The sequence below is a fragment of the Streptomyces sp. NPDC048254 genome, assembly GCF_043201895.1.
Taxonomy (GTDB): Bacteria; Actinomycetota; Actinomycetes; order Streptomycetales; family Streptomycetaceae; genus Streptomyces.
In genome coordinates, this window is record NZ_JBICZJ010000026.1 from 54,777 (window position 1) to 144,790 (window position 90,014).

At 70.8% G+C, this 90,014-nt stretch carries 81 protein-coding genes, 1 pseudogene and 1 riboswitch (1 of these 83 only partly in view); of the genes and pseudogenes, 36 read left to right on the top strand and 46 right to left on the bottom strand.

Translation table 11 applies throughout. The features are described from left to right. The 5 genes in view from amaP to ACGFZQ_RS46030 are tightly spaced (at most 19 nt apart) and all read right to left on the bottom strand, a layout consistent with a single transcriptional unit that may run on beyond the window. Positions 1 to 532 carry the 5' portion of an alkaline shock response membrane anchor protein AmaP gene (gene amaP / locus ACGFZQ_RS46010; RefSeq protein WP_393845512.1) on the bottom strand. 47 nt of this gene lie to the left of the window's left edge, so only the first 532 of its 579 coding nucleotides appear in the window; the start codon lies at positions 530 to 532; its stop codon lies beyond the left edge, outside the window. Positions 533 to 535: 3 nt separating this feature from the next. Next, on the bottom strand, positions 536 to 1,141 hold the full coding sequence (locus ACGFZQ_RS46015; RefSeq protein WP_393845513.1) for a DUF6286 domain-containing protein: 606 nt from the start codon (positions 1,139 to 1,141) through the stop codon (positions 536 to 538). After that, positions 1,141 to 1,500, bottom strand: a complete 360-nt coding sequence (locus ACGFZQ_RS46020) for an Asp23/Gls24 family envelope stress response protein (RefSeq protein ID WP_393845514.1) — start codon at positions 1,498 to 1,500, stop codon at positions 1,141 to 1,143. The genes ACGFZQ_RS46015 and ACGFZQ_RS46020 overlap by 1 nt, the downstream gene beginning before the upstream one ends. Beyond that, complete coding sequence (locus tag ACGFZQ_RS46025) at positions 1,497 to 1,691, bottom strand: hypothetical protein (RefSeq protein ID WP_351733179.1); 195 nt, start codon at positions 1,689 to 1,691, stop codon at positions 1,497 to 1,499. Before ACGFZQ_RS46025 ends, ACGFZQ_RS46020 begins: the two co-directional genes overlap by 4 nt. A gap of 19 nt (positions 1,692 to 1,710) precedes the next feature. Beyond that, positions 1,711 to 2,175 carry an Asp23/Gls24 family envelope stress response protein gene (locus ACGFZQ_RS46030; protein WP_393845580.1) on the bottom strand — a complete coding sequence of 155 codons (465 nt, stop codon included), beginning with the start codon at positions 2,173 to 2,175 and terminating at the stop codon, positions 1,711 to 1,713. Between the two features lie 96 nt (positions 2,176 to 2,271). On the opposite strand from ACGFZQ_RS46030, the gene ACGFZQ_RS46035 reads away from it, so the two are divergent. Further along, positions 2,272 to 2,970, top strand: a complete 699-nt coding sequence (locus ACGFZQ_RS46035) for a nucleopolyhedrovirus P10 family protein (RefSeq protein ID WP_393845515.1) — start codon at positions 2,272 to 2,274, stop codon at positions 2,968 to 2,970. Positions 2,971 to 3,054: 84 nt separating this feature from the next. Here ACGFZQ_RS46035 and ACGFZQ_RS46040 read toward each other — a convergent pair whose 3' ends face one another. The 4 genes from ACGFZQ_RS46040 to ACGFZQ_RS46055 form a co-directional block, all read right to left on the bottom strand. Beyond that, positions 3,055 to 3,858: an enoyl-CoA hydratase/isomerase family protein gene (locus ACGFZQ_RS46040; protein WP_393845516.1), complete on the bottom strand. Its 804-nt coding sequence runs from the start codon at positions 3,856 to 3,858 to the stop codon at positions 3,055 to 3,057. A 128-nt stretch (positions 3,859 to 3,986) separates the two neighbouring features. Further along, a complete protein-coding gene (locus ACGFZQ_RS46045; RefSeq protein WP_046727957.1) occupies positions 3,987 to 4,205 on the bottom strand; it encodes a helix-turn-helix domain-containing protein in 219 nt (72 codons plus the stop codon). 392 nt (positions 4,206 to 4,597) lie between these two features. Next, complete coding sequence (locus ACGFZQ_RS46050) at positions 4,598 to 6,196, bottom strand: ABC-F family ATP-binding cassette domain-containing protein (protein WP_393845517.1); 1,599 nt, start codon at positions 6,194 to 6,196, stop codon at positions 4,598 to 4,600. Between the two features lie 92 nt (positions 6,197 to 6,288). After that, the gene (locus tag ACGFZQ_RS46055; RefSeq protein ID WP_393845518.1) at positions 6,289 to 6,894 is read right to left on the bottom strand and encodes a hypothetical protein; all 606 of its coding nucleotides are present in this window, start codon (positions 6,892 to 6,894) and stop codon (positions 6,289 to 6,291) included. Between the two features lie 543 nt (positions 6,895 to 7,437). Between ACGFZQ_RS46055 and ACGFZQ_RS46060 the strand changes: the two are divergent. Continuing rightward, positions 7,438 to 8,327 (top strand): annotated as a pseudogene (locus ACGFZQ_RS46060) (neutral zinc metallopeptidase). 151 nt (positions 8,328 to 8,478) lie between these two features. Continuing rightward, complete coding sequence (locus ACGFZQ_RS46065) at positions 8,479 to 8,892, top strand: VOC family protein (protein WP_393845519.1); 414 nt, start codon at positions 8,479 to 8,481, stop codon at positions 8,890 to 8,892. A 22-nt stretch (positions 8,893 to 8,914) separates the two neighbouring features. Here the strand turns inward: ACGFZQ_RS46065 and ACGFZQ_RS46070 are convergent, their stop codons facing one another. From ACGFZQ_RS46070 to ACGFZQ_RS46080, 3 genes are all read right to left on the bottom strand, one after another. Then, a complete protein-coding gene (locus tag ACGFZQ_RS46070; protein ID WP_393845520.1) occupies positions 8,915 to 10,321 on the bottom strand; it encodes a hypothetical protein in 1,407 nt (468 codons plus the stop codon). Positions 10,322 to 10,653: 332 nt separating this feature from the next. Further along, positions 10,654 to 11,781: an alpha/beta hydrolase gene (locus ACGFZQ_RS46075; RefSeq protein ID WP_393845521.1), complete on the bottom strand. Its 1,128-nt coding sequence runs from the start codon at positions 11,779 to 11,781 to the stop codon at positions 10,654 to 10,656. A gap of 222 nt (positions 11,782 to 12,003) precedes the next feature. Next, positions 12,004 to 12,738 (bottom strand): class II aldolase/adducin family protein, encoded by a 735-nt coding sequence (locus tag ACGFZQ_RS46080; RefSeq protein ID WP_393845522.1) that lies wholly within the window; start codon positions 12,736 to 12,738, stop codon positions 12,004 to 12,006. A gap of 196 nt (positions 12,739 to 12,934) precedes the next feature. Between ACGFZQ_RS46080 and ACGFZQ_RS46085 the strand changes: the two genes are divergently transcribed. The 10 genes from ACGFZQ_RS46085 to cobI all read left to right on the top strand — a co-directional run bounded on the left by ACGFZQ_RS46085 (position 12,935) and on the right by cobI (position 26,733). After that, positions 12,935 to 13,708: a lysozyme gene (locus ACGFZQ_RS46085; protein WP_393845523.1), complete on the top strand. Its 774-nt coding sequence runs from the start codon at positions 12,935 to 12,937 to the stop codon at positions 13,706 to 13,708. Positions 13,709 to 13,882: 174 nt separating this feature from the next. Next, positions 13,883 to 15,145, top strand: coding sequence for an inorganic phosphate transporter (locus tag ACGFZQ_RS46090; RefSeq protein ID WP_393845524.1), 1,263 nt, complete (start codon positions 13,883 to 13,885; stop codon positions 15,143 to 15,145). A 19-nt stretch (positions 15,146 to 15,164) separates the two neighbouring features. Continuing rightward, entirely contained in the window at positions 15,165 to 15,392 is a 228-nt protein-coding gene (locus ACGFZQ_RS46095; RefSeq protein WP_365799159.1) for a hypothetical protein, read from the top strand. Between the two features lie 140 nt (positions 15,393 to 15,532). Further along, positions 15,533 to 15,675: riboswitch (cobalamin riboswitch) on the top strand. Positions 15,676 to 15,774: 99 nt separating this feature from the next. Next, a complete protein-coding gene (locus ACGFZQ_RS46100; RefSeq protein ID WP_393845525.1) occupies positions 15,775 to 16,746 on the top strand; it encodes a cobalamin biosynthesis protein in 972 nt (323 codons plus the stop codon). Further along, positions 16,743 to 18,278 carry a cobyric acid synthase gene (locus ACGFZQ_RS46105; protein ID WP_393845526.1) on the top strand — a complete coding sequence of 512 codons (1,536 nt, stop codon included), beginning with the start codon at positions 16,743 to 16,745 and terminating at the stop codon, positions 18,276 to 18,278. The genes ACGFZQ_RS46100 and ACGFZQ_RS46105 overlap by 4 nt, the downstream gene beginning before the upstream one ends. Further along, positions 18,275 to 21,934 carry a cobaltochelatase subunit CobN gene (cobN, locus tag ACGFZQ_RS46110; RefSeq protein ID WP_393845527.1) on the top strand — a complete coding sequence of 1,220 codons (3,660 nt, stop codon included), beginning with the start codon at positions 18,275 to 18,277 and terminating at the stop codon, positions 21,932 to 21,934. Before ACGFZQ_RS46105 ends, cobN begins: the two co-directional genes overlap by 4 nt. Further along, positions 21,931 to 23,937: a putative cobaltochelatase gene (locus ACGFZQ_RS46115; RefSeq protein WP_393845528.1), complete on the top strand. Its 2,007-nt coding sequence runs from the start codon at positions 21,931 to 21,933 to the stop codon at positions 23,935 to 23,937. Before cobN ends, ACGFZQ_RS46115 begins: the two co-directional genes overlap by 4 nt. Further along, positions 23,937 to 24,545 (top strand): cob(I)yrinic acid a,c-diamide adenosyltransferase, encoded by a 609-nt coding sequence (gene cobO / locus ACGFZQ_RS46120; RefSeq protein WP_351733138.1) that lies wholly within the window; start codon positions 23,937 to 23,939, stop codon positions 24,543 to 24,545. The genes ACGFZQ_RS46115 and cobO overlap by 1 nt, the downstream gene beginning before the upstream one ends. Beyond that, positions 24,545 to 26,002 carry a cobyrinate a,c-diamide synthase gene (locus ACGFZQ_RS46125; protein ID WP_393845529.1) on the top strand — a complete coding sequence of 486 codons (1,458 nt, stop codon included), beginning with the start codon at positions 24,545 to 24,547 and terminating at the stop codon, positions 26,000 to 26,002. Before cobO ends, ACGFZQ_RS46125 begins: the two co-directional genes overlap by 1 nt. Next, complete coding sequence (cobI, locus tag ACGFZQ_RS46130) at positions 25,987 to 26,733, top strand: precorrin-2 C(20)-methyltransferase (protein WP_351733133.1); 747 nt, start codon at positions 25,987 to 25,989, stop codon at positions 26,731 to 26,733. The genes ACGFZQ_RS46125 and cobI overlap by 16 nt, the downstream gene beginning before the upstream one ends. A gap of 5 nt (positions 26,734 to 26,738) precedes the next feature. On the opposite strand, the gene ACGFZQ_RS46135 is transcribed toward cobI, so the two are convergent. Further along, on the bottom strand, positions 26,739 to 27,467 hold the full coding sequence (locus ACGFZQ_RS46135) for a ZIP family metal transporter (RefSeq protein ID WP_393845530.1): 729 nt from the start codon (positions 27,465 to 27,467) through the stop codon (positions 26,739 to 26,741). An 84-nt stretch (positions 27,468 to 27,551) separates the two neighbouring features. Between ACGFZQ_RS46135 and cobM the strand changes: the two genes are divergently transcribed. Genes cobM through cobC form a run of 6 tightly spaced genes read left to right on the top strand, consistent with a single transcriptional unit; the run spans position 27,552 to position 33,902 of the window. Beyond that, positions 27,552 to 28,382, top strand: coding sequence for a precorrin-4 C(11)-methyltransferase (gene cobM, locus ACGFZQ_RS46140; protein WP_393845531.1), 831 nt, complete (start codon positions 27,552 to 27,554; stop codon positions 28,380 to 28,382). Continuing rightward, positions 28,379 to 29,623 carry a precorrin-6y C5,15-methyltransferase (decarboxylating) subunit CbiE gene (gene cbiE / locus ACGFZQ_RS46145; RefSeq protein ID WP_393845532.1) on the top strand — a complete coding sequence of 415 codons (1,245 nt, stop codon included), beginning with the start codon at positions 28,379 to 28,381 and terminating at the stop codon, positions 29,621 to 29,623. Before cobM ends, cbiE begins: the two co-directional genes overlap by 4 nt. Continuing rightward, positions 29,620 to 31,323: a precorrin-3B C(17)-methyltransferase gene (gene cobJ / locus ACGFZQ_RS46150; RefSeq protein WP_393845533.1), complete on the top strand. Its 1,704-nt coding sequence runs from the start codon at positions 29,620 to 29,622 to the stop codon at positions 31,321 to 31,323. The genes cbiE and cobJ overlap by 4 nt, the downstream gene beginning before the upstream one ends. After that, a complete protein-coding gene (locus tag ACGFZQ_RS46155) occupies positions 31,320 to 31,904 on the top strand; it encodes a precorrin-8X methylmutase (RefSeq protein ID WP_393845534.1) in 585 nt (194 codons plus the stop codon). Before cobJ ends, ACGFZQ_RS46155 begins: the two co-directional genes overlap by 4 nt. Next, positions 31,901 to 32,827 carry a sirohydrochlorin chelatase gene (locus ACGFZQ_RS46160; RefSeq protein WP_393845535.1) on the top strand — a complete coding sequence of 309 codons (927 nt, stop codon included), beginning with the start codon at positions 31,901 to 31,903 and terminating at the stop codon, positions 32,825 to 32,827. The genes ACGFZQ_RS46155 and ACGFZQ_RS46160 overlap by 4 nt, the downstream gene beginning before the upstream one ends. Beyond that, on the top strand, positions 32,817 to 33,902 hold the full coding sequence (gene cobC, locus ACGFZQ_RS46165; protein WP_393845536.1) for an Rv2231c family pyridoxal phosphate-dependent protein CobC: 1,086 nt from the start codon (positions 32,817 to 32,819) through the stop codon (positions 33,900 to 33,902). Before ACGFZQ_RS46160 ends, cobC begins: the two co-directional genes overlap by 11 nt. A gap of 103 nt (positions 33,903 to 34,005) precedes the next feature. On the opposite strand, the gene ACGFZQ_RS46170 is transcribed toward cobC, so the two are convergent. The 5 genes from ACGFZQ_RS46170 to ACGFZQ_RS46190 all read right to left on the bottom strand — a co-directional run bounded on the left by ACGFZQ_RS46170 (position 34,006) and on the right by ACGFZQ_RS46190 (position 38,680). Then, complete coding sequence (locus tag ACGFZQ_RS46170; protein WP_393845537.1) at positions 34,006 to 34,893, bottom strand: SCO1860 family LAETG-anchored protein; 888 nt, start codon at positions 34,891 to 34,893, stop codon at positions 34,006 to 34,008. A gap of 142 nt (positions 34,894 to 35,035) precedes the next feature. Beyond that, positions 35,036 to 36,127, bottom strand: a complete 1,092-nt coding sequence (locus tag ACGFZQ_RS46175; protein WP_393845538.1) for an amidohydrolase family protein — start codon at positions 36,125 to 36,127, stop codon at positions 35,036 to 35,038. A gap of 92 nt (positions 36,128 to 36,219) precedes the next feature. Then, positions 36,220 to 36,999: an amino acid ABC transporter ATP-binding protein gene (locus ACGFZQ_RS46180; RefSeq protein WP_393845539.1), complete on the bottom strand. Its 780-nt coding sequence runs from the start codon at positions 36,997 to 36,999 to the stop codon at positions 36,220 to 36,222. Beyond that, positions 36,996 to 37,829 (bottom strand): amino acid ABC transporter permease, encoded by an 834-nt coding sequence (locus ACGFZQ_RS46185; protein ID WP_351733102.1) that lies wholly within the window; start codon positions 37,827 to 37,829, stop codon positions 36,996 to 36,998. Before ACGFZQ_RS46185 ends, ACGFZQ_RS46180 begins: the two co-directional genes overlap by 4 nt. Beyond that, positions 37,826 to 38,680, bottom strand: coding sequence for an ABC transporter substrate-binding protein (locus ACGFZQ_RS46190; RefSeq protein ID WP_393845540.1), 855 nt, complete (start codon positions 38,678 to 38,680; stop codon positions 37,826 to 37,828). The genes ACGFZQ_RS46185 and ACGFZQ_RS46190 overlap by 4 nt, the downstream gene beginning before the upstream one ends. Before the next feature lie 228 nt (positions 38,681 to 38,908). Here ACGFZQ_RS46190 and ACGFZQ_RS46195 point away from each other — a divergent pair, with 228 nt between their 5' ends. The 5 genes from ACGFZQ_RS46195 (at position 38,909) to thpD (ending at position 43,466) form a co-directional block, all read left to right on the top strand. Next, the gene (locus ACGFZQ_RS46195) at positions 38,909 to 40,009 is read left to right on the top strand and encodes a pyridoxal-phosphate-dependent aminotransferase family protein (protein WP_393845581.1); all 1,101 of its coding nucleotides are present in this window, start codon (positions 38,909 to 38,911) and stop codon (positions 40,007 to 40,009) included. Between the two features lie 338 nt (positions 40,010 to 40,347). Next, positions 40,348 to 40,863, top strand: coding sequence for a diaminobutyrate acetyltransferase (gene ectA, locus ACGFZQ_RS46200; protein ID WP_393845541.1), 516 nt, complete (start codon positions 40,348 to 40,350; stop codon positions 40,861 to 40,863). Positions 40,864 to 40,873: 10 nt separating this feature from the next. After that, positions 40,874 to 42,145 (top strand): diaminobutyrate--2-oxoglutarate transaminase, encoded by a 1,272-nt coding sequence (gene ectB, locus ACGFZQ_RS46205; RefSeq protein ID WP_351733097.1) that lies wholly within the window; start codon positions 40,874 to 40,876, stop codon positions 42,143 to 42,145. Positions 42,146 to 42,176: 31 nt separating this feature from the next. Beyond that, the gene (locus ACGFZQ_RS46210) at positions 42,177 to 42,575 is read left to right on the top strand and encodes an ectoine synthase (RefSeq protein WP_351496114.1); all 399 of its coding nucleotides are present in this window, start codon (positions 42,177 to 42,179) and stop codon (positions 42,573 to 42,575) included. Positions 42,576 to 42,578: 3 nt separating this feature from the next. Continuing rightward, positions 42,579 to 43,466, top strand: coding sequence for an ectoine hydroxylase (gene thpD / locus ACGFZQ_RS46215; RefSeq protein WP_393845542.1), 888 nt, complete (start codon positions 42,579 to 42,581; stop codon positions 43,464 to 43,466). Between the two features lie 147 nt (positions 43,467 to 43,613). Here thpD and ACGFZQ_RS46220 read toward each other — a convergent pair whose 3' ends face one another. Both ACGFZQ_RS46220 and ACGFZQ_RS46225 read right to left on the bottom strand, forming a co-directional pair. Beyond that, positions 43,614 to 44,675: an aminotransferase class V-fold PLP-dependent enzyme gene (locus ACGFZQ_RS46220; RefSeq protein WP_393845543.1), complete on the bottom strand. Its 1,062-nt coding sequence runs from the start codon at positions 44,673 to 44,675 to the stop codon at positions 43,614 to 43,616. Positions 44,676 to 44,772: 97 nt separating this feature from the next. Next, the gene (locus ACGFZQ_RS46225) at positions 44,773 to 45,477 is read right to left on the bottom strand and encodes a DsbA family oxidoreductase (protein ID WP_393845544.1); all 705 of its coding nucleotides are present in this window, start codon (positions 45,475 to 45,477) and stop codon (positions 44,773 to 44,775) included. Between the two features lie 117 nt (positions 45,478 to 45,594). Here ACGFZQ_RS46225 and ACGFZQ_RS46230 point away from each other — a divergent pair, with 117 nt between their 5' ends. The 6 genes from ACGFZQ_RS46230 to ACGFZQ_RS46255 all read left to right on the top strand — a co-directional run bounded on the left by ACGFZQ_RS46230 (position 45,595) and on the right by ACGFZQ_RS46255 (position 52,244). Next, entirely contained in the window at positions 45,595 to 47,286 is a 1,692-nt protein-coding gene (locus ACGFZQ_RS46230; RefSeq protein WP_393845545.1) for a recombinase family protein, read from the top strand. A 2,175-nt stretch (positions 47,287 to 49,461) separates the two neighbouring features. Further along, positions 49,462 to 49,746 carry a hypothetical protein gene (locus ACGFZQ_RS46235; RefSeq protein WP_393845546.1) on the top strand — a complete coding sequence of 95 codons (285 nt, stop codon included), beginning with the start codon at positions 49,462 to 49,464 and terminating at the stop codon, positions 49,744 to 49,746. Next, positions 49,746 to 50,228 carry a hypothetical protein gene (locus ACGFZQ_RS46240; protein ID WP_393845547.1) on the top strand — a complete coding sequence of 161 codons (483 nt, stop codon included), beginning with the start codon at positions 49,746 to 49,748 and terminating at the stop codon, positions 50,226 to 50,228. The genes ACGFZQ_RS46235 and ACGFZQ_RS46240 overlap by 1 nt, the downstream gene beginning before the upstream one ends. 407 nt (positions 50,229 to 50,635) lie before the next feature. Next, positions 50,636 to 50,923, top strand: coding sequence for a hypothetical protein (locus ACGFZQ_RS46245; RefSeq protein ID WP_393845548.1), 288 nt, complete (start codon positions 50,636 to 50,638; stop codon positions 50,921 to 50,923). A gap of 567 nt (positions 50,924 to 51,490) precedes the next feature. Then, on the top strand, positions 51,491 to 51,970 hold the full coding sequence (locus tag ACGFZQ_RS46250) for a phage terminase small subunit P27 family (protein WP_393845549.1): 480 nt from the start codon (positions 51,491 to 51,493) through the stop codon (positions 51,968 to 51,970). Between the two features lie 16 nt (positions 51,971 to 51,986). Beyond that, positions 51,987 to 52,244 (top strand): hypothetical protein, encoded by a 258-nt coding sequence (locus ACGFZQ_RS46255; RefSeq protein ID WP_393845550.1) that lies wholly within the window; start codon positions 51,987 to 51,989, stop codon positions 52,242 to 52,244. A gap of 1,234 nt (positions 52,245 to 53,478) precedes the next feature. On the opposite strand, the gene ACGFZQ_RS46260 is transcribed toward ACGFZQ_RS46255, so the two are convergent. The 4 genes from ACGFZQ_RS46260 to ACGFZQ_RS46275 all read right to left on the bottom strand — a co-directional run bounded on the left by ACGFZQ_RS46260 (position 53,479) and on the right by ACGFZQ_RS46275 (position 58,630). Continuing rightward, positions 53,479 to 54,690, bottom strand: a complete 1,212-nt coding sequence (locus ACGFZQ_RS46260) for a helix-turn-helix transcriptional regulator (protein WP_393845551.1) — start codon at positions 54,688 to 54,690, stop codon at positions 53,479 to 53,481. A gap of 1,082 nt (positions 54,691 to 55,772) precedes the next feature. Further along, positions 55,773 to 56,276 carry a GNAT family N-acetyltransferase gene (locus ACGFZQ_RS46265; RefSeq protein ID WP_393845552.1) on the bottom strand — a complete coding sequence of 168 codons (504 nt, stop codon included), beginning with the start codon at positions 56,274 to 56,276 and terminating at the stop codon, positions 55,773 to 55,775. 66 nt (positions 56,277 to 56,342) lie between these two features. Continuing rightward, a complete protein-coding gene (locus ACGFZQ_RS46270; RefSeq protein ID WP_393845553.1) occupies positions 56,343 to 56,951 on the bottom strand; it encodes a DUF1349 domain-containing protein in 609 nt (202 codons plus the stop codon). A 149-nt stretch (positions 56,952 to 57,100) separates the two neighbouring features. Continuing rightward, on the bottom strand, positions 57,101 to 58,630 hold the full coding sequence (locus ACGFZQ_RS46275) for an aldehyde dehydrogenase (NADP(+)) (protein WP_393845554.1): 1,530 nt from the start codon (positions 58,628 to 58,630) through the stop codon (positions 57,101 to 57,103). Positions 58,631 to 58,775: 145 nt separating this feature from the next. Here ACGFZQ_RS46275 and ACGFZQ_RS46280 point away from each other — a divergent pair, with 145 nt between their 5' ends. After that, positions 58,776 to 59,549 (top strand): IclR family transcriptional regulator, encoded by a 774-nt coding sequence (locus ACGFZQ_RS46280; RefSeq protein WP_393845555.1) that lies wholly within the window; start codon positions 58,776 to 58,778, stop codon positions 59,547 to 59,549. A gap of 258 nt (positions 59,550 to 59,807) precedes the next feature. Beyond that, entirely contained in the window at positions 59,808 to 61,268 is a 1,461-nt protein-coding gene (locus tag ACGFZQ_RS46285) for a peptidoglycan D,D-transpeptidase FtsI family protein (RefSeq protein ID WP_393845556.1), read from the top strand. Positions 61,269 to 61,370: 102 nt separating this feature from the next. Here the strand turns inward: ACGFZQ_RS46285 and ACGFZQ_RS46290 are convergent, their stop codons facing one another. Beyond that, positions 61,371 to 62,822 carry an NCS2 family permease gene (locus ACGFZQ_RS46290; protein ID WP_393845557.1) on the bottom strand — a complete coding sequence of 484 codons (1,452 nt, stop codon included), beginning with the start codon at positions 62,820 to 62,822 and terminating at the stop codon, positions 61,371 to 61,373. 293 nt (positions 62,823 to 63,115) lie between these two features. Between ACGFZQ_RS46290 and ACGFZQ_RS46295 the strand changes: the two genes are divergently transcribed. Together ACGFZQ_RS46295 and ACGFZQ_RS46300 are read left to right on the top strand one after the other, a co-directional pair. Next, positions 63,116 to 63,685 carry a SigE family RNA polymerase sigma factor gene (locus ACGFZQ_RS46295; RefSeq protein WP_393845558.1) on the top strand — a complete coding sequence of 190 codons (570 nt, stop codon included), beginning with the start codon at positions 63,116 to 63,118 and terminating at the stop codon, positions 63,683 to 63,685. After that, the gene (locus ACGFZQ_RS46300) at positions 63,682 to 64,533 is read left to right on the top strand and encodes a hypothetical protein (protein WP_393845559.1); all 852 of its coding nucleotides are present in this window, start codon (positions 63,682 to 63,684) and stop codon (positions 64,531 to 64,533) included. Before ACGFZQ_RS46295 ends, ACGFZQ_RS46300 begins: the two co-directional genes overlap by 4 nt. A gap of 112 nt (positions 64,534 to 64,645) precedes the next feature. On the opposite strand, the gene ACGFZQ_RS46305 is transcribed toward ACGFZQ_RS46300, so the two are convergent. The 19 genes from ACGFZQ_RS46305 to ACGFZQ_RS46395 all read right to left on the bottom strand — a co-directional run bounded on the left by ACGFZQ_RS46305 (position 64,646) and on the right by ACGFZQ_RS46395 (position 85,310). Next, on the bottom strand, positions 64,646 to 65,800 hold the full coding sequence (locus ACGFZQ_RS46305) for a right-handed parallel beta-helix repeat-containing protein (RefSeq protein ID WP_393845560.1): 1,155 nt from the start codon (positions 65,798 to 65,800) through the stop codon (positions 64,646 to 64,648). A 148-nt stretch (positions 65,801 to 65,948) separates the two neighbouring features. After that, entirely contained in the window at positions 65,949 to 66,746 is a 798-nt protein-coding gene (locus ACGFZQ_RS46310) for an HAD family acid phosphatase (protein ID WP_393845561.1), read from the bottom strand. 118 nt (positions 66,747 to 66,864) lie between these two features. After that, positions 66,865 to 67,977 (bottom strand): chondroitinase-B domain-containing protein, encoded by a 1,113-nt coding sequence (locus tag ACGFZQ_RS46315; protein WP_393845562.1) that lies wholly within the window; start codon positions 67,975 to 67,977, stop codon positions 66,865 to 66,867. 22 nt (positions 67,978 to 67,999) lie between these two features. Beyond that, positions 68,000 to 69,022, bottom strand: coding sequence for a pectinesterase family protein (locus ACGFZQ_RS46320; protein WP_393845582.1), 1,023 nt, complete (start codon positions 69,020 to 69,022; stop codon positions 68,000 to 68,002). A 4-nt stretch (positions 69,023 to 69,026) separates the two neighbouring features. Then, the gene (locus tag ACGFZQ_RS46325; protein WP_393845563.1) at positions 69,027 to 70,154 is read right to left on the bottom strand and encodes a pectinesterase family protein; all 1,128 of its coding nucleotides are present in this window, start codon (positions 70,152 to 70,154) and stop codon (positions 69,027 to 69,029) included. 127 nt (positions 70,155 to 70,281) lie between these two features. Next, on the bottom strand, positions 70,282 to 71,568 hold the full coding sequence (locus ACGFZQ_RS46330; protein ID WP_393845564.1) for a polysaccharide lyase family 1 protein: 1,287 nt from the start codon (positions 71,566 to 71,568) through the stop codon (positions 70,282 to 70,284). A 47-nt stretch (positions 71,569 to 71,615) separates the two neighbouring features. Further along, entirely contained in the window at positions 71,616 to 72,386 is a 771-nt protein-coding gene (locus tag ACGFZQ_RS46335) for a rhamnogalacturonan acetylesterase (protein ID WP_393845565.1), read from the bottom strand. Positions 72,387 to 72,494: 108 nt separating this feature from the next. Then, positions 72,495 to 73,835: an ABC transporter substrate-binding protein gene (locus ACGFZQ_RS46340; RefSeq protein WP_393845566.1), complete on the bottom strand. Its 1,341-nt coding sequence runs from the start codon at positions 73,833 to 73,835 to the stop codon at positions 72,495 to 72,497. Between the two features lie 56 nt (positions 73,836 to 73,891). Next, a complete protein-coding gene (locus ACGFZQ_RS46345; protein WP_393845567.1) occupies positions 73,892 to 75,397 on the bottom strand; it encodes a family 43 glycosylhydrolase in 1,506 nt (501 codons plus the stop codon). Beyond that, positions 75,394 to 76,233 (bottom strand): PmoA family protein, encoded by an 840-nt coding sequence (locus ACGFZQ_RS46350; RefSeq protein ID WP_393845568.1) that lies wholly within the window; start codon positions 76,231 to 76,233, stop codon positions 75,394 to 75,396. Before ACGFZQ_RS46350 ends, ACGFZQ_RS46345 begins: the two co-directional genes overlap by 4 nt. Beyond that, positions 76,230 to 77,378, bottom strand: coding sequence for a Gfo/Idh/MocA family protein (locus tag ACGFZQ_RS46355; protein WP_393845569.1), 1,149 nt, complete (start codon positions 77,376 to 77,378; stop codon positions 76,230 to 76,232). The genes ACGFZQ_RS46350 and ACGFZQ_RS46355 overlap by 4 nt, the downstream gene beginning before the upstream one ends. Positions 77,379 to 77,448: 70 nt before the next feature. Continuing rightward, on the bottom strand, positions 77,449 to 78,333 hold the full coding sequence (locus tag ACGFZQ_RS46360) for a carbohydrate ABC transporter permease (RefSeq protein ID WP_393845570.1): 885 nt from the start codon (positions 78,331 to 78,333) through the stop codon (positions 77,449 to 77,451). Next, positions 78,330 to 79,265 carry a carbohydrate ABC transporter permease gene (locus tag ACGFZQ_RS46365; protein WP_393845571.1) on the bottom strand — a complete coding sequence of 312 codons (936 nt, stop codon included), beginning with the start codon at positions 79,263 to 79,265 and terminating at the stop codon, positions 78,330 to 78,332. The genes ACGFZQ_RS46360 and ACGFZQ_RS46365 overlap by 4 nt, the downstream gene beginning before the upstream one ends. A 116-nt stretch (positions 79,266 to 79,381) precedes the next feature. Continuing rightward, positions 79,382 to 81,115, bottom strand: coding sequence for an L-arabinonate dehydratase (araD, locus tag ACGFZQ_RS46370; protein WP_393845572.1), 1,734 nt, complete (start codon positions 81,113 to 81,115; stop codon positions 79,382 to 79,384). Beyond that, positions 81,112 to 82,023 carry a dihydrodipicolinate synthase family protein gene (locus ACGFZQ_RS46375; RefSeq protein WP_393845573.1) on the bottom strand — a complete coding sequence of 304 codons (912 nt, stop codon included), beginning with the start codon at positions 82,021 to 82,023 and terminating at the stop codon, positions 81,112 to 81,114. The genes araD and ACGFZQ_RS46375 overlap by 4 nt, the downstream gene beginning before the upstream one ends. Next, entirely contained in the window at positions 82,020 to 82,676 is a 657-nt protein-coding gene (locus ACGFZQ_RS46380) for a GntR family transcriptional regulator (RefSeq protein ID WP_393845574.1), read from the bottom strand. Before ACGFZQ_RS46380 ends, ACGFZQ_RS46375 begins: the two co-directional genes overlap by 4 nt. A 161-nt stretch (positions 82,677 to 82,837) precedes the next feature. Beyond that, the gene (locus ACGFZQ_RS46385; protein WP_393845583.1) at positions 82,838 to 83,797 is read right to left on the bottom strand and encodes a threonine/serine dehydratase; all 960 of its coding nucleotides are present in this window, start codon (positions 83,795 to 83,797) and stop codon (positions 82,838 to 82,840) included. A 104-nt stretch (positions 83,798 to 83,901) separates the two neighbouring features. Further along, a complete protein-coding gene (locus ACGFZQ_RS46390) occupies positions 83,902 to 84,654 on the bottom strand; it encodes an MBL fold metallo-hydrolase (RefSeq protein WP_393845575.1) in 753 nt (250 codons plus the stop codon). 74 nt (positions 84,655 to 84,728) lie between these two features. Then, positions 84,729 to 85,310, bottom strand: a complete 582-nt coding sequence (locus tag ACGFZQ_RS46395) for a TIGR03086 family metal-binding protein (protein ID WP_393845576.1) — start codon at positions 85,308 to 85,310, stop codon at positions 84,729 to 84,731. Between the two features lie 165 nt (positions 85,311 to 85,475). Between ACGFZQ_RS46395 and ACGFZQ_RS46400 the strand changes: the two genes are divergently transcribed. Next, positions 85,476 to 86,702, top strand: a complete 1,227-nt coding sequence (locus ACGFZQ_RS46400; protein ID WP_393845577.1) for an MFS transporter — start codon at positions 85,476 to 85,478, stop codon at positions 86,700 to 86,702. On the opposite strand, the gene ACGFZQ_RS46405 is transcribed toward ACGFZQ_RS46400, so the two are convergent. Next, a complete protein-coding gene (locus ACGFZQ_RS46405) occupies positions 86,645 to 87,802 on the bottom strand; it encodes a hypothetical protein (RefSeq protein ID WP_393845584.1) in 1,158 nt (385 codons plus the stop codon). The two genes, ACGFZQ_RS46400 and ACGFZQ_RS46405, sit on opposite strands and share 58 nt — an antisense overlap. Before the next feature lie 29 nt (positions 87,803 to 87,831). Beyond that, complete coding sequence (locus tag ACGFZQ_RS46410) at positions 87,832 to 88,773, bottom strand: 5-dehydro-4-deoxyglucarate dehydratase (RefSeq protein ID WP_393845578.1); 942 nt, start codon at positions 88,771 to 88,773, stop codon at positions 87,832 to 87,834. A gap of 223 nt (positions 88,774 to 88,996) precedes the next feature. Between ACGFZQ_RS46410 and ACGFZQ_RS46415 the strand changes: the two genes are divergently transcribed. Continuing rightward, positions 88,997 to 89,806 carry an NAD-dependent epimerase/dehydratase family protein gene (locus ACGFZQ_RS46415; protein ID WP_393845579.1) on the top strand — a complete coding sequence of 270 codons (810 nt, stop codon included), beginning with the start codon at positions 88,997 to 88,999 and terminating at the stop codon, positions 89,804 to 89,806. The last annotated feature ends 208 nt before the right edge of the window (positions 89,807 to 90,014 follow it).

The following is a 90,014-nucleotide window of genomic DNA, read 5'->3' on the forward strand; positions in this document are numbered from 1 at the left end:
CCGCCGGGAGTCTCTTCAGGGCCGCCGAGTCCCGGGCGTGGGCCAGTGCCTGCGTGGTGAGGTCGTCCAGGGCCTCGCGCGGTGGCACGTCCGGGTCCAGCTGGAGCCACACCCGTACCTCCGGTGCCGTCCGCCTGCCCCTCAGGACCGCCTGGGCGTGGGCGACGCCCTGCTGGTGGGCCGCGTCGGTCGCCAGGACCGTCTCCAGGGCACTGCCGCGCAGCAGCGCGCCCTCGCCGTCCCCGGTGTCCACCAGGACCTCGGTCAGACGGCGTCGGCGCAGTTGTGCGGTCAGCCACCACAGGGACAGCAGGAGCAGGACCGCCAGGGCGGCCAGGACCGTCGGCCACCACCAGGCCGCCGCACGCCAGTGGGTGCGTTCGGCGGTGGTGAGGAGGACGTCGTGCCGGCCGTCGTGGATCCACCAGGTGGGGGCCGGGGCGCCGAGGCCGACGGCCAGGACCGCACCGCCGAGGGCGAGGAGCGCCAGGCCCGCCAGACCGGTCAGTACGCGGTTGATCGCCGTGAGCATCGCTCATCCCTTCCGGCCGGGGCGGACGACGTGCAGGGTCAGCCTGGGCGGGTGGGCCAGCCCCAGGCCGTGGATCGCGTCGGCGAGTGCCGCGTCCAGGTCGGCCCGCACCTCGTCGAGTTCGCGGAAGTGGGAGACGGCGAGGACATGGACACGGGAGCGGTGCAGTCGTACCCGCACCCGGCGTACGCCCGAGATCTCCATGGCCCGGTCGCGCAGCGCCATCGCGGCCGCGTCGCGGCGCAGCCCGGCGCGCACGTCGGGGTGGCCGCGGCGCATCGGCAGGACGTCCCGCAGGCCGGGCGTGACGGCCAGGGTCAGCAGCCACACACCGAGGGCGGCGGCGATGCCCGCGCCGAGCAGGACCCAGGTGTCGTCGAGGGGCTGCCGGGCGAGTTGCCGGGCCAGCTCACGGCGCCAGTGCATCGCGGGGTGGTGGGCCCGTACGGCCGCGACGTCGTACAGGAAGGCGGCCGCCGTCACCAGGAGCAGGACGGCGACCAGGGCCGCGGGTGTGCGGCGTGGCGACCAGAAGCGGGCCTCGTGGCCGGCCGGTGGCGGCGCGGCCTCGGGTGGCCTCTCGATGACCTGCGTCTGCTCGGTGCTCATCACGTCCTCCCCTGCGTCTGGGCCGGGTGCAGCCGTTCGACGTACACGGCGACCTCCCGCACCTCCATGTCCACCAACGCGCCTACCCGCTCGACCACATGCCGACGCACGGCCGCGCAGCGGGCTCCGATGTCGGACGGATAGTCGAGTTCGAGGTGGACCCGGACGCGGGCGGTGCCGTGGTGGACCGCCACCGTGGCGTGCGGGGCCACGGCGTCCTTCGGGAGGGGGCCGAGGACCTCGCGGGCCGCCTGCGCCGCGATCTTCGCCACCACCCGGTCGGCGATCCGGACGGCACCGCGCTCGCCGGGCGCCACAGCCGTCGGACGCCCGCACGTCCCACTGCTCGCGGTGGTCATCGCCGCCGGTCACGCCGGTCGTCGCGGCCGCGGAAGAAGTCGCCGAGTTCGAGGTCTCCCTCCGCGAACCTGCCGACGACGAACCCGACGGCGCCCAGCGCCGCCACCAGCAGGAAGGCACCGAACCCGCCGAAGTATCCGGCGAAGCCCAGCGCCATGCCGGCGATCATGCCGACCACGGCCAAGTTCATGGTGCGTTCCCCTCAGCCGTCACTGAAGCCGGGACTCCGGCTCCTCTTCCTCTTCTTCGGGCAGCTTCACATCGCTCACCGCGATGTTGACCTCGACCACTTCGAGCCCGGTCATGCGCTCCACGGCGGCGATCACGTTCTCCCGGACCGCGCGGGCCACGTCCGCGATCGAGACGCCGTAGTCCACGACGATCTCCAGGTCGAGCGCGGTCTGCACCTCGCCGACCTCGGCCTTCACACCCCGGGTGACCGACTTGGAGCCGCCCGGCACCCGGTCGCGCACCACACCGAAGGTGCGGGCGAGTCCGCTGCCCATCGCGTGCACGCCGACCACGTCCCGGGCCGCCAGTCCGGCGATCTTCTCCACCACACCGTCGGCGATCGTGGTCCGGCCCCGGGCCGACGGGTCACCGCCGCCGCGTCTGACGGTCTTCCGGGTCACTACCGTCGGGTCCTTCGGGTCCTTCTCCGGCTCCGCAGCCATCTCCGTCATCGCCGTGCGTCCCTTCCGGTCGTCGTCCTGCGACCAAGGTAAGTGCGGATGCCCTGTCATGCCCCGGAGATGCGGCAGGCTGGAGCAATGACGGCGGACCGATGGACAGACGCGGTACGGCACCCCTTGGGCTTCGGCAGACTGCTCCCGTTGGGCGGACCGCACGACGGGGCGTGGCTCACGGAGGCGGCGGCCGACGCGGTGCTGCGCCGGGCGGCGGCCGAGGTGCCGGGGGTGCGGCTGGGGGCGGTGCGGATCGCGCCATCGGATCCGGAGGACGTGACGGAACCCGTCGTGCCGCCGCCGCCCGGTGCCGTGCCGCCGGGGCCGCTGCGCCTGTCGGCGGACTTCGCGGCGACCGCCGCCGAGCCGCTGCCGGCCACGGCGGCCCGACTGCGCCGGGCCCTGGCGGCCGCGGCGACGGCACGGCTCGGGCTGGCGGTGGCGGAGGTGGACCTGCGGGTGACCGACCTGCTGACGGCGGACCGGGCGGAGCCGGAGGCCGTACGTCCGCCTCGGCCGCCGTCGGCCCGGGAGGGGTCCGATCCGGACGGGGCACGGGTGACGGCGGTGGCGCTGGCGGTGCCGGGGGTGGTGCGGGTGACAGGGGCGCTGAGCCGGGAGGTGCACTTCGAGTCCGCGCTGCCGCGCCGGCATGTGCGGGTGGAGGTGGCGCTGGCCGACGGGCCCAGGGCCGCGGACGTGGCGAGGCGGGTCCGTACAGCGGTCGGCGTGGCGCTGGAGGATCACCCCACGGTGGCTGTGCTGGTGACGGACGTCGGCTGAAGCGCCCCGAAAGGGGCGCGGGGCTGTATCGCCATGCGGCTGTCGCCGCGTGGGCGCGACCGGCCCCCACTCGCCCGCGCTGAACTACTCGCCCACGCCCGCCAGGTCCCGCAGTCGCCGGGCCTGAGCCTGCCGCTCGGCAGCCCGCTGCTCCTCGTAGGTACGGCCGCCGGCGCCCCGCAGCAACGCCTTGGTCTCCACCACCGCGTCCCGGGGCGCGGCCAGCAGCGCCGCGGCCAGGTCCCGCACGGCGGCGTCGAGTTCGGCACCGGGCACCGCGAGGTTGGCGAGCCCCGACGTCACCGCCTCATCGGCCTGTACGAACCGTCCGGTCGCGCAGATCTCCAGCGCGCGGGCGTAGCCGACGAGGGAGATCAGCGGATGCGTGCCCGTGAGGTCGGGCACCAGGCCCAGGCTGGTCTCGCGCATGGCGAACTGCACGTCGTCCGCGACGACGCGCAGGTCGCAGGCGAGGGCCAGCTGGAAGCCGGCCCCGATGGCGTGGCCCTGCACGGCGGCGATCGACACGATGTCGCTCTGCCGCCACCAGGTGAACGCCTCCTGGTATTCGGCGATGGCCGCGTCGAGCCCGGCGTCGTCACGGCGCGCGAGTTCGATGAAGGTCGGCTCGCCCGGGATCCCCTCCGGCGAGAACATCTGCCGGTCGAGGCCCGCGGAGAAGGACTGGCCCTCACCGCGCAGCACGACAACCCGGACCGACCCCGGCAGCGACCGCCCGGCCTCCGCCAACGCCCGCCAGAGCGCGGGGCTCTGAGCGTTGCGCTTGGCCGGGTTGGTCAGCGTCACCGTGGCGAGCGCGTCGTCCACGGTGAGCCGTACGCCGTCCTTGTCGAGAACAGGAACGATTTCCTGGTCGGGCGAAGCCATGGGGCGCCTCCGATGTGTGCGGTCATCACGCATTGCCGTACGGCATGCTAAGTGACTGCACAGTAACCACCCGGCCGATCAGTCGGCCGACCGGGTGGCCACCATCGAAGCCGGTGGACCGCCCGGGGTCAGGACGCGGCTTTCTTGCCCCGCGTCGCCCCGCCACGCCCACGTAGCGTGACACCCGACTCACTGAGCATCCGGTGGACGAAGCCATACGAGCGGCCGGTTTCCTCGGCCAGTGCCCGAATGCTCGCACCGGAGTCGTACTTCTTCTTCAGGTCTGCCGCGAGCTTGTCGCGCGCGGCGCCGGTTACCCGGCTGCCCTTCTTCAGAGTCTCGGCCACCCGTGCCTCCTCATGGGAAGTGCGCTCTGGTCCCCTCATGATCACCCCTCCGGGGCGCGATGGCCACCCATTCGGCAAGGTCCGTGAGACATCGTTGTGACGACAGGAGCGCATCCCCACAAGCGGAATCTGTGATTCCTACGAGTGCTGTCCATGAGGCCGAACGGGTTCTTCCGCGAAGTGCCAGGTCAGACATGGAAAGCGGCCGACCCCTTGTCGACAAAGGGATCGGCCGCGAAATCGGTGCAGGACACACCTCGATACGAGGAGATCTCACACAGATGATGGATCACCGGTAAGCCGAATGATCCATAGCCAGTGGATCAGGCATTCGATCAAGCGAGGACGACGAGACCGGCACGTGAGGACAGGGGGGCCGGTTCTCCCGGTTCTCAGGCGAGCGCGACCAGATCCGCGTAGTCGGCTCCCCACAGGTCCTCGACGCCGTCGGGCAGCAGGATGATCCGCTCGGGCTGGAGCGCCTCGACGGCGCCCTCGTCGTGAGTGACGAGGACGACCGCGCCCTTGTAGGTGCGCAGGGCGCCGAGGATCTCCTCGCGGCTCGCGGGGTCGAGGTTGTTGGTCGGCTCGTCCAGGAGCAGGACGTTCGCCGAGGAGACGACCAGGGTGGCGAGGGCCAGACGGGTCTTCTCGCCGCCGGAGAGGACACCGGCCGGCTTGTCGACGTCGTCGCCGGAGAACAGGAACGAGCCGAGCGTCTTGCGGACCTCGACGAGGTCCAGGTCGGGGGCCGCCGAGCGCATGTTCTCCAGGACCGTGCGCTCCGGGTCCAGGGTCTCGTGCTCCTGGGCGTAGTAGCCGAGCTTGAGACCGTGCCCCTCGACGACCTCGCCGGTGTCGGGCTGCTCGACGCCGCCGAGCAGCCGCAGCAGGGTGGTCTTGCCGGCGCCGTTGAGACCCAGGATGACGACCCGGGAACCCTTGTCGATGGCCAGGTCGACGTCGGTGAAGATCTCCAGCGAGCCGTACGACTTCGACAGGCCCTCTGCGGTCAGCGGGGTCTTGCCGCAGGGCGAGGGTTCCGGGAAGCGCAGCTTGGCGACCTTGTCGGAGACGCGGACGGCGTCCAGGCCGGACAGCAGCTTGTCGGCGCGGCGGGCCATGTTCTGCGCGGCGACCGTCTTGGTGGCCTTGGCGCGCATCTTGTCGGCCTGCGAGTGCAGTGCGGCGGCCTTCTTCTCGGCGTTGGCACGCTCCCGCTTGCGGCGCTTCTCGTCGGCCTCGCGCTGCTGCTGGTAGAGCTTCCAGCCCATGTTGTAGACGTCGATCTGGGAGCGGTTCGCGTCCAGGTAGAAGACCTTGTTGACGACCGTCTCGACCAGGTCGACGTCGTGGGAGATCACGATGAAGCCGCCGCGGTAGGTCTTCAGGTAGTCGCGCAGCCAGACGATCGAGTCGGCGTCCAGGTGGTTGGTCGGCTCGTCGAGCAGGAGCGTGTCCGCGTCCGAGAACAGGATCCGGGCCAGCTCGATACGGCGGCGCTGACCGCCGGAGAGCGTGTGCAGGGGCTGGCCGAGCACCCGGTCGGGCAGGTTGAGCGCGGCGGCGATGGTGGCGGCCTCGGCCTCGGCGGAGTACCCGCCCTTGGTGAGGAACTCGGTCTCCTGGCGCTCGTACTGCCGCAGCGCCTTCTCGCGGGTGGCGCCCTGGCCGTTGGCGATGCGCTGCTCGTTCTCGCGCATCTTGCGGATCAGTACGTCGAGGCCGCGCGCGGAGAGGACGCGGTCACGGGCGAGGACGTCGAGGTCGCCGGTCCGGGGGTCCTGCGGGAGGTAGCCGACCTCACCGGAGCGGGTGACGGTGCCCGCGGCGGGGACGCCGTCGCCGGCCAGGACCTTGGTGAGGGTGGTCTTGCCGGCGCCGTTGCGGCCGACCAGACCGATGCGGTCGCCCTTGGCGACGCGAAAGGTGGCGTTCTCGATGAGGATGCGCGCACCGGCGCGCAGCTCGATACCGGAGGCGGAGATCACGGACAGACTCCAGGGCGTACGGGATTTGACGGGTGGGCGGCTGAGGACGTTCCCGCCGTCTATTGCGCGAGGAGAATGGCCATGGGCCAAGTCTAACGGGGCGGCGCAAGCGCTTTTTCGGTGCGCGGGCGTTCGGGGCGGTTGCCGGGGAGGCCGTTGCCGAGGGGCGCGCGGTGCGGGGCGATCCGGCCGAGGTCGTCCACGGCGATGAGCTGCGCGGTCCAGGCGCCGTCCGTGCAGGGCTGGGCGACGAGCAGGGCGGGGCCGTGACGTACGGCACGTTCGGGGCGGAAGGCGCAGCCCGAGCGGGCGGGCAGCACCCAGCGCAGGTCGCCGTCGGCGGTGCGGTACGCGGCGATGCGGGCCGGGGTGACGACCGCGAGGATGCCGCGGCCGAGGGGGCGCAGGACGCCGGTGCCGCCCTGTCGCCGGAGCCAGCCGGTGGCCGCGGGCAGGGCGCGGTGCCAGCGCACGGAGCGGCCGTCGGTGTCGGTGACGAGCCCGTCGTCCCAGACGGCGATCGCATGCCCGCGCGCGGGCAGCACGCTCAGCGGACGCCGCCCCACGCGCGCGTACCGCCACCGCAGGGTCGGCCCGTCATACGCCTCGACCACCGCCCCACGCGCACGTGCGCTGTGCGCCGCCGGACCGGGGGTGAGGTGGTCGCCGTAGGGGGCTGGGCGGATCTGCTGAACCACGCAGAGAAGGGCGCCGGCCAGGAGCAGGCCGAGGGTGAGGGGGCGGAGGTGCCGAGCGAGAGCGACGGGGAGGGGGCGGCGGACGGGGGGTTCTGGTGAGGCGAGGGCTGGGGGGAGGGATGCCGGGTGAAGGTCGGCGGGAGCCGACGACGGGGCGAACATGCGGGGACCGTCGGGGGCGGGGGCCAGGGGCCGGAGGCTGTCGGGAGGGGAGGGCTGGGCTCTGATGGTGCCGACTGCAGGGGTCTGGCTTCGGGCGCCGTAGGCGGGGGGCGGAGGGGCGTCCGTGGTGGGCGGTGGAGTCGTCCCGTGTGGCAGAACGGGCACCGCTACCCCCTTCGGCGCCCGGGCGGGCGTCCTTGTCCCACTTGTCCCATGGATCAGGCGCAGAGCGTAGTCACGGCCGCGAGGCGCGGGTGGGCGTGACGCGGGGGTGGGGCGGGACGTCGCCCGATCGGGCGTTCGTCGGGCCATCGGCGCGAAGTGACGGCCGGGATGGCGCAAGGTGGATGCAGGGGACGGTGCGAGCAGAGGCGGTGCCCCATGCAGTTCGACGACGATGCGAACCTGGACACCTCCGAAGTCCAGGACGTGCGCGGCAGCCGCGTCCCGGGCGGGAAGGCGACCATCGGCGGCGGCCTGGCCGGCCTGATCGCACTGCTCCTCGCCCTGTTTTTCGGCATCGGCCCCGACCAGCTGGGCCTCTCCTCCGGCGACAGCTCGCCCGCGCCCACCTCCTCCTCGCTGGCGCAGGTGCAGCAGAGCTGCCGTACCGGACAGGACGCGAACACCAAGGACGACTGCCGGATGGTGGCGGTGGTCAACAGCGTGCAGGACTTCTGGAAGCAGGAGTTCCAGCAGCGCCGGGGCACCTACACGAACGCCCCGACCGTCTTCTTCACCGGGCGGGTCGGCACCGCGTGCGGGACGGCGACCTCGGCGGTCGGGCCGTTCTACTGCCCGGGCGACCGGAAGGTCTATCTGGACCTCGGCTTCTTCGACGAGCTGCGGTCCCAGTTCGGCGCGACCGGCGGCCCGTCGCCCAGGCGTACGTCGCGGCGCACGAGTACGGGCACCATGTGCAGGACCTGACGGGCACGTTGAGCAGGTCGCAGGACAACCTGACCGGTGTGAACAGCAACGCGGTACGGGTGGAGCTCCAGGCCGACTGCTATGCCGGGGTGTGGGCGCGGCACGCGACGACCACGAAGGACGAGTCGACCGGCCGGCCCCTCATCACCAGCCTGACGGACGCCGACATCCGGGACGGTCTCGACGCGGCGGCGGCCGTGGGCGACGACCGGATCCAGGAGCGGTACCAGGGGCGGGTGACGCCGGAGACCTGGACGCACGGGTCGGCGCGGCAGCGCCAGCAGTGGTTCTACCAGGGGTACCGGACCGGGGACATGGCGCAGTGCAACACCTTCCGATGAGCCGATGAGATGACCCGATGAGCCGATGAGCCGCCGGGTCGCGGCCTGCACCGGCGGCGCGGGCCGGGGGCGTTGTCAGTGCCGGGTGCCAGACTGTGCAACAGGCCGGACGACGGCTTTCGGGGGACCGTACACAAGGGGAGTGATCGGCATGGCAGGCACGACCGGCGGACGGCCGAGCATCTATCCGTCGCTGCTGTACGCGGACGCGAAGGCGGCGATCAAGCAACTGACGGAGGCCTTCGGCTTCACCGAGCTGTCGGTGTACGAGGGCGAGGACGGCATGGTGCTCCATGCCGAGCTGGTGCAGGGCAACGGCGCGATCATGCTGGGGTCCAAGGGCCGCGGCGGCCGTTTCGACGCGGCGATGGAGGGCGCGGGCCCGACCGGGGCGTACATCGTCGTGGACGACGTCGACGCACACCACCAGCGGGCCGTGGACCACGGCGCCGAGATCCTGATGCCTCCCACGGACCAGGACTACGGCTCGCGGGACTACATGGCCCGGGACGTCGAGGGCAACATCTGGAGCTTCGGCACCTACGCCCCGGAGATAGCGGCCTGACCCTCCCGACCCGCCTGCGCCGTCATCCGCCGGTGTGCACCTGGAAGGCGGCCCGGCGGACGGCTTTGGCCAGCGCCGGGTCGGGGTGGGCCGCGGCGAGGGCGACCAGGACCTGCACGGTGCGCGGGTGACCGACGGCGCGCACCTCGTCGAGCAGCGCGGGGACGGTGGGCTGCAGCGCCGACTCCAGATGGCGGACCAGCAGCGGCGCCTCGCCGTGGTCGGCGACCGCGGCGGCCGTGTCCACCCAGAGCCAGGTGGCCTCTTCGCGGGTGAGCACCTCGTGGGCGTCCTCCGGGTCGACCCCGTCGTGCTCGGCCAGCCACAGCAGGGCATACGGCCGCAGGGTCGGCTCGTCGACGACCGCGCGGACGTCCGGTTCGGCGGGGGCGCCGACCACGCGCAGCGCCTCGAAGGCGAGGCCGCGCAGCAGAGCGTCCTCACCGCGGGCGGCGGCGACGAGTTCGCCGACGGCGCTGCCGACGGGGCGGGCGGCGAGCCAGGCGCGGTACTCGGCGCGGGCCGCGTTGGGGCGGAGCTGGGCGCAGCCGCGCAGCATCTCCTCGGCGGCGACCTCGATGTTCCCGGCGGGGCTCTGCGCGGCCACGCAGATCTGCTCCAGCTTGACCCAGACCGCCCAGCTGCCCAGCGGGGTGAGGGTGGCCTGGCCGACGCCGTAGGTCAGCGCGCCGACGGAGGCGAGCGCGTGCAGGGCCCAGTCGAGGAGGGGAGCGAGCTCGGCGTCCTCCGCCGGGGCGGGGTCGTCGGCCGGTGCGCGGTCCGCCAGGTCGGTGCGGGCGGCGGGCACGGCGGCGACGGGAACGGCGGACCGGGACCCGCCACCGGTCGCGATCCCGGTCTCCGTGTCGTAGGGGACCTCGCAGCGCTCGGTACGCAGTTCGGTGACCCGCTGTCGCAGCAGGTCCAGGAGCTGCTCGACCGGGACGGGACCGGCGGAAAGCTGAAGGAAGGAGAGCACCTGGGGCATGGCCGAGACCACCTCGGCGACGGCGGCGGCCTCGAACTCCGCCGGCTCCGGATGGGCGAGCGACCAGGCGTCGAAGAGGGCGACCCAGCCGCGCAGCACGGCGCTGTCGTCGCGGTCCCAGGCGCGCAGGCGCCAGCCGGGGCGTGCGCTGTCGCCGTGCACCTCGACCAGGCCGGCGAGTCGGGCGGTGTCCCAGTCGGCGCGGATCTGAGCCGGGGTCAGGCCCAGATCGCCGGACGCGCGTTCGGCGGACGCCTCGGAGAGAGTGGCCTTGCCGTCGGCGGTCGCGCCGTCGCTGCCCGGCCCGAGGGCCGTGTCGGCCCAGTGGGCGACTCGGGCCGCTCCGGCCAGCCCGGACCGTGCCATTCTGGCCAGTTCGGCGGGGGCCGGGGTGCCCTCGGGGGGGCGGGGTGCGGGGCGGCGCGCGGGCCGCTGGTTCATCGCTCGGGGGGCGGCGGCCAGGGGTCGCGTTCGGACGAGTCGAAGCCTTGAGTCGCGCGGGATACGGGACGTCACGGGTGCAGTCTTCCGGTTGACGGTCCGAAAACCCAAACGGAATGTCACGGCGGGCGACGGGGCTGGCCAACGCACGGGGCCCGAGGGGAGGCGAGGAGACATGTTCAGGCCAGTGGTACGGCCTTAAACGGAACCCTCGGGACCGACTGGAATCGGGGCTTCCGACTTGCCTCGGGGCGCGGTCAGGGAGGTGCCGCGCGTGCGGAAAAAATCACATCACAGGTGTCATTTCATATGAGAGGAGACATCAGCGGGCATCACATCAAAGGCGTGAGGAATCGGCGCAGCCGCTCCTCGTACTGCTGGGGGTCGGCGTTCCACATGGCGCCGTGCGGGGCGTCCGGCACGGTGTGCAGGGCGATGCGGTCGGGGCGCCGGGCGGCGAGCCGGCGGGAGTACGTCCAGGGGGCCACCATGTCGTCCGGGCCGTGGACGATCAGGGTGGGCACGGTGAGCTGCTCCGGGTCGACGGGGTCACCGACGTGGTCGGCATGCAGGCCGGCACGGCCCTGCGCGGCGCGCACCGCGAGCGGCAGCAGCGGCTCGGGGGTGTGCCGGGCCTGGGCGAGGGCCCGCAGGGTGGCCTCCCAGCTGAGCACCGGCGAGTCCAGGACCAGCCCGGAGACGCGCTCGCGCAGCGCCGAGTGGGCGGCGGCGCGCAGCGCCATGGTGGCGCCGGTGGACCAGCCGTACAGGACGACGCGGCGGGCGCCGTAGCGGACGGCGTAGCGGATCGCCGCGTCCAGGTCGCGCCACTCGCTCTCGCCGAGGTGGTTCAGGCCGTCCGGGGGGCGCGGGGCGCCGAGGTCGCCGCGGTAGGCGAGGGCGAGGACGGGCAGGCGCCGGCCGTGCAGGAACCGCATGACGTTCATGGGGAGCTCGCGGGTGGTGCCGAGGCCGTGCACCGCGATCACCCAGGTGTCCCGGTAGCCGGGCACGAACCAGGCGGGCAGCGAACCGAGTTCGCCGGGCAGGTCGACGTCGGCATGTTCCAGGCCCAGGGCGGCGCCCGGGTTGCCGATGTGGACGTTGGGGGTGAGCCAGACCTTGTCGCCGGTTTCGAAGGTGCCGTGGGTCACCTGCTCCAGCCGCCGTACGACGGTGTCGGGGGTGTTCGCGGCGGACTCCAGGACGGCGCCGACGACCGCGTGCGAGCCGTCGCCGGCCAGGCCGTAGGTGCCGGGGCGCAGCGAGGCGAGGTCCCGGGTGAGGGTGATGCGGTCGGCCGCGGTGCTGTGCACGGTGAGCCGGGGCTCGGTGGGCAGGGGCCGGCCCGGCGGCGCCTTCAGCGCGGCGTCACTGGCGAACCGCCCCGCGGCCACGCCAGCCGCACCGGCGGCGAGTACGGCACCGACGGCGGCAGCCGTGACTTTGACTGGGCGCACCTGTCCAGTGTCGGGGCGGACCGGGACGGCGGCCAGTGGAGGCGGGGCCGTTTGTCGCGTGGGCGGAGCTTTCGAAGGGGGTGGGAGCGAGGTCGGCACCGCCGGAAACGTGCGGCGTGGCCTGGCGCCGGCCCGGCGGAAAGACGTCAGGCAGCGAGGTCGGGCGGCACGGAAGGAAGAAGATCGAGGAACGGGGCGAGAGGAAGGCTGCTCCGTCGACGCCTACCCCGTCTGCCGGCCGTACCCCCGCAGTCGCTCCCCCACCTCCGCCACCTGTTCCGGTGACAGCAGGGTCGGGGTCAGGCCGGGGACGGCGGACGCCGTCAGCCACAGGTGGCACATCCACTCCAGTTGGGCCGTGCGGTCGTAGGCCTGGGTCAGGGTGGTGCCGTAGGTGATCGTGCCGTGGTTCTGGAGGAGGCAGCCGGAGCGGTCGGTCAAGGCGCGGAGCATGTTCTCGGCCAACTCCTCGGTGCCGTATGTCGCATACGGGGCAACCCGGACGGCGCCGCCGAGCGCGGCGGACATGTAGTGGATCGCGGGAAGCTCGGGGACGAGCGTCGAGACGGCCGTCGCGTGGACGGCGTGGGTGTGCACGACGGCACCGGCGCCCGTACCGCCGTAGATCGCGAGATGCATCGGCAGTTCGCTGGTCGGGACCAGGGTGCCGAGGACCTGGCGGCCGGCGAGGTCGACGCCCGTCACGTCGTCGGGGGTGAGCCGGTCGTACGGCACGCCCGACGGTGTGACCAGCACGGTGTCGCCGACCCGGACCGAGACGTTGCCGGAGGTGCCGACGACCAGTCCGTCGGCCACCGTGCGGCGGGCGGTGGCGACGAGTTCGCGCCAGGCGCTCGCCTCCTCCGCACGTACATGCCGCCTTCGCGGCTCCGACACACCCTGTGCGCCGCCGCGTCCATCCCGTCCGTCACGCTCGTGCCGCTGTTGCTCAGCCATGGCCCGATCCTGTCAGGCAGCGCCCCAACCGGCTTGTACGGCAGGGCACTTTAGTTCGGACGTCCCGAATCCAGTAGAGCGCAAATGGACGCAAAGAGCCCTATTTCACGGCTTGGCCGAAGATCGCCGATCATACGCCGATCTTCCAATAATCTCTGGACGATTTTTCGTACACGTCGCCATTCCGGGGGGAAACATGGCCCGTGACCGCTCTCCGTCGCGCCACCACCGCCGCCACCGTCACCACGCCCGCGCCCTCGCGGCGGCCGTGGCCGCGCTCGCCCTCTCGTGGGCCGCGACCGCGTTCGCCGGGACGACGGCGTCCGCGGCGAGCCTGCCGAAGGGGCACGACGTCTCCTCGCACCAGAAGAACGTCGACTGGCCGGGCGCCAAGGCGAAAGGCGCCAAGTTCGTCTACATCAAGGCGACCGAGTCCACCACCTACCGCAACCCGTACTTCGGCCAGCAGTACAACGGTGCACGCGAGGCCTCAATCATGCGGGGCGCCTACCACTTCGCCCTGCCGAACAAGTCGTCGGGCGCCCGGCAGGCCGCGTACTTCGCGAGCCATGGCGGCACCTGGACCGCGGACGGCTGGACGCTGCCGCCCGCGCTCGACATCGAGTACAACCCGTACGACAAGAAGCACAAGTGCTACGGGCTGAGCCACTCCACGATGATCAAGTGGATCAAGTCCTTCAGCGACGAACTGAACCGGGAGACCGGTCAGCGGCCGGTGATCTACACGACCACCCACTGGTGGAACCTCTGCACCGGCGGCAGCAGCGCCTTCGCCGCGAACCACGCCCTGTGGATCGCACGCCACGGCTCGGCGGACGCGGGAGCACTGCCGGCCGGATGGTCGCACTGGACCTTCTGGCAGTACGACAACAGCGGCAGCCTGCCGGGTGACCAGAATCTCTTCAACGGGTCGGCGAGCCGGCTGAAGGCGTTCGCCAAGGGCTCCTAGCCAAGGGGCGACCGGGCCGCCGGACCGGAAACGGGACGGCGGCCTCGCCCGTGCCCGCACACGAATACCCCGAAGCCGATCACAGACACCACAGAGACCACCTCAGTTCACCTTCCGTTCACTCAGATTGCCTACGGTCCAACGGCCGATGACCTCTATAGATTGTCTGGGTAAATGGAAAGCTTCTCGCTGATCCTCGCGATTGTGGTGGTGACCGCACTCGCGTTCGATTTCACGAACGGTTTCCACGACACCGCCAACGCGATGGCCACGACCATCTCGACCGGCGCGCTCAAGCCCAAGATCGCAGTGGCCATGTCCGCCGCGCTGAATCTGGTGGGCGCCTTCCTCTCCGTGGAGGTCGCCAACACGATCTCCAAGGGCCTCGTCGACGAGAACGGCATCCGCCCCGAGGTCATCTTCGCCGCCCTGGTCGGCGCGATCCTCTGGAACCTGGTGACCTGGCTGGTGGGCCTGCCCTCCAGCTCCTCGCACGCCCTGATGGGCGGTCTGATCGGCGCCACCGTCGCCTCCGCCGGCTTCGGCGCGGTCCACGGCGACGTACTGGTCACCAAGGTCCTGCTCCCCGCGGTCGCCGCCCCCGTCGTCGCGGGCCTCGCGGCGATGCTCTCCACCCGCCTGTCGTACGCGATCGGCAAGAACGCCGAGAACGCAGAGGACGCAGCCACCCGCAAGGGCTTCCGCGCCGGCCAGATCGCCTCCGCCGGCCTGGTCTCCCTCGCGCACGGCACCAACGACGCGCAGAAGACGATGGGCATCATCACCCTCGCGCTGATCGCGGGCGGCTCCATCGCCCCCGGCTCGAACCCTCCCACCTGGGTCATCCTCTCCGCCGGCCTCGCCATCGCGCTCGGCACCTACATCGGCGGCTGGCGGATCATCCGCACCATGGGCAAGGGCCTGACCGACCTCCGGCCGCAGCAGGGCTTCGCCGCCCAGACCAGCGCGGCCACCGCCATCCTGGCCTCCTCCCACCTCGGCTTCTCCCTCTCCACCACGCACGTCGTCTCCGGTTCCGTGATGGGCGCGGGCCTGGGCCGCAAGGGCGGCACCGTCCGCTGGTCCACCGCGACCCGCATGATGATCGCCTGGGTGCTCACCCTCCCCGCGGCCGCGCTGGTCGGCGCGCTCGCCGAGTCCGTGACCGACCTCGGCGACTGGGGCACAGCGGCCGTCGCCGTCTTCCTCGTCGCCTCCAGCGCCGCGATCTGGAAGCTCTCCCGCCGCGAGGTCGTGGACAGCGCCAACGTCAACGACACCGACGGCACCGAGCCGGCCGGCGTGGTGACCGCGGCGATGGCCGCCGTGACCCCGCCGCCCGCGGGCCCGGTGACCGACGACCTCACCGCCACGATCCTGTCCCCCGCCCCGTCACCCGCGCCGGTCACCGCCACCGACCCGGCCGCGACCGTCTGACCCCCGAGGAAGAACCGACATGAACATCGACTGGGCAGCCATCGGCTCCGTCTTCGGCGTCAGCCTCGTGGTCACCGTGGGCATGGTGGCCCTCTTCACCCTCGGCATCAAGGGCCTCTCCGCCCGTGAACGCGCCACGGCCCAGGGCAACTCGGCGGCCCTGGCCGTGACCGCCGCCTACCTGTGTTTCGCGGCCTGCGCGGCCGCCGTGGCCTACGGCATCCACCTGATCGTGGCCAAGGCCTGACCGGGCCGGCCGCTCGCGACCGGCGAAGGCTCCTCCCCGACCCGCTCGGGAGGAGCCTTCGGCATGCCCCACAGGCCCCGCCGGCCCACCGGTGTGGGCCTTCCCACACACTCCCCTCGCAGGTCAACGGCAAGTTGACGGCTCTTCCGGGGGCGTGGTGGACTTCCGGAGCCAAGTACGGCGGCAAGAGAGGAAGCCGGTGCGAATCCGGCGCGGTCCCGCCACTGTCACCGGGGTAGCAATCCCCGGGAGCCAGGAACTCTCACCGCCGGTCTCGTCGAACCAGGGCGTGGACACCCTGAGTGAGGACATATCGCCATGTGCGGCTGCCGTTCGAGGTTGAGTACCCGGCTCCTTCCCGCCCCCGCGGCGGGCTGAGCCGATGGGTGCCGGTCGCGTCTTCGCGTACGGCGCCGCCGCCGGCCTTCTCGGCGATCTGCTGCTCGGCGATCCGCGCCGGGGGCATCCGGTCGCCGCGTTCGGCCGGGCGGCCGGGTCCGTCGAACAAGTGCTGTGGCGGGACCACCGCGGGTGGGGCGCACTGCACACCGCGGTGTGCGCCGGCGGCGCCGTGACTCTGGGTGCCCTGGCCCAGCGGCTCGTACGACCGTCCACCGCCGCGGCCGTCGCGCTCACCGCGACCGCCACCTGGGCCGTCGTCGGGGGCACTTCACTCGCCCGGGAGGCCGGTGCCATCGGGCGCGCCCTGGAGGCGGGGGACGTCGAGGCCGCACGGGCCCGGCTGCCGCATCTGTGCGGAAGGGATCCGCAGGCCCTGGACGCCGACGGGATCGCCCGGGCGGTCGTGGAGTCCGTCGCCGAGAACACGAGTGACGCGGTCGTGGGTGCGCTGGTGTGGGGGGCCGTGGGCGGGGTGCCGGGGCTGCTCGGGTTCCGGGCCGTCAACACCCTGGACGCCATGGTGGGCCACAAGTCGGCCCGGTACCGGCGGTACGGGTGGGCCTCGGCGCGGCTGGACGACATGGCGGGGTGGCCCGGGGCGCGGCTCACCGCCGTACTGGCCGCCGTCGCCGGAGATGACACCAAGGGGGCCGTGCGGGCCTGGCGGTCCGACGCGGCGAAGCACCCGAGTCCCAACGCCGGGCCGGTGGAGGCGTCGTTCGCGGGGGCGTTGGGGGTACGGCTCGGCGGGACCTTGTCATACGGCGGGCGGGTCGAGCACCGGCCGGTGCTGAACGGGGAGGGGCGTGCGGTGGAAGTCGCGGACATCGAGCGGGCGGTGCGGTTGTCACGGCGGGTGGGGTGGCTGGCGTGGGGGGTGAGTGCGGCCGGGGCCCTGCTGCGAGGGCAGCGGTCGCGGTCGGCCGTGCGGCTCCCGGGGAGTTCCTCATGAACAACGGAGGTCTCCTCGTCGCCGGTACCACCTCCGACGCCGGCAAGAGCGTGGTCACCGCCGGTATCTGCCGGTGGCTGGTGCGGCAGGGCGTGAAGGTCGCGCCGTTCAAGGCCCAGAACATGTCCCTCAACTCCTTCGTCACGCGCGAGGGCGCCGAGATCGGGCGGGCGCAGGCCATGCAGGCGCAGGCCTGCCGCATCGAGCCGACCGCGCTGATGAACCCCGTGCTGCTCAAGCCGGGCGGCGAGCAGAGCAGTCAGGTCGTGCTGCTCGGGAAACCGGTCGGCGAGCTGAGTGCGCGCGGCTACCACGGCGGGCGGCAGCAGAAGCTGCTCGGGACCGTGCTCGACTGTCTCGCCGAGTTGCGGGGCACGTATGACGCGGTGATCTGTGAGGGGGCGGGCAGTCCGGCGGAGATCAACCTGCGCCGGACCGACATCGTGAACATGGGGATCGCGCGCAACGCGCGGATTCCGGTGCTCGTCGTCGGCGACATCGACCGCGGGGGCGTGTTCGCCTCGTTCTTCGGCACCGTCGCCCTGCTCTCGCCGGAGGACCAGGCCCTGGTCGCCGGGTTCCTCGTCAACAAGTTCCGCGGCGACGTCTCCCTGCTGGAGCCGGGCCTCGACATGCTGCACGGCCTCACCGGGCGGCATACGTACGGTGTCCTCCCCTTCCAACACGGGCTCGGGATCGACGAGGAGGACGGGCTGAGGGTCTCGCTGCGCGGGACCGTCCGGGAGTCGAACACGGCCCCGCCCGTCGGCGCGGACGTGCTGCGGGTCGCCGTCTGCGCCGTCCCCCTGATGTCCAACTTCACGGACGTGGACGCGCTGGCCGCCGAACCCGGTGTCGTGGTGCGGTTCGTGGACCGGCCCGAGGAACTCGCCGACGCCGATCTCGTCGTGCTCCCGGGGACCCGGGGGACGGTCCGGGCCCTGGACTGGCTGCGGGAGCGGGGGCTCGCGGAGGCGCTGCGGCGCAGGGCCGCCGAGGGGCGGCCGGTGCTCGGCATCTGCGGTGGCTTCCAGGTCCTCGGCGAGCACATCGAGGACGAGGTCGAGAGCCGGCGCGGGCAGGTGGCCGGTCTCGGGGTCCTGCCCCTACGGGTGCGGTTCGCCCGGGAGAAGACCCTCACCCGGCCCGTCGGCGAGGCCCTCGGCGAGCGGGTCGAGGGGTACGAGATCCATCACGGGGTCGGTGAAGTGACCGGCGGGGAGGCGTTCATCTCCGATGACAGAGGGCACAGCCTGGACGGCTGCCGGGTCGGGCAGACCTGGGGTACCCACTGGCACGGCTCCCTGGAGTCGGACGGTTTCCGGCGGGCCTTTCTGCGCGAGGTGGCGGCCGCCGCGGGCCGCCGGTTCGTGCCGGCCCCCGATACCTCGTTCGCCGCGCTGCGCGAGGAGCAGCTCGACCGGCTCGGCGACCTGATCGAACAGCACGCGGACACCGACGCGCTCTGGCGGCTCATCGAGTCGGGCGCGCCGCAAGGACTGCCCTTCATTCCACCGGGAGCGCCCGCATGAGCACTGTGTTGTTGTTGTCGACCGCCGACACCGATCTGCTGGCGGCCCGGGCCGCCTCCGGTGCCGACTACCGGATCGGCAATCCGACGCGCGTCGATGTCACGGAGGAGCTGCCCGCGCTGATCGAGGGCGCGGACATCGCCGTCGTACGGCTGCTCGGCGGCAAGCGGGCCTGGGAGGACGGGCTCGCTGCGCTCAGGGCCGCCGGGATCCCGACCGTGCTCCTTGGCGGCGAGACCGTGCCGGACGCCGAGTTGATGGCCGAGTCGTCGGTGCCGGCCGGTGTGGTCGCGGAGGCGCTGCGCTACCTCGTCGAGGGCGGGCCCGCGAACCTCCTTGAACTGTCCCGGTTCCTGTCCGACACCGTGCTGCTGACCGGCGAGGGGTTCGCCGAGCCGCAGAAGATGCCCGAGTTCGGGGTGCACGGCTCGTACGGGATCCGGGCCGGCCGCCCCACGGTCGGGGTGCTCTTCTACCGGGCCCACGAACTGAGCGGCAACACCGCCTTCGTGGACACCCTGTGCGACGCGATCGAGGCGCGGGGCGCCAACGCCCTTCCGGTGTACTGCGGTTCGCTGCGCGGTGCGGACGCCGGGCTGTACGAGATCCTCGCCGGGGCCGACGCGCTGGTCGCCACCGTGCTGGCGGCCGGCGGCACCCACGCCTCGCAGGCCTCGGCCGGCGGTGACGAGGAGGCCTGGGACATCGGGGCGCTCGCCGATCTCAACGTCCCGGTGCTGCAGGGCCTCTGCCTGACCTCCTCCCGGCAGGCCTGGGACGAGTCCGACGCCGCCCTCTCCCCCATGGACGCGGCGATGCAGGTCGCCATCCCGGAGTTCGACGGCCGTCTGATCACCGTGCCGTTCTCCTTCAAGGAGCAGGGCGACGACGGAGCCGACGTCCCGGTGTACGTCGCCGACCCCGAGCGGGCCGGACGGGTGGCCGGGATCGCCGTACGGCATGCGCGGTTGAAGCACATGCCGAACGCCGACAAGAAGCTCGCGCTGGTCTTCACCGCCTATCCGACCAAGCACTCGCGCGTCGGCAACGCGGTCGGGCTCGACACCCCTGCCTCGGCGGTACGCGTGCTGGACGCGCTGCGGGATGCCGGGTACGGGGTCGAGGGACACCCCGACAACGGGGACGAGCTGATCCACCGGCTCATCAACGCCGGTGGCCACGACGTCGAATGGCTCACCGAGGAGCAGCTGGCCGCCGCGCCCGCGCGGGTGCCGCTCGCCGACTACCGGGCGTGGTTCGACAAGCTGGACCCGGACCTCAGGGCAGGCATGCTGGAGACGTGGGGCGAGCCGCCGGGCAGCCTGTACGTGGACGGCGACGACATCGTCCTCGCCTCCCTGCAGTTCGGGAACGTCGTCGTCATGATCCAGCCGCCGCGCGGCTTCGGCGAGAACCCGATCGCGATCTACCACGACCCGGACATGCCGCCGTCGCACCACTACATGGCGGCCTACAGGTGGCTCGAAAACTCTTTCGGCGCGGACGCGGTCGTGCACATGGGCAAGCACGGCACGATGGAGTGGCTGCCCGGCAAGGGACTCGGGCTGAGCGCCGGCTGTGCGCCGGACGCGGTCCTCGGCGAGCTGCCCCTGATCTACCCGTTCATCGTCAACGACCCCGGCGAGGGCACCCAGGCCAAGCGGCGCGGGCACGCCACCGTGGTCGACCATCTGGTCCCGCCGATGGCCCGTGCCGACACCTACGGCGACCTGGCCAAGCTGGAGCAGCTGCTCGACGAGTACGCGCTGGTCTCCGACCTGGACCCGACGAAGGCACCGGCCGTGCGGGCGCAGATCTGGACGCTGGTCAAGGCGGCCGAACTCCACCACGACCTGCATGTGGACGACCAGCCGGACGACGCCGACTTCGACGAGTTCGTCATGCACATCGACGGCTATCTGTGCGAGATCAAGGACGTGCAGATCCGCGACGGCCTGCACATCCTCGGCGGCGGCCCGGTCGGCGAGGCGCGCGTGAACCTGGTGCTGGCCGTGCTGCGGGCCTCGCAGGTGTGGGGCGGGCAGGCCAACGCGCTGCCGGGGCTCAGGGCCGCGCTGGCCGCTCACTTCGGCCTGGTCGAGAAGGAGTTGCTCGCCGAGCCCGGTGCGCCGGTGAAGGTGCCGGCCGAGCTGTCGGACCTCGTCGAGGGTCCGTCCCGCACGGCCGCCGACGCCATCGACCTGCTGGAGCAGCTCTGCCGGCGGATCGCGGAAGGGATGGAGGAGCGCGGCTGGGCGGTCACGGACAGCCGTTCCCTCATCCGTGCCGTCCTCGGCACCGAACTCCCGGAGGCCGTCGCGGTGCTGGAGTTCGCCTGCGCCGAGGTCGTGCCCCGGCTGGCCCGCACCACGGACGAGATCGACCACATCCTCAAGGCGCTCGACGGCGGTTACGTCCCGGCGGGACCGTCCGGCTCCCCCACCCGCGGGCTGGTCAACGTCCTGCCGACCGGCCGGAACTTCTACTCGGTCGACCCCAAGGCCATTCCCTCCCGGCTGAGTTGGGAGGTCGGCCAGTCCCTCGCCGACTCGCTGGTGCGGCGGTACCTCCAGGACACCGGCGAGTACCCGAAGTCCGTCGGGCTGACGGTGTGGGGCACCTCCGCGATGCGCACCCAGGGTGACGACATCGCCGAGATCCTGGCGCTGCTGGGCTGCCGTCCGGTCTGGGACGAGGCATCGCGGCGCGTGACCGGCTTCGAGGTGGTCCGGCTGGACGAACTGGGCCGGCCGCGCATCGACGTCACGGTCCGGATCTCCGGCTTCTTCCGGGACGCGTTCCCGCACGTGGTCGCACTGATCGACGACGCCGTACGCAAGGTCGCCGAGCTGGACGAACCGGCCGACCGGAACTACGTGCGCGCCCACGCCGACGAGGACACCGCCGAGCACGGTGACCGGCGGCGCGCCACCGCCCGTATCTTCGGCTCCAAGCCGGGCGCGTACGGCGCGGGCCTGCTGCCGCTGATCGACGCCCGCAACTGGCGCTCCGACGCGGACCTCGCCGAGGTGTACGCCGTCTGGGGCGGTTACGCCTACGGGCGCGGGCTCGACGGGCGGGCGGCGCGCGGGGACATGGAGACCGCGTTCAGGCGGATCGCGGTGGCAGCGAAGAATGTCGACACGAGAGAGCATGACATCGCGGATGCGGACGACTACTTCCAGTACCACGGCGGCATGGTCGCCATGGTGCGCCACCTGACCGGCACCAACCCCGAGGCGTACGTGGGTGATTCGGCCACCCCCGACCAGGTGCGGACCCGCACCCTCGGCGAGGAGACCCACCGTGTCTTCCGGGCCCGGGTGGTCAACCCGCGCTGGATGGCGGCCATGCGCCGGCACGGCTACAAGGGCGCCTTCGAGATGGCGGCGACCGTCGACTACCTCTTCGGCTACGACGCCACGGCCGGCGTCGTGGACGACTGGATGTACGAGAAACTCAGCGCGGAGTACGTCTTCGACGCGGAGAACCGGGACTTCATGAAGAAGTCCAACCCGTGGGCGCTGCGCGGCATCACCGAACGGCTCCTGGAGGCCGCCGACCGGGGCCTGTGGGCCGAGCCGGACGCGGACACCCTGGAACGGCTGCGCGCCACCTACCTGGAGCTCGAAGGCGACTTGGAGGGCGACCAGTGACCACCCCCTTCCCCTTTACGGCCGTCGTCGGTCAGGACGACCTGCGGCTGGCGCTGCTGCTGAACGCCGTGTCACCGGCGGTCGGCGGAGTGCTGGTGCGCGGCGAGAAGGGCACCGCCAAGTCCACGGCGGTACGCGCCCTTTCGGTGCTGCTGCCGGCCGTGGACGTCGTCGCCGGCTGCCGCTTCTCCTGCGACCCGGCCGCCCCGGACCCGGCCTGCCCGGACGGGCCGCACAATCCGCCCGGTGCCTTCGAGTCCCGCCCGGCGCGCATGGTCGAACTGCCGGTCGGCGCCTCCGAGGACCGGCTGGTCGGCGCCCTCGACATCGAACGGGCCCTGGCGGAGGGCGTGAAGGCCTTCGAGCCGGGCCTGTTGGCCGACGCCCACCGGGGCATCCTCTACGTCGACGAGGTCAACCTCCTCCACGACCATCTGGTCGACCTGCTGCTGGACGCGGCCGCGATGGGCGCCTCGTACGTGGAGCGCGAGGGCGTCTCGGTACGGCACGCGGCGAAGTTCCTGCTCGTCGGCACCATGAACCCCGAAGAGGGCGAGCTGCGGCCGCAGTTGCTGGACCGGTTCGGCCTGACCGTGGAGGTGGCCGCCTCGCGCGAGCCTGACCAGCGGGTCGAGGTGGTACGGCGACGGCTCGCGTACGACGACGATCCGGCCGGTTTCGCGACGCGCTGGGCCGGTGAGGAGGCCGCCGTACGGCAACGGATCGTGGCGGCGCGGGCGTTGCTGCCGTCGGTGCGGCTGGGCGACGGGGCGCTGCGGCAGATAGCGGCGACCTGTGCGGCCTTCGAGGTCGACGGTATGCGCGCCGACATCGTGATGGCGCGGACGGCGACCGCGCTGGCCGCGTGGGCCGGGCGGACCGAGGTGCTGGCGGAGGACGTCCGGCAGGCCGCGCTGCTCGCGCTGCCGCACCGCAGGCGCCGTAACCCCTTTGACGCGCCGGGCCTGGACGAGGACAAGCTGGACCAGACGCTGGAGGAGTTCTCCGGCGAGGACGAACGCGACGACGATCCGGATCCCGACGGTCCCGGCGGGGGCGGCGGCCGGCCGGCGCCCGACGACGGTGACCCGCAGGGCGGCGACACGGGTGCGCGGCCCGAGGCCGGGGAGGACGGCGAGCCGCAGGCGTCCGGCGGCTCGGGCGAGCAGGCGCCGACGCGGGCCGCCGAGCCCTTCCGCACCAAGATGCTGACCGTGCCGGGGATCGGTACCGGCGCCGCCGGCCGGCGGTCCCGGGCGCGCACCGAGCACGGGCGTACGACGGGTGCGCGGCGGCCCCGGGGTGCCCTGACCAAGCTGCACCTGGCGGCGACCGTGCAGGCCGCCGCCCCGTATCAGCGGGCGCGCGGGCGGTCCGGTCCTGGCCTGGTGGTCCGGCGGGACGACCTGCGGCAGGCGACCCGGGAGGGGCGTGAGGGGAACCTCGTGCTGTTCCTGGTGGACGCGTCCGGGTCGATGGCGGCCCGGCAGCGGATGAGCGCCGTGAAGGGGGCCGTGCTGTCGCTGCTGCTCGACGCCTATCAGCGGCGGGACAAGGTGGGGCTGGTGACCTTCCGGGGTGCGGCGGCCGATGTCGCGCTGCCGCCGACCTCGTCCGTGGACGCGGCGGCGGCCCGGCTGGAGGCGCTGCCGACCGGCGGGCGCACCCCGCTCGCTGCCGGGCTGCTCAAGGCGCACGACGTGCTGCGGGTGGAGCGGTTGCGGGACCCCGCGCGGCGGGCCCTCGTCGTCGTGGTGACCGACGGACGGGCCACCGGTGGGCCCGAGCCGGTCGCGCTCGCCGGGCGGGCGGCGCGGCTGTTCGCGGCCGACGGGGTCGCCTCGGTGGTCGTGGACTGCGAGTCGGGGCCGGTACGGCTCGGGCTCGCCGGGCAGCTGGCCGGTGAGCTGGGTGGTACGGCGGTGACGCTCGACGAGTTGCGGGCGGACTCGATCGCCGGGCTGGTCAAGGACGCGCAGAGTCGTTCAAGGAGGGCCGCGTAGTGCCGCAGGGACAGCCGAGTGTGGTGCCGGACGACGGGCTGACGACTCGTCAGCGTCGTAACCGGCCTCTTGTCGTCGTGCACACGGGCGTCGGCAAGGGCAAGTCCACCGCCGCGTTCGGGCTCGCGCTGCGCGCCTGGAACCAGGGGTGGCCGATCGGGGTGTTCCAGTTCGTCAAGTCGGCGAAGTGGAAGGTCGGCGAGGAGCGGGCGCTGCGGGTGCTCGGCGACTCCGGGGAGGGCGGGACCGTCGCCTGGCACAAGATGGGCGAGGGGTGGTCCTGGGTACAGCGCGACATCCAGGGTGACAACTTCAGCAACGAGGAGAAGGCCCGGGAGGGCTGGGAGCAGGTCAAGCGGGACCTGGCGGCCGAGACGTACCAGCTGTACGTGCTCGACGAGTTCGCGTACCCCATGCACTGGGGGTGGGTGGACACCGACGAGGTCGTCGAGGTGCTGCGCAGCCGGCCCGGGAACCAGCATGTCGTGATCACCGGGCGGAACGCGCCGGAGAAGCTGGTGGACTTCGCCGACCTCGTCACCGACATGTCCAAGGTCAAGCACCCGATGGACGTGGGGCAGAAGGGGCAGAGGGGCATCGAGTGGTGATGTCTTCCGTCCCACGGCTGGTCATCGCCGCGCCGTCGTCCGGCAGCGGCAAGACCACCGTCGCCACGGGGTTGATGGCCGCGTTCGCCGCGCGGGGGCTCGCCGTGTCCCCGCACAAGGTCGGACCGGACTACATCGACCCCGGGTACCACGCGCTCGCGACCGGGCGGGCGGGGCGGAACCTCGACGCGTATCTGTGCGGGCCGGAGCTGATCGGCCCGCTGTTCGCGCACGGTGCGCGGGGCTGTGACATCGCCGTGGTCGAGGGGGTGATGGGACTGTACGACGGGGCCGCCGGGGAAGGTGAGCTGGCGTCCACCGCCCATGTCGCGAAGCTGCTGCGGGCGCCGGTGGTACTGGTCGTGGACGCGTCGTCGCAGTCGCGGTCGGTGGCCGCGCTGGTGCACGGGTTCGCGTCCTGGGACCCGGAGGTGCGGGTCGGGGGCGTGATCCTGAACAAGGTGGCGTCGGACCGGCACGAGGAGTTGCTGCGGGAGGCGCTGGAGTCCTCCGGGGTGCCGGTGTTCGGGGTGCTGCGGCGGGCGGCCCAGGTGGATACGCCGTCGCGGCATCTGGGGCTGGTACCGGTCGCCGAGCGGCGGGGTGCGGCGATGGCCGCGGTGGCGGCGATGGCCGCGCAGGTCTCCGACGGATGTGACCTGGAGGGGCTGCTGGGGTTGGCCCGGGGGGCCGGGGTGGTGCCGGGTGCGGCGTGGGATGCGGGTGCGGCCGTGGTTTCCTCGCCCCCGCCGCCCCTACCCGTCCCATCACCAGGGGCTGCCGCCCCCGGACCCCCGCTTCGGCCTGAACGGCCTCGTCCTCAAACGCCGGACGGGCTGGACGATGGGGGTGCGCGGCCTGTCGTCGCCGTTGCCTCCGGGGCTGCGTTCACCTTTTCTTACGCCGAGCACGCCGAACTGCTCGCCGCCGCCGGGGCCGAGGTGGTGCCGTTCGATCCGTTGCGGGACGAGCAACTGCCGGACGGGACACGGGGGTTGGTCGTCGGCGGGGGTTTTCCCGAGGTGTACGCCGCCGAGCTGTCCGCGAACGAGCCGCTGCGCAAGGCCGTCGGCGCCCTCGCTCACGGCGGTGCTCCGGTCGCCGCCGAGTGTGCCGGGCTGCTCTATCTGTGCCGGGAGCTGGACGGGCTGGCGATGTGCGGTGTGCTGGATGTCCGGGCGCGGATGACCGAGCGGCTGACTCTCGGCTACCGGGACGCGGTCGCCGTGAGCGACAGTGTGCTGGCCGTCGCCGGGACGCGGATGCGGGGGCACGAGTTTCACCGGACCGCGGTCGAGCCGGGGGCCGGTGCGGCGCCCGCGTGGGGTGTGCGTACCCCCCGGCCGCGGGTCGAGGGTTTTGTACAGCAGGGTGTGCACGCGAGTTATCTGCACACGCACTGGGCGTCCGAGCCCGGTGTGGCCCGAAGGTTCGTGGAGAGGTGCCGGACGTCATGAGCAGCAGCAGGCTGATCGGAGTCGGGGTGGGTCCGGGTGACCCCGAGCTGGTGACCGTGAAGGGCGTCAACGCCCTGCGTGCCGCCGACGTGGTCGTCGTACCCGTCATGGATACGGGTGAGCAGGGGCGTGCCGAGGCCACCGTGCTGCACTACGTCGGCGCGGAGAAGGTCGTCCGGGTCGTGTTCGCGCTGAACGAGCGCAGTGACCGGGGGCGGCGCGAGGCAGCCTGGGACGCGGCGGGCACCAAGGTCGCCGAGTTGCTGCGGGAGCGCGGGTCCGTCGCCTTCGCGACCATCGGGGATCCGAACGTCTACTCGACCTTCACCTATCTCGCGCAGACCATCGCCGGGCTGGTGCCGGACGTGGTCGTGGAGACCGTGCCCGGCATCACCGCCATGCAGGACCTCGCCGCCCGTTCCGGTGCCGTGCTCACCGAGGGGACCGAGCCGCTGACGCTGGTGCCGGTGACGGCGGGCGCCGAGGTGCTGAAGGACGCGCTGAGCGGGCCGGGGACGGTCGTGGCGTACAAGTTCGGGCGGCAGGCCGGCGCGGTCGCCGAGGCGCTGCGGGAGACCGGGCGGATCGAGGACGCCGTGTGGGGGTCGGCGCTGGGCCTCGACGAGGAGTCCATCCGGCCCGCCGCCGAGCTCGACGGCTCCCCGCTGCCGTATCTCTCCACGCTCATCGCGCCGCCGCGCCGGGACGGTGGCAGAGGCGGGAAGCTGTGAGCGCCTCAGCCCGAGATGCCCACCACCAGCCAGATGAAGGCGGCACCGGCCACCGTGCACAGCAGGGTGGAGCGGGCGGGGTGCTCGTGGTGGGCCTCGGGGAGGATCTCGGCGGCGGCCAGATACAGCAGGACGCCGCCGAAGAGGCCGAGATAGCCGCCGAGCACGGTCTCCGGGATGGTGAGGAAGACGGTCGACAGGGCGCCCAGGACGGGTGCGCAGGCGTCGGCGATCAGCATGCCTATCGCCCGGCGGCGCGCGTTGCCGTAGAGGCTCGCGATGGTGAACGTGTTGAAGCCGTCCGCGAAGTCGTGCGCGATCACGGCCAGCGCGACCGCCGTGCCCATGCCGCCGCCCACCTGGAAGGCCGCGCCGATCGCCACGCCGTCCATCGCGCTGTGCCCGACCATCGCGCCGGCCGCCGTCAGGCCCACCTCGGGCGCCCGGTGACCGTGTTCGTCGCCGCCGTGCGCGGCCTGGCGCAGGGCCAGCGTGCGTTCCACCAGATGGGCCAGCAGGAAGCCGGTTACGAAGAGCAGCAGGGCGGCCGGTACGCCGAAGATCTCCCGGCCGGCCGCGCGCAGCGCCTCCGGCAGCAGGTCGAGGCCGACCACCCCGAGCATCAGGCCGCCGGCCAGGCCCAGGACCAGATGGCGACGGTCGGTCACGCGCTGTGCCGTCCAGCCGCCGGCCAGCGTCATCAGGAACGCGCCGAGCGCGACGAAGACCGCCATGTGCCCTTGCTATCCGATCGACCCGCCCCAGCGCACATCCAGCAGCACCCGTAACACCGTTTGTCCAGAGAGGACCGAATTTCCATGGCCGATGCCGCTGCCGCCGCTTCCACCGGCAAGGTGACCTTCGTCGGTGCCGGCCCCGGCGCCGCCGATCTGCTGACGTTCCGGGCCGCGCGCGCGATCGCCGAGGCCGACGTGGTGATCTGGGCCGCGAGCCTGGTCCAGGCGGAGGTCCTCCAGCACGCGCGCGAGGACGCGGAGATCCTCGACTCGGCCACGATGTCGTTGGAGGACGTCGTCGCCGTCTACGAGCGGGCCGGGGCGGAGGGGCTGCGGGTCGCCCGGATCCACTCCGGCGATCCGGCCCTGTGGGGCGGTACCCAGGAGCAGGTCGACCGGTGTGCCGGGATCGGCGTCGAGGTCGAGATCGTGCCGGGTGTGTCCTCCTTCTCGGCCGTCGCCGCGCTCGCCCAGCGCGAGCTGACCATTCCCGAGGTCGCCCAGTCCGTCGTCCTGACCCGGCTCGGCGGCGGCAAGACGCCGATGCCGCCGGGCGAGGAGGTACGGGAGTTCGCCCGGCACGGCACCACCATGGCGATCTTCCTCTCCGCCGCGCGCAGCGGGCAGCTGGTGCGGGAGCTGCTGGAGGGCGGCTATCCGACGTCGACCCCGGTGATCGTCGCCTACCAGGCGACCTGGCCGGAGGAGCTGGTCGTGAAGTGCACGATCGAGACGCTGGAGGAGACGGTCAAGGAGCACCGGCTCTGGAAGCACACCCTGTTCCTGGTCGGGCCCGCCCTGGACTCCCACGGCACCCGCTCGCACCTGTACCACCCCGGCCACTTCCACGGCTTCCGCAAGGCCGACCCTCAGGCGCGGAAGGCGCTGCGCGAGCGGGGGGCCAGTACATGATCACGGTCATCGGTACCGGGACGGGGGCGCCCCTGGCTCCGGAGGCGCTGGCCGGGGCCGAGCTGGTGGTCGGCGGGCGGCGGCACCTGGACGCCGTGCGGCTGCCGGAGGGCGCCGAGCGGATCGTCCTCGGGCCGCTGGCGCCCGCGCTCGACGCCATCGAGGAGTACGCCGGCAAGGACCGGTCCGTGGCCGTGCTGGCCTCCGGCGACCCCGGGTTCTTCGGGATCGTGCGGGCGCTGGCCGAGCGGTTCGGGCCGGAGCGGCTGGAGGTGCGGGCCGGGGTGTCGTCCGTCGCCGCCGCGTTCGCACGGGTCGGGCTGCCGTGGGACGACGCGGTGGTGGTGAGCGCGCACGGGCGGGAGCCGCGTACGGCGGTCCACGTCTGCCGGGCGCATCCGAAGGTGGCGGTGCTGACGGGCCCGGGGGCGGGCCCGGCGGAGCTGGGGGCGGCGGTGCCGGCGGACCGGCGGCTCGTCGTGGCGAGCGCGCTCGGTGATCCCGAGCGGGAGCGCGTCGAGTGGGTCACACCCGCCGAGGCCGCCGGCCGGGACTGGGGAGCGGACGTCAGCGTGGTGCTGTGTCTGGACCCGTCGCGGGCGCTCGGTGCGGTGCGTACCGTCGCCGGGGTGCAGGCCGGGCCTGCCCGATGGGCCCTGGACGAGTGGGAGTTCGCGCACCGGGACTCGATGATCACCAAGTTCGAGGTACGGGCGCTGGCGCTGGCCCGGCTCGGGCCGCGCCTCGGCGACCTGGTCTGGGACGTCGGCGCGGGTTCCGGGTCGGTGGCGGTGGAGTGCGCCCGGCTGGGGGCGGCCGTCGTCGCCGTGGAGAAGGCCGCGGACGGGGCCGAGCGGATCGCCGCCAACGCGCGGGCGCACGGCGTGTACGTGGACGTGGTGCACGGTACGGCGCCGGAGGTCCTGCCCGGACTCCCGGATCCCGACGCCGTGTTCGTCGGCGGCGGGGGCCGTGAGCTGCCCGCCGTGGTCGGCGCCTGCGCGCTGCGGGCCCGGCGGACGGTGGTGGTCGCGCTGGCCGCCCTGGACCGGGTACCGGCGGCGCGCGAGGCGCTGACCGGTGCCGGGTTCTCCTGCGACGGGGTGCTGCTGCAGTCCTCGCGTCTCGCGCCGCTGCCCGGGGACGTGACCCGGCTGGCGGCGGCCAACCCCGTGTTCCTGCTGTGGGGGAATCGAATCCCCCTTTCCGAAGAACCCTCCGAAGAAGGAGTTGCTCAGTGATCGGCCTCATTTCCGCCACCGCGGCGGGGGCGGCGGCACGCGACCGGCTGGCCGCGGCGTGGCCGGACCGCACGCGGGTGTACGACGGTCCGGTCGGGGACGCCGTGCGGTCCGCGTTCGCGGAGTGCGGGCAACTGGTGTGTTTCCTGGCCACGGGTGCGGTGGTCCGGCTGATCGCCCCGCTGCTGGGCGAGAAGACGGCCGACCCGGGTGTGGTCTGCGTCGACGAGGGCGGACGGTTCGCCGTGTCCCTGGTCGGCGGGCACGCGGGCGGTGCGAACGAACTCGCCCGGGAGGTGGCCGAGGTACTGGCCGCGCAGCCGGTGGTGACCACCGCGACGGACTCCGTCGGACTGGCCGGCCTCGACACCCTGGGCTTCCCGGTCGAGGGCTCGGTGGCGACCGTGTCACGGGCCCTGCTGGACGGTGAACCGGTGGCCCTGCGCACCGAGTCGACGTGGCCGCTGCCCCCGCTGCCGCTGGCCGGGGAGGGCGCGTACACGGTCCGGCTGACCGACCGCGCGGTCGAACCCGCCGAGCGCGAGGTGCTGTTGCGCCCGCCGTCCCTCGTGGTGGGCGTCGGCGCCTCCAAGGGTGCTCCCGCCGACGAGGTGCTCACCCTCGTCGAGGGGGCCCTGCGGGACGCGGGACTCTCCCCTCGCAGCGTCGCCGAACTCGCCACCGTCGACGCCAAGGCCGAGGAGCCCGGCATCGCCGAGGCGGCCGCTCGGCTCGGCGTCCCTCTGGTGACCTACTCCGCCGAGGAGTTGGCCGGGGTGGCGGTGCCCCATCCCTCCGACGCGCCCCTGGCCGCCGTCGGCACCCCGTCCGTCGCCGAGGCCGCCGCGCTGGTGCGGGGCGGCGAACTCCTCGTCCCCAAGCGGAAGTCGGAGCGGGAGGACGGTCAGCCCGCCATGGCGACCTGTGCCGTCGTACGACGGCCCGCGCGCGGCCGGCTCGCGGTCGTCGGGCTCGGACCCGGCGCCCGCGACCTGCTCACCCCGCGCGCCAAGGCCGAACTCCGGCGCGCCTCCGTGCTCGTCGGGCTCGACCAGTACGTCGACCAGATCCGCGACCTGCTGCGGCCCGGTACCCGCGTCCTGGAGTCGGGGCTCGGCGCCGAGGAGGAGCGGGCCCGGACAGCGGTCGCCGAGGCGCGGGCCGGGCATGCCGTCGCGCTGATCGGCAGCGGGGACGCCGGTGTGTACGCGATGGCCTCCCCCGCGCTCGCCGAGGCCTCCGACGACATCGACGTGATCGGCGTCCCGGGCGTCACCGCGGCGCTCGCCGCCGGGGCGATCCTGGGCGCGCCGCTCGGCCACGACCATGTCTCCATCAGTCTGTCCGACCTGCACACACCGTGGGAGGTCATCGAGCGCCGGGTACGGGCCGCCGCCGCGGCGGACATCGTGGTGACCTTCTACAACCCGCGCTCCCGGGGCCGCGACTGGCAGCTGCCGAAGGCGCTCGCGATCCTCGCCGAGCACCGGGAGCCGACGACGCCGGTCGGTGTCGTACGCAACGCCTCGCGCCCCGACGAGTCGAGCCGGGTGACCACCCTGGGCGCGCTGGACCCGGCGTGGGTCGACATGATGACCGTCGTGACCGTGGGCAACACCGCGACCCGGAACATCGCCGGGCGCATGGTCACCCCGCGCGGTTACCGCTGGCAGGAGAGCGCTCCGGAGGGGGCCGAATGAACCGGGTCGTCCACCCCATCGAGGAGGAGTCCTTCCGGCGGCTGCGGGCCCGCCTGGACACCTCGCACTTCCCGCCGCTGACCCGCGCCGTCGTGGAGCGGGTCATCCACTCCGCCGCCGACCTGGAGTACGCGAGCGACCTCGTGACCGACGAGGACGACCTGGTGAAGGCGCATGCCGCGCTGCGCGCCGGGGCGCCGGTCGTCGTGGACGTGGAGATGGTCGCCGCCGGCATCACCCGCCGGGACACGGTCTGCCGGCTGCGTGACGCCAAGTCCGTTGCCGGGCTCACCCGTTCCGCGCACGCGATCCGCCTCGCGTACGAGCAGGTGGGCCCCGGCGCGCTCTGGGTGATCGGCAACGCGCCGACCGCCCTGGAGGAGCTGCTGACGCTGGACGCCTCCCCCGCGCTCGTCATCGGTCTGCCCGTCGGGTTCGTCGGCGCCGTCGAATCCAAGGCCGCGTTGCGGGAGAGCGGGCTGCCCGCCGTCAGCAACGTGTCCGAGAAGGGCGGCTCGGCGGTCGCCGCCGCCGCGCTCAACGCCCTGCTGTACCACCCCACTTCCGAGGAGACGCTGTGACCACCCCGCCCGCCCTGCTCATCGCCGGCCATGGCACCCGGGACGAAGCCGGAGCCGAGGCGTTCCGTGACTTCGTACGGGAGCTGGGGCGCCGCCACCCCGAACTGCCCGTCGCCGGCGGCTTCATCGAGCTGTCCCCGCCCCCGCTGGGCGAGGCGGTGACCGATCTCGTCGAGCGGGGGGTACGACGGTTCGCCGCCGTGCCGCTGATGCTGGTCTCCGCCGGGCACGCCAAGGGCGACATCCCGGCCGCGCTGGCGCGGGAGAAGGAACGGCACCCGGGGATCTCGTACACCTACGGGCGTCCGCTGGGCCCGCACCCCTCGCTGCTGGCCGTCCTCGAGCGGCGGCTGGACGAGGCGCTGGGCGCCGGCGAGGGTCGCGCCCCGATGGACCGGGCGGACGTGACCGTGCTGCTGGTGGGCCGGGGTTCCACGGACCCCGACGCCAACGCCGAGGTGCACAAGGCGGCACGGCTGCTGTGGGAGGGGCGCGGGTACGCCGGTGTGGAGACGGCGTTCGTGTCGCTGGCCGCGCCGGACGTGCCGAGCGGACTCGACCGGTGCCTGAAGCTGGGGGCGCGCCGGATCGTCGTCCTCCCGTACTTCCTGTTCACCGGGATCCTGCCGGAGCGGGTGCGGCAGCAGACCGAGGGCTGGGCGGCCGCGCACCCCGAGGCCGAGGTGCGCTCGGCGGACGTCATCGGGCCCGAGCCGGAGCTGCTCGACCTGGTGATGGAGCGGTACCGGGAGGCGGCCGCCGGGGAGGTGCGGATGAACTGCGACTCGTGTGTGTACCGGATCGCGCTGCCCGGTTTCGAGGACAAGGTGGGGCTGCCGCAGCAGCCGCACTTCCATCCCGACGACGACGGCGACCACCACGGCCACCATCATCACCACGGCGGCCACGCGCATGCGCACTGACGACGGTTCCGGCGGCTCCGGAGGCCCGCACGATCTGCGGCACCACGGTGACGCCGAGGTCCGTGACGACGGTTCCGCGCTGGTCGACCTCGCGGTCAATGTGCGGGCCGACACTCCCCCGGCCTGGCTGCGGGAGCGCATCGCCGGGTCGCTGGGCGGTCTCGCGGCCTACCCCGACGGGCGGGCGGCGCGGGCTGCCGTCGCGGCGCGGCACGGGCTGCCGGTGCAGCGGGTGCTGCTGACGGCTGGCGCGGCGGAGGCGTTCGTGCTGCTGGCGCGTGCGCTGAAGGTGCGCCGGCCGATGGTGGTGCATCCGCAGTTCACCGAGCCGGAGGCGGCGCTGCGGGACGCGGGGCACACCGTGGACCGGGTGCTGCTGCGGGAGTCGGACGGGTTCCGGCTCGATCCGGCGGCCGTTCCGGCGGACGCCGACCTGGTGGTGGTCGGCAATCCGACCAACCCCACGTCGGTGCTGCATCCCGCCGAGGCGATCGCCCGGCTCGCCCGGCCCGGGCGGACGCTGGTGGTGGACGAGGCGTTCATGGACGCGGTGCCGGGTGAGCGGGAGGCACTGGCCGGACGGACCGATGTGCCGGGGCTGGTGGTGCTGCGCAGTCTGACGAAGACATGGGGGCTGGCCGGGTTGCGGGTCGGCTATGTGCTGGCCGCGCCGGAGATCATCGCCGAGCTGGCGCGGGCGCAGCCGTTGTGGCCGGTGTCGGCGCCGGCGCTGGTGGCGGCCGAGGCGTGTGTGGCGCCGCGGGCGCTGGCGGAGGCGGCGCATGCGGCGCACCGGGGGGCGGCCGACCGGGCCCATCTGGTGGCGGGACTCGAGGAGTTCGCGCCGGAGGGGGTGCGGGTGGCGGGGCCCGCGGAGGGGCCGTTCGTGCTCGTCCGGATGGCCGGGGCGGCCGCGGTGCGGCGGCAGCTGCGGGTGTTGGGGTATGCGGTGCGGCGGGGGGACACGTTTCCGGGGCTGGACGAGGAGTGGGTGCGGGTCGCTGTGCGGGACCGGGGGACGGTGAACGGGTTCTTGCAGGCGCTGGATCAGGCGTTGATGTTGATACGGGCGTGAAGGGGAACTGCCGACCGTGGGCGACTGCGGGTGCGTGGTGGCTGGTCGCGCCCGCGCGGCGGTAGCCGCACATCGACTACCGCCCCGCGCCCCTGCCGGGGCGCTATCGCCGGCGTCGGGCGAGTGCCACCGCTCCTCCACCGGCCGCGACCAACGCCAGCGCGCCGCCCACCACATACGGCGTCACCGAAGTTCCGCCCGTCTCCGCCAGCTTGGTCTCCTTCGCCGGGGCGCCCTGGGGCTTGATGTCGGTCACCGGGGCGGCCGGGTCCGGCGGGGTCTCGCAGGTCGACTTCGCCAGGGTCAACGTTCCTTCCACGTCGGCCACGTTCAGCTTCAGCGGGTTCACGGAGATCTTGAGTTCGAGGGCGCTGGCCGCCGCCGTGTTCGACGTCGTCTCGCGCTTGGAGAGGTCGAGGCGGACCTCACCGACACCGGGGACCTTGACGTCGGTGGGGCCGCCCGCGCTCAGCGTCACCCGCTTGCCGAGGACCGTGACGGCGCCGAGCACGTTCGCGGAGGCCACCGGCTGTCTGCCGGTCTCGCAGGTGGCCTTGGAGGTGACCGTGTCGAGTTCGACGAGGGACAGCAGGGGCAGGCCCGGCAGGTGCAGCCGGGCGTGGGCGAGGTGCACCGAGCCCTCGGCCAGGCTGTCGGAGACCGTCGCCTTCGTCGAGGCGACGTCCGCGCCGAGGACGCTGAACGGCTTGCCGCCGTCCACTCCGTCGAGCGTGGCGGTCAGCGCGGTGCGGTCGGCGCTCCGCGGTGCCTGGACCTCGTTCAGGGAGACCGCGAGCGGGACGTTCACGGTCTTGTCGAGGAGGGAGACGTCCAGGCCGGTGCGGAGGACGACGGCGCTCGCCCGGCCCTGGTCGGTGGTCGCGTGTGCGGTGCCCGCGCCGGCCAGGGCCGCGGGACCGGCGGCCAGGGCGGTGGCCGTCGCGACGGTCGCGAGACGGCGTGCGGGCATGCGGAACGTGTCGCTGTTCAAGGTGGTGGGACCCCCAGAGGAAACTTGCTCGGGACCCGCCAAGAATTACGCACTGTGGGTGAACAGGCGGCAATCCTCCGTTACTTCACTCATTAGTGGACTTTCCGTGAATGCATTCGAGCCGCCGGGCACAGGCGTTCCTTTACTCGACGACCAGCCCGTTCAGCACCACCCGGCGGGGGGACGCGAGGACGCGTACGTCGGCGCGCGGGTCGCTCCCGTACACCACCAGGTCCGCCGGTGCGCCCTCCTCCAGACCGGGCCTGCCGAGCCAGGCGCGGGCCGCCCAGCTGGTCGCCGCGAGCGCGTCGACGGGCGGGATCCCGGCGGTGACCAGCTCGGCGACCTCGCCCGCGACCAGGCCGTGGGCGAGGCTGCCGCCGGCGTCGGTGCCGACGTACACCGGGATGCCGGCGTCGTAGGCGGCGCGGACGGTGTCGTAGCGGCGCTCGTGCAGCCGGCGCATGTGGTCCGCCCAGCGCGGGAACTTGGCATCACCGCCGGCCGCGAGATGCGGGAAGGTGGCGATGTTGACGAGGGTCGGGACGATGGCGACGCCACGCGCGGCGAAGAGGGGGATCAGCTCGTCCGTCAGGCCCGTCGCGTGCTCGATGCAGTCGATGCCGGCCTCGACCAGGTCCTGGAGCGAGTTCTCGGCGAAGCAGTGGGCGGTGACCCGGGCGCCGAGCCGGTGCGCCTCCGTGATCGCCGCCTCCACCGCGTCCCGCGGCCAGCTGGGGGCGAGGTCGCCGAGGTCGCGGTCGATCCAGTCGCCGACCAGCTTGACCCAGCCGTCGCCGCGCCGGGCCTCCTGGGCGACGTACGCGACCAGGTCGTCCGGCTCGATCTCGTGGGCGAAGTTCCTTGTGTAGCGGCGGGTGCGGGCGATGTGCCGGCCGGCTCGGATGATCTTCGGGAGGTCCTCGCGGTCGTCGACCCAGCGGGTGTCGGAGGGCGACCCGGCGTCCCGGATCAGCAGCGTGCCGGCCTCGCGGTCGGTGAGGGCCTGCGACTCGGCTGTCGCCGGGTCGACCGGCCCCTGTGGGCCAAGGCCGACATGACAGTGAGCGTCCACCAAGCCGGGGAGGGCCCAGCCTTCGACGGTCCGGATGTCCTGGGTGCCGAAGGGGCGGTCGTAGGAGATGCGTCCGCCGAGGACCCAGAGTTCGTCGCGGACGTCGTCGGGGCCGACAAGGATCCGTCCCTTTACGTGCAGCACCGCTTGATCGCTCATGGGACGCACGATAGTTCGTCGGGTGCGGGCTTCCACGTGGCTGGTCGCGCCCACGCGGCGGTAGCCGCATACCGCATACAGCCCCGCGCCCCTTACGGGGCGCTGTCCTGGCCCTCTTCCACGTCCGCCATCGCCGGATCCAGCAGGCGCGAGAGGAAATGGCGAGTGCGCTCATGCTGCGGGTTGCCGATGACCTGGGCCGGGGTGCCGTCCTCCACGATCACCCCGCCGTCCATGAAGACGACCCGGTCGGCGACCTCCCGTGCGAAGGTCATCTCGTGGGTGACCACCATCATGGTCATGCCCTCCCGGGCCAGCATCCGCATCACCGCCAGCACGTCCCCGACCAGCTCCGGGTCGAGGGCCGAGGTCGGCTCGTCGAAGAGCATCACCTCGGGGCCCATCGACAGCGAGCGGGCGATCGCCACGCGCTGCTGCTGGCCGCCGGAGAGGGAGGCGGGGTAGGCGTTCGCCTTCTCCGAGAGGCCGACCCGGGCCAGGTTCTCGGCGGCCACCCGCGCGGCCCGCGCCTTGTCCCGCCGGAGCACCCGGCGCTGCGGCAGCGTGAGGTTCTCGGTCACCGTGAGGTGCGGGAAGAGGTTGAACTGCTGGAAGACCATGCCGATACGGCGGCGTACGGCGTCGATGTCGACATCGGGGTCCGTCAGCTCCGTGCCGCCGACGAACACCCGGCCCTTGGTGGGCTCTTCAAGGAGGTTGACGCAGCGCAGCAGGGTCGACTTGCCGGAGCCCGACGGGCCGATGACGCACACGACCTCGCCCTGGCCGATCTCCAGGTCGATGCCGCGCAGCACCTCGTTGTCGCCGAAGGACTTGTGCAGGTCCTTGACCTCGGTCTCGGGTCGGCTCATCTGACGGCCTCCTGGGCCTTCGCCTCCATACGGCGTACCACGAAGCCGAGCGGGATCGTGACCAGCAGGTAGCACAGGCCGGCGACGAGGATCGGCGTGGAGTTTGCGGTCGTACTGGCCAGGTCGCGGCCGTACTTGGACAGTTCGCGCTCCTCCAGGGTGACGCCGAGGAACAGGACCAGGGAGGAGTCCTTGAAGAGGAGCACCAACTCGTTGGTCAGGGGCGGGAGGATGATGCGGAACGCCTGCGGGAGGACGATCGAGATCATCGCCCGCGCCGGCGAGAAGCCCAGCGAACGGGCCGCCTCCAGCTGGCCCTTGGGGACCGCCTGGATGCCCGCGCGGATCGTCTCGGCCATGTACGCGGCGGCGACCAGGCCGAGGGCCAGGGCCACCTTGCCGTAGGTGCCGCCGATGATCTCCGTGCCGGGGAAGGCGAGCGGGACCGCGACCCCGATGAAGATGAAGATCAGCAGGGCGGGCAGGCCGCGGAAGATCTCGATGTAGATGCCGGCCAGCCAGCGGTAGGGGCCGACGGAGGACAGCCGCATCAGCGCGATCAGCATGCCGAGCGCGAGGCCGACGACGAAGCCGGACACCGTGTACAGCACGGTGTTCTTCAGCGCCAGCGTGATGACGTCCGGGAACATCTGCCGGGCGATGTCCCACTGGGCGAACTGGTTCTGCAGCCGTCCCCAGTCGGCGCCGGCCGCGAAGGCGGCCACGGCGGCGACGAAGACGACGTACTGCACACCGCGCGACAGCCGGCGCTTCTGCCGCCGGGTCAGGCCCTTCCTGCGAGGCTGGAGTTCCGTGTCCGTGGTGGTCATGAGGCGGCCGGAGAGGCGGCCGACGCGTCGTACGGGCCGATCCACTTCTCGTACAGCTTCTTGTACGTGCCGTCGGCCTTCGCGTCGGCGATCGCCTTGTTGACGGCGGCGAGCAGCTTGGTGTTGCCCTTCTTGACCGTGAAGCCGTACTGCTCACCGGTGTTGATCTGCCCGGCGACCTGGAAGGCGGCGGCGTTGGCCTTGTCCTTCAGCCAGCCCTGGACCACCGGGTAGTCGATGACGACGGCCTTGACCTGGCCGGTGCGCAGGCCGTTGAGGACGGCGTCGGAGGACTCGAAGGAGACCGGGTCGAAGCCCTGCTTCCTGACGTAGTCCTCGCCGGTGGTCTGCGCCTGGGCGCCCAGCTGGACCTTCTTGGCCTTCGCGTCGGCGAGCGAGGTGATGCCGCTGTTCTTGTCGACGAGCAGGGCCTGGGTGGCGTCGAAGTACGGGTCGGAGAAGTCGACGTTCTTCTTGCGCTCGGCGGTGATGGTCATGCCGGCCGCGGCCAGGTCGCACTCGCCGGAGTTGAGGAAGGCGCCGGTCTTGAAGTTCTCGAAGGGCGTGTCGAGGATCTGCTGCTTCACGCCGAGGTCCTTGGCGACCAGGTCGATCATCGACACGTCGAAGCCCTGCACCTTGCCGTCGATCTCCGACTGGAACGGCGGGTACGGCAGATGGGTGCAGGTGGTGAGCTGGCCGGCCTTGACGAGTTCGACCCCGCCCGCGGCCGTTCTGGAGGCGCTGGAGCCGTTGCCGCTCGACGTGCAGCCGGCCACGAGGGCCAGCCCGGCCGCGGCGGTGACGGCGGCCAGGGCGCGGGCCCGGCGGTGCCCGAGGAGCGTGGTCACGAGACCTCCCGTAGGTCTGCGGGGCTCCCCGCGATGCTGTGAGGGAGCTTTGGATTCCGTTTCTGCGGGTTCCGATTATAAGGAGATGTTTGGGTATCTCAAACCAATCCGATGGTCGTGAGGCCGTCCGGCCTAAGAAGTCGCCGGTCACCACCGGTCCCAGAGGTAAGACGGGTGCCGGTTACGCTCGTGCTGATCTGCCCCTCCGTGAGCGAAGAGAGCACCGCCGTGACCCACCCCTTCCTCGACCTGCCCCCGCTGAGCGCCGCGCACTTCGCCGCCATCGAGGACCGCGTGGCCCGGCTCCTCGGCACCCGGCAGGACGTCGTGATCACGCAGGGCGAGGCGCTGCTGCCGCTGGAGGGCGCGATCAGGGCGGCGGCCGGGCCGGGAACGACCGCGCTGAACGTGATCACCGGCCCCTACGGGCAGACCTTCGGGAACTGGCTCCGGGACTGCGGCGCGACGGTGATCGACCTCACGGTGCCGTTCCACACGGCGGTGACGGCCGCACAGATCCGGGAGGCCTTCGCCGAGCACCCGGAGATCGACTTCGTGTCCCTGGTGCACGCGGAGGCGGCGACCGGCAACACCAACCCGGTCGCGGAGATCGGCGCGGTGGTACGCGAGCAGGGCGCCCTCTTCTATCTGGACGCGGTCGCCTCGGTCGGGGCCGAGCCGGTGCTGCCGGACGTCTGGGGCGTGGACCTGTGCGTGATCGGGGCACAGAAGGCGATGGGCGGTCCGGCCGGCGTCTCGGCGGTGTCGGTGAGCGCGCGGGCGTGGGCCCGGATGGCGGCGAACCCGCAGGCCCCGCGCCGGTCGTATCTGTCGCTGCTGGACTGGAAGGAGCGCTGGGTCGACGGTGGCCGCAAGGTGCTGCTGCACGCGCCGGCGCAGCTGGAGATGCTGGCGCTGGAGGCGTGCCTGGAGCGGATCGAGGCGGACGGACTGGAGACGGTGATGCGCCGTCACCGTACGGCCGCGCTGGCCACCCGGGCCGGGGCGGTGGCCCTGGGCGGTGGCCTGGAGCCGTATGTGTACGAGGAGTCGGACGCGGCGCCGGTCGCCACGACGCTGCGGGTGCCCCCGGGCGTGGTGGCCTCGGAGCTGGTCGCCGAGGCGCTGGCGGGCGACGGCACGCTGCCGCTGGCCGCGGGCGGGGGCGCGCTGGCCGCGGAGATGATCCGGGTGAACCACTACGGGGTGGACGCGACGGTGGGCGCGGTCCGGTCGAGCCTGGCGGCGCTCGGCGCGGGGCTGGCGAAGCAGGGTCGGACGGTGGACCTGGAGGGGGCCCGGCGGGCGGTGGAGTCCGTCTGGCGATAGGGGCCGGAAACGGACGGGTGGCGCCACCGCCGGCGCCACCCCCGCCGAGGGACTCGGCACCGCCGTCGACGGCGTATCCAAAGCGTTAAGGACACCTGAATTCAAAGCAATTCCGAATTCCATTTTGACGGATGGCTTACCCGAGATCTTCTGCCCGCTTTTTGCGGAGCTAAACCGGGGGAATTTCATCCAGGTTTCAACCCTGTGACGCACCCCACATAAGCGGGTCATTTGCCCGGTTTGTGGTGGGAAATATCGGTACATACGGGCACGGCGGATGGGGCTGGCAACAGCACCTGCCGTGCATTTTTGCATTTGCCTCGCTAAATTCAGTCCGCATGACCGCTCCACAAGCAGACCTGATCGTCGAGCGCCCGATGGTGACCGACGGCGCCGCCCTGTGGCGTATCGCAAAGGATTCCGGAAGCCTCGATCTGAACTCCTCGTACAGCTATCTGCTGTGGTGCCGGGATTTCGCCGGCACGTCGGCGGTGGCGCGCGGCGCGGACGGCGAGCCCGTCGGATTCGTGACCGGATACACCCGGCCGGACCGCCCGGACACGCTGCTCGTCTGGCAGGTCGCCGTGGACGCCGTGCAGCGCGGGCGCGGTGTAGCGGCGCAGCTGCTGGACGGACTGACGGCGCAGGTGGCCGCCGAACGGCCGCTCACCGCCGTCGAGACCACCATCACGCCCGGGAACACCGCCTCCGAGCGGCTGTTCACCTCGTACGCCGCCCGGCACGGCGCCACCGTCGAGCGCACCGTGCTGTTCGAGGCCGGCGAGTTCCCCGACGGTCCGCACGATCCCGAAGTCCTGTACCGCATCGGCCCCTTGACCCCCACATCGCACTGAGGAGCCTCCTGTGACCATCACCCAGCCCGACCTGAGTGTCTTCGAGACCCTGGAGTCCGAGGTCCGCAGCTACTGCCGTGCCTGGCCGACCGTGTTCGACCGGGCCCGGGGCAGCCGGATGTACGACGAGGACGGCCACGAGTACCTGGACTTCTTCGCCGGCGCCGGATCACTCAACTACGGCCACAACAACCCCGTGCTGAAACGGGCGCTGCTCGACTATCTGGAACGCGACGGGGTCACCCACGGCCTCGACATGTCGACCACCGCCAAGCGGTCGTTCCTCCAGACCTTCCAGGACCTGGTGCTGCGGCCGCGCGACCTGCCGTACAAGGTGATGTTCCCGGGGCCGACGGGCACCAACGCCGTGGAGTCCGCGCTGAAGCTGGCGCGGAAGGTGAAGGGGCGCGAGGCGATCGTGTCGTTCACCAACGCCTTCCACGGGATGTCCCTCGGGTCGCTGGCCGTCACCGGCAACGCGTTCAAGCGGGCCGGGGCCGGGATCCCGCTGGTGCACGGGACGCCGATGCCGTTCGACAACTACTTCGAGGGGACCGTCCCGGACTTCCTCTGGTTCGAGCGGCTGCTCGAGGACCAGGGGTCGGGCCTCAACAAGCCCGCCGCGGTGATCGTGGAGACCGTGCAGGGCGAGGGCGGCATCAACGTCGCCCGCCCCGAATGGCTGCGCGCTCTCAAGGAGTTGTGCGAGCGGCAGGACATGCTGCTGATCGTCGACGACATCCAGATGGGCTGCGGGCGGACCGGCGCCTTCTTCTCCTTCGAGGAGGCCGGGATCGTCCCCGACATCGTCACGGTGTCGAAGTCCATCAGCGGCTACGGGCTGCCCATGTCGCTGTGCCTGTTCCGGCCCGAGCTCGACGTGTGGGAGCCGGGCGAGCACAACGGCACCTTCCGCGGCAACAACCCCGCCTTCGTCACCGCGACCGCCGCCCTGGAGTCCTACTGGACCGACGGCCCGGCGATGGAGAAGCAGACCCGGGCCAAGGGCGAGCAGGTCGAGCAGGCGCTCATCGCGATCGTCGAGGAGAACCTCGCCGACGTGCGGGAGTACCGGGGCCGGGGTCTGGTGTGGGGCATGGAGTTCCACGAGAAGGCGCGGGCCGGGCGGATCGCCGGGCGCGCCTTCGAACTGGGGCTGCTCATCGAGACGTCGGGGCCGGAGAGCGAGGTTGTCAAGCTGCTGCCCGCCCTGACCACGACCCCGGACGAGCTGGACGAGGGGCTGAGCATCCTCGCCCGGGCCGTCCGGGAAACCGTCTGACCAGGATCTAGCAAGGAGGCTGTACACCACCGTGATCGTCCGTTCGTTCAAGGAGATCGAAGGCACCGACCGGCATGTCAAGGCCGCGTCCGGGACCTGGGAGAGCAAACGCATCGTCCTCGCCAAGGAGCGGGTCGGCTTCTCGGTACACGAGACGATCCTGTACGCGGGCACGGAGACGTCGATGTGGTACGCCAACCACATCGAGGCCGTGGTCTGCGTCGAGGGCGAGGCCGAGCTGACCGACCGTGAGACCGGGACGTCGTACACGATCACGCCCGGCACCATGTACCTCCTCGACGGGCACGAGCGGCACACGCTGCGCGTAAAGGAGGACTTCCGGTGCATCTGCGTGTTCAACCCGCCGGTCACCGGCCGGGAGGACCACGACGAGAACGGCGTCTATCCCCTGCTGACGGAGGAGGGCTGACCCATGATCACGATCACCGACCTGTACCCGAGCCGTGGCCCGGTCGAGGTCTCCGTACCCCGCAAGGACCCGGTCGTCTGGTCGGCGCCCGGTGCGGCCGGGCCGATCGCCACGGACCGGCTGGAGGCCTTCGAGCGGGACGGCTTCCTCGCCATCGACCAGCTCCTCGCGGACGACGAGGTCGCCGTGTACCGGGAGGAACTGGAGCGGCTGGTCGCCGACCCGGCGATCCGGGCCGACGAGCGCTCGATCGTCGAGCCGAAGTCCAAGGAGATCCGCTCGGTCTTCGAGGTGCACCGGATCAGCGAGGTGTTCGCGAACCTGGTGCGCGACCAGCGGGTGGTCGGCCGGGCCCGGCAGATCCTCGGCTCGGACGTCTACGTCCACCAGTCGCGGATCAACGTCAAGCCCGGGTTCGGGGCCAGTGGCTTCTACTGGCACTCGGACTTCGAGACCTGGCACGCCGAGGACGGACTGCCGAACATGCGGACCGTGTCGGTCTCGATCGCGCTGACCGAGAACCACGACACCAACGGCGGGCTCATGATCATGCCGGGCTCGCACCGGACGTTCCTGGGCTGTGCCGGCGCCACGCCCGAGGACAACTACAAGAAGTCGCTGCAGATGCAGGACGCGGGCACGCCCTCGGACGAGGCGCTGACCGCGATGGCCGGCGAGTACGGCATCAAGCTGTTCACGGGCCGGGCCGGTTCGGCGACCTGGTTCGACTGCAACTGCATGCACGGCTCCGGCGACAACATCACGCCGTTCCCGCGCAGCAACGTCTTCATCGTGTTCAACAGCGTGGAGAACACGGCGGTGGAACCGTTCTCGGCTCCGGTACGACGTCCGGAGTTCATCGGGGCGCGGGACTTCACGCCCGTCCGGTGAACACGGTCACCCAACCGACCGGCCCGCCGCGCAGCGGCCGTCGGACACCGCATCGGGGCGCGGGACTTCACGCCCGTGCGGTGATCTCCTCCTGAGCCGGCCGGGCCGGGACCTCCCGTGGGACGGGGTCCCGGCCCGGTCGTGTCGTCAGCCGCCGAGCACGTCCAGGAGCCGGTCCACGTCCTCGGCGGTGTTGTACAGGTGGAACGCGGCCCGCAGGTTGCCCGCCCGGTTGGAGACCTCGATGCCGGCGCGGCTCAGTTCGGGCTGGCGGCCCCCGAGTCCCGGCACCGAGACGATCGCCGAGCCCGGGGCGGGCAGGGGCGCGTGGCCGAGGGCGGCGAGTCCGGCCCGGAACCGGTCGGCGAGGGCCACGTCGTGGGCGTGGACGGCGGCCACCCCGAGTTCCTCGATCAGGTCGAGGGAGCGGCGCAGGCCCGCGAAGGTGAACAGGGCGTGGGTGAGGTCGAAACGGCGGGCGGAGTGGGCGAGTTCGGTGACCGGGCCGTAGCAGCTGTCCCATGGCTGTTCGCCCGCGACCCAGCCGGCCAGCAGCGGGGTCAGCCCGCCGAAGTCCTCGGGGACCACGAGGAAGGCCGTGCCGTGCGGGCCGAGCAGCCACTTGAAGGAGACCGCGGCCGAGAAGTCGTAGCCGTCGGCGTCCATCGGGAGCCAGCCGGCGGACTGGGAGAAGTCGACGTAGGTACGCGCCCCGTGCTCGCGGGCGGCCTCCCGCAGAGCGGGCAGGTCGGCGAGGCGGCCGTCGGCGGACTGGGCGGCGCTGACCGCGACCAGCGCGGTGCCGGGGCGGACCGACTCGGCGATCCGCTCCAGCGGCACGGCGCGGACCTTGAGGTCGCCGCGGACGTGGAACGGGTTCAGCACGGAGGTGAAGTCGTCCTCCGCGGTGAGGACTTCGGCGCCCGCGGGCAGCGAGGCGGCGATCACACCGGAGTGCGCGGCGACCGAGGCGCCCACCGCGACCCGGGTCGCGGGGACGCCGGCCAGCCGGGCGTACGCGGCCCGGGTGGCCTCCACGTCCTCGTACAGCGAGGTCAGCGGCCGGCCTTCGGCCCGCAGCAGGGCCGCCTCGTGCAGGGCGGCTACGGTGCGGGCGGGCAGCAGGCCGTTGCTGGCGGTGTTGAGGTAGGTGCTCTTCGGGGCGAACTCGGCGCGGACGAGGCTCTCGAACGTCTCCGTGGTCTCCATGGCTCCACTCTGCGGCCCACGGAACCCCCCGTCCATTGCGGATTTTTACGCAGAACCGCTAAGCACTGCTTATACGACCGCTCTGACCTGGGGTTTCTCAGTGCTGCGGCACCGCGCACCCGTCCGGCCCGCAGGCGGCGCCACCTTCGTCGATGAGCTGGAGCGGGGAACGCGCGCCCCAGGCCTGGCCGAGCGCCTGGGTGAAGACCTCGGCGGGCTGGGCGCCGGAGACCCCGTACTTCCGGTCGAGGACGAAGAAGGGCACCCCGTTCGCGCCGAGCCCGGCGGCCTCGCGCTCGTCGGCGCGGACGTCGTCGGCGTAGCGGGCCGGGTCGGCGAGCACGCCGCGCACGGCTTCAGCGTCCAGCCCGGCCGCCACGGCCAGCTCGACGAGCCGCTCGGCGCCCTCGGTGAACAGCGACCGCTCCTCGGCGAAGTTCGCCCGGTACAGGAGCTGGATCAGCTCGTCCTGCCGGCCCTGCTCCTTGGCGAAGTGCAGCAGCCGGTGCATGTCGAAGGTGTTGCCGTGGTCCCGGCCGCGGGTCTGGTAGTCGAGACCCTCGGCGGCGGCCTGGGCACCCAGGTTGTCCTCGCCGGCCTGGGCCTGCGCCGCACTCATGCCGTACTTCTTGGTGAGCATCGCCAGCACCGGCTGGACGTCGTCCTTGGCGCGGCCGGGGTCCAGCTCGAAGGAGCGGTGCACGACCTCGACCTCGTCGCGGTGCGGGAAGGCGGCGAGCGCCTTCTCGAAGCGGGCCTTGCCCACGTAGCACCACGGGCAGGCTTGGACCAACAGAGCCATAACTGCTCTGACCTGCGGTTCTTAACCGGCACGCTCGGAAACCTCGAAGGATTCCGCCGAGCCGGGAGAGCACCGCAGTGCCGGGGCGGTCCGACTCTGGAGACAGGACCGAGACAGATGCACCGCGACGACTACCCCGCACTGCGGGCCCTCGGGTTCGAGGACGACGAACTCAAAGAACTTGGGCTCTGGACCCCGGCCGTAGGTGCCCCCGCTGAACTCGCGGAAATGTACGTCCGCCGTTCCAAGAAAAAGGACTCCCTAAGCGCGCTTCGCGAACAGGTCCGCCGCATGTGCGCGCAGGGCGTCAAGGAAAACAAGAAAGTGCGCCACGTCTGGTTCGAGCAAAAAAGCGCAAGCAAGAGCTACATCCGACGCGAGGAATTCGAGAAAGCAACAGCGGCCGTCACGGAAGCTGGACTCTCGAAAGCGCTCTACGTCTACAAGACCTCTCGACTCTCCCGCCGAGGCATGGGACAAGTCGGCCTCTTGCTCGACACGTTCGAGGAACAGGGCGCGTACATATTCGTAGTGTCCGAGGGGTTGGACTCTCGCACTTCCCGCACAGTGCTTGCCTTCCTGAGCGAACAGGCGCGCGACCAAGTGAAAGACCTTGGCGATTTCGTCAAGCTGGGCATGGACGCGCATAAGGCGGACGGCAAATGGACCGGCGGCGTAACGCCCTACGGCTTGCGCGCTGTGAAGGGTGAGGGACGCCTAGAGCCCAACCCCGAGGAGTACCCGACGGCCCGGCGAATCGCCGAGTACCTGTTGGATCGAAAGACCCCCGCATGGATCGCTGCCACGCTCAACGAGGAAGGCTTGAAGACGCGTCACGGCCGGAACTGGCAGGCAACGGGAATCATCGCCCTGGTACACGCTGTGACTTGGGCCGGTCTCGTCGCACAGCGGGAAAGAATGCTCGACAAGAACGGACGCTGGACGGGGAAATATCACCGGGGCGGTACTCCGCTGTTCGACAAGAAAGGGAACCCCGTTTCCTGCGGCGAGGGCGTCATCACGTTCGCGGAACACATCAAGATCAACGAAATTCTCGCGAGTCGCGCGCAGAAGCACGGCCCCGTAGGAAACCGAGCGCGTGGTAAGCGTGAGATCTCCAACCTTCTTTCGGGGATCATGCACTGTGGTCGCTGTGGCGTGAAGGAAGTCAGCAGCGGGCCCGCTTACCGGTGCTACGCCCGGACCAACGAGGGGGCGCACGTCTGCGAGGGAGTTTCCATCGGACGGGAGCGCGCCGACGACGCCGTTACGCAAGCGTGGTTCGGGCACATTCTGAGCCTGTCCCCCGAGTCGGCCACACTGCAAGAAATCGCCCGTGAGTGGCTGGCTTACAAGGACCCGGAAAAGGAGGCGCGCAAGATGCAGGTAACGGCCGCCCTTGAATCAGCGGTAGGCCGAGAGATAAAGCTCAACAAGGAGTTCTTTGTTCTCGGCCGCATGACCGAGGACATGTTCGACAGCATGCGCGTGCAGGTGGCCGAGCAGATCACCGCGCTAAAGGCTGAGTTGACCGAACTGACACGGGAAGCCGACCTCACCCCGCTGATGGACCCGGAAGCACTGGCCGCGCTGTGGAACGGGGCCGGTATCGCCGGACAGTGGGCATTGCTGCGGGCCGCGCTGACAAACAAGGGAATCGTCCTCAAGGCGTCTCAGGGTCGGGGGTACCGAGTGCCCGCGTATGACCGGCTGGAGTTCCACTGGCGGGAGGCGAGCGACCCGGCATGGGGAGCAGCCTTTGAAGCGGGCGTGAAGCACGTCGAGAGGACGCGAGAGCAGAACCTCTAGACGGCCCGTAAGGCACTCCGAGAGCCCCGGTGAGGGATTTCCCCGCCGGGGCTTTCTCGCGCCCGCAGACAGCCGTACATGGGCTCTCAACGACCGGCCAGCGCCGAGGGGTTCGCCGCGCTTGCCGACAACAGCCCCGAAGGAAGCCACAGACGGCCGTCTGAGCCATTCCCGTTGCCTCCGGCACGCCGAGAGAGCCGCAGACGGCCCGCAGACGGCCGCACAGAGCTTTCGCCAAGTTATCTGATGGTGCGTCAGAAAGTGCCACTTAACCCACACGCTCTCTGGACCCCGAACCCGCAGCAGGAGAGACGACAGGGAGGTTGCGCGGTGCCCATCACGAACACGCTTGACCTGGAGACGCTGAGCGCGCGTATGGACGCGTGGGCCAGCGAGAGGGATACAAAGCGCGGCCGACTCGTTCGCGCTTTCCGTGCCAACTTGGGGAACTCCCCGGATCGGCAGGCGGCCCGGCTCGCGCTGCTTATCGCGGAAGCGGCCTAGCAGATACCCCCGTCAGAGATGGCGGGGTTTTCCTTTCCGGAGTTTAGGGACTTTCGGGTACACGCCCTGTCCCTCAACTCTCTTTAGTGACCCCCTCCGTGTCCCTAAATCTCGTTTAGAAACCTCCCTTTGTCCCCTAACGGACTTTAGGGCTGCACACCCCATCCCGAAAGGAACTAAGCCCCATGACCAAGAAAGAACTTCTTTCCCTCCTGGCCGAGGCTGAGACTCTGCTATGGGCGGCAGGGTCCCAAGGATTCAAAGACGGAGAGGCTCTGCGGGAACGGATAGAAAATGCCCTCCGTGCCGAATATGCGTCCACTCCGGGCGGCGTATGCGTGACTTGCGGCGAGACGCTTGCACAGTCAAGCACGGGACGTCCGCGCATGTACTGCGGGGAGGCTTGCAAAAAGCGGGCTTACCGAGCCAAGAGCGAACAGCGAGGAGCGGGGAGCTAGTACAGAAACTCTAGAAATGTAGTTTGTGTAGAAGTGAACTACATTCTAGATATATCTATAGGAGTCCTACTAGCAATACCGCAACTAGGTACAACTACATGCCGCAACGTAACACCCCCTGGAAGGACTGACCTGACCTTGATTATCGGTGATCCTCGGTGCGAGGTATGCGACACCGTCCTAACCGGCCGACAGCGGGTCGTCTGCTCGAATGCCTGTAGGCAGGCCCGTAAGCGCGCACGCAAGCTGACGGCCGCTGAGTACGCGGCGAAACTATTGGGTCGCGACTGTGAGCGCTGTGGAGACGCGTACGAGCCGAAGAACACCCGTCAGCGTTTCTGTTCCGAGGAGTGCGCCGAGCAAGCCAAGGCTGAGGCGGAAGAGTCCCGCTGGGAGGCTGTCTGCGAACTGGACGGATGCGAGAACAGCGCGGGATGGGATGGCGCTACGCGCGCCCGCCGCTACTGCTCGAATGCTCACAAGCAAAAGGCTTACCGACAGCGGAAGCATGCGGCCTAGTGGAAAGCCTCCGTGCGACCCTCTGAGCGGCTTTCCTCGGCCTGCTGCACTTCCCCGCCCGAGCATTCCCGCGAGGCGCTTAGGAAGGCGCTGAGGGCCCGAGCCGGCTCGTAACGGTCGGATATCAATGCGCGCACTGTCATCGGATAATCCGGCAATCCAGGCTCTAGGACTTAGCTAACTCACTCTCTGGATTGCGGACAGCCGGAAACTGTTTCCACGGGTGATGACTGGTCAGGCTGGTGCGCCACATGCCCCCTGACTGGTCGCCACCACCTAGGAACGTTCCTAGGTGCTCTTTCTGCGGCGGCATCCGCAACCCTTCCCCAATTCTTCGGCGGGTAGTTCTACGTGCGCGCAAAGCGGCGTAGTCCTCGCCGGTAAAGCCCTCTTGCCTGGTCTATGCCGAGACCGCGCAAGAGGGCTTTTTTTCGTACCTGGAGGTTTCCGCAATGCACGATGATGCCGCGTACCGGGCTGTCGTGTTCGCTGCCCTGCGCGCGGTCACGGCTGACGCCCCCGCAGTCGTTGACCAAAACGAACTGTTCGGCGCTGTGAATAGGTGGGCCGCGCGAAACGGTGTGGGCCCGGTCCCGCTGGGTTCGTTTACGCGGCTCGTGCGTAGCGCTGGATACCGACACTTTCGAAGTGACCGGCGAAAGTACTTTGCTGGTCTAGCGATCAAGGAGGATTCATGACTACTCGCGATCACATTGATTCCGGGATGACCGACGCGGCTATTGCAAGTGTTCTGCGCGCTCGTGCCGAGTCCTGGAACTACAGCACTGCAATGGAGAATGCCGCCGCACTTGCGTCTAGTGGCGGATCTCTTAGCCCTGAGTCGCGTATGGCGCTGGGTTACTACCAGGACGGCAAGAAGGCTGCTGCCGCTTCCGGCCGTGACGTTTCCGGCCCTGCCGACTCGACGGGTGGGGATCGAATTGCAGCCGCTTACAAGAACCTCGGAGGCAACGCCTGATGACTGACGCGAAGCTAGAGAAGGCCCGTGCTGCCGCTGAAAAGGCGGCGCAGGAGCTAGCGGCCCTTGAGGCGGCCGAGGCTGAGAAGGCTGCGACGCTGGCCGCTGAGCGCGATGCACGAGAGATCGAGTACGCCCACCGGGTCAAGGAGACTTGGCGTGCTGAGGAGGAGGCGAACAGCGAGGCGGAAAAGGCGGCGCGGGCGCGGTTCTATGAGCTTGTCTCTAATGAGCCTTGGTTCGAAGCATTCGCCGAGTACCGGGCGCACCGTTTCAAGCGCGGACACATCCTGACTGCCGCACAGGATGCACAGAACCGTTTGGGCGAGACGGCAACCATTCCGGAAAATCGCATCTATGACGCGACGATCATGGACGACGTCATTAATGCCGCCGAGCAGCGAGCCGGGGAGATTGCCGCTGATTTCGCAGATGAGCTGGACGCTAAGCGTGAGGCTTACGTGAGCGGCGGTGAGGCGTAAATGGCGACCACTCCTGACAACCTCCTAGATCCGGGTCCGGCTGGGACGTTTCCCAATTGGCCGCGCGACGCGAGCGGTAAGCCGATACAACCGACGGACGTGAACAGCAACCCCATTCGTTATGCGCGTGGACTCACGGGAGAGACGTACAGCGTCCATCCTGCGGGGGCTTATCCGTTGGATCACGGACGGGCTCCAATCGCAATCCCTAAGCTCCCGCTGCCCAATTGGGGAGACCCTGAGACTGTCCGTGTGTGGCGGGAATCGTGAACCCGCCCGCTTAGGCTGCGGCCGTTCGCTGTCGCAAGAGGGGGCCAGAGCCGGCAAAAACTGGCCCCCTTTCTGACCTGCGTCTATGCCCGTGCACAACTTCGCTGGCGCGTGTGCTGGCGGGAAGGAGCTGACACATGCTGGCCGACGATTGCGCCCCCTCGCACGCTGAGTCTCTCACCCAATCCTTGGGCTATGCGCATGGATACGCGGATGAAATCCGGCGCATGCTCGCTGAGGGGAAACCTGATTCCGAAAGGGCGGCGCAACTCGTACAGGCAATCCATGACGTGATCCTCGCTGCGTTGGATGACCTGTACGAACTGGACGACGTACAGCAAGAGATGGACGTCATAGAGGAAATGCAGGGCCTCACGGATGAGGAACTGTTCAGCGCTATTACCTGCCCGCCCTTTGGATTGTGAGCCCCCTGTGCCATCAAAGCCACCTCGCCCCTGCGCTCAGCCGGGGTGCCCCGAGTCGGTACGCGGTAAAGACAGCACGTGCCCCGAGCACACGAGACAGCGAGCAGCGCAGCGGGTAAACCGGGGCGGCTCGTATTACGGCCGTGACTGGCGTGAGCGCGTGCAACCAAGGTTTATCTACCGCAATCCGTGGTGTGTTCTCTGCGGGCAACGGGCACAGGTTGCTGACCATTGGCCGATCAGTCGACGTGACTTGATAGCGAGAGGTGAGCGCAATCCCGATGCCGTTACGCACCTTCGGCCATTGTGCAAGGCATGTGACGCCAAGGAGCGGCCTAAGCGGGAGCCGGGCGGATTCCTCGCTGAGCGGCGTTCGCAGCGTGAGGCAGAACAGCGCGTTCAGCGTGGCCGGTTCGATGATGTGCCGCCGTTCTGACCGTAGGGGGTGGGGGGTGCCTCCCCTCCCACTCAAATCCGGCGCGGCAGGGAGGCAGAAAGACGTGATGGCAGTTCTAAGCCTTTTCTGTGGCGTGACCTGCGCCAATTCATTCCCCTGGAGGAACCCCAATGACCCTGGCTAAGCCAATCGATCAGCACCGGCGAGAGGGAACGTACCGGCCCGACCGTCACGCCGACCGACTATCTCTTTCGCCGAGTGATCTCACTGAGCCGGATTGGTCCACGGTGATTGGTGACGGCCCGGACGCTGGAAAGGTCAAGGCGGACGCGTCGGATATCTGGCGGCGCATCGTTCCTGCGCTGTCTGCCGCAACTCGAATCACGGATGCTCAGCGAGAGGTCGTCATTTCGTTCTGCACGGCGCAGGCTCGTGTATGGCAGGCCGAGCGGATTATCAGCCGGGACGGCCTACTCGTCGTCGGCGCAAATGGAACTCTCGTCAAGAATCCAGCCACGACGGTGATCAACACTTACTCGGGAATCCTGCGCGCTGCCCGAGTTGAGCTAGGGCTGTCGCCGTCCGCTGCTGCCCGAATCACTGTGACAGCGCCGGACGAGGACGACGACCCGGACGGGATTTGGGACTGAGAATTGGAGTGCGGAAATGATTGCCGATGAGTACCGCGCCGAGCTAGCACGATGGGCCGAGCTTGAGATACCTCGGTGGGCCGAGCGGATGACAGCGGCACGGCGTAAGTACCGGGAGCGGGAAGCAATCGAGGAGAAGCGCGAAGCAATCGAGAACCGTAAGCGCGTGACTCGGATGCAGGCTTTTGACAACATCCGCTATGCCGGAATGCCTGCCCACCTCGTGCGCGAATACCAGGAGACACGGCGCAAGCGGGAGGCAGCGAGTGCTTAGGCTCATATCGTTTACGGACGCTGTCCGCTATGCCGCGCTCGCTGCGGCCATGGTTATTAGCTTCGCTGTGGAGCGTGACCTAGCGCTGTCTCATGGCGTGCCCGAGACCGTTGCACCGGCCGTTCCCGTGGCCGTTGACCTATTCATGATTTGGGCTGTCCGGACGGGCCGTGACGTCGCCCTAGCCGTGGCCGTTGCCGTGGCCGCGAATGTGGCCGGTGTCCTCACGACGGAATCCCTGTCCGCTGTCGATACATGGGTGTCCGCTGGATTGCACGCCGTGTTCCCGCTGACCGTGTGGCGAATGCACCGCGCTGAGCGGCCCGCTAAGAGCGTCACGGACATTCGGCCAACCGAGGAGACTGACCGGCCAGCGGTGGCCCCTCAGAATGGCGTATGGCCGGACACTTCCCTATGGCAGGACTTCAACGCGGACAGCGAGCCGGACAGCGAGGACAATGCACCGGACGGCCCGCCGAGTGATGACGATATCCGCGCCGCTGTGACCGTCCTCGAATCCCGCCACGGGCGACCGCTGACCGGTCAGGTTGTGGCCGACCATTTCGGCGTGTCCGCTCGCACTGGACGCCGTTACCTTGACCGGATCGGATACGGACGCGTGACCACCTCGGAACGTTCCTAGGTGCGCATGACGAACCCCCTACGTCACACCCTCACCGCGAGGGAAGGCGTAGGGGGTTTTCGCGTTTGGGACCACCTTAGAAAGAAAGGGCGGGTTTCAGCCGGCTGTCGCTTCCAGCGCGGTCACTTCCCAGCATTCCCAAGGGGTTTCGCTACCTTCGGATCGCAGGTATCTAGGCCGCCTCGCTGTCGAGTACCGCCCGAACCTGGGAGGGCAGAACGCGCCCCCGTTCCACTGTCCTCTCGCTCACCACTCGTCGCGACCGGTGAACCATCCAATGAGGTACCCGACCGCCATTTCCAGCGAAGGGAGAGGCCAACCGGGATTCTCTCCGGGTCCCGGCTGGACAAAGTAGCTGGGCTCCCCATTCGGCATCGTGCCTGCAATGATCCAAAGCCGGTGGGTTACGTCCGGCTCACTGTCCGGGTAGTCCATGAAGAACCACCCGCAAAGTTCCCCGGTCGGCCGCTGCTCGATCCACTCGAACCGGCAAGCCCCCACGTGTTCGATGTCACCCAACGTGCGTCCCATGCTGACTATTCCTCCGTCGATCCGTCGTAATGCTCTGCACCTAGGAACGTTCCTAGGTGCTCACGCAGCCGCGCTGTCGAGTACCGCCCGAACCTCGGGAACGTCGGCGTATTCAGCGAGCCGGGCCAGCACAACGCGCCCCCTTTCCGCTGTCCTCTCGCTGGCAATGTCGGCCGACAGCGTGAGCATGCGTTCCGCCGTGGCCGCCGCTTCCTCGGGCTCGTTCGCGTCGGCGTAGGCAATAGCAAGCCACGAGAGGTAGAGCGCCAATTCGCGCGTATGCGTTGCGTCGTATTCGCTGAGCACTTCCCGCAGCAAGGGGACAGCGCGGAGGGGGCGGCGCAGTTCTGTGTAGACGCGGGATTCCATGACGCGCAATTCTCCGGCATCCACCCAATAGAGGTAGGACGGTGACTCGATTCCGTCGCTGTCCTCGCTGAGCGCTTGGCTTGCCTCTCCGAGGGCCCGCATTGCGTGCTGTGCGTTCTCGGTACCGCCCGCTTTCGTGGCCGCCCATGCCACCCGATCGAGGTACAGCGCGCGGGCTTTCGGGGGAGCGTCCGGCCCGGCCCCGTCCAGCGCAGCGCGGGAAAGGTCTAGCCCCTCAACTTCCCGGCCGATATTGCTGAGTTGGTATGCGAGGGAACCGGCAAGGTTTCCGGCTAGTGTCCGGTCCTCGGCTTGCGTTGCCGCGCTGAGACCGAGCCGGTAAATGCGTTCGGCTTCCTCATGCTGTCCGGCATCGCTGGCAATCCATCCGGCGATTTGGGCCAGTTCCCCAATCTGCACCAAAAGCTGACGGCCCGTCAGTTCGGAGTAACTGTGCTCGCGGAACATTCGAACGGCTTTTCGGAGTTCGCGTAGCGCGGGCCGCATGAGATCCCCACCAGCTAGGAAGTCGTCCGCGAGCCGTAGGCCGTGCACCCGCTGTTGCAAGTCGTCCACCTGGCCCATGCCGAGACGGCCGCCTGTACGGCCGCGTAGCGGCTCTAGCGGGTCCTCGGCGGGCAGGAAGTCGGCCAGTGTCGGCAAAGGCGGCTCGGCGGCCGTCTGTGGCGCTGCGAGGGTGTCCACGGGAACCCCAAGAGCGGCAGCGAGGAACGGCAACCACTCGCGCGGCGTGCGCTTTCCCGTCTCCCACCGGCTCACTTCCTGGCGGCCGACCGGATCACCAGTGACACCAGCGGCCCGGCAAACCTCCCGCGCTAGCCGTGCCTGACTCCAGCCGAGCCGTTCCCGCTGTCGCCGGATGTTGGCCCCGATTCCGCTCATGTCTTCAATTCTGGCCGACAGTTGGCCGACACGTGGCCGCTAGTCGGAGATCCATTCCGGCCGGACCCTGGACGACGAATGCCGACCGAGGGGACAGCGACCATGGCGAGCCAAAGCACAGCGGACACGGACGCCCGACAGTGGGAGTACACGACGTTTGCCCCGTCGGGGGAGACGTGCCCGGCGTGCATGAAGCCGATCAAGTCCCTTGAGCGCTGCCGACGGGGTGAGCTGGAACGCCAATCGGGCTCGCCGGTCGTCGTTTACCGGCACGTGGACTGTGACGACCCGAGGGAACTCAAGCGGCGGGCGAGGCGGTGACGTCCCCCGCAAAGCGTCTGAGCGTCCGCGTGAGCGCCTTACCGGCCCCTGAGCTGATAGGCCTCGTTGATGCCCCTGACAGCCCCTACGCGGGCTCCCCTGACGGTTGGTGGACCGAGTACGGCGGTGGGATGGATGTACGTTCCGGTGTGGTCTACCTCCCACCGACCGCCACACCTCCCCCGTGCCCGTTCCCATGCGCGCTGTGCCAAGCCAAGGGGAGACAGAGTTGAAAGACGTTGACCGATGGCTGCGGGAACCTCGGCCCGGACCGGTGGACCCGGATTCTTGCGTTGTGTGCGCAGCGCTGCGAGGCAATGTCAGCGCGAGTGCCCGCATGAATGACCCGCTGTTGGCGCTGGCCACGCTGTCAGCGATGAGGGTTCACCGGGAATTCGGGCACCAAAACCGGGTGAGGAATCCCGAGCCTGCCGAACAGTCGGCGTGAAGACATTGGCGGGGGCTCGCTGGCGGCTCGCTGCGTTCCTGCTGGCGGGGTTCCTCGGGTACTTCCTCGCGGCCGTCCGCTGACCACCCGTGGCCGACGCCGACCGGCGCGGGTTCCTCGGCCCCGTCCGTCTGTCTCCCCCGGCAGATGGGCGGGGCCTTTCGCGCATCTATGCAGGTCAGGGGCCGTGCGCTAACCTATGGCTCTGTTGGTCCACGGGCAGGCGATGTCGCTCCAGATCTCGACGCGCATGTTGTCGGCTCTCCAGGTAGTAAGACGTCTCTCAAGTGTCTGAACCTTCAAACAGCCCGCTTCATTCCCCGTCCACCGTGTACCGCAGACACAGGTGGTGGTCGCCGTCGGCGGGCGGGTGTTCCGGGTCCGGCACCCAGCCCTGGCGGGCGTAGAAGGCCTGGGCCCGCCGGTTGTCGGTGTGCACGTCGAGCACGGCCGTCCGCCGGCCGTCGGCCCGCCACTGCTCCAGACAGGCGGTGTGCAGCGCGGTGCCGGTACCGGCTCGCCAGTTACCGGGGTCGACATGGAACTGGAACAGCTTGACCGTTTCAGCGGGGGCGCCCTCCGGCGTGCGGAAGGAGGCGACCGCGGTGATCACGCCTGCTTCCACTACGCACAGCACCTGCCCGGCGGGCCGCTGAACGGCCTCCCGCCACACCGCCGTCCAGTCCGTGCCGTCGTCCGGGAGACCGTCCGGGTAGTACGTCGACCGGGCCCGGTGGTGCAGCGCGGCGATCTTCTCGGCCTCGGCGGGCAGGGCGGTACGGATCACCCGCAGCCCCTTCAGGGGGTCACTGATCATGCAACGGAGGACGTGACCGCGCCCGCGCCGGTTCCGTGGCCGTCCTTTTCGCCGTGGCCGTCCGGCTCAGCTTCCGTCGCGGAGGTCGGCCGGCCAGTCGGGCCTGAACTCGATGTGGTCGTACGTCACCACGCACCCCTCCCCTATCGGCGACTGGGTCATGAAGCCGACCAGCGCGTCCTCCGTCTCCTTCTCCCCGCCCAGCGTGAACAGCCGCACGAAGACCCACCTCTTGCCGTCGCGGGAGGCGTGGAAGGCGAGCGCCCGCCCGGTCCGGCTGATCCGCAGCCAGACCGAACTCCCTTCCACGGTGAAGGCGTTGGAGTCGTCGGAGTGCCCCCGGGTGACCACCGTGCAGACGGTGGGGACGTCCGGGGAGTTCTCCAGACAGAGCTTGGCCCAGGCCCGGTCGCCGACATGGACGTACAGCACACCGGCGTCGAAGGCGGCACCGAAGCCGACGGTGACCCGGGCGATCAGCTGGAAGTCCCCCTCGGGCGCCCCGAGCAGCCGGGGCGCGTCCGAGGCGGGGTCCAGGGCCTCCCCGGTCGGCGACACGAACCGGTCCTGCCGGGCCCCGGCCCACCCGGTGAGCACACCGTCCTCGTAGAACCAGTGCCCGTCGGGCCCGTAGGTACGGAGGGGGAAGGGCAGTTCGGGAAGTTTCACGTCCATGGTCGAATTGTGTCAGCAGAACTTCGAAGCCGACCAAGGTACAGCCAACCTAAGGGGCGCGGGGCTGTGCCGATATGCGGCTCCGCCGCGTGGGCGCGACCAGCCACATCGGACCGGCACCCCGCGACGCATCCCGCGCCCCCTCGGCACTACCGCTCCAGCACCCCGTCGAACCGCCGAGGAAGCCCCAGCGGATTCTCATCCCGCAACTCCACCGGCAGCAGAGCCGACGGCACCCCCTGATACGCCACCGGCCGCAACCACCGCTCGATGGCCGTACCGCCCACAGAAGTAGACGTGGACGTCGTAGCGGGGTAGGGCCCACCGTGATGCTGGGCCGGGGCCACAGCAACCCCCGTCGGCCACCCGTTGACCAGCACCCGCCCGGCCAGCGGCGTGAGCTCCGCGAGGATCTCCGCCCCGAGCCCCTCCCCCGCGGCCTCCTCGGCGGAGACGTGCACCGTCGCCGTGAGATTCCCCGGCAGCCGCGACAGCACCGCCGTCGCCTCACCCCGGTCCGCGTACCGGACCACCACGGTCACCGGCCCGAAGCACTCCTCCAGGAGCAGGTCGTACGCCCCCTCCTCGGCCAGCCGACTGGCCGGCACCGTGAGGAACCCCGCGCTGACGGTGTGCTCGCCGCCCGCCCCCGGCGTCACCGGGCTCTCCACGTCGGGGAGCTCGGCGCGCTCGGCGACCCCGGCGACGAAGTTGTCCCGCATCCGGTGGTCGAGCAGCACCCCCGCGTCGGTGTCGCTGACCGCGTCCGTGAGGGACTTGAGCAGGCCGTCACCGGCGGCGTCGGCCGGCACCAGGACCAGGCCCGGCTTCACACAGAACTGGCCGACGCCCAGCGTCATCGACCCGGCGAGCCCGGTGCCGATCTCCCCGCCGCGCTCGGCGGCCGCGGCCTCCGTGACGAGGACGGGGTTGAGGGAGCCCAGCTCGCCGTGGAAGGGGATCGGGACCGGACGCGCGGCGGCGGCGTCGAAGAGCGCGCGGCCACCCCGTACCGAACCGGTGAAGCCGGCCGCGGCGATCAGCGGGTGCCTGATCAGCTCGATACCGGCCTCGAAGCCGTGCACGAGACCGAGCACCTCGGCGGGGATGCCGTGCTGGGCGGCGGCCCGGCGCAGCACCTTGGCGACCAGCTCGGACAGGCCCGGATGGTCGGGGTGGGCCTTGACGACGACCGGGTTGCCCGCGGCCAGCGCGCTCGCGGTGTCGCCGCCGGCGACCGAGAAGGCGAAGGGGAAGTTGGAGGCGGAGTAGACGGCGACGACGCCCAGCGGGACCTTGTAGCGGCGCAGGTCGGGGACGGGCGGGGTGGCGGTGGCGTCGGGGTGGTTGATGATGACGTCGAGGAAGGCGCCCTCGTCGACGATGTCGGCGAAAGCGCGCAGCTGGTAGGTGGTGCGGGCGAGTTCGCCGGTCAGCCGGACCGGGCCGAGCGCGGTCTCGGCGTCGGCGGCCTCCACGAGGTGGTCCTTGGCCGCGTCGAGTCCGGCGGCGGCGGACCGCAGGAAGGCCGCGCGGACCGTGCGGTCGGCCAGGGAGCCGCGTGCGGCGTGCGCCGCGGTGACGGCGGCGTCCACCTCTTCAACTGTGGCCTCCACCGCAACCTGTTCCCGCTGCTTCCCGGTGCGCGGGTCGACACTCCAGACTGGTGCTGCTGTCACCGCGGGTCCCTCCATGTAGTGCGTTCTGCCGCAGATCCGGGTCACTCACCAGGGATGTTCGATATACTGAACGCTGTCTCTGATGATGAATACGATGTCGGAGACTATATCCTCGGTTTCTCGTCCAACGAAGGGGTCAAGGGCGATGTCGGCAGGCGAGACAGGCGGCGGGGCACAGGTCAAATCCGCGGTACGGACCGTGGAGTTGCTCGAGTACTTCGCCGGCCGGCCCGGTATGCACTCCCTCGCGGCGGTCCAGGAGGCCGTCGGATATCCCAAGTCCAGCCTCTACATGCTGCTGCGCACCCTGGTGGAGCTGGGCTGGGTGGAGACGGACGCGACCGGCACCCGGTACGGCATCGGGGTCCGGGCCCTGCTGGTCGGCACCTCGTACATCGACGGCGACGAGGTGGTCGCGGCGGCCCGCCCGACCCTGGACCGGCTCTCCGACGACACCACGGAGACCATCCACCTGGCACGCCTCGACGGCACGAACGTGGTCTACCTGGCCACCCGCCAGTCCCAGCACTACCTGCGCCCCTTCACCCGGGTCGGCCGCCGGCTCCCCGCGCACTCGACCTCCCTCGGCAAGGCGCTGCTCGCCACCCACACCGACGAGCAGGTCCGCAAGCTGCTCCCGGAGACCCTCCCGGCGCTCACCGAGCACACCCTCACGGACCGCGAGAAGCTCATCGAGGAGCTCCACCAGATCCGCGAGCAGGGCTTCGCGATCGACCGCGAGGAGAACACGCTCGGGCTGCGCTGCTTCGGGGTGGCGATCCCCTACCGCACCCCGGCCCGCGACGCGATCAGCTGCTCGGTCCCGGTGGCCCGCCTCACCCCCGCCCACGAGCAGATGGTCAAGGACGCCCTGTTCGACGCCCGGGACCGCCTGACGCTGGCGACGCGACGGCTCTAGGCCCTGTCGTCAAATTCCCGTCTGCCCTGCGACGCCATGCACGCACTCTCGCCGCACCGGGCCCTGACCCAAGTACGTCCAGTACGAGGCTCAGGGCCCGGCACGCCAAGAGCACGCACCTGACGCCGCGGGGCCCGCCCTCCGGGCGGACGACGGGAATTTGACGACAGGGCCTGGCCCGGCTCCGCATGAGCGATCGATGAGAATTCCGCCCGCGAGGGAACGGACGACCCGTCTTCGCTCGTCTGTCTGAGCGGGATGAACAAGACGATCAGGCGGGCGTCCGTCTTCGCGCTGCTGCTCGTGCTCACTCTGCTGGTCAGGGCGACATGGGTGCAGTTCTACGACGGTCAGGCCCTCGCGGACGACACGGACAACCGGCGCAACGCGATCGAGACGTACTCGCGGCCGCTCGGGAACATCATCGTGGCCGGTGACTCGGTCACCGGCTCGGCACGGACCCTGAGCAGCAGCGACCTCAAGTACAAGCGCACGTACAAGGACGGCAGGCTGTACGCGGCCGTCACGGGCTACGCCTCGCAGGCCTACGCCCCGACCCAGCTGGAGGGCATCTACCAGGACCTGCTGAACGGCACCGACAGCCGGCTGAAGACGGTCATGGACACGGTCACCGACCAGCGCGCCGACCCGGGCAACGTGATCACGACGATCGACCCGGCCGTCCAGAAGGCCGGGTACCAGGCGCTCGGCGGCAAGAAGGGCGCGGCGGTCGCGATCGACCCCACGACCGGCAAGATTCTCGCGGTCGTGTCCACCCCGTCGTACGACCCCTCCTCGCTCACCGACGCCAACACGGCCGGTTCGGCCTGGAAGAAGCTGAACGCCGACGCGGACAAGCCGCTCACCAACCGGGCGCTGCGCCAGCCGCTGCCGCCGGGTTCGACGTTCAAGCTGGTGGTCGCGGCGGCGGCGCTGGAGGACGGCCTCTACGCGAACGTCGACGACAAGACCGACAGCCCGAACCCGTACACCCTGCCGGGCACGACGACCCCGCTGACGAACGAGAGCACCACGGCCCCCTGCGAGGACGCCTCGATCCGCACGGCCCTGCGCTACTCCTGCAACAACGTCTTCGGCAAGATGGCCGTCGACCTCGGCCAGGACAAGGTGCGGGCGATGGCCGAGAAGTTCGGCTTCAACAACGCCAAGCAGGACATCCCGGTGCGGGCCTACCCGAGCGTCTACCCGTCGGACATGGACAAGGCCCAGACCGGCCTCTCCGGCATCGGCCAGTTCGACGTCACGGCGACTCCGCTCCAGATGGCCATGGTGTCCGCCGCGATCGCCAACGGCGGCAAGCTGGTCTCGCCGCACATGGTCTCGCAGATCACCGACAGCGGTGGCGACGTGCTGAAGAACTACGACGACGACACCGGCACCGAGCAGATCGTCAGCTCCGGCACGGCCGAGCAGTTGCAGTCCGCGATGCAGACGGTCGTCGAGCAGGGCACCGGTACGAACGCGCAGATCGCCGGCGTGACGGTGGGCGGCAAAACCGGCACCGCACAGCACGGCGAGAACAACTCCAAGACCCCGTACGCCTGGTTCACGTCGTACGGCAAGTCCGACAGCACCGGCAAGGAGGTCGCGGTGGCGGTCCTGGTCGAGCAGTCGGACGCGGCCCGGTCGGAGGTCAGCGGCAACGGGCTGGCGGCGCCGGTGGCGAAGGCGATGATGCAGGCGGCGTTGAAGAACTGAGTGGTTCCCTGCGCGATCAGCCGCGGGTTTCGTCGTGGCTGGTCGCGCCCGCGGGGCGGTAGCCGCATATCGGCTACCGCCCCGCGCCCCTTACGGGGCGCTCTACTTCACACCCAGCACCTGCTCCACCGGATCGATCGCGAAGTACACCAGGAACAGCGCCGACACCACCCACAGCAGCCAGCTGACCTCCTTCGCCTTCCCCAGCACCGCCTTGATCACCACATACGCCAGGAACCCCGCCCCGATCCCGTCGGTGATCGAGTAGGTGAACGGCATCGCGGCGATCGTCAGGAACGCTGGGATGGCGATCTCGTACTTGTCCCAGTCGATGTGCTTGACGTGGGTCATCATCAGGAAGCCCACGGCGATCAGGGCGGGCGCCGCCGCCTGCAGCGGCACGATCGTCAGCAGCGGCGTCAGGAAGAGCGCGAGTCCGAACAGCCCGCCGGTGATCAGGTTGGCGAAGCCGGTGCGCGCTCCCTCGCCCACCCCCGCCGCCGACTCGATGTACGCCGTGTTGGAGGAGGCCGAGCCCACACCGCCGGCCACCGCCGCCGCGCCGTCGATGAACAGCACCCGTCCGATGCCGGGCACCTGCCCCTTCTCGTCGAGCAGCCCGGCCTCCGCGCTGATGCCCACGATCGTGCCCATGGCGTCGAAGAAGTCGGACAGGATCAGCGTGAAGACCAGCAGTACGGCGGTGAGGACACCGGCCTCGGCGAAGCCGCCGAACAGGCTGAAGTGACCGAGGAGTCCGAAGTCGGGGGCGTCGACGATCTTGTCGGGGACCTTCGGCGTGGTCAGGCCCCAGCTCTTGATGTCGGCGACCGAGTCGATGACGATCGCCACGACGGTCATGGTGACGATGCTGATCAGGATCGCGCCCTTCACCTTGCGCGCGACCAGCGCGATGGTCAGGAGCACGCCAAGACAGAAGACCAGTACGGGCCAGCCGGTGAGCCGGCCGACGGCGCCCAGCTGCACCGGCACGGTGGTGTTCGCGGCGTCCGGGATCCGGCTGACGAACCCGGCGTCGACGAAGCCGATGAAGGCGATGAACAGACCGATGCCGACCCCGATCGCCTGCTTCATCGGCTGCGGGATCGCGTTCATGATCGCTTCCCGCAGGCCGGTCACCACCAGCACGCAGATCAGGATGCCTTCGAGGACGACCAGGCCCATCGCGTCGGACCAGCTCATCAGCGGCGCCAACTGGAAGGCCACGACGGCGTTGAGGCCGAGCCCGGCCGCGATGGCCAGCGGCAGGTTGCCGCCGACGCCCATGATGACCGTCATCACACAGGCCACCAGCGCGGTGGCGGTGACCAGTTGGCCGGTGTCGAGGGTGTGGCCGAACTTGTCCTTGGCACTGCCCAGGATGATGGGGTTCAGGACAAGGATGTAGGCCATGGTGAAGAACGTGGCGAAGCCGCCGCGTATCTCCCGGCCGAAGGTGGACCCCCGTTCGGAGATCTTGAAGAACCGGTCGACGGTGTTCCCGGCAGGTGGCGCGGCGCCCTGCCGCTCGTCCACCTTCTGCGACTCGGACATGGTCGTACTCCTCGTTGCCTGAGCGATCGTGTGCGGATGCTGGCTGGATTGTTCCCGCGTTGAACCGGTTTCAGGTTTTCTCCGTGTTACGGAATCAGGCCTGATGGACTCCGGCCGACCGGACCGCCACCGAACCCCCGTCCGACGCACACAAAAAGATCACTGCTACGCTCCGGATCTCGCCGGAACGTTCCTCCGGACGTTCGCATGTCGATTCACCTGTCATTTGCATGACACCGGTACGCATGACACAGGTGCGCATGACGCAGCCACCCTGACAGAAGAGGTCACCCGTGGGCACAGTCGTCGACGACGCCGCCGCGGAGTTCCATGCCTTCTTCGAACGCCACTACGCCGAACTCTCCCGTCTCGCCCACATGTTGACCGGCGAGGCCGACGCCGCCGACGACCTGGCCGCCGACGCCCTGCTGGCACTGTGGCACCGCTGGGACCGGGTGCGCGCGGCCGACCATCCGGTGGCCTACGCCCGGGGTGTCGTCGCCAACCTGGCCCGCACCCGCATCCGCAGCGCCGTGCGCGAGCGCCGCCGTATCGCCCTGTTCTGGTCGCACCGCGAGGAGAGGACCGAGAACCCGGACATCGCCGGAGTGGTCGACGTCCAGGGGGCGCTGCGCCGCCTGCCGTTCCGCAAACGGGCGTGTGTGGTGCTCCGGCACGCGTTCGACCTGTCGGAGAAGGACACCGCGCTCGCCCTCGGCATCTCGGTGGGTACCGTTAAGAGCCAGACCTCGAAGGGCATGGCCGAGCTGCAGAGGCTGCTCGGCGACTCCCAGGGTGTGCCGCAGCGGGTGCACGCGGCGATGGCGCCGCGCGCCGGTGAGAGCGGAGGAAGGAACCGATGAGGCAGCAGGACGTGCACGACGAGCTGCGCGCCCGGCTGCACGAGGCGGCCGAGGAGCACGAACCCGACCGCGCCCGCATCCTGGCCCGGGTCGAGCGGGGCATGGCCGCGCAGGCTCGCCGCGGCCATCGCGCCACCCTTCCGCCGGTGTTCGGCTGGGTCCGGGTGGTCAGCGCCACGGCGGCGGTCGCCGCGGTCCTCGGCATCGGCGGCTACGCGGTCGCCTCGGCCGTGAAGGAGACGCCCACCGAGAAGGCGGTCGCGGTGTCGCCGACGCCCTCCGCGTCCCCGGCCGCCACCTCCCGGCCGCCGTCCCGCCCGGCGGTCCCGCCGTCCCCCAGCACGCCCCCGAAGTCCTCCTCCCCGACGGCGAGTCCGACGCCCTCCGCGACCGCGAAGGCCTCCGCCACCCCGGCGCCTCCGGTCGCCGAGGGCGAGCAGGACGGGCCGCTGTGGTCGGACGGCTCGGTGGACCCGCACAGCAACGACTTCTGGGCGCAGTCCGACGTCACCCTGAAGACCTCGGAACAACTCACCGCGCTCACCGTGCGGTTGAAGGTGGCCCAGACCGGCGGGGTGTCCAACGCCGGAGCCTGGCGCTCCCTGCCGGAGACCGACTTCACGCAGACGGTGACCGAGCAGGACGGCTTCCTCGTCTACACGTGGACGCTCAAGCCGGATCGCAAGGTCGCGGTCGGCGAGTGGGTGTTCGCGGGCCAGTACAACCACAAGCAGGGCGGCCGCGACGCCAAGAAGGACAGCTACACGATCACCGGCAGCGCGGGCGGCAAGCAGTACGGGGTGACCGGCGACTTCGCGGCACATACCCACACCGAGGGCGACTCCTGAGACCCACAGCGGGCATTCGCGCCCCTTCAGGGGCGCGGGGCTGTACCGACATGCGGCTCCGCCGCGTGTGCGCGACCAGCCACAAGCTGCCGCGCAGCCCGCGATGCGCCCGTCAGTTCATGGTGGATCCGATGGTCGTGGACCCCGTGGTGAGGAACACCGTCGCCGGCAGCGCCCCACTCGCCTGCCGCACCCCGTACGCAGTACTTGCGTCCGTCGACTTGAAGGCCGGTGTGGCCACCCCGCCGTCCCAGCTGTTCGCCGCGGACACCGCCCTGGACCCCAGCTTGTCCGCCCCGCCCCCGTTGCCCACCGCCAGGTTCCGCGCCAGCCGGGCCTTGCCGGTCTCGAAGAAGAACCCGGCCTGGGCGTTGGCGTAGGCCGTGTTGCGGTTCAGCACGATCGCGCCGGTGTTGGAGTTCTCGGTGAACCCGTTCAGCGTGTTGTCCCAGGCCGCGTTGTCGTTGACGACGTGTGCGACGGCGACGCCCCCGCCGCCCAGCTTGAACCCGTTGCCGTTGCCCTCGAACGCGGCGTCGCTCCAGCGGTTCCTGCCGTTGCCGAAGGCCCAGCTGTGCTCGATGGTGACCGGGGAGGAGAACTGCCAGAGGTCCAGCCCGTCGTCCGAGTTGTCGTAGAGGCGGGCGCCGGTCACCTTGTTGCCCGTGCCCGAGCCGAACTTGATGGCGATCCCGTCGGCGTTCTGGCCGTGCCCGGCCTTGTCGTAGTTGCCATAGCTGTCCAGGTTCTGGACGAGGTTGTTCACGGTGCCGTCGCCGCGCAGGGTGAACCCGGAGTCGCCGTTGTCCGCGGTGACCAGGTTCTTGAAGACGCCGCCCGTGGACGACGTGACGACGAAGCCCTGGGCCGGGGAGTTCTGGAAGGTGAGGTCCTGGACGGTCCAGTAGCTGCCGTAGATCCCGGTGAGCCAGGAGCCGGCGGGCAGCTTGGAGCCGTCGATCCTCACCTTCTCACCGCTGTAGGCCTTGAGCGTGATGCGGTTCGCGCTGGTCCCGCTGACCGTCGACTTGAGGGTGGCGGCCGGGTAATAGGTGCCCGCGCGGACCTGGATGACGGTACCGGCGGTGGCGTTCGCCACGGCCGACTCCAGCTGGGCGGTGGTCGCGACGGTGACCGTGCTGGTGGCGGCCTGGGCACCGCCGTTCGACAGGCCGAGGTAGACGCCTGTCGCCCCCGCGGCGACGGCCACCGCCGCGGCGATCGAGAGGGTACGCGTCCTGCGGTGGCGTCCGGTGCTGAAGCGCACTGGCCGTTCCTTTCCTTGACGTCGCCGATGACGACGTGCTGACGAGGGGAGCGAAACGGGCCGGAGGGGCCGCCCCGGCCCGTTTCTGTCTCCCAGTCGCCACCGCGGCCGGAAAGGGTTGCCGCGTCCGCCGACTGCGATCTACGGCCTACGAGACGAAGTACGTCGGGTTCGGCAGCTTGTACGTGCGGTCCGCGTGGCCGCCGTCCAGGTCCGAGTACTGGTCGCCGAAGTTGGCGATGATGTCGTACCCGAGGTCCTTCTCGATGTGCTTGCGGGTGCCGGACTTGTACTGCACGGTGGTGCAGGTCCAGCTGCCCGCGATGGCGCAACCGCTCAGGTACGACGGCGGGTTGGCCGCGTCCTTGAGGAACATGTGCCCGGCGTCGAGGTTCACGTCGGCGCCGATCTTCTTCAGGTTCTCGACGGCGGCGGTGCGCTGCGCCTCGCTGAGCCCCGAGTTGTAGAAGACCTCCACCCCCTGCTGCTTCGCGTACTGCACCAGCCCGGCGCTGCCGAAGACGCCCGGACGGTCGGCCTTGTTGACGTAGGCCGCCCAGGTGGCGGAGTTGTACGTGTAGTTGTAGCGCTTCTCGTAGTCGAGGCTGAGCAGCAGCGTGTCGTCGATGTCGAAGACGACCGCGGGCTTCTCGCCCTTGCGGTGGGCCTTGCGCGCGGCCCGGTCGATGTACCGCTCGGCGTCCTTGTCGAGACGCGCCAGGTCCTTGGCGTACGGGCTGGTCGGTGACGCCTGGTAGACGCCGTTGGCGTCGGCGGCGGTGCCGTAGTAGGTGTCGATGTCCTTCACCAGGAGCCCGATGTTGTAGGGCTCGTGGGTGGAGTTCGCGGTCGACTGGCCGGCCGTGGCGGCACCGGCGCCGTAGAGGGCGCCGCCGGCGAGCGCACAGGCGGCGGCGATCGCCGCGAGACGAAGTGGCTTATGCATGACAGGATTTCTACGCGCGTCACCCTGGTGGGCGCGAGACCCGTTGCCCGATCGATATCTCATCCACAGGCAAAAACCGGGTCAAGCGCCCTGGAGGGATTGGTTCCGGATGTCCGGGTCAGTCCATGGTGGCCCCGATGGTGGTGCTCCCGGTCGTCAGGAAGGTGGTCGCGGGCAGCGTGCCGCTGGAGCTGCGGGCGTTGTACGTACTGCTCGCGTCCGTCGACCTGAAGGCGGGGGTGCTGATCCCGCTGTCCCAGTTGTTGCCGGCCGACACGACCGAGGAGCCCTTGCTGACCAGGCCGCTCCCGTTGCTCACGGCGAGGTTCTTGCCGAGCCGGGCGGCGCTGGTGGCGAAGTAGTAGCCCCAGTTGCCGTTGGCGTAGGCGGTGGTGCGGTTGATGACGATCGCGCCGGTGTTGGAGTTCTCGGTGAACCCGTTGCCGGCGTTGCCCCAGGCCGCCGAGTTGTTGACGACGTGCGCGACCACCTCGCCGTCGCCGCCCAGCTTGTAGCCGTTGCCGTCACCGGCGAACGCGGAGTCGCTCCAGCGGTTGTATCCGTTGCCGAAGGACCAGGTGTGCTCGATGGTGACCGGCGAGGAGAAGGACCAGAAGTCGATCCCGTCGTCCGAGTTGTTGTACGTCCGTGCCGCCGTGATCAGGTTCCCGGTCCCCGAGCCGAACTTGACGGCGATCCCGTCGGCGTTCTCCCCGTGGGTGGCGGCGTCGTAGTTGCCGTAGGAGTCGATGTTCTTGACGGTGTTGTTCACGGTCCCGTCCCCGGTGAGCGTGAAGCCGGAGTCGCCGCCGTTGATGGTCTTGATGTTGTTCCAGCTGGTCCCGGTGCAGGACTGGCAGACGACCGCGCTGTCCGGGGAGTTCTGGAAGGTGATGTTGGAGACGTTCCAGTAGTCGGCCGTCAGCTTGAAGATCCAGGAGCCGGAGGGCAGCGAGGATCCGTCGATCTTCACGGTCTCCGAGCCGTACGCGGTGAGGGTGACCGGCGCCGACGAGGTGCCGTTGGCGGTGGACTGGAGGGTGGCGGTCGGGTAGTAGGTGCCGCCGCGGACCTGGATGACCGTGCCGGCGGTGGCGTTCTTGATGGCGTTGGTCAGGTCGGTGGAGTTGCCGACCACGACGGTGGCCGCGTGCGCCGGGGTGGCGAGCACGGCCAGTTCGAGCGAGGCGGTGGTCACGGCGAGCGCGGTGAAGGAGCTGATACGACGCATGACGTGCGGGTCCTTTCGTCGATCAGAGCTGGCGGACGGGTTTCCAGTCGCCGAGGTAGGCGGCGGGGGTGTGCGACGCGGCCTCGGCGGCGCTGAGCTGGGGCCGGTTGTCGGGGACGGTGATCACCGCGCCCGGCCCGGTGTTCCGGTACTCGTGGAACCGCATGGACTGCCAGGGATAGGCGTCCCGCATGTTCGTGTAGGGCGCGACGGGGTCGATCCCGGGGCCGATGAGACTGTCCCGCACGACCAGCGAGGGCCAGGCGGTGGTCTCGTACGTCGGCACCCAGGGCCGCGCCAGCTTGTACGCCCCGTCCTCCGCGCCGGAGGAGAACCGGCAGCGGACGGCGAGGAACCCGTGCGGATCGGCACGGGCGGTCGAGGGGGCGAACACCATGCCCTTGGGGGTGAAGTCCACGTCCCGTCGCAGGGTGCGGAAGTGGCAGTCCTGGTACACCGCGACCGCCCGTCCGAAGACGAAGTCGACATCACCCTCGATATGGCAGCGGTGGAAGAACTGCCGGTCGAAGGAGCCGAGTTCGGCCGTGTCGGCGAACAGGGTGTCCTGGTGGGCGAGGAGCCGCACGTTCTCGAAGTGCGTACGGTCCCCGGTGAGATACGCGGCGACGGCCTGGGTCCCGGTGATCTCCGGGTGGCCGGCGCGCAGCCAGTCGTTGGCGAGGGTGAGATCGCGTACGACGAGTCCGGCCGCCGCGGAGGTGAAGGTCGCGGAGCCGGCCGTGCCGTAGGTCCCCGAACCGTCGGGCTTCTGGGTCCCGTTGGCGTTGTCGAAGACGATGACGGCGGCCCGGGGATCACGGCTCGCGCCCCGCAGGGTCAACCGCACCTTGTCCGCGGGCACGTTGACGACCTCGCGGTACGTCCCCGGATGCACGACGATCGTCCGGCCCGGCCCGGACACCGCGTCCACGGCCGCCTGGACGGAGTCACCGGGGCGGACGTGCAGGACACGGCGGTCGTGGTCCGGGGCGAAGGCCGACGCGGCTCCCACGGCGACGGCGGACAGGAGTGTGCGTCTCGACAGCACGTCAGCACTCCTTCCACGGGGCCCAGTCGCCGAGATAGGCCTCCCGGGTCGCGGACCCGGCCTGTTCGGCGGTGAGCTGGGGCCGGTTGGCGGCGACCGTGATCTCGGCGCCGGGGCCGAGGTTGCGGTACTCGGCGAAGCGCTGGCTCTGCCAGGGGAAGGCGTCCGACATGTCGGTGTAGGGCGCGACCGCGTCGATGCCGGGGCCCAGCCGGCTGTCCCGGACGACGAGCGAGGGCCGGGCGGTGGTGTCGGAGCTCGGCACCCACGGGCGGGCCAGCTTGTAGGAGACGCGCGGGACTTCGCCGGTGACGCGGCTCCCGGTCACCAGATAGCCGTGCGGGTTGAGAACCGCCGTCGAGGGCGCGAAGACGAACCCGTACGGGGCCGCCGCCAGGTCGGTCCGGTTCAGGGTGCGGAAGTGGCACCCCTCGTACACCGCGGTCGCCCGCCCGAAGACGAAGTCGACGTCGCCCTCGGCATAGCAGTGGGCGAAGTACTGGCGGGCGAAGACACCGAGGGCCGTCGAGTCGGCGTACAGGGTGTCCTGATGCCCGAGGAACCGGCAGTGGTGGAAGGCGCTGCGATCGCCCTGCACCTTGAGGGCGACGGCCTGGGTGGCGCTGATGTCCGGGTGGTCGGCGCGCAGCCAGTCGTTGGCGAAGGTGATCCAGCGGGCGGTGAAGCCGTCGGCCTGCACGGTGGTGGTGGCGGAGCCGGTGGTGCCGTAGGTCCCGCCGCCGGGCTTGGCGGTGCCGGCCGCGTTGTCGTGGACGATGACGACGTCACGCGGGTTCTCGGAGGCGCCGATCCAGGTGGCCTCGGTGCGGGTGGTGTCGAGGGCGACGGTCTCCCGGTAGACGCCCGGGGCGAGGACGAGGGTACGGCCGCTGCCGGTGGCGGCGGTGACGGCGGCCTGCACGGTGGTGAAGTCGCCGCGGCCGTGCGGGTCGACGTACAGGGTCCCCGGGGTGCGGCGGCGCTCGGGCGACCCGTACCGCCCGAACGGACGGCGGCCGGCGCCGGCCCGTGCGGGGACGGCGGCGAGGCCGAGCGCGGCGCCCGCCCCGGCGCTCGCGATCAGGAAACCCCGTCTGGACAGGGGAGGTCGAGAATGGTGCGAGGGCATGCGGATGCTCCTTCGCGGTGCGGCTCGGGTGAGGTTCGCGGTGCGGCTCGGGTGAGGTTCGCGGTACGGCTCGGGTGAGGGAGGGGGCCGGAGCGGTGGGGCGCCCCGGCCCGGGGACGCGACGGGGTCAGCGCAGTCGGCCGGCCCCGGCCGCGCAGTCGACGATGCGCGGCACGGCCTGCGCCGGGTCGACCCTCGTGCGCAGGGCCGGGGTCCAGGTCGAGCCCGCCTGGAGGGTCTCGGCGGGGATCTGCGCGTTGTGGACGGCGATCAGGTCCGTCGGCTCACCGTTGACGTAGTTGTCGTCGGCGGTGAGCGTCGACTCGTTCCACTTCTTCAGGATCGAGCCGGCCCCGACGGTGTCGGGCAGGGTGAACGCGTTGTGCTCGGCGACGAGTTGGGACTCCATGCCGATGCCGTAGCTGTAGCCGTAGCCGTCCTCGGCGACGAAGTGGTTGTTGTAGGAGTCGACCTGCCCGAACCGCACCCGGGGCGCCCGCTCCACCAGGTCGGAGAACAGGTTGTGGTGGAAGGTGACCTTGAGATGCCCCCGGTCGACGGCGGCCGTGGACGCGCTGTCGCTGTTGCCGATGAGGATCGTCTTGTCGTGGTCCTCGAAGACGTTCCAGGAGGCGGTGACGTAGTCGGCGCCCTTGACGATGTCCAGCTCACCGTCGTGCTGCTCGTAGATCCGCCCGAAGTAGTACGGGAGTGTGCTGTCCGGGTGATCACCGTCGGTGAACGTGTCGTGGTCCATCCACACATGGGTCGATCCGTAGACCACCGCGCTGTCGTACTCGGAGTTCCAGTTGCCGTCGGCGGTGTCGGTCGGATCCCACTGCGGGAAGCAGTCGAGGGGGCTCTCGAGGCTCAGGTTGCGGACCATGACGTTGTCGACGGCCTTGATCTGCAGGCTGGCGCCCTTGAAACCGGCGTCTTTGCCGATGCCGACGATGGTGGTGTTGGCCGGGACGTTCGCCTTGATGTAGGCGTCCTGGTGGGCGGCGGAGGCGCGGCGCAGCCCCTCCGGGCTGTCGTCGGGCTCGCCGTCCAGGTTGGTGGAGTGCCCCCAGGCCTCGGGTGAGTACGTGGCGAGGTAGGCGGCGAGGTCATAGCCGGGCACGGCGAACGAGTCGCAGCTCGGCCCGTCCGCGTCGATGGCCCCCTTGACTCTGATGATCTTCGGCGCGCTGCCCCCGTCGGCCAGGGCGGCCTTGAACTCGTCCCAGGTGGTGACGGTGTAGACGTGCGCGGAGTCGGCGGCGGCCCCGCCGGTGGTCCCGGTGGTGGCGGCGCCCCAGCCGTCGTCGGCGCCCAGCACCTGGCGTTCGAGCGCTGCCCGGTGCGGGGCGGCGGCCTGGGCGGTCCCGGTCACGGCGAGCACGAGGGCGGTGCAGCCCACGAGCGCCGTCATGACGCGTCCATGACATATATAGGTACGCACTGTGCGGGTCTCCTCAGCTATGCGGGTGGCCAGGTGATCCAGGACGTGGGGATGTCCTGGTGCAGCCGGACGACGTCGTGCCGGGCCAGCACCCGGGTGCGCGGCAGTTCCCGCGCCACGAGCCGGGCCACGGCGATGGCCCCCGGCGGATTGAAGTGCGTGTTGTCCTGCTCGGTGCCGGTCCAGTTGAAGTACGTCTTGGTCGCCTCGACCCCGAGCGACTGCCACAGCGCGAGCGACAGCGCCTCGATGTCGAGCAACGGCACGCGTTCCTGTGCGGCGAGCGCACGCATCGCCGCCGGGTAGTCGCCGTGGGTCGGCACGGCGTTGCCGTCGGCGTCGAACCTCCGCCGCTCCACGGGCGTGGCGAGGACCGGCCGGGCACCGTGCGCGCGGGCGCCCTCGACGTAGCGGCGCAGACAGTCCTGATAGGTGGTCCAGGGCTCGGTGTACCGGGTGGGGTCGTCGCTCTTCTCGTCGTTGTGCGCGAACTGGACGAGGAGCAGATCGTGCGGCCGGATGGTGGCGAGGATGGCGTCGAGCCGCCCCTCGTCGACGAAGCTCTTGGAACTACGGCCGTTCACGGCTTGGTTGGAGACGGCGATTTCCTTCCGCAGGAAGAAGGGGAGAGCCATTCCCCACCCGGTCTCCGGGGCCGCGTCGGCGAATTTCTGGGCGGCGGTGGAGTCTCCGGCGATGTAAAGGGTGCGTCTCCTGTCGGGAGAACGGCCGACGAGAGGAACGGCGGCGAGGGCCGCGGAAGTTACCTGTCTGCGCGTAAGGGACACGCGGGTCACCTTTCAAACAGGGAGCAATGTGACCTACCTAGGGGCGCGGGGAACTGCGCGACCAGCCACAACAGACCTGCAGTCCCCCACCACCGCAACCACCGCACATCAGTGGTTCTTCTTCCAGTCCGCCTGGGCCTTATCAAGCTGATCGGCCAACGTGTCCAGAAATTCCTTCGCCGTCAGCTTCCCCAGCAACACCTTCTGGAAGTTCGGCTCGTTGTCGGCCTTGGAAACGGTGTTCCAGTCCGGCAGATAGTAAGGAAGCTGCACGATCTTGGTGGACGCCCCGTTGAGCGCCTCGGCGGCCAGTTCCGTCGGCTCCGACGCCTGTACCCACGCGTCCCGCGCCGCCTCGTTGTTCGCCGGCACCTGCCCCGCCGACTCGTTCCACTTGCTGTTGGCCTCGTGGGAGGCCGCGAACTCGATGAACTTCCAGGCGGCGGCCTTGTTCTTGCTGGACTTGAACAGGCCGAGACCGTCGACCGGGTTGGACACCTGCACCCGGGTCCCGTTGTCGAGCGTGGGATTGGGAATCCCCTTGAACTTCCCGCTCAGCGCTTTCTCGTGGTCGGCGTAGGACCCGAGGTTGTGGCTCAGCATCCCGATCGTGCCGGAGTCCCACTGCGCGACCATCTTGGTGAAGTCGTTGTTGACGTCGGCGGACGGGGTGTCCTTCTTGTAGAGCCCGACGTACTTCTCCAGAGCAGCGACGTTCTTCGGATCATTCACCGTCGTCTTGTCGCCGTTCCAGAACGAGGTGATCCCGCTCTGCCCGTACATGGCGTCCAGCGCCTGGGCTATCGACCCCTCACCGCCCCGGATGGTGTACCCGAACTTGTTGTTCCCCTTGTCGGTGAGTCTGTCGGCCGCCGCGAAGAAGTTCGTCCAGGTGGTCGGCGGGTCCAGCTTGGCCGCGCTGAACAGATCGGTCCGGTACCAGAGCGTGCCGTTGTTCGCGGACGTCGGCACGGAATAGGTCTTCCCGTCACCGCCGGCGGCTTTCACGCTCTCCAGGAACTTCTCGTTGAGCTTGCCGTTCAGGGAGCTCTTCGCGAGCCGGCTGTCCAGCGGCTCGAGGGCGCCCTGCGCGGCGACCTCCGCGAGCATCGCGGTGCCGACACCGCCGACGTCGGGGAGTCCGCCGCCCTGGATGGAGGTGTCGTACTTGGACTGCACACTGGCGGCGGGCACCCCGACGTAGTCGACCTTGATGCCGGGGTTCTGCTTCTCGAAGTCGGCGATGATCTGCTTCCAGACGTCGGTGCGGACACCGCCGTTGTTGTCCCAGAAGGTGATCGTGCCCTTGCCGGAGCCCTCGTTGCCCTTGTCCCCCGCGCTGCCGCTGCCGTCGTCGCCGCAGGCGGTGGCGGTCAGGGCGAGCACGGAGCCCAGGGCGACGGCGACGGCCGCACGCCTGCTTCTGCGAATGCGGATGCTGCTCTTCATTGGTCGGCTCTCTTCTTCTGGATCCAATGGAGATGTGAGGTGGTGGGGAGGTCCGGTTACTCGGCGCTGATCCGGAACCGTGTGAAGGCGGCCGCCCCGGCGTGGCCGGGCCCCTCGGGCGCCACGGCGAAGAGGCCGAGCAGGGCGCCGGTCCAGCGCCAGGGCGTGGCGGCGAACACCGGTCCGGACGGGACGGGGCCCGCCCCGATGTCGTACGCGAAGCGGCAGCGCGCCCCGAGGCCGATCCCGATGCGCAGCCGGGCCCGTCCCTCGGGCGCGGGGCAGCTCCGCGAGGCGTCGCGTTCGCGGTCGGCGACGGCCTGGGCGAACCGGTGCACCAGCCGGACCGCCCGGTCAGGACCGCACTCCAGCCCGATCCAGCCGAAGGCGTCCCCGAGGACCGCGAGCCCCGCCCGCGCACCCGGTTCCGTGCTCTCCAGCCGGAGTCCGACCTCGACGGCGCACGGCGAGCCGGGCAGCCGCTGCGTCAGCACGTGCGGCAGTCGTCGCAGGTCGTGGGCGTCCGCCGAGCGCACGCAGGCCAGTCGCAGGCCGTCTCCCGAGTGCTGGGTGGCCCAGCACTCGCCCGGGTTGGCGGTCCACTGCCACCGGCGGCCGAACCGCCCGCCGGGGAAGTCGTCGTCGGTCGCGGGCGCGGCGGGCGGCCGCGCCGGCAGACCGGGCCTCGGGTGCACGGCGACGGGCGCGCCGTCGTCCCCGATCACCGGCCGGCCTCCCCCACTGCCCCACCGCATCGGCTGGAGGTGGACCACCCGGCCGTACCCGCCGCGCTGCTGGGAGTGCAGGAACCAGTCCTCGCCCGTCGCCGTGCGCACCCAGCCGCCCTGGTGCGGTCCGTTGACGTCGGTGTCCCGCTGCTCCAGGACGATCCGTTCCTCGTACGGCCCGAAGAAGCCGCGGGAGCGCAGGGCGCCCTGCCAGCCGGTCGGCACGCCTCCGGCGGGCGCGAGGATCCAGAACCAGCCGTCGTGCCGGTAGAGCTTGGGGCCCTCCAGGGTGAACCATCCCGGTATCCGGTCCCCGTCCACGATCACCTTGCCCGCGTCGAGCAGTGAGGTGCCGTCGGGGTGCATACGGTGGCCGGTCAGCCGGTTCCTGATCCCGGAACGGGACTTGGCCCAGGCGTGCACGAGGTACGCCTCGCCGGTCTCGTCGTCCCACAGGGGGCAGGGGTCGATGAGGCCCTTGCCCTCCTTCACCAGCCGCGGGCGGGTCCAGGGGCCGCGGATCTCGGGGGCGTTGACCTGGAAGATGCCCTGGTCGGGGTCGCCCCAGAAGATCCAGAAGCGGTCGTCGTGATGGCGCAGCGAGGGTGCCCAGACCCCGCGGTCGTGGCGCGGGGAGGTGAACCGCTCCTCGGGCTCGAGGAGTTCGAGGGCGGGGCCGACCAGGGTCCAGCCGACCAGGTCGCGGGAGTGCAGCAGGGGCAGTCCGGGGACGCGGCCGAAGCTGGAGGCGGTGAGGTAGAAGTCGTCGCCGACGCGGACGACGTCCGGGTCGGACCAGTCGGCGTTCAGGACCGGGTTGGTGAAGGTGGTCATGGGGTCACCGCCTTGCGGGCCAGTGCGGCCGCCTCGCCCCGCCCGAGCCGCCCGTCGGCGACGACGGCGACGACGCGCCGGACGACGGTCTCGCCGGGAGGGACGCGCAGCCGCTCGGTGTGGGCCAGCGAGGAGCCGACGCCCGGGTACTCGGCGGTGCGCACGAACCAGGGGTCGCGTCGGGTGTCCTCGGTGGCTCCGGCGAAGACGAGGGTCCAGTCGGTGCCGGCCAGCGCCAGCCAGTCGGCGCTTCGGCCGTGCACCGCCGGCTCGCCCTCCCGGTCCGCCGTGAAGGCGTCCGGGGCGGCGGCTTCCCTGCGGGCCCGCCAGAAGTAGCCGCCGTAGGCCGCACCGGGGCGCCCGTTGGTGGCGGGGCTGCCGATCGACAGCGGGCCTTCGGTGATGTTGGTGAGGGAGAAGGTGAAGTCCAGCGCCCAGGCGGTGTCGGTGAGTTCGGTCGCGGCGACCGTGCGCCGTTCGCGCAGCAGCTCGGTGCCGGCGGCGGTCCAGCGCAGCTCTTCCACGAACCCGTCGGGGTCGCGCAGCTGGAAGGCCAGGTGGCGCTGGGTGCCGTGGTGGTCCAGTTCGGTCGGACCCTGGTCCCGGACGAAGGTCCGGCCGCCCCAGAAGTTGAACCCCTCGACGTCGGGAACGGCGACACCGACGCCGAGGTGGTGGGTGTGGTCGGCCGGGGTCAGCTCGGTGACCGCCGTGCCGGCCAGGGTGGTGACGGGGTGCAGGTAGGGCCGCGGGGAGCGGCGGGCCGGCAGTTCGGGCCGGGTGACGTAACGGGCGACCGGGCGGCCCGCGACCCGTAACACCAGGGTGTCTGTCATGTGCTCACCGCTTTCGGTGGGGCCCAGGGGGCGGACAGCTCGGAGTAGAGGGCGAGGGTGTCGGCGCAGGCCGCGACCAGTCCGTCGATGCCGGTGACGACCCGGCGGTCCTCCTCGGGCAGGAAGTGCCAGGCGTCGGCGGGCAGGGCGGCCGGGTCACCGGCCAGTCGAATCGCTTCAACGACCTTCATGAAGGCGCCCGTCGAGTCCGGTTCGACCAGCAGTTCGGCGCCGGTGGTGAGGTGGTCGGCGAGGTTCTCCAGCAGGTCCGTGCTGCCGTACACGGTCTCCTGCGGGCCGTGGCCCGCCCGCTGCACCAGCACCCGGTCCTGCTTGTACCAGAAGGTGATCCGGCCGCTGGTGCCGTGCACCAGGACGTAGGGGTCCCCGGGCTGCTCGGCGCAGAGCGTGGCGGCGACGGTGAGCGGGCCGCGCGGGGTGGTGACGCGGACGCAGGAGGTGTCGTCGGACTCGATGTCGTTGGCGCGCAGCAGTTCGGTCTCGATGCCGGTGACGTCCTCGGCGCGGGGGGTGCCGAGCAGGGCGAGGCCGGTGGCGACGGAGTGCGCGAAGGGGTTGGTCAGGACGCCGTCGACGACGTCCACGCCGCCGAGGCGCCGCTTGCCGGCCCAGGGCGCCCGCCGGTAGTAGGACTCGGCGCGGGCCCAGGCTCCGGCCCCGCCCACCCCCACCACGTCACCGATCGCGCCCTCCGCGAGCAGCTTGCGGATCGCGGGCAGGGCGCCGGAGCCCAGCGACTGGAAGCCGATCTGGCAGGCCACGCCCGCCTTGGCGACCCCGTCGGCCATCCGCCGGAACTCGGCGTAGGACGGCGCCGGCGGCTTCTCGAGCAGCAGGTACACGCCCCTCTCGGCGGCGGTCAGCGCGAGGTCGGTGTGGGTGGGGATCGGGGTGCAGATCACGGCGATCCGGGCGCCGGTCGAGTCGAGCAGGGCACCGAAGTCGGCGGACTGCTCGGGCGTGCCGAGGCCCTCCGGCAGCTCGTCCGCGCCGAGCGGGGTCAGCTCGCAGATACCGGCCAGCCGGACCACCCCCTTCTCCTGGAGGCGGCGGATGTTCTCCAGGTGCCAGCGGCCGTGGCCGCGCGCCCCTGCCAGCACGATGTCGATGGTCGAAGAGTTCACGGCATGCTCCCTGCGCTGTCGATCTTTGCGTGCAGGGTAAGCGTTTGCCCCGGGCCGCCCGTGAGGTGTCTCATCCCTTCACCGCCCCCGCGCCGAAGCCGGTGATCAGCCACTTCTGGATGAAGGCGAAGACGATCACCACCGGTACGGCGGCGATGATCCCGCCCGCGGCCAGTGCGCCCAGGTCGACGCTGTCCGCGCTCATCAGGGTGTTGAGCCCGACCGGGATGGTCTGCTTGCTCTGGTCGGAGAGGAACATCAGGGCGAACAGGAAGTGGTTCCAGGCGTGCACGAAGGCGAAGGAGCCGACCGCGATCAGCCCGGGCCGCAGCAGCGGGAGGACGACGATCCGGAAGGCGGTGAGCCGGTTGCAGCCGTCGACCCAGGCGGCCTCCTCCAGGGAGTAGGGCACGTTCCTGATGAAGCCGCTGATCAGGATCATCGACAGCGGCAGCTGGAAGACGGTCTCGGCGATGACGACACTGCCGAGCGAGTTGATCATCTGGAGCTTGGCGAAGATCTGGAAGAGCGGGACCAGGAGCAGCGCGCCGGGCACGAACTGGGAGCAGAGCAGGGCCAGCATGAAGCCGCGCTTGAGCCGGAAGTCGAAGCGGGCCAGGGCGTAGCCGCCGGCCAGTGCGACGACCGTGGTCAGCAGCAGGGTGGCGACACCGACGTAGACGCTGTTGGTGAAGTAGGTGGCGAAGCTGCGCTCGGTCCACACCTTTTGGAAGTGCTCGAAGGTGACCGGCCAGGGCACCAGGGCGGTGGAGCCGGCCGGGCGCAGGGCGAAGAGCAGGATCCAGTAGAAGGGGACGAGGGTGAAGAGGAGGTAGATCCCGAGGGGGAGGTAGATCCCCCAGCGGGGGGCCTCGTCCCAGGCGCGGCGCTTCTTTCCCGGCCGGGCGGGTGCGGACACGGCGGGTGCGGTCTCGGGGGCGATCTCGGTGATCACTTGGTCTCGCCTCCGAACTTGCTCAGCCGCAGGTAGACCACCGAGCAGAAGAGCAGGATCACGAACGCCACCGTGGTCAGCGCGGAGGCGTAGCCGAAGTTGTGGGCGTCGACGCTGGTGTTGGCGATGTAGAGGGGAAGGGTCGTCGTCTCCCCCGCCGGACCGCCTCCCGTCAGGGTGTAGAGCAGGTCGACGTTGTTGAACTCCCACACCGCGCGCAGCAGCGTGGAAAGGACGATGGCGTCCTTCAGGTGCGGCAGTGTGATGTGCCAGAACTGCTGGAGACGGCCGGCCCCGTCGACCTCGGCGGCCTCGTACAGGTCCCTGGAGACGGACTGGAGGTCGGCGAGGATGAGGATCGCGAAGAAGGGGACGCCGCGCCACAGGTCGGCGACCACGGCCGCCGGGAACACCGTCGAGGTGTCGGAGAGCCAGCTGGTGCCGTACGACCCGATACCCGCGTCGGCCAGGTAACGGGTGATGCCCGTCTGGGAGTTGTAGAGCAGCACCCAGATCGCGGAGGTCAGCACCCCGGAGACGGCCCAGGGCGAGAAGACCAGCGCCCGGCCGAGCGCCCGCCCGACGAACGTCTGGTTGACGATGAGCGCCAGCGCCAGACCGAACAGCAGCTGCAAACCGACTTCCACCACGACCCACTTGGCGCTGAAGGTCAGCGTGGACCAGAACTGCGGGTCGTGCGCGAAGGCCTGGGTGAAGTTGCCGAGGCCCGCGAAGCCGTTCCGCCAGGGCTTGGTCGGGTTGTAGTTCTGCAGGCTGTAGTAGAAGACGCTGAGCACCGGGTAGGCGATGAAGCCCAGCATCAGCAGGGCCGCCGGGGCGATCAGCAGATACGGCAGCCTGCGCGGCGTCGCGGAGGCACGGCGCCGCCGGGGTGGCGCGGGCGGTTTCGCCACGGCTGCGGCTTGGGCCATGACTGTTCTCCGTTCGCTTTGGTTACAGCGGGTGCAGGAAGCGCTTGCTAGATGCATGCGGTTGAAGCGCTTCGACGATCATCAGAGGCAGTTGTGGGCGGTTACGGGTGGTGCGGTCAGCCCGCGTACGGGTCCGGGACCTCGCCCGGCCGGGCCAGGAACTCGAAGTCGCAGCCGGTGTCGGCCTGGGTGATCTGCTGGTCGTAGAGCGCGCCGTAGCCGCGCCGGTAGCGCACGGCCGGCGGCGTCCACCCGGCCCGGCGGCGCGCCAGCTCCTCGTCGTCCACGTGGAGCCGGAGGCTGCGGGCCGCGACGTCCAGGGTGATGGGGTCCCCGGTGCGGACGAGGGCGAGCGGCCCGCCGATGTACGACTCGGGCGCGATGTGCAGGACGCAGGCGCCGTAACTCGTGCCGCTCATCCGGGCGTCGGAGATCCGCACCATGTCCCGCACGCCCTGCTTCAGCAGGTGGTCGGGGATGGGCAGCATGCCGTACTCGGGCATGCCGGGGCCGCCCCTGGGCCCGGCGTTGCGCAGCACGAGCACGCTGTCGGCGGTGATGCCGAGGGCGGGGTCGTTGATGGTGCGCTGCATGGTCCGGTAGTCGTCGAAGACGACGGCGGGACCGGTGTGCTTGAGCAGGTGCGGCTCGGCGGCGATGTGCTTGATGACGGCGCCGTCCGGGCAGAGGTTGCCGCGCAGCACGGCGACTCCGCCTTCGGCGGCCACCGGGTTGTCGCGGGGCCGGATGACGTCGTCGTCGTGCACCTGGGCGCCGGCGAGCTGCTCGCGGTAGGTGTCGTGCGACACCGTCGGCCGGTCGAGGTGGAGCAGGTCGGGGATGCGGGAGAGGAAGCCCGGGAGGCCGCCCGCGAAGTGGAAGTCCTCCATGAGATGTCTCTGGCCGCCGGGCCGGACGTCGGCGAGGACGGGCACGGTGCGGGCGATGCGGTCGAAGTCGTCCAGGGTGAGCCGCACGCCCGCCCGTCCGGCCATGGCGATGAGGTGGATGACGGCGTTGGTGGAGCCGCCGAGGCCGAGGACGGTGGTGACGGCGTCCTCGAAGGCCTCGGGGGTGAGGAGCTGGGAGAGCCGCCGGTCCCGGTGGACGAGTTCGACGATCCGCAGCCCCGCCCTGGCGGCCATCCGGTCGTGCCCCGAGTCGACGGCCGGGATGCTGGACGCGCCCGGGACGGTCACGCCGAGGGCCTCGGCGGCGGCGGTGAGCGTGGAGGCCGTCCCCATGGTCATGCAGTGCCCGGGGGAACGGGCCAGGCCGCTCTCCAGCTCCGCCATCTCGCAGTCGCCGATCAGACCGGCGCGCTTGTCGTCCCAGTACTTCCACATGTCGGTGCCGGAGCCGAGGACCTCGCCCCGCCAGTGGCCGGGGAGCATCGGTCCTGCGGGTACGAAGACGGCCGGCAGGTCGACGGAGGCGGCGCCCATGAGGAGGGCGGGGGTGGACTTGTCGCAGCCGCCCATGAGCACGGCGCCGTCGACGGGGTACGACCGCAGCAGCTCCTCGGTCTCCATGGCGAGGAGGTTGCGGTAGAGCATGGGGGTCGGCTTCTGGAAGGTCTCGGAGAGAGTGGAGACCGGGAACTCCAGCGGGAAGCCGCCTGCCTGCCACACGCCCCGCTTGACCGCCTGCGCCCGGTCACGGAGGTGCACATGACAGGGATTGATGTCCGACCAGGTGTTGAGGATCGCGATGACCGGCTTGCCGAGGTGCTCCTCGGGGAGGTAGCCGAGCTGGCGGGTACGGGCACGATGGCTGAAGGAGCGCAGGCCCTCGGTGCCGTACCACTGGTGGCTGCGGAGTTCTCCGGGCTGCTTGCGAGGCGCGTTCACAGGGACCATCCGGAGGCGATGGCGGCGACCTCGGCGCGCTCTTCCTCGGGCAGCTGCCTGCTGGGCGGGCGGACGTCGCGGCGGCACAGACCGAGGGAGGCGAGGGCCTCCTTGACGACGGTGACGTTGTTCGCGGAGCCGTTGGCCGCGCGGAGTTCCTCGAAGCGGCGGATCTGTTCCCAGACCTTCATGGCGGCCGGGTAGTCGCCGGATCGAAGCGCTTCGATCATGTTCAGCGAAACGGCCGGTGCGACGTTCACCAGGCCGGAGGTGAAGCCGGTGGCGCCGGCCGAGAAGTAGGAGGGCGCGTAGGGCTCGGCGAGCCCGGCGACCCAGACGAAGCGGTCGAGACCGGCGTCACGGGCGAACGCGGCGAATTTGGCGGCGTCGGGGACCGCGTACTTGACGCCGATCACGTTGGGGCAGGCGTCGGCGAGTTCGGCGAGGCGGGCGCCGGGGAGCTGGGCGTTGCGGACGTAGGGGACGACGCCCAGTTCGGGCACGGACTCGGCGATGGCGCGGTGGTAGTCGACCCAGCCGGCCTGCGAGACGTACGGGTGGACGGGCTGATGGACCATGACCATCCGGGCGCCGCGCTCCCGGGCGTGCCGGGCTGCGGCGACGGCGGTCGGCACGTCGTGTCCGACGCCGACGAGGACGGTGGCCCGCTCCCCGGCCTCCTCGACGGTCAGTTCGGTGACGAGCCGCCGCTCCTCGGGGGTGAGGGCGTAGAACTCGCCGGTGTTGCCGTTGGGGGTGAGGGTGCGGATCCCGCCGTCGAGGAGGCGGCGCAGCAGGGCCCGGTGGGCGATCCGGTCGACGCTGCCGTCCTCGGCGAAGGGGGTCACCGGGATGGCCACGACGTCGGCCAGGGCCGCCCGTTGGGTCTCGAACGCCACGCTGCTCATTCCTGTCCTTCCTTGGCCTGGGCTTCGGGGTACGCACGCTCGACGAAGGACGCGATGTGGGCGTGCAGGGCACCGGCGGCGCCGTCCGCGTCGCCCTCCAGCGCCAGCCGCAGGATCTCGCGGTGCTCACCGGCCTCCTGTTCCCAGGAGGGGGAGGCGGCCCAGGCGACGGCGGAGACGAGGGCGGCCTGGTCGCGGACCTCGTCGAGCATCCGGCCGAGCAGCGGGTTGCCGCACGGGAGGTAGAGGGCGCGGTGGAAGTCCCGGTTGGCGAGGGAGCGTTCGGCGGTGTCGGTCGCGTCGTCGGCCCGGGTGAGGGCGTCGCGGGCGGCGTCCAGGGACGCGCCTCTGCGGACGGCCCGGCGGAGCGCCTCGGGTTCGAGAAGGAGCCGTACGTCGTAGACCTCGCGCGCCATGTCGGCGTCCACCATGCGCACCGTGACGCCCTTGTACTGGTTCATCACGACCAGCCCGGTCCCGGCGAGTGTCTTGAGCGCCTCCCGCACGGGGGTCTTGGACACCCCGAACTGCGCGGCCAGCTCGGTCTCCACCAGGGCCTGACCAGGCGTCAGCTGCCCGGTCAGAATGCGGTGTTTGATCGCGTCCAGCACGTACTGCGTCCGGGACGGGATCGGCATGGGCACAGAGGTCATGCGCGCCTCTCGGGGTCACGTATCGGCTCCGGGAGCCGGTCTGACGTATCTGATCTCGCGTATCGCGTCTCATATATGACGTACGAAGTACGACGCGGATGAAGGTAGGAGGACGGCTGTGTTTCGTCAATGCTTCTGACAAAGGCGGTTGGGGAGGAAGGTCAAGCCCCGCGGAGGGGAGCCGCGCCGACCCAGCGGTGGTAGGCGTCCACGTCGACGTTGCTGCCGCACACGATCGTGACGACGTGCCGGCCGGCGAAGCGGTCACGGTCTTCGAGGACCGCCGCGATGCCGAGCGCGGCCGACGGTTCGACGACGAGGCCGGCGTGGTCGAGGAGCATCCGCATGCCGGCGACGATCGACGCCTCCTGGACCAGGACGGCGTCGTCGGCGACCAGCAGGAGGTCGTCCAGGACGGCCGGGACGGGACACCGGCCGGCGACGCCGTCGGCGATGGTGTCGGTCGAGTCGGTGGTGACGACACGCCGCCTGTGCCACGAGTGGGTCATCGCCGGTGCGCCCAGCGGCTGGACGCAGATCACCTCGACTTCGGGTGCCAGTGCCTTCATGACATGGCCCACGCCGGTGGCCAGCGCCCCGCCGCCGAGAGCGATCAGGACGGTGTCGAACGACGGCGCCGTGTCCACCAGTTCCAGGCCGATGGTCGCCGCGCCCTCGCAGGTCTCGATGTCCAGGCTGTCTTCGACCAGCCGGATGCCGTCGTACCGCGCGATGGCCGCCGCCCGCTCGCGAGCCGTCTCGTGGTCGCCGTCCACCAGCTCCAACCCGGCGCCCAACGCGCGGATGCGTTCGAGCTTGGCCCGGGTCGCGAAGCGGGAGGCCACGACGGTGACGTCGAGCCCACGGCCGCGACCGGACCACGCGAGGGCCTGGCCGAGGTTGCCCGCGCTCGCGCACACCGCGGCTCGCGAGGCACCGCCGGCCAGCAGGCTCGCGACCACCTCGGTGCCGCGGGCCTTGAAGCTGCGGACCGGGTTCGCCGTTTCGAGCTTGATGCTCACCGTGCACCCGAGGCCGGGTTCCAGCGCCTCGCAGCGGTACAGCGGAGTGTCGAGGAAGACCGGGTCGATCACCCGGCGAGCCGCCCGGATCCGAGCCATGTCGAGACGCGTCCCCTGCACGAGACGGCAGCGTAGCGCCACCGGCGCCGGTTCCGTGGGCAAACTGCCTGGATGTGCGGGTCGGTCGAGGTGTGTCACCCGTGTCAGAACCCCCGGGCCTCCCCCTCCCGCGCCACGCTGGTGGGCCGCTCCGACACCGCCCCCGCCCGGGCCGCCGCCATCTCCCTGGTCAGCGTCGGCCCCACATGCGTGACCAGCAACTCCCGCGCCCCTGCCGCCCGGGCGATCCGCCCCGCGTCCTCCGGCGTCAGATGGACCTGTTTGCCCTCGCGATGCTCGTCGATGTCGGCCTCGCACAGGAAGACGTCCGCGCGGGCGGCCAGCTCGGTCAGCGCGTCACAGGGCCCGCTGTCCCCGGAGTACGCGAGAACGCTCCCCTGGCATTCGGCACGCAGCCCGTAGGCCTCGACGTCGTGGGCCACCGCCCGCGCGGCGAGCCGCAGATTCCAGTGCCGGACCATGTGCCCGTCGTACAGGGGCCGGAAGTCGAACACCCCGCTCAGGAAGCCCAGGTCCGGCCGGCCGAAGAAGCTCGCGAGCCGCCCCGCGCACTCCTGCGGCGCGTACACCGGTATCGGCGCCGCCGGCGTCATCCCGCCGAAGGCGTACGCGTAGGCCGCGGCCAGCAGATCCGCGCTGTGATCCGCGTGCAGGTGCGAGATCCAGATCGCCGTGAGCCGCGCCGGATCCGTGTACCGCTGCAATTCCGCGAAGGTTCCGGTGCCCGCGTCCACCCACACCTCGGCGCCCCCGCCCCGCAGCAGATAGCCGGAGCACGGGCGGCCGGGCCGGGGGTGCGGAGAGGCCGTGCCGAGGACGGTGAGGCTCAGTGCCATGGCGAGGAGAGTACGGATCCGGGTCCCCGCCCGCTCACGATTCGAGTGGATCTACGGCTTTGGGCCCGGTCCCGTCACGGCTTCCAGCCGGGGTCCCGGCCGCTCAGCCCGACCGCCCGCGCCAGCAGCGGCGCGCTCTCCGGCACCGGTACCAGCGGGCCGAAGGGGCCCCGGTCGGCCTGCGCCGCCATCCGCAGGAAGCCGTACGCCGCCTCCAGCGCCGCCGGATCCGGGGCATAGGACTGCCCGGTCGCGCGGGCCAGGTCCCAGCCGTGGATGACCAGTTCGTCGGCGGCGACCGCCGCCGCCACCTCTCCCGGCAGGTCGATCCCGCCGGCCCGGGTCATGCCGCGCCACGCGGACGGGTCCCGCCAGGCCTGCGCCAGTTCGTCGAGTGCCTTGGGCAGCTCCTGCCGCCATCCCGGGCCGAGTTCCGGCAGGGTGCCGTCGGGACGGTGGTCGGTCGTGGTCCCGAGATTCTTGTGGGCCGCGTCCCGGAAGGCCACGGACAGCCCCGCCACATGGCCCAGGAGGTGGCGGACCACGTAATCCGGACACGGGGTCGACGCCGTGAGCTGCTCGTCCGTCACCCGCTCCGCGAGCATCGCCACGATCCGCGCCTGCGGGCCGATGTCGATCATGGTCGTGCCGGTCATTCCCGTCGCCTCCCAAGTCCGTTCCGGAGATCTCCTTCAGGAGGTAGACCGCGCCGGCCCCGGAAACTCATCGTCACGCCCCCGGCGGTTCGCGCACCGTCCGGCGTCTTTCTAAGGCACCTTCCCGATCCCCGCACCCCCTCCTTAGCTCCACGATGACCAGGCATGACCACCTCCTGGACCGTGACCCGCCTGCTCCGCGACCGCAACGCGGCCCTCTACCTCACCGGTGTCGTGGTGTCCGGCTTCGGCAGCTCCGCGCTCTGGCTGGTGTCGGGCGTCTGGGTCAAGGACCTCACCGGCTCCGACGGCCTCGCCGCCCTGTGCACCGCCGCGCTGTGGGCCCCCACCCTCCTCGGCCCGGCCCTCGGCACCCTCGCCGACCGCGTCCGCCGCAAGCCCCTGCTCATCCGCCTGAACCTCGCCCTCGCCGTCCTCCTGCTCCCCCTCTGGACGGTCGGCTCGCCCGGCTCCGTCTGGCTCCTCTTCACCGTCCTCGTCCTGTACGGCGCGGCCGGCGTCGTCGAGGACGCGGCCAACTCCGCCCTGGTCGCGGCCGCCGTCGACCCGGCCCTCCTCGGTGACTTCAACGGGCTGCGGATGACCGCCCGCGAGGGCATGAAGCTGGTCGCCCCGCTGACCGGCGCCGCGCTGTACACGGCGTACGGCGGGCCGAGCGTGGCGGTGCTGGACTCCGGCACCTTCGTGCTGGCGGCGGGGGTGTGCGCGCTGCTCCGGGTGCGCGAGGAACGCCCGCGGCCGGCGACCGGGAGCTGGCGGCGGCAGACCGCCGAGGGCGTCCGGCTGCTGTGGGGGCACCCGGCCCTGCGTCCGCTGGTGCGTGCCGGTGGCGCCACGATGTGTCTCGCCTCGCTCGGCAGCAGCCTGAACTACGCGGTGGTGGACGCCCTCGGCCACTCCCCCGCCTACACCGGCGTGCTGTACGCCGTCCAGGGCGTCGGCTCGGTCGCGGTCGGGCTGGTCTCGGGGCCCGCCCTGCGGCGGCTCGGCGAGCGCCGGTTCGCCGCGTACGGCATCGCGCTGACGGGGGTCGCGCTGGCCGCACGGGCGGTGCCGTACGACGCGGTGGTGCTGGCGTGCGCTGCGGCGGGCGGGCTCGGGCTGCCCTGTGTGCTGATCGCCGCCTACACCGCCGTACAGCGCGAGATCCCGGCCGCCGCGCTGGGGCGGGCCACCGCGACCGCCGACACGCTGATGTTCACACCGAACGTGATCGGACTGGCCGTCGGGGCCGCCCTCGTCGAACTCGTCGACCACCGGGCGCTGTTGGCGGTCTTCGGCGGTGCGCTGCTGGCCACCGCCGGGTCACTGGCTCAGCGCAGCGCCTCCCGCACCGCGGCCAGGTCGCCGTCGGACGCCAACCCGGCGTGATACAGCCGCAGTTCGGTCGCGCCCAGCGCACGCGCGCGGGCCGCGTCGGCCGCCAGGGTGCCGGGGCTGCCGCCCATCCCGGAGACCACCGTGAAGTTGGCGGCCAGGACCGTGTCCTCGCGCGCGTGCTCCGCGAAGGGCGTCAGCAGGGCCGTACCGCCCGCGCAGGGGACCACGACACCGTCCGCGACCGACAGCACGTGCGCGGGGTCCACGCCCGCGTTGGCGCCGCAGTGGTAGGCCACCGGGTCCCCGTGCAGCAGCACCTGGAAGCCCTCGGGGGCCGCCGTGCGCACCGCGGCCACGGCCGTCTCCTGGAGCGTGCGGGCCCGCCCGTCGCGCCACGCGCGGGTGGCCGCCGCCACCGGTTCGCCGAGCAGCTTCTCGACCGTCGGCCACCCGCCGTCGTCCGCCGCGCCCCGCCACAACGGCTCCAGGGCCTCCCGGACTGCCGTGGCCAACTCGTCGGCGTCCAGGCCCTGTTCGGCGTACCCGGCCCGGCAGGCCGGGCAGAAGCACAGCGCCATCAGGTACTGGCCGGCGTCTCCGAGGGCGACGCCCGCGGTCTTGTCGTGGGCGTGCAGATGCTGGAGGCCGTACCAGCCGAGGGACTCCAGTTCGGTGCCGGCCGCGCCCGGACGGACGGCGGCCTCGGCGGCGAGGTCGGTCAGGTACGCGCGCGTGGCGGGCTGGGCGATGCAGGGGGCCCAGGGGTAGCGGTCGCCGTAGGCGTTGACGACCGAGGTGTCCGGGTGCTCGGCGCCCAGCCGGGAGCTGTGGGCGAGGATCACCCAGGTGTGGACGTCGAGGCCGGCGCCGGCCAGGGCTTCGGCGGCCTCTCCGTAGGCGTCGCCGGGGGCCCAGTCACCCGCGGGGTGGGGGCGGAGCCGACGGTCCGCCCAGCGGTCGCCCGCCGGGTAGTAGACGGCCGCGTACTCGGCGGTGACGATGCGGTGGCGCGGGTGCCGGGGGGTCAGCGCGCGGGTGGAGTGGTAGGCGGAGGCGAGGGTCACCTGGTCCACGCCGAGCCCGGCGATCCGCTCCGGGGCCCCGGGATCCCCGTTCACGTCCCAGGGGTAGACGAACGCCGACGCCTTCAACGGTCCTCCCCCGGATCCCGCCGGCGCCGTCACGCGTCCTCCTCCAGCAGTGCGTACCCGCGCTCGATCAGCTGGGCGAGCTGCTTCACATGGTCCTCGCCCGGCTCGTGCAGCGGGGGCCGGACCTCGCCGACGTCCAGACCGCGCAGCCGTACGCCCGCCTTGACCAGGGAGACGGCGTATCCCCGGCCCTGGGCGCGGAGTTCGACGAACGGACGGTAGAAGCCGTCCAGCAGGCGCTCCACCGTCGGCCGGTCCCCCTCACGCAGGGCGGCGTGGAAGGCGAGGGCGATCTCGGGGACGAAGCAGAAGACGGCCGAGGAGTAGAGGGTGATGCCGATGGCCTGGTAGGCGAGCTGGGTCTGTTCGGCGGTCGGCAGGCCGTTGAAGTAGAGGAAGTCGCCGGGGACCTCGGTGCGGACGGCGCTGACGATGCGCTGCATCAGGTCCAGGTCGCCGAGGCCGTCCTTGAAGCCCATGATGCCTTCGGTGCGGGCGAGTTCGACGACCGCGGGCGGGGTGAACACCGCGTTGTCCCGCTGGTAGACGATCACCGGGAGATCGGTCGCCGCGGCCACCTCCCGGTAGTGCCGCAGCAGGCCCTCCTGGCCGGCGACCACCAGGTAGGGCGGCATGGCGAGCAGGCCGTCGGCGCCCGCGGCCGCGGCGAGACGCGCGTAGCGCACGGCGAGCGCGGTGCCGTAGCCGGCGCCTGCGATCACCGGTACCCGGCCCTCGGTGGCCGCCACGGCCGCGCCCACGCAGGCCTCGAACTCCTCGGGCAGCAGTGCGTGGAACTCGCCGGTGCCGCAGCAGGCGAACACGGCCGCGGCACCGGCCTCGACGCCCCGGCGCACATGCTCGCGGTAGGCGTCGAGGTCGAGGGAGCCGTCGGGGCCGTAGGCCGTGACGGGGAAGAAGAGCGGCCCGCGCGGGTCACGGAGCCGCACGGCGAGAGGGGCTGGCGTCACGGGCGCTCCCTGTCGATGCATGTGTCTGATCGGTGTCCATATTCATGAACGCGACCACGTTACGATTCCTCATCGGTGCCGGTCAAGCCGCGAAACGGGCAACACCAAGGCGGATTACCGCACTCCACGGCACACTTGACTCAGCGCGCCCCAGCTCCCTAGCGTGTCCATGAATGTGAATGTCGTACACGTACGCGATCAGCGCTGAACAAGGAGACCGTGGATGCCCACTCCCCGCACGCTGCTGCTGACCGGTGCCGCCGGCGGGCTCGGCACCCTGATGCGGTCCCTGCTCCCGGAGTACGGCTACGAACTGCGCCTCTTCGACGTGCGCCCGATCGACGGCGAGCCGGACGCGATCACCGCCGACCTCGGCGACCAGGACGCGCTGCGGGAAGCGGTGCGGGGCGTGGACGCGGTCCTGCATCTCGCGGGGATCTCCCTGGAGGCGCCCTTCGACAAGATCCTCCGCTCGAACATCGAGGGCACCTACCACCTCTACGAGGCCGCCCGCGAGGCCGGCGTGCGGCGTGTCGTCTTCGCCTCCTCCAACCACGCCGTCGGCTACACCCCGGCCCCGCGCGCGGGTGATCCACTGATCCCGATCGACACCCCGCGCCGCCCGGACACCTTCTACGGCCTGTCCAAGTCCTTCGGCGAGGACCTCGCCCAGCTGTACTGGGACCGGCACGGCCTGGAGACCGTCTCCGTCCGCATCGGCTCCTGCTTCGCCGAGCCGGCCGACGTGCGCATGCTCTCGGTGTGGATGAGCCCCGCCGACGGCGCCCGGCTCTTCCACGCGGCGCTGACCGCCGAGGAGGTCGGCCACACCGTCGTCTACGGCTCCTCCGCCAACACCCGCCTGTGGTGGGACCTGACCGGCGCCCGGGCGCTCGGCTACGAGCCGCAGGACGACTCCGAGCGGTTCGCGGAGAAGCTGATCGCCGAGCACGGCGAGCTGGACCCGCAGAACCCGGCCCACACGCACCTGGGCGGCCGATTCGTCAACGACCCACCCATCTGGCCGTACTGAACCGAACCGAACGAGACGCGAGACGCGACACGGCGGATGAGAACCGGCCACGGCGGCACGCCGGGCGGCTGAGAACGATCGTCCATGGCGGCGGGGGGGGCCCCCACCGGCCCCCCCCCCCCCCCGGTGGGGGCGCCCCCCCGGCCCCGCGCCCCCCCCCCCCCCCCCCCCCGCCCGGGCGCGGGGGGGCCCCCCCCCCGCCCAACCG

What these genes read in the sequence shown, in the direction of transcription:
- ACGFZQ_RS46015 (WP_393845513.1), bottom strand. Translation starts at nt 1,141, where the DNA reads ATGAGCACCGAGCAGACGCAGGTCATCGAGAGGCCACCCGAGGCCGCG.
- ACGFZQ_RS46020 (WP_393845514.1), bottom strand. Translation starts at nt 1,500, where the DNA reads ATGACCACCGCGAGCAGTGGGACGTGCGGGCGTCCGACGGCTGTGGCG.
- ACGFZQ_RS46025 (WP_351733179.1), bottom strand. Translation starts at nt 1,691, where the DNA reads ATGAACTTGGCCGTGGTCGGCATGATCGCCGGCATGGCGCTGGGCTTC.
- ACGFZQ_RS46030 (WP_393845580.1), bottom strand. Translation starts at nt 2,175, where the DNA reads ATGGCTGCGGAGCCGGAGAAGGACCCGAAGGACCCGACGGTAGTGACC.
- ACGFZQ_RS46035 (WP_393845515.1), top strand. Translation starts at nt 2,272, where the DNA reads ATGACGGCGGACCGATGGACAGACGCGGTACGGCACCCCTTGGGCTTC.
- ACGFZQ_RS46040 (WP_393845516.1), bottom strand. Translation starts at nt 3,858, where the DNA reads ATGGCTTCGCCCGACCAGGAAATCGTTCCTGTTCTCGACAAGGACGGC.
- ACGFZQ_RS46065 (WP_393845519.1), top strand. Translation starts at nt 8,479, where the DNA reads ATGGCAGGCACGACCGGCGGACGGCCGAGCATCTATCCGTCGCTGCTG.
- ACGFZQ_RS46070 (WP_393845520.1), bottom strand. Translation starts at nt 10,321, where the DNA reads ATGAACCAGCGGCCCGCGCGCCGCCCCGCACCCCGCCCCCCCGAGGGC.
- ACGFZQ_RS46080 (WP_393845522.1), bottom strand. Translation starts at nt 12,738, where the DNA reads ATGGCTGAGCAACAGCGGCACGAGCGTGACGGACGGGATGGACGCGGC.
- ACGFZQ_RS46085 (WP_393845523.1), top strand. Translation starts at nt 12,935, where the DNA reads ATGGCCCGTGACCGCTCTCCGTCGCGCCACCACCGCCGCCACCGTCAC.
- ACGFZQ_RS46090 (WP_393845524.1), top strand. Translation starts at nt 13,883, where the DNA reads ATGGAAAGCTTCTCGCTGATCCTCGCGATTGTGGTGGTGACCGCACTC.
- ACGFZQ_RS46095 (WP_365799159.1), top strand. Translation starts at nt 15,165, where the DNA reads ATGAACATCGACTGGGCAGCCATCGGCTCCGTCTTCGGCGTCAGCCTC.
- ACGFZQ_RS46100 (WP_393845525.1), top strand. Translation starts at nt 15,775, where the DNA reads ATGGGTGCCGGTCGCGTCTTCGCGTACGGCGCCGCCGCCGGCCTTCTC.
- ACGFZQ_RS46105 (WP_393845526.1), top strand. Translation starts at nt 16,743, where the DNA reads ATGAACAACGGAGGTCTCCTCGTCGCCGGTACCACCTCCGACGCCGGC.
- cobN (WP_393845527.1), top strand. Translation starts at nt 18,275, where the DNA reads ATGAGCACTGTGTTGTTGTTGTCGACCGCCGACACCGATCTGCTGGCG.
- ACGFZQ_RS46125 (WP_393845529.1), top strand. Translation starts at nt 24,545, where the DNA reads ATGTCTTCCGTCCCACGGCTGGTCATCGCCGCGCCGTCGTCCGGCAGC.
- ACGFZQ_RS46135 (WP_393845530.1), bottom strand. Translation starts at nt 27,467, where the DNA reads ATGGCGGTCTTCGTCGCGCTCGGCGCGTTCCTGATGACGCTGGCCGGC.
- cobM (WP_393845531.1), top strand. Translation starts at nt 27,552, where the DNA reads ATGGCCGATGCCGCTGCCGCCGCTTCCACCGGCAAGGTGACCTTCGTC.
- cbiE (WP_393845532.1), top strand. Translation starts at nt 28,379, where the DNA reads ATGATCACGGTCATCGGTACCGGGACGGGGGCGCCCCTGGCTCCGGAG.
- ACGFZQ_RS46155 (WP_393845534.1), top strand. Translation starts at nt 31,320, where the DNA reads ATGAACCGGGTCGTCCACCCCATCGAGGAGGAGTCCTTCCGGCGGCTG.
- cobC (WP_393845536.1), top strand. Translation starts at nt 32,817, where the DNA reads ATGCGCACTGACGACGGTTCCGGCGGCTCCGGAGGCCCGCACGATCTG.
- ACGFZQ_RS46175 (WP_393845538.1), bottom strand. Translation starts at nt 36,127, where the DNA reads ATGAGCGATCAAGCGGTGCTGCACGTAAAGGGACGGATCCTTGTCGGC.
- ACGFZQ_RS46180 (WP_393845539.1), bottom strand. Translation starts at nt 36,999, where the DNA reads ATGAGCCGACCCGAGACCGAGGTCAAGGACCTGCACAAGTCCTTCGGC.
- ACGFZQ_RS46185 (WP_351733102.1), bottom strand. Translation starts at nt 37,829, where the DNA reads ATGACCACCACGGACACGGAACTCCAGCCTCGCAGGAAGGGCCTGACC.
- ectA (WP_393845541.1), top strand. Translation starts at nt 40,348, where the DNA reads ATGACCGCTCCACAAGCAGACCTGATCGTCGAGCGCCCGATGGTGACC.
- thpD (WP_393845542.1), top strand. Translation starts at nt 42,579, where the DNA reads ATGATCACGATCACCGACCTGTACCCGAGCCGTGGCCCGGTCGAGGTC.
- ACGFZQ_RS46220 (WP_393845543.1), bottom strand. Translation starts at nt 44,675, where the DNA reads ATGGAGACCACGGAGACGTTCGAGAGCCTCGTCCGCGCCGAGTTCGCC.
- ACGFZQ_RS46225 (WP_393845544.1), bottom strand. Translation starts at nt 45,477, where the DNA reads ATGGCTCTGTTGGTCCAAGCCTGCCCGTGGTGCTACGTGGGCAAGGCC.
- ACGFZQ_RS46230 (WP_393845545.1), top strand. Translation starts at nt 45,595, where the DNA reads ATGCACCGCGACGACTACCCCGCACTGCGGGCCCTCGGGTTCGAGGAC.
- ACGFZQ_RS46235 (WP_393845546.1), top strand. Translation starts at nt 49,462, where the DNA reads ATGACTACTCGCGATCACATTGATTCCGGGATGACCGACGCGGCTATT.
- ACGFZQ_RS46240 (WP_393845547.1), top strand. Translation starts at nt 49,746, where the DNA reads ATGACTGACGCGAAGCTAGAGAAGGCCCGTGCTGCCGCTGAAAAGGCG.
- ACGFZQ_RS46245 (WP_393845548.1), top strand. Translation starts at nt 50,636, where the DNA reads ATGCTGGCCGACGATTGCGCCCCCTCGCACGCTGAGTCTCTCACCCAA.
- ACGFZQ_RS46250 (WP_393845549.1), top strand. Translation starts at nt 51,491, where the DNA reads ATGACCCTGGCTAAGCCAATCGATCAGCACCGGCGAGAGGGAACGTAC.
- ACGFZQ_RS46255 (WP_393845550.1), top strand. Translation starts at nt 51,987, where the DNA reads ATGATTGCCGATGAGTACCGCGCCGAGCTAGCACGATGGGCCGAGCTT.
- ACGFZQ_RS46260 (WP_393845551.1), bottom strand. Translation starts at nt 54,690, where the DNA reads ATGAGCGGAATCGGGGCCAACATCCGGCGACAGCGGGAACGGCTCGGC.
- ACGFZQ_RS46265 (WP_393845552.1), bottom strand. Translation starts at nt 56,276, where the DNA reads ATGATCAGTGACCCCCTGAAGGGGCTGCGGGTGATCCGTACCGCCCTG.
- ACGFZQ_RS46270 (WP_393845553.1), bottom strand. Translation starts at nt 56,951, where the DNA reads ATGGACGTGAAACTTCCCGAACTGCCCTTCCCCCTCCGTACCTACGGG.
- ACGFZQ_RS46280 (WP_393845555.1), top strand. Translation starts at nt 58,776, where the DNA reads ATGTCGGCAGGCGAGACAGGCGGCGGGGCACAGGTCAAATCCGCGGTA.
- ACGFZQ_RS46285 (WP_393845556.1), top strand. Translation starts at nt 59,808, where the DNA reads ATGAACAAGACGATCAGGCGGGCGTCCGTCTTCGCGCTGCTGCTCGTG.
- ACGFZQ_RS46290 (WP_393845557.1), bottom strand. Translation starts at nt 62,822, where the DNA reads ATGTCCGAGTCGCAGAAGGTGGACGAGCGGCAGGGCGCCGCGCCACCT.
- ACGFZQ_RS46300 (WP_393845559.1), top strand. Translation starts at nt 63,682, where the DNA reads ATGAGGCAGCAGGACGTGCACGACGAGCTGCGCGCCCGGCTGCACGAG.
- ACGFZQ_RS46310 (WP_393845561.1), bottom strand. Translation starts at nt 66,746, where the DNA reads ATGCATAAGCCACTTCGTCTCGCGGCGATCGCCGCCGCCTGTGCGCTC.
- ACGFZQ_RS46315 (WP_393845562.1), bottom strand. Translation starts at nt 67,977, where the DNA reads ATGCGTCGTATCAGCTCCTTCACCGCGCTCGCCGTGACCACCGCCTCG.
- ACGFZQ_RS46325 (WP_393845563.1), bottom strand. Translation starts at nt 70,154, where the DNA reads ATGCCCTCGCACCATTCTCGACCTCCCCTGTCCAGACGGGGTTTCCTG.
- ACGFZQ_RS46330 (WP_393845564.1), bottom strand. Translation starts at nt 71,568, where the DNA reads ATGACGGCGCTCGTGGGCTGCACCGCCCTCGTGCTCGCCGTGACCGGG.
- ACGFZQ_RS46340 (WP_393845566.1), bottom strand. Translation starts at nt 73,835, where the DNA reads ATGAAGAGCAGCATCCGCATTCGCAGAAGCAGGCGTGCGGCCGTCGCC.
- ACGFZQ_RS46345 (WP_393845567.1), bottom strand. Translation starts at nt 75,397, where the DNA reads ATGACCACCTTCACCAACCCGGTCCTGAACGCCGACTGGTCCGACCCG.
- ACGFZQ_RS46350 (WP_393845568.1), bottom strand. Translation starts at nt 76,233, where the DNA reads ATGACAGACACCCTGGTGTTACGGGTCGCGGGCCGCCCGGTCGCCCGT.
- ACGFZQ_RS46365 (WP_393845571.1), bottom strand. Translation starts at nt 79,265, where the DNA reads ATGGCCCAAGCCGCAGCCGTGGCGAAACCGCCCGCGCCACCCCGGCGG.
- ACGFZQ_RS46375 (WP_393845573.1), bottom strand. Translation starts at nt 82,023, where the DNA reads ATGAGCAGCGTGGCGTTCGAGACCCAACGGGCGGCCCTGGCCGACGTC.
- ACGFZQ_RS46380 (WP_393845574.1), bottom strand. Translation starts at nt 82,676, where the DNA reads ATGACCTCTGTGCCCATGCCGATCCCGTCCCGGACGCAGTACGTGCTG.
- ACGFZQ_RS46385 (WP_393845583.1), bottom strand. Translation starts at nt 83,797, where the DNA reads ATGGCTCGGATCCGGGCGGCTCGCCGGGTGATCGACCCGGTCTTCCTC.
- ACGFZQ_RS46390 (WP_393845575.1), bottom strand. Translation starts at nt 84,654, where the DNA reads ATGGCACTGAGCCTCACCGTCCTCGGCACGGCCTCTCCGCACCCCCGG.
- ACGFZQ_RS46395 (WP_393845576.1), bottom strand. Translation starts at nt 85,310, where the DNA reads ATGACCGGCACGACCATGATCGACATCGGCCCGCAGGCGCGGATCGTG.
- ACGFZQ_RS46400 (WP_393845577.1), top strand. Translation starts at nt 85,476, where the DNA reads ATGACCACCTCCTGGACCGTGACCCGCCTGCTCCGCGACCGCAACGCG.
- ACGFZQ_RS46415 (WP_393845579.1), top strand. Translation starts at nt 88,997, where the DNA reads ATGCCCACTCCCCGCACGCTGCTGCTGACCGGTGCCGCCGGCGGGCTC.